Source organism: Mesocryomonas lacus, assembly GCF_055730105.2.
Genome location: NZ_JBUZWF020000002.1, coordinates 1 through 111072, shown reverse-complemented (window position 1 = coordinate 111072; position 111072 = coordinate 1). Strand labels below are relative to the sequence as shown.

Below are 111072 nucleotides of genomic sequence, written 5' to 3'. Positions count from 1 at the left end.
TTACGGGCGCGGGACACGATGCCACTGGCGAAGGCGGCCGATAGCGACGTCCGCCGAAGTCATCCGGCCGCAGCGTCAATCCCCTCCGTTGCGCGGATGGGACCGAAGTCAGTCACTCACTAACCTCCTCCCAACCTGGGAGGTGTCGATGCTGCAAGTGCATGTTGTGACCGCCGCCAACCGGACCGCCTACGAAGACGAGATGGAGGTGTTCTTCCAGTGGCGGTACCGGATCTATGTCGAGGAGAAACACTGGATGCCGCCGAAGCCGACGGGTCTCGAGATCGACCAGTTCGATACCGACGAAGCAACCTATCTGCTCGCCTTCCGCGATGCAGAATTCGTGGCGGGCAGCCGGCTGCGTCCCTTCTCCACACCGACTCTTCTTGGGGAGGTGTTTCCCCATCTCGTCGCCAAGCCGATGCCGTCCGGTCCGACCGAGGCCGAATGGACCCGCATGTTCGTCGTCCCTACAGCGCGTGGTCGCGGCCGTCGGAGCGTCGCCAGTTCGATGTGCTGTGCCGTCATGGAATACTGCCTCGATGCCGGCGTCTCCCGGCTCGGGGGCATTCAGGAAACCTACTGGCTACCGCGCTGGACCGATTTCGGCTGGCAGGTTTCGCCGCTTGGGCTGCCGCAGGACGTCAACGGGCAGTCCTGCATCGCGGCGATGTTCGACGTGACGCCGCGTGCCCTCTCGGCAGCCCGTCGCGCCGCCGGTATCGAGGGCAACCAGATCCTTCACTTCGGTCCGCATCGCGACTTTGTGACCGCTCCTACGCAGCCGCGCATTCCGCTCCAACCGCCCGTCAGATCGAGGATCGATGGGCTCCCGAAAGTCTTGTCATGACCCCCTCGAAGAACCATTGCCAGATCGCCGACAATGACGACGATCGCTATGCTGCCGACGTTGCAGCGTTGGTGCATTTCTCCGCCTATATCGCGCGAGAAGCCCGGCGGCTGGGCCTGCCTGCGGCTGCGGAAAAAGCCCGGGTCATGCAGAGTGAGTTGTTGTCTGCCTTGCCGCACAACTAATTCGAAAGCGTGTCCGCAAATTGGCGTTGAGTCTGGGACGAAAGCGGTTTACCTCAGAGTGAAGTCCTCGGAGGTAAGGCCCTTTGCGTGTAGTGCCTGATGTCATCGATGTTCATGTGGGACGCCGCGTCAGATACATGCGGATCCTCTGCAACCAGACGCAGGAAGAGCTGGGCGAGCGCATCGGCGTGAGCTACCAGCAGATCCAGAAATACGAGACCGGCGCCAACCGCATCAGCGCGAGCCGGCTCTACTGGATCGCCGTTCAGTTCTCGGTCGCGCCCGGCTGGTTCTTCGAAGGCCTGGAGCAGGTCGACCCCTGATCCTCAGGCCGTGTGGATTGATCCCGCTGTTGCGGGGCAAGCCGCCCCTGCCGATGCTGCCAGAGCAGTGGGGAACGGGCAGCAATCGATCCTCTGATCGATTTTATCGGCAAAGCCCGCCCAATCTCTCTAAACGCGCACGGGACTTGCGTCCCCTCAAATGGCATAGGGACGGACGCAGACGCCTCCGCCCTTCGCGATACTGAGAGACCTTTGGGCCTTATGCCTCCGGCAGGATCTCGATCGGCGGCGGCCGGCGGATATGGGCGACCGCGTCCAGCACCAGCGGGTGGACGCCCTCGGTCTCGCCGCCCTCCAGCCGCTCCAGCAGCTTGCGCCGCATGCGCGGCTCCCAGAACTTGTTGATGTGGTCGGCGACATCCGCGGTCTGGCGGGCGCCACGCGGATTGGTCTCGCAGAAGGCGGCGATCTGGTTCGCCATGTGGATGAGTTTGTCACGCTGCATGGCTGGCTCTCGGGGCTGCGGCGCTGGCGCCGGAAACACGGATGGGATGGGTGAAGATCTCGAACTCGTCGCCGCGCGCGATGGCGACGAGCGTCACGCCGGCGGCTTCGGCTTCGCGGATCGCCAGCGCTGTGGGCACCGAGACCGCGGCGATGAGCCCGACGCCCATGATCGCCGCCTTCTGGATCAGCTCGACCGAGACGCGGCTGGTGATGGTGAGGAAGCCCTCGGCCGGGTTTACGCCTGACATCGCCAGCGCGCCGGCAACCTTGTCCAGCGCATTGTGGCGGCCGACGTCCTCGCGGGTCACCGTCCGGCCGGACGGGTCATGGAACGCTGCCGCATGAACGGCCCGGGTCTCCCGCCCGAGCGTCTGCAGCCGTGCCATCGCTTCCATCCCGGCGACAATCGCGGAAGGGCCGAAAACCGTATCGGCGGTCACGACCGGCAAGGCGGGCGCGGCGAGTTCCAGCGACTCGACGCCACAGAGGCCGCAGCCGACGGGCCCCGTCATCTGCCGCCGCCGGGCGGTGTAGGTCGCGCCGCGCGCGTCGGAGAGGCGGATCTGGCAGTCGAGACCGAGTTCGGTCTCGACAACCTCAATGCGCTCGATCTCGGCGCGCGATGCCACGATCTGCTCGTTCAGCGCGAGGCCAAGGCCGAGCTCTTCGACGTGATCAGGCGTCGCCATCATTACGGCATGGGTCGAGCCGTCGATCGAGATGGCAATCGCCACCTCCGCCGGCACGGCCCGCTCGCCCGAGACGAACGCACCGCCCCGGTACGAGATAGTTGCCACCCGCGACGCGGACGCCGCGGGGATTGTCGGCGCCATCTTATTCCGCCGCGTCGAGCACGGCGATGCGGCGGCTTTCCTCGGTCAGCTCGCGGTATTCCTCCTGCCACTCGGTCGGACCGTTGGACGGCGAGATCTGCACCGCGGTCACCTTGTATTCCGGGCAGTTGGTCGCCCAGTCCGAGAAGTCCGTGGTGATGACGTTCACCTGGGTCATCGGGTGATGGAAGGTCGTGTAGACGACGCCGACGGCGACGCGGTCCGTGACCTTGGCTCGCAGCGATGTCGAGCCGGCGCGGCTGTCGAGCTTCACCCAGTCGCCGTCCCGCACGCCGCGCATCTCGGCATCGTGCGGGTGGATCTCGAGGAGATCCTGGTCGTGCCAGACGACGTTGTCGGTGCGCCGCGTCTGGGCGCCCACATTGTACTGCGACAGGATGCGTCCGGTGGTCAGCAGCAGCGGGAAGCGCGGTCCGGTGCGCTCGTCGGTCGCGACATATTCGGTGATGACGAACTTGCCCTTGCCGCGCATGAACTCGCCGATGTGCATCGTCGGCGTGCCCTCCGGATGATCCTCATTGCACGGCCACTGCACCGAGCCCTTCTCTTCCAGGAGCGCGTAGCTGACGTTCTTGAAAGTCGGGGTCACCGAGGCGATCTCGTCCATGATCTGGCTCGGATGGGTGTAGTTCATCTCCATGCCGATTGCCTGGGCGAGAAGCTGCGTCACTTCCCAGTCGGCATAGCCAGCCTTCGGCGACATCACCTTGCGCACGCGGTTGATGCGGCGCTCGGCATTGGTGAAGGTGCCATCCTTCTCGAGGAAGGACGAGCCGGGCAGGAAGACGTTGGCGTAGTTCGCCGTCTCGTTCAGGAAGAGGTCCTGGACAATCAGGAGTTCCAGTGCGTCGAGGCCGGCCGACACGTGCTTGGTGTCCGGGTCGGACTGCAGGATGTCCTCACCCTGAACGTAGAGACCCTTGAACGTGCCGTCGACGGCGGCGTCGAACATGTTGGGAATGCGCAGGCCGGGCTCGTGGTCGATCTTCACCTTCCACAGGCTCTCGAAGGTCTCGCGCACCTCGTCGCTGGAGACGTGGCGGTAGCCGGTGAACTCGTGCGGGAACGAGCCCATGTCGCAGGCGCCCTGCACGTTGTTCTGGCCGCGCAGCGGGTTCACGCCGACGCCGCGCCGGCCGATATTGCCGGTGGCCATGGCGAGGTTGGCGATCGACATGACCGTCGTCGAGCCCTGGCTGTGCTCGGTGACGCCGAGGCCGTAATAGATCGCGCCATTGCCGCCGGTTGCGTAGAGCCGTGCCGCCTTGCGCACCAGTTCGGCATCGACGCCGGTGACGCCAGCGACGGCCTCCGGCGAATGCCGGTCCTCGGCGACGAAGGACGCCCATTCCTGGAACTCGTCCCAGTCGCAGCGCTCGCGGATGAAGGCCTCGGCCATCAGCCCCTCGGTGACGATGACATGGGCGATCGCCGTCATCACCGCGACGTTGGTGCCAGGCTTCAGCGGCAGATGATACTCGGCCTCGATGTGCGGGGTGCGCACGAGGTCGATGCGGCGGGGATCGATGACGATGAGCTTGGCGCCCTCGCGCAGCCGCTTCTTCATGCGTGACGCGAAGACCGGATGGCCGTCGGTCGGGTTGGCGCCGATCACCAGGATGACGTCGCTGTCCTCGACGCTGTCGAAGTCCTGCGTGCCGGCAGAGGTACCGAACGTGGTCGACAGGCCGTAGCCGGTCGGCGAATGGCAGACGCGGGCGCAGGTGTCGATGTTGTTGTTGCCGAAGCCCGCGCGCACCAGCTTCTGGACGAGGTAAACTTCCTCATTGGTGCAGCGCGACGACGAGATCGCGCCGACCGAGCCGCGGCCATAGCGGCGCTGGATGTCCTTGATCTTGGTCGCTGCAAAGGTCAGCGCCTCGTCCCAGGAAACCTCCTGCCACTCGTCCTTGTAGGTCGGGCGGATCATCGGTTTCAGGATGCGGTCTTTGTGGGTGGCGTAGCCGACCGCGAAGCGACCCTTGACGCAGCTATGGCCTCGGTTGGCCTTGCCGTCCTTGGAGGGGACCATGCGGACGAGTTCTTCGCCGCGCATTTCCGCCTTGAACGAGCAGCCGACGCCGCAATAGGCGCAGGTCGTCACCACCGAGTGCTCGGGCAAGCCGATCTGGATCACCGACTTCTCTTCCAGCGTCGCGGTCGGGCAGGCCTGTACGCAGGCGCCGCAGGAGACGCATTCGGAGGAGAAGAAATTGTCCGACATCAGGCCGGCAGAGACCTGGCTGCCGAAGCCCCTACCCTCGATCGTCAGCGCGAAGGTGCCTTGCACCTCCTCGCAGGCGCGGACGCAGCGCGAGCAGACGATGCATTTGGCGGGATCGAACTGGAAGTAGGGGTTGGACTGGTCCTTCTCCTTCTTCAGGTGGTTCTCGCCCTCATAGCCGTAGCGCACGTCGCGGAGGCCAACGGCGCCGGCCATGTCCTGCAGCTCGCAGTCGCCATTGGCCGCGCAGGTCAGGCAGTCCAGCGGGTGGTCGGAGATGTAGAGCTCCATCACGCCCTTGCGAATGCGCTTTAGCCGCTCGGTCTGGGTGGAGACCTTCATGCCCTCCATCACCGGCGTCGTGCAGGAAGCCGGTGTGCCGTTGCGGCCCTGGATCTCGACGACGCAGACGCGGCAGGAGCCGAAGCTGTCCAGCATGTCAGTGGCGCAGAGTTTCGGCACCTGGATGCCGGCATCCATCGCCGCCCGCATGATCGACGTGCCTTCCGGCACCTTGATCTCGAAGCCGTCGATGGTGACGGAGACTTCCTTCTCCGCCTTGGATTTCGGGGTACCGTAGTCGATTTCGTGGACGAGGCTCATGGCCGGGCTCCTGTCGATCCGGAAAACGCGATGGTCGGGCGAAGGGCGGTCATTCCGCCGCCTCGCGCATCGGGGTCCCGTGGAAATCTTCGGGGAAATGGGTGATGGCGCTCATGACGGGATAGGGCGTGAAGCCGCCGAGCGCGCAGAGCGAACCGAACTTCATGGTATTGCAGAGGTCTTCGACCAGCGTCAGGTTGTCCGCCGGGTTCTGGCCTTCGATGATCTTGTCCATAGTCTCGCGGCCGCGCACCGCGCCGATCCGGCACGGCGTGCACTTGCCGCAGGATTCCACAGCGCAGAACTCGAAGGCGAAGCGCGCCTGCTTCAGCATGTCGACGCTGTCGTCGAAGACGACGATGCCGGCATGGCCAATCAGTCCGTCGCGCGCGGCGAAAGCCTCGTAGTCGAACGGCGTGTCGAACAGCTCGCGCGGGAAATAGGCGCCGAGCGGCCCGCCCACCTGCACCGCCCGCACCGGACGGCCCGAGGCGGTGCCGCCGGCGATGCCGTCGACGATCTCGCCGAGCGTCAGGCCGAAGGCCGTCTCGTAGACGCCGCCATACTTCGCGTTGCCGCCGATCTGGATCGGGATCGTGCCGCGCGAACGGCCGATGCCGAAATTCTTGTACTGCTCGGCACCCTCGGCCATGATCACCGGCACCGAGGTGATCGAGATGATGTTGTTGATCACCGTCGGCTTGCCGAACAGACCCTTGTGCGCCGGCAGCGGTGGCTTGGCACGGACCTGGCCGCGCTTGCCCTCGAGGCTTTCCAAGAGCGCCGTCTCCTCGCCACAGACATAGGCGCCGGCGCCGACCCGCATCTCGATGTCGAAGACATGGTCGGACCCCATCACCGACGCGCCGATGATGCCAGCCTCGTAGGCCTTGGCGATCGCCGCTTCGACGACGCGGATGGCCACCGGATATTCCGAGCGGGTGTAGATGTAGCCCTTGGTCGCCTTGGTCGCGAGGCCGGCGATCGCCATGCCCTCGATCAGGCAGAACGGGTCGCCTTCCATGATCATGCGGTCGGCGAAGGTGCCGCTGTCGCCCTCGTCGGCATTGACGACGATGTATTTGCGGTCGTCCTCGGTCTCCAGCACCGTCTTCCATTTGATGCCGGTCGGAAAGCCTGCGCCGCCGCGGCCGCGCAGGCCGGAGTCGGTCACTTCCTGCACGATCGCCTGCGGCGTCATCGCCAAGGCGCGCGTCAGGCCGTCGAAGCCGCCATGCGCGCGGTAGTCGTCGAGCGACAGCGGATCGGTGATGCCGCAGCGCTTGAAGGTCAGGCGGGTCTGCTTGGCGAGGAAAGGAATCTTCTCGGTCGGGCCGAGCCGCTTGGCGTGGGCGCCGCCGGTGAGGAAGCCGGCGGACAGGAGCTCGGCGATCTCGCCCGGCTCGATCGGGCCATAGGCGATGCGGCCCTCATCCGTCTCGACCTCCAGCATCGGCTCCAGCCAGGCCATGCCGCGGGAGCCGTTGCGGATGATCGCGACGTCGTGACCGCCGCGCGAGGCAGCCAGCGTCAGCTCATCGGCGATCTCGTCGGCACCACAGGCGACGGCGAAGGAGTCCAGCGGAATGAAAACCCGGGTCATAGGCGTACCTCGTCGACGATGGCGTCGACCTTTTTCTGCGACAGGCGGCCGATCAGTCGTCCGTCGAGCATGGCCGACGGGGCGGTGGCGCAGAGGCCGAGGCAATAGACGGCCTCAAGCGTTACCTGGCGGTCACTGGTGGTCTCGCCGAACTTGATGCCGAGTGCTGCCTCGATCGACGCGGCCAGAGCGTCGCTGCCCCTGGACTGACAGGCTTCGGCCCGGCAGACCTTCAGCACGTGCCGGCCGTGCGGCTCCTGGCGGTAGTCGTGGTAGAAGGAGAGGACGCCGTAGACCTCGGCGCGCGACAGGTTGAGGCCCGCGGAAATCAGCCGGACCATCGCCTCATCGACATGGCCGTAGCGTTCCTGCAGGGCGTGGAGGATCGGCAGCAGCGGCCCCTCCAGGCTTTTCAGCTCGTTGATGATCTCGCTGCAGTCCTCGGCGCTGAACGCCGCATGATAGGTCACCGGTCGTCGCCTCCCTTAGAACGGTTTCAAACAGGAAAAGCTTTTCTTACGCCAAAATCAATGGTGGAACCCCGTTCCTCGATAGAGCTTCTCTATCGTTAGAGCGCTGCCCCGCTGGCTTCGTCCCAGAAGGCCGCCAACAGTGGCGGACGGGGATCGCGGCGGGCGGCGACGAGGCCGATGGAATAGCTGACATCCGGCGTCCCGATCGGAATTGCCCGCACCGGTTCGGCGAGGCCGAGGATTTCGGCCGAGCGAAACGGCATGATCGTCGCGAACTTGCCGGTGCGCACATGCGCAATCAGCGCGATCATCGAATTGGATTCGAGGACGGTCGCGAAGGGAACGCCGGCAGCGCCGAGCAGGCGGTTGAGAATCTTGCGGTTCTGCATCGTGTTGGACAGGAGGCACAGCGGGATCGACGCCGCTTCCGCCCAGGTGACACTGGCCTGGTCGGCGAAGGGGTTGCCCGCCGTCGTCACCAGGCAGTAGCGCTCGGCGTAGAGCGGCTGGCAGTCGATGCGGTCGAGCCTGTCGTCCTCGAGATAGGTGATGCCGAGGTCGATCTCGAAATTCTCGATGCCGGTGATGATCTCGCTCGAGGTGCGCGAGACGATCTCGAAGGTGACGCCCGGATGCTTCTCGAAGAACGGCGTCGTCAGCCGCGAGACCACTGCCAGCGCTGTTGGAATGACGGCGATCCGCATATGGCCGGAGATGCCGGAGCGCAGGGCCCGCAGCTCCTCCTGCATGGTCCTGACATCCTCGACGATCCGCCGCGCCCAGACCAGCACCCGGTCGCCCTCGTCGGTAATGCCTTGAAAGCGCGAGCCGCGGTTGGCGAGCGTCACGCCCAGCTGCTCCTCCAGCTGCTTGATGCCGGCCGACAGCGTCGGCTGCGTCACCCCGAGCCGCTCGGCCGCGCGGCCGAAATGGCGCTCGGCGGCCAGGGCGATGAAGTATTCGAGTTTGTCGATCATGCCTTACCCTAGACCACGCCCCTTGCGTGGTCATGGCGTCGCTCCGGCGGCTCCCGGTGATGCCATGGCTTCCCGTCGGCATTTCGAGGCGCTAGGAAGGGCTCGGCTTCGGCTTGTCGCCCGCCGGCGCATCGCGCAGGATGCGCCATCCCCCTTTCCCAACCGCGAGACCGCATGACCGAAACATTCTGGGCGGCCGAATTCGCGGCACTTTTCCAGGTGCTGCTGATCGACGTGGCGCTCGCCGGCGACAACGCCATCGTCGTCGGCATGGCGGCAGCCGGTGTCGATCCCGCGATCCGCGCCCGCGTCATCTTCTGGGGCATCGCTGCCGCCGTGGTGCTGCGCATCGCGCTGGCGCTCGTCGCGGTGCAGCTTCTCGACATCGTCGGGCTGACGCTCGCGGGCGGCCTGCTGCTGCTCTACGTCTGCTACAAGATGTTCCGCGAGATCCGCGAGGGCAACCAGGACCCCGACGCACTGTCGCTCGACGCGAAGGCCCCGCACAAGAGTTTCGGCCAGGCGCTGTTCCAGATCATCCTCGCCGATCTCTCGATGTCGCTCGACAATGTTCTGGCCGTCGCCGGCGCGGCGCGCGACCATGCCGAGGTGCTGGTCGTCGGCCTCCTGATCTCGGTCGTGCTGATGGGAGCTGCCGCCACCCTCATCGCGCGGCTGCTGCACCGCTACCGCATCATCGCCTGGCTTGGCCTTGCGGTGATCGTCTTCGTCGCCGTCCAGATGATCTGGAACGGCTATTTCGAGGTGGCCGATGCCGGCATCCTGCCCGCCCTCCCCCTCCCGAACTGAACTGTCCCGTGAAAGTCCCGACATGACCCTTTCCCAGCTCGGCGCGGATGCCCGCCCCGCCGCCTCTCCCGACGAAGCCGTTCTCGAGACCGTGCCCTACGACAGGATCGACGGGCCGCCGACCATCGTGCGCTTCACCTGCCCGGAGTTCACCTCGCTTTGCCCGGTCACCGGCCAGCCGGATTTTGCCCACCTCGTCATCGACTATGCGCCGGACGAAAGGCTCGTCGAATCGAAGTCGCTGAAGCTCTTCCTGACGAGCTTCCGCAACCATGGCGCCTTCCACGAATCCTGCACGGTCGAGGTGGCGCGGCGCATTGTCGAGGTGACGCAGCCGCTTTGGCTGCGGATCGGGGGCTACTGGTATCCGCGCGGTGGCATCCCGATCGACGTGTTCTGGCAGACCGGCGCCCCGCCGGAGGGCGTGTTCCTGCCGGACCAGGGCGTGCCGACCTACCGCGGCCGCGGATAAACCGCGCGTCGGCCGCACCACGGACGTTGATCGGAGCGCCGGCAAAGCTTACGAGCTAGGCCGAAGGCGGGCATGGCAGCAGGAGTGAAGGCAATGGAACTCGACAGCATCGAAGACGCGATCGCCGCGATCGCCGCCGGCGAACTGGTCGTGGTGGTCGACGATACCGACCGCGAGAACGAGGGCGACCTGATCATGGCCGCCGCCAAGGCGACGCCGGAGAAGATGGCCTTCATGGTGCGCCACACCAGCGGCATCATCTGCGTGCCGATGACCGGTGCGCGCGCCGACGCGCTCAACCTGCCGCCGATGGTCGCCAACAATCTCGACCCGATGCGCACCGCCTTCACCGTGTCGGTCGACTACAAGATCGGCATGACCACCGGCATCTCCGCCGAGGAGCGCACCAACACCGTGCGGGCGCTGGCCAACAGCAACTGCAGCGGCGGCGACTTCCTTCGCCCCGGCCACATCTTCCCACTGATCGCCCGCGCCGGCGGCGTCCTCACCCGCTCCGGCCATACCGAGGCCGGCTGCGACCTTGCCGAACTCGCCGGGCTCGACCCGGTGGGCGTGCTGGCCGAGGTGGTCAATGACGACGGTACGGTGAAGCGGCTCGGCGAGCTCATCCCCTTCGCCCGCGAGCATGGCCTCAAGATCATCTCGATCGAGGACCTCATCTCCTACCGCATCCGACGCGAATCCTTCGTGTCTTGCGTCGGCGAGGAGACGATGACGATCGGCGGCATGGAAGGAAAGGTACGGATCTACGAGACGCCCTTCGATGCCATGCAGCATGTCGTCGCCGTCTTCGGCGATGTCCGCGGCCACGAGAAGGTGCCGACCCGCATCCACCGCGAGCAGCCGATCGTCGACCTCTTCGGCCGCAGCGACAGCACGCGCAACTGGGTCGACGTCGCCGTCGAGACCATTAAGGCGCACGGCAAGGGCGTCCTGATGCTGCTGCGCCAGCCCAATGTCGACGACTTCGAGGCCTCCACCATCGGCGCGGCCGACGATGTCGAGGCACCGACCGACGGCGAGCGGCACGCCAGCGCGCGGACGCGCCTGCAGCGCTGGCGGGAGGTCGGAATGGGCGCGCAGATCCTGCGCGATCTCGACGTCCGTTCGATCTCGGTGCTGGCGACGCAGGAGCGCTCCTATGTCGGCCTCACCGGCTTCGGCATCGAGGTCGCCGGCACCATCCTCGTCGAGGACTGAAGCGGCGAGCAGTACTTCGGCTGGGAGGAGACCGGCCGTGACATCGACCCGCGCTGCGATGCGCGCGGCACAGCAAAGGAACGGCCTCATGACCGCAGATACCCGCGCCCTCGTCCTCGAAGAGCAGCACAAGCTCTCGCTGCGCGACTTCCCCATCGACCAGCCGCTCGGGCCGGAAGACGTGCGCATTTCCGTCCACACCGTCGGCATCTGCGGCTCGGACGTCCACTATTACACGCACGGGACCATTGGCTCCTTCGTCGTGCGCGAACCGATGATCCTTGGCCATGAGGCGTCCGGCGTCGTCAGCGAGGTCGGCGCCGCGGTGACCAGCCTGAAGGTGGGCGACCGCGTCTGCATGGAGCCGGGCATTCCGAATCCGACCTCGAAGGCGACACGCCTTGGCCTCTACAATCTCGACCCGGCAGTCCAGTTCTGGGCAACGCCGCCGGTGCACGGCGTGCTGCGCTCGAGCGTCGTCCACCCCGAGGCCTTCACCTTCAAGCTGCCGGACAGCGTCTCCTTCGCCGCCGCGGCGATGGTCGAGCCGCTGGCCGTCGGCGTCCACGCCGTCACGAAGGCGCGCGCCGCGCCCGGCCACATCGCCGTCGTCATCGGCGCCGGCCCAATCGGGCTCGTCACCGTGCTGGCGGCGCTTGCTGGCGGCGCTGCCCGTGTCATCGTCTCCGACGTCGACGACACCAAGCTCGAGATCGCCCGCGGCCTCGGCGCCGTCTCCACGGTGAACGTTACGCGCGAAAACCTTGCCGAAGCCGTCAAGGCCGCGACCGAGGGCTGGGGGGCAGATGCGATCTACGAATGCTCCGGCAACGAGCGCGCGATCACCTCGATCTTCGAGGCGCTCTGCCCCGGCGGCGTCGTCGTCTTTGTCGGCATTCCGCTGAAGCCTGCGGCCTACGACGTGGCAGCGGCCATGCTGAAGGAGGCCCGCGTCGAGCACGTCTTCCGCTACGCCCACGTCTTCCCGCGCTGCGTCGCCATGCTCGCCTCCGGCACGATCGACGTCGCGCCGCTAATCACCCGCACCTTCGCCTTCGAGAACAGCGTCGAAGCCTTCGAACTTGCTGCCAGCGCCCCCGCGGGCGAGGTGAAGATGCAGATCACCATGGGCCTGCCCGGGATGTAACCGGGATGGCCGGCGTCTTCGTCCTCCCCGTCCCGGTCTTCAGCAGCCTCTGCAATCTCGGCTTCGCCCTCCGGCGCGCGGTGTTCGTCGGCGAGCAAAAGATCCCCGAGGAGGAGGAGTTCGACGCGCACGACCTGACAGCCACCCACTGGGTCGCCGTCGGGGCGGGCGAGGTCGTCGGCACGCTGCGGGTGATCGCGGCGCCCGAGCACACGAAACTCGGGCGGATCGTCGTGCACGCCGGCTGGCGCGGCCGAGGCGTCGCCCGACAGATGATCTCCGCCGCCATGGACGAGCGCCGCGCCGCCGGCATCACCCGCTTCCACCTCGACGCCCAGGCCGACAAGATCGCCCTCTACGAAAAGTTCGGCTTCACCGCCTATGGCAACGGGTTCCTCGACGGCGGCCTGCCACACCGAGCGATGAAGACCTACTGACACCGCCGTCGACGCACCCCACCGGCCCGTCCTGAAATGCAAAAGGCCCGCTTGGTTCGCACCAAGCGGGCCTTTTGCATGTCGGTTATCGCCAATCGCCTCAGGCGCTAGCGGCCGGCGTTCCAGCGGTGGTCACCGGATGCGCCTTGCGGTGCTTGGTGCGCCAGTCGCCAAGGAAGAGCAGGATCGGCGCCGCGATGAACACCGAGGAGAGCGCCGCGACCGCGATGCCGAACACCATCGGCACGGCAAAGCTCTCGACCGCGCTGCCGCCCCAGATCGCCAGCGGCAGCATGGCGAGGAAGGCGGTGATGGAGGTGTAGATCGAGCGTGCCAGCGTCTCGTTGATCGACTTGTCGATCATGTCGCGCATCGGCATCGCCTTGTAGAGCCGCATGTTCTCGCGCATGCGGTCGTAGACGACCACCTTGTCGTTGACGGAGTAGCCGATCAGCGTCAGCAGCGCGGCGATGGCGGTGAGGTTGAAGTCGATGCCCGTCAACGCGAAGAAGCCGATCGTTTTGGTCACGTCGAGGATCAGCGTCGCGATGGCGCCGACTGCGAAAGGCCACTCGAACCGGTACCAGATGTAGAACATCATCGCGAGACTGGCGAGGATGCTGGAGATCCAGCCGGCCCGTGCGAGTTCGCCCGAGACCTTCGGGCCCACCACCTCGGTGCGCTCGATCGTCGCCGTGCTGTCGATCTTCACGACCTCGGTGCGGATCTTGGCGACCGCCTGGTTCTGCGCTTCTTCCTCGCCGGGCTGGCGCTCGGCGCGCAGCAGCACGGTGTTGGCCTCGCCGAACTGCTGCAAGCCGATCTCGCCGAGCCCGAGGCCCTCGAGCCCCGAGCGCAGCTTGGCCATGTCGGTCGGCCCCGCCGTGCGGACCTCCATCTGGATGCCGCCCTTGAAGTCGACGCCGTAATTGAGGCCTGGCGTGAAGAACAGGATGATCGAGGCGACCGACAGCAGCACGGAGACGCCGATGCCGATGAAGCGGCCGCGCATGAAGCGGATCTTGGTGCCTTCCGGGATTAGCTTGATGCCGAACAGCGGCTCGATGCGGATCGCCTTCAGCTTCCAGCGCCGCACGATCAGCACCATGACGACGCGCACGATGGCAACGGCCGTGAACATCGAGATGGCGATGCCGAGGAACATGGTGACGGCGAAGCCGCGGACCGGGCCCGAGCCGAAGTAGAACAGGAGGGCGGTGGCGATCAGCGCGGTGACGTTGGAATCGACGATGGTCGAATAGGCCTTATTGAAGCCCGCATCCATCGCCGCATAGACGCTGAGCCCCTTGCGGTTCTCCTCGCGGATGCGCTCGTTGATGAGCACGTTGGCGTCGACCGCCAGGCCGATGCCGAGCACGATGCCGGCGATGCCCGGCAGCGTCAGCGTGGCGCCGAGGATCGAGAGCGCGCCGAAGGTCAGGATGACGTTCAGCGCCAGCGCGAGGTTGGCGAGAAGGCCCCAGCGCCCGTAGAGCACGAACATGAACATGAAGACGAGGCCGAAGCCGACTAAGCCTGACAGCACGCCGCGCTCGATCGCATCGGCGCCGAGATCGGCACCAACGGTGCGCTCCTCGATCACCGTCAGCGGTGCCGGCAGCGCGCCGGCGCGCAAGAGCGCCGAGAGCACGGTCGACTGCTCGACGGTGAAGTTGCCGCTGATCTGTCCCTGGCCGCCGGTGATCGGCTCGCGGATGACGGGTGCGCTCAGCACCTTGCCGTCGAGCACGATGGCGAAGGGCCGGCCGACATTGGCGCGGGTGATGTCGGCGAACTGGCGCGCGCCGGCGCTGTCGAAGGTGAAGGAGACGATCGGCTCGTTGGACTGCTGGTTGAAGCCGGGACGCGCATCCGTCAGGCGCTCGCCGGACAAAGCGACGCGGTCCTCGATCGGATAGCTGCGGCTGCCGTCCTGGTCGGGCAGCATGGTGACGCCGGGGGCGTTCTGGTTGCCGTCCTCGGCCAGCATGTGGAAGCTCATCTGCGCGGTCGAGCCGAGCAGTTCGCGCAGCCGCGCCGGGTCCTGGACGCCCGGCAACTGGACGAGGATGCGGTCGGCGCCGACGCGCTGGATCGTCGGCTCGGAGACGCCGACCTGATCGATGCGCTGGCGGACGATCTCGAGGCTCTGCTGGATCGCAAGGTTCGTCTTGTCGGCAAGGCCTGCCTGGGTCAGCTCGACGCGGAACTGGTCGGCCGTGTTGGTGACCGCGATGTCGGAATTGGTCCCGCCGAAGCCGCTGCTCGACAGGGGAGTCGACAGCGCCGTGATCAGCGGCCGGGCCTTCTCGACGTCGTCGGCGTTCACCAGCGTCGCAATGACCGCACTGCCGTCGTTGCGCACCGAGCGGATGGGAATCTTGGCGTCGCGCAGCGCCGAGCGAACGCTGTCCTGCATGGCGCGCAGGCGGTCGGCCTTGAGGCCCGCGGCGTCCACCTCGAGCACGAGGTGCGAGCCGCCGGACAGGTCAAGGCCGAGATTGACACCGTGCTTTGGCAGCCAGCTTGGGAAAGAGGTGAGCTGCTCCTTCGAGAAGAGGTTCGGCATCGCCGCGAGGACGCCGATAAAGATGAGGATCGCGTAGATCGCGAGCACCCAGCGGGATGTGCGCATGGCAGGGTCCAGACATGAAACGCCTGCCGGCTTTGGCGGCATGGCGGAGAAAAGCGGGAGAATGGAATTGCCGCATCGCGCGGCGGGTCGCAGCGGTCGCGCTGCGCAAACTCTCAGGCGGCGGGCGGTGCCCGGGCCTCGAAGGCGAGGCGCGCGATGCGGCCAGGCGCGATCTGCTCGGCGGCCGCCGGTACGGTCGCGGAGGCCAAAGCACAGAGCGAGGCGCCAGGAGCGGAAACGAAAGCCGGATCCCCGCCGGACGGCGCGGTCTGCTGCTTGCCGTCCTTGGCCCGCAGCTCCGTGCCCGCCAGCTTGCCGGCATCGCGCAGCTTGGCCAGCGGCTGGGCCGCGAAACCGCCGAAGGTTTCACCTTGCCCGGCACGCTGTTCAATGGATTGCGCGAGCCCCGGAACGCTCCACTGCAGCAGGAGAAGCAAGGCCAGCAGCCACAGCGAACCGGTGCCGCGCGCTGCACGACCCCTTCGAAGTTCCCTGAGAGCGGCGAATGGGGGCATCGGTCCTGACGGCATCTTGCCGGTTGATCGGGTTTTCCGGCCTATAGCAAAGGTTAAGGCGCTTTGCACGTCACGATCACGGCGGCGCTTTTTGAAGGGCGCGCGGCATCCGAGCTGCCGATCTCCCCCCTTGAGGGGGAGATGTCCGGCAGGACAGAGGGGGGCGAGTTGCCGCAACCTGTCCATCCCCTGCGTAAAGCCAAACATGTTTCGCGATCGCGCTGTACGGCTCCCCCTCTGCCTGCCTGATCTCCCCCTCAAAGGGGGAGATCAGGCGGTGGCCGGCGTCAGCGCGATCATGAACAGGCTGGCATGTCCCATCAGCCGCCATTCCCCCGGATCGAGGAGCACAGCATCCCGCGCGGCCAGCTCTGCTTCGCCCGAAGCGCCCAACACCCGAACGCTCCCGACCTGGCAATAGAACAATATCACCCCCGTGCTAGCAGAAACGACCCGCGCGCCTTCCACTACCAGCCGCTCGACACTGTGCCGGAAGACGCCCCGCCGCGTCATCACGTTGAGATCGGTAATCGGCCCGCCCAGGAGGTCGGCCGAGGTCGGTACGTCGGCGGGAAAGGCGAAGGGGGCAGAGTCTTGCGTCAGCGACTGGCCGGGCGCGTTGCCGACGAAAAGCATCAGGCCGTCGCCCTCAAGAATGCTGAGCGTCCGGTCGATGCCGGGAAAGCCCGAGAACGGGCCGTTTGCGGCGACATCCGCGGCACTCACCCGCCAGCCAAAAATTTCGACGCTGGCGCCGGGCGGGAAGACGGCGATCTCGGTGGTCGAACCGAGGCCGTTCTTCCACGGCATCACGCGATGCTCGCCGGCCTTCAGGTGCCGCATGCCCCCGCCCTCCTCGCTCAGCCTAGAATGCCCGGCAGGTTCAGCTGCATCTCGCGGGCGCAGTCGAGCGCGGTCTCGTAGCCGGCATCGGCATGGCGCATCACGCCGGTCGCCGGGTCGTTCCACAGAACGCGCTCCAGCCGCCGCGCCGCGTCGTCGGTGCCATCGGCGACGATCACCATGCCCGAATGCTGCGAGAAACCCATGCCGACGCCGCCGCCATGGTGCAGCGAGACCCAGGTGGCGCCCGAGGCGGTGTTGAGGAGGGCGTTCAGCAGCGGCCAGTCGGAGACGGCATCCGAGCCGTCCTTCATCGCCTCGGTCTCGCGGTTCGGCGAGGCGACCGAGCCGGAATCAAGGTGATCGCGGCCGATGACCACCGGCGCCTTCAGCTCGCCGTTGCGCACCATCTCGTTGAAGGCGAGGCCGAGCTTGTGGCGGTCGCCGAGGCCGACCCAGCAGATCCGCGCCGGCAGGCCCTGGAAGGCGATGCGCTCGCGCGCCATGTCGAGCCAGCGGTGCAGGTGCGCATTGTCCGGCAGCAGCTCCTTCACCTTGGCGTCGGTCCTGTAGATGTCCTCGGGATCGCCGGAGAGCGCCGCCCAGCGGAACGGGCCGATGCCGCGGCAGAACAGCGGGCGGATATAGGCTGGCACGAAGCCCGGAAAGGCGAAGGCGTTTTCCAGCCCCTCGTCCTTGGCGACCTGGCGGATGTTGTTGCCGTAGTCGAGCGTTGGGACGCCCGCGTCCCAGAAGGCGACCATCGCCTCGACATGAATCCGCATCGAGGCGCGCGCGGCCACCTCCACCGACTTCGGATCGCTTTCGCGCGCCGCCTTCGCCTGCTCGACCGTCCAGCCGACCGGCAGATAGCCGTTGCGCGGATCGTGCGCCGAGGTCTGGTCGGTGACCATGTCGGGCCGCGGACCGCCTTCCTTCATCCTCTTCACGAGTTCCGGGAAAACCTCCGCCGCATTGCCGACGAGACCGACCGATTTAGCCTCGCCGGCCTTCGTCCACTGGTCGATCATTGCCAGCGCCTCGTCGAGCGTCTGGGCCTTCGCGTCGACGTAGCGGGTGCGCAGGCGGAAATCGATGCGGGTCTCGTCGCACTCGACGGCGAGACAGCAGGCGCCAGCCATGACGGCGGCAAGTGGCTGGGCGCCGCCCATGCCGCCGAGGCCGCCGGTGAGGATCCATTTGCCCTTCAGGCTGCCGCCATAGTGCTGGCGGCCGGCTTCCACGAAGGTCTCGTAGGTGCCTTGCACGATCCCTTGCGTGCCGATGTAGATCCAGGAGCCGGCGGTCATCTGGCCGTACATGGCCAGCCCCTTCTGATCCAGCTCGTTGAAATGGTCCCAGGTCGCCCAGTGCGGCACGAGGTTGGAATTGGCGATCAGCACCCGCGGCGCATCCGCATGCGTGCGGAACACGCCGACCGGCTTGCCGGACTGGACGAGCAGCGTCTCGTCCGCCTCCAGCAGTCGCAGCGCCGCGACGATCTTGTCGAAGTCATCCCACGTCCGCGCCGCCCGGCCGATGCCGCCGTAGACGACGAGCTCCTGCGGGTTTTCGGCGACGTCGGGATCGAGATTGTTCATCAGCATGCGCAGCGGCGCCTCGGTCAGCCAGCTCTTGGCGGTGAGCGTGCTGCCGTGATCGGCGCGGATGGTGCGGGTGTTGTCGATGCGGGTCATCGGGCGATCCTTGGGCTCAGGCGGGCGGAACGGTGGTGCGATCAGGCGCGGGGGTCGACGGAAGGCAGCGCCATCGGCGCGACGGCTTCGGCCAGCGCGCCTGATCGCACGATGTCGAGGGCCGCCGCGATGTCGGGGTGGAAATGCCGGTCGTCGTCGAGCCGCGGCACCCGCGCCCGGATCAGCCCGCGCGCCGCCTCCAGCGGAGCGCTCGACGTCAGCGTGCCGCCGAGGTCGCAGCCTTGCGCGGCGGCGAGCAGCTCGATGGCGATGACGCCAAACGCGTTCTCCGCCATGCCCGGCAGCCGCCGCGCGCCGTGCGCGGCCATCGAGACGTGGTCCTCCTGGTTGGCGGAGGTCGGGATGGAATCGACGCTGGCGGGATAGGCCTGCTGCTTGTTCTCCGAGACCAGCGCCGCGGCGGTGACCTGCGGGATCATGAAGCCGGAGTTGAGGCCGGGCTTCGGCGTCAGGAAGGCCGGGAGGCCCGACAGCGCGGGGTCGACCAGCATGGCGATGCGCCGCTCGGCGATCGAGCCGATCTCGCAGATCGCAAGCGCGATCATGTCGGCGGCAAAGGCCACCGGCTCGGCGTGGAAATTGCCGCCGGACAGCGCCTCATCGGTATCGGCGAAGATCAGCGGGTTGTCGGAAACGCCGTTCGCCTCGATCGCCAGCGTCGTCGCCGCCTGGCGCAGCACGTCGAGCGCCGCCCCCATCACCTGCGGCTGGCAGCGCAGGCAATAAGGATCCTGCACCCGCGGATCGTCGGTACGGTGCGCCGCGCGGATCGCCGAGCCGTCCATCAGGGCGCGCAGCGTCGCCGCCGTCTCGATCTGCCCGCGGTGGCCGCGCAAGGCGTGGATGCGGGGGTCGAACGGCGTGTCGGAGCCGCGCGCGGCATCGGTCGACAGGGCGCCTGAGACGAGCGCCGAGCGGAACAGAAGCTCCGCCTCGAACAGGCCGGCGAGCGCGTTGGCGGTGGAGAACTGCGTGCCGTTGAGGAGCGCGAGGCCCTCCTTGGCGCCGAGCACCAACGGCGAAAGGCCGGCATCGGCCAGCGCCTGCATTGCCTCCACTTCCACACCGTCAACGATGAACGCCCCGACGCCGATCATCGCCGCGGTCATGTGCGACAGCGGCGCGAGGTCGCCGGAGGCGCCGACCGAGCCCTGACACGGCACCACCGGCGTCAGACCCTTCACCAGCAGCGCTTCCAGCAACGCAATCGTCGCCGGCTGGACGCCGGACGCCCCTTGCGCCAGCGAGGCGAGCTTCAGCGCCATCATCAGCCGGGCGATCGGCACCGGCATCGCCGCGCCGATGCCGGCGGCATGCGACAGCACGATGTTGCGCTGGAGCGTTTCGAGCTCGTGATCGCCGATGCGCACGCTGGCGAGCTTCCCGAAACCGGTATTGATGCCGTAGACCGGCTCGCCGCGGGCGAGGATCCGCGCCACCGCGGCGGCTGAGGCCTCGATGCCCGGCAGGCAAGCCGGATCGAGCCGCGGCACGGCGCCCCGGTAGATCGCCCGCCAGTCGTCGAGGGTGGCGGAACCGGGCGTCAGGACGAGCCCCGGCGTCGATACGGGTGTGGTCACTGGCCTCTCCAGATGCGTTGATGAAGCGGGTTGAAGCCCATGCGGTAGACGAGTTCGGCCGGCCGCTCGATGTCCCAGAGGCAGAAGTCGGCGCGCTTGCCGGCCTCCAGCGTGCCGGTCTCGTGTTGCAGCCCCAGCGCCTTGGCGGCTTCGCGGGTGACGCCGGCAAGGCACTCCTCGACGGTCATGCGGAACAGCGTGGCGGCGAGGTTCATCGTCAGGAGCAGCGAGGTCAGCGGCGAGGTGCCGGGATTGCTGTCCGTCGCCAGCGCGACCGCGACGCCGTGCTGGCGGAACAGGGCGAGCGGCGGCAACTTGGTCTCGCGGATGAAATAGTAGGCGCCCGGCAGCAGCACCGCGACGGTCCCGGCCGCAGCCATCGCCGCGGCGCCGGCATCGTCGGTGTATTCGAGGTGATCGGCAGACAGTGCCTTGAAGCGGGCGGCGAGCGCCGCCCCGTGGAGGTTGGACAGCTGGTCGGCATGGAGCTTCACCGGCAGCCCGAGCGCCGTCGCGGCGGTGAAGACCCTCTCCATTTCTTCGGGCGAAAACGCGATGCCCTCGCAAAAACCGTCGACGGCATCGGCGAGCCCTTCCGCGGCGATCGCCGGCAGCATGGCGCAAACGGCATCGATATAGGCCGCCTTGTCGCCTTCGGCCTCGGGCGGCAAAGCATGCGCGCCGAGGAAGGTGGTGCGGATGTCGACCGGCCGCTCCTGCCCGAGCCGGCGCGCCGCGCGCAAGAGCTTTTGTTCGTTGGCAAGATCGAGGCCATAGCCGGACTTTACTTCGGCGGTGGTGACGCCTTCCGCCAGCAGCGCATCGAGCCGGCGCAGCGACTGCCGGACGATCTCGTCCTCGGACGCCGCGCGCACCGCCTTCACCGAGGAGACGATGCCGCCCCCGGCCCGCGCCACTTCCTCGTAGCTCGCACCGGCCAACCGCTGCTCGAACTCGCGCGCGCGGTCGCCGGCATAGACGAGGTGGGTGTGGCAGTCGATCAGGCCCGGCGTGATCCAGCGCCCCTCGGCGTCGACGACCTCGGCGCCCTCAACCATGTCCGCCGGCAGGACCGCCGCCGGCCCGGCGTAGAGAATGCGCTCGCCCTCGATCGCCAGCGCGCCGTCCTCGACGAGGCCGAGGCCATGTCCTGCCATCGTCGCCAGCCGGGCATTGCGCCAGAGACGGCGACGGGAGGGCGCGTTTGCCTGATCGTTCGGCATGGGGAACACTCGCTCAAAAATGTCTCGCCTGCGATCATGTATAGACATATTATGCCCGCACGCAAGCCGCGACGCCGCGGGAAAGGACCTTCGATGACGACGATCCATGCCGAGCATGCCCTTCTCCCCGAGGGCTGGAAAGCCGATGTCCGGCTCGTGATCGCCGATGGCCGCATCGCCGCCGTCACCGCCGGAACCCCGCCCAAGGCCGGCGACGCGCGCACGGCCATCCTCGTTCCGGCCATGCCGAACCTCCACAGCCACGCCTTCCAGCGCGGCATGGCGGGGCTTGCCGAAAGCCGCGGCCCCGGCGTCGACAGCTTCTGGAGCTGGCGCGAGACAATGTACCGCTTCGCGCTGTCGATGACGCCGGACGACGTCGCGGCCGTCGCCGCCCAGCTCTATGTCGAGATACTGGAGGCCGGCTTTGCCCGCGTCGGCGAGTTCCACTATCTCCACCACGACACCGACGGCCGCCCCTATGCCGACATCGCCGAGATGGCCGCCTCAATCGCCGCGGCCGCGTCCGCCACCGGCATCGGCCTGACCCTGCTGCCGGTCTTCTACGCCCATTCCGGCTTCGGCGGCGCCGCGCCGAACGAGGGCCAGCGCCGCTTCGTCAACGGCCTCGATGGCTTCGCCCGCCTACTCGACGGCTGCACCGCGGCGCTGAAATCCTTGCCGACGTCGGTGCTGGGCGTCGCCGCGCACAGCCTGCGCGCCGTCACGCCCGAGGAGCTGGACGACGTCGCCCGCCTTCGCCCGAACAATCCCTTCCACATCCACATCGCCGAGCAAGAGAAGGAGGTCGAGGACTGCCTCGCCTGGTCCGGCCAGCGCCCGGTCGAATGGCTGCTCGCCCACGCCAGCATCGACCGTCGCTGGTGCCTCATCCACGCCACGCACATGACCGAGGCCGAGGCCCGCGGCATGGCCGCGACGGGGGCTGTCGCCGGCCTCTGCCCGGTCACCGAGGCCAATCTCGGCGACGGCACATTCCGCGCCAGCGACTTTCTCGCCGCCGGCGGCCGGTACGGTGTCGGCTCGGATTCCAACGTGCTGATCGGCGTCGCCGACGAGCTGCGCCAGCTGGAATATTCCCTCCGGCTCGATCAGCGCCGCCGCAACGTCCTTGCCGCGCCGGGCGGCTCCACCGGCCGGGCGCTCTTCGACGTAGCTCTCGCCGGCGGAGCAACGGCGCTCGGCGCCGGCCCGGCGGGCCTTCGCGTCGGGGCCGCCGCCGACCTCGTCGCCCTCGATGCCGACCATCCCGCCCTCCTCGGCCGGCAAGGCGACCAGATCCTCGACGCCTGGATCTTCGGCGCCTCGCGCCCCGCGATCGACGCCGTCTGGGTCGCGGGCATCCAGCAGGTCGAGGGCGGCCGCCACCGCGACCGCGACGCCATTTACCGCCGCTTCAAGTCGACGACGGCAGCGCTCGCGGCACGGCACTAACCGGGGCGTTTCTCAAAAGGTCTCCAAGAGCTGCATGGAGTTTCGTCATCCTCGGGGCTTTGCCCCGGGGATCCATGCCGCCGCGTCAAGATACGCTGAACCACGCTACGAAGGCAGAGCCATGGGTCCCCGCGCTAATGCGCGAGGATGACGAAACTGAAAAGTCGAGAATGGTGGGCGAAGCATCGGCCACCCCGAACCGCTGATGAAATTTTTCGCGTTTTTCCATCTGCTCAATGATTGACATCGCCGGTCAGCCCCGCTTGTTATGTCTAGGCTTAATCAATCCATTCCTTCGCCCGATCGCCTGGCCGCTGTGCGGCCCGCGCAACACCGGAGACCGCCATGAACAAACGCTTCCTGATGAAAGCCGTGCTCGGCCTGTCGCTGGCCCTCTCGCTGCCGGCGGTCTCGGCACAGGCCGAGGATGCGCTGGCGCGGGTCAAAGCCGCTGGCGTAATGAAGGTCGGCACCGAGACCGCCTTCGCGCCGTTCGACTTCATCGACGAGGCGGGCGAGCATGCCGGCCTCAACGTCGACCTGTTCGAGGAGATCGGCAAGGAACTCGGCGTCAAGATCGAATGGGTCGAACTGCCGTGGGACGGCGTCTTCCCGGCGCTGGAGGCCGGCCAGTTCGACATGGTCGCGGGCCCCGCCACCATCACCAAGAAGCGCTCGGAGACCTTCCGCTTCCTGTCGCCGATCGCCGAGGCGACCGTCGCGCTGCTGAAGCAGAAGGGCAACACGGCCGTGATGAAGCCGGAAGACATCGCCGGCAAGCTGGTCGGCGCCGGCAAGGCGACCTCGCAGCTCGAGCAGGTCAAGACCTTCGGCGCGACGCTGCCCGGCGGCGTCGAGACGCGCGAATATGTCGGCTTCAACGAGGCCTATGCCGATCTCGCCACCGGCCGCATCGCCGCCGTTGCCAACTCGCTGCCGAACATTGCCTATGTCGCGAGCCAGAAGCCCGACACGTTCGAGGTCGTCCTGCCCTCCTTCGGCACCAAGACCTATTTTGGCTTCATCGGCACCAAGAAGCCCGAGGACGCAGCCCTGCTCGACGCCGTCCAGGCCGCCCTCGTCAAGATCAAGGCCGACGGCCGCATGAAGACCGCGCAGGAGAAGTGGTTCGGCACCGCGTTCGACACGCCGAACGAAGTGCCGACGCCCGCCCTCTGATCATCGCTGCAGGGCCGCGCGGGCTTTACCGCGCGGCCCTTTTTCTGACCGACCGAGCGAGAGGGTCGTAGGCGCATGCCCGCAAAACTGTTCGAGCTGATGCTCTGGGCCGCCGGCTACACCGTCGTCATCAGCTTCGTCTCGATCGCCATCGGCCTGGTGATCGGCATCGGCGTCTGTGCGGCGAAGCTCTCCGCCAGCCGCTGGCTGAGCGTTCCCGCGACCGTCTTCATCAGCTTCTTCCGCGGCGTGCCGATGCTGGTGCAGCTCCTCCTGATCTACAATCTTCTTCCGCTGCTTGGCCTGTCCGTGCCGAGCGTCGTCGCGGCGATCGTCGGCATGTCGCTCTGCACCGCCGCCTATCAGGCCGAGAACCTGCGCGGCGGCTTCAACAGCGTGCCGCGGGGCCTCCTGGAAGCGGCCGAGATGGTCGGTCTTTCGCCCGCGCAGCAGCTGCGCCGCATCCGCGCGCCGATCGCCATTCGCCTGACGCTGCCAGCCCTCGTCAACGAGGCGATCCTGATCCTGAAAGCCTCGTCGCTGATCTCGGTGGTCGGCGTAATCGAGCTGACGCGCATGGCGCAGAACCTCTCCGCCAGCACCTACAAGCCGCTGCTCTATTACGCCGTCGCCGGCGCCTTCTACTTCCTGATCAACTGGGTGGTCTCCTCGGGCGGCCTGGCTCTCGAACGCCGCCTGCGGACGGAGCGCGCATGACCCTCGACGTCGCCTTGATCGGCCAAGAGATGCCGGCGATCCTTGCCGGCCTTTCGGTCACCATCGGCCTCTGGCTTGTCTCCACCTTTCTCGGCCTGATGCTCGGCTTCGTCGTGGCGGCGCTGCGCCGTTTCGGGCCGCGGCCGCTCGACTGGCTGCTGAAGGCCTATGTCGACGTGTTCCGCGGCACGCCCTTCCTGGTGCAGCTGTTCCTGCTCTATTTCGGCGGGCCTTTCATCGGCATCTCGCTCGACCCGATCCCCTGCGGCCTGCTCGGCCTCACCGTCTACGGCGCCGCCTATTTCAGCGAAATCTTCCGCGCCGGCTTCAAGGCGGTGCCGAAAGGCCATGTCGAGGCGGCCGAATGCGTCGGCCTCAGCCAGATGCAGATCCTGCGCCGCATCCTGGTGCCGGAGATGACGGTGCTCGTCCTGCCGCAGCTGGTGAACCTTGCCATCATCCTGATCAAGGAGACCGCGGTCCTCTCGATCATCACCGTTCCGGAGATGACCATGGTGATCTCCGCCATCGGCTCGCAGCAGTATGCCTTTGTCGAGGCGCTGTTCCTGCTCGCCCTCTTCTACTGGGCCCTTGTCGAGATCACCGGCGCCCTCGGGCGGCTGGCGGAAAGCCGACTGTCCAAATTCAGGTTCGCGCATTCATGACCCCCGCCCCATCCGCCGCCGGTGCCGTGGCCGATCCCGCCGTCTCCGTCGCGAACCTTAGCAAGCGCTATGGCGAGACCGAGGTGCTGCACGGCATCGACCTCGAGATCGCCGAGGGCGCGACGACCTGCCTGATCGGCCCGTCCGGCTCCGGCAAGAGCACGCTCCTGCGCTGCATCGCCTTCCTCGAGGAGGCGACGTCCGGCTTCATCACCGTGCACGGCCAGCCGCTGGGCTTCTCCGAAGGGACGGGGGGCAAGCGGGTGAAGCTTCCGGCGCACAACGTGCGCTCGGTGCGCTCGCAGATCGGCATGGTGTTCCAGCAGTTCAATCTCTGGCCGCACATGACCGCGCTCGGCAATGTCTGCGAGGCACTGGTGACGGTGCAGAAGATGTACCGCAAGGACGCCGAGGAACGCGGCATGGAGCAGCTGAGGAAGGTCGGCCTCGAGAACCGCGCCCACCACTTCCCCTCGCAGCTCTCCGGCGGCCAGCAGCAGCGCGTCGCCATCGCCCGGGCGCTGACGCTGCAGCCGCGCATCCTCCTCTTCGACGAGCCGACCTCCTCGCTGGACCCGGAGCTCACCGGCGAGGTGCTGAACGTCATGCGGGCGCTCGCCGAGGACGGGATGACCATGGTCGTCGTCACCCACGAGATCGGCTTTGCCGCTTCCGTGGGGCAGCGCATCGCCTTCCTCGACCACGGCAAGCTCCTCCTCAACGGCACGCCGCAGGACGTGTTCTCCAAGCCGCAGCATCCCCGCCTCCAGCAGTTCCTCGAAACCTATCTGGACAGGGGCGCGGCGACGCTCCTGTGAGGCGCGTCTCCAGCGAGCCCGACAGGACAGTGCCGAGGAAGGAATGCGCCATGGACGCTGCACCATCGACATGACCGCCGCCGAGGTTACCGCCGAAAAGCCGAAGCCGGAATCGCTGCACCAGCGCATTCTCGCCGATATCGAGGGCCGGATCCTCTCGGCGGAATGGCCGCCCGGCCGGCAGATCCCGTTCGAGCAGGACCTTGCCGTCCACTACGGCTGCTCGCGGATGACCGTCAACAAGGTGATGACGCAGCTCGCCGCCGCCGGGCTGATCGAACGGCGGCGCAAGGCCGGCAGCTTCGTGCGGCGGCCGCAATCCTACTCCGCGGTGCTGGAGATCATCGACATCGGCAAGGAGGTCGAGGCGCTCGGCCTTCCCTACCGCTTCGAGATCACCCACGCGCACCGCCGCGCCAGCACCCGGCTCGACGCGTCCCGGCTGGAATTGCAGGCGCCGGCGGAGATGCTGGATATCGTCTGCCGCCATTTCGCCGCCGATCAGCCGTTCTGCGTCGAGGACCGGCTGATCAATCTCGACGTCGTGCCGGACGCGGCTGCGGCTGATTTCACCACGCTTTCGCCCGGTGCCTGGCTGGTCGCGGAAGTCCCGTGGACCATGGCCGAGCACAAGATCCGCGCCATCGGGGCCGACAAGGCGGCGGCCGAGGCGCTCGGCATCGCCGTCGGCACGCCGTGCCTGTCGATCGAGCGCCGGACCTGGCGCACCGACCGGCCCGTCACCTTCGTCCGCCTGACCTATCCCGGCGACGGCCACGAGGTACTCGCCCGTTTCGCGCCGTCGCAGGCTTGAACCGGCCGCGTCAGCTGCCGGCGAGCACCGCCAGCGCGCCGCCGGCGCCCGGCCGGATTGCGGCGCAGAGCGCGACCAGCAGCGCCGGCTCGCTCAGCACCGCGGCGACCGCCTCGGCATCGCGTCCGGGCCCCCGGTCCTCCGTCATCACCGGCACCACGTCCCGGATTGCCGCGAACAGTGCCTGCGTCGCCGGCGCCAGCTGCGGCAGACCGCGGAGGTCGACGGCCTGCGCCGCCGTCAGGGCCTCGATTGCCATCAGCAGGCGGAACAGCACCAGCTGCTCTTCCAGCTTGCGGATGGCGAGGTGGGTGTGCGGCGCGTGGTCCTCGACGCCCTCCGACACCGGCAGCGCATCGAGGCTGGCGGGCATGGCCTTCAGGCGGATCTCGGCGTGGAGGGCGGCCGCCGTCTTCTGCAGCGAGTTCAGCCCGTTCGATGCCCCGCCGACCGGCGACAGGTATTTCGGCAGGCCCGACAGCACCGGGTTCATCAGCTTGGTCGTGCGATAGAAGCTGGCGGTCGCCAGATGTGTCACCGCGATCGCCGCCGTGTCGAAGGCGAGCGCGATAGACGGCGTGTGGAAATTGCCCGACGAGAGAATCAGCCCGTCCTCGACCAGCACAAGCGGGTTGTCCGGCGCGCCGTTGATCTCGGTCTCGACGGCGATGACCGCCGCCTTGAGGCTCGCCAGCATCGGCCCGGTGATCTGCGACAGCACGCGAAAGCTCAGCGCGTCCTGGATCTTGCGTGCGGCGCCGGGTTCGCCGAGAGCGCTGCCGGCGAGGATCGCCCGGAACACCGCGGCTGCCCGCGCTTGTCCCGCTGCCGGACGGGCGGCGGCGAGCCGGGGGTCGAAGATCGCGGGATTGCCGGCATAGCCCTCGAACGACAGCCCGGCAGTGACGCTGGACAGGAGCACGACGTCGGCAAGATCGCGCAGAACCGCCCCGCCGTAGGCGGCGGCCGGCGCGCTGCTGTTGAGGAGGCCGAGCCCGTCCTTCGGCCCGAGCACGGCTGGCGCGAGGCCCGCGGCCGCCAGCGCGTCAGCGGCGGGCGTACGGACGCCGCCGACCCAGAATTCGCCGAGGCCGATCACCGCCGCAGCCATGTGGGCGCAGAGGCCGAGATCGCCGCCGCCGATCGAGCCGCGGCCGGGGATCACCGGGGTCAGCCCGGCATCGTACATCGCCATCACCGCATCAAGCACAGCCGGAGAGATGCCGGCGCCGCCCGTGGTGAGGCCGATGATGCGGCAGAGGAACATCGCCCGCGAGACGGCCTCCCCGAAAGGCTCGCCCATGCCGATGCAGCGGCCGCGCACCACCTGGACCTGGAAAGCATCGATCTCCTCGCGCGACAGGCGGAAGCCGAGATTGCCGCCGAGGCCGGTGTTGAGGCCGTAGATCGGCTCGTCGCCTTCGGCATAGCGGTCGACGATCGCCCGTGCCGCCATCACCCGCGCCCGCGCCGCCGGATCGAGCGCCAGCTGCGCCCCCGGGGCGGAGGCTCGCGCGAGGAAGGCTAGGTCGACCGGTCCGTCGCCGATGGTGAAGATGCTCATGCTGCTGCTCCCTGTCGGCTGTCCCGCGTCGCCTGCTTGGCCGAAGCGGTCCTCCGCAGAACGGCGATGCTGTTTTGGCCGATCGGCGGGAACCGGATGGCCTTGGCGATCGTCGTCGCGCTGCCGGCAGGCATACGACCAGTCGGCGGGCTCCCGCAACTTTGGCACGCCGGCTATGGGCGCATAAGCCACGAACGCTCTCCTCAGGCAGCTGCGCCTGTCCCGTCTCGCTATCCCTTGCTATACTGATCAAACGAACATCTGTTGCGGATTCGAACCATGATCTCACCTGCCGACAAGCCGGCGACGTCCGATCTCTTCCGCCAGCGCCTGCAGCAGGTCATCGCGCGCTCCGGTTTGAACCAGGCCGCCTTCTCGCGCTTCACCGGCGTCGACCGCTCGACGCTATCGCAACTGCTGACGGCCGACAGCCCGCGCCTGCCGCGCGCCGACACGCTGATCGCCATCGCCTCGGCCTGCCGCATCTCGGTCGACTGGCTGCTCGGCCTCACCCAACGCGAGGAGGTGGGCGCCGAGATCATCGAGGCCATGCTGCAGATCGAGCCGCACACCCGCGGCCCGATCGACGAACAGTTCGTGCTCTGGCTGCGCGAGGCCGAGGGCCTGCGCATCAGGACGGTGCCCGAGACCTTTCCGGACTTCCTGAAGACCGAGGACGTGCTGCGCTACGAATACCGCAGCAAGAGTTTCGGCACGCCCGACAATGCGGTGGAGGCGGTCGACGCGCGGCTGTCGGTGATGCGGCGGCCGGACAGCGAGCTGGAGGTCTGCACGTCGGTCCAGGCCTTCGCGACGCTCGCCACCGGCCAGGGCAAGTGGGACGGCCTGCCGCGGGCGATGCGCCGTGCGCAGCTCGAGCACCTCATCGCGCTCTATGCCGAATTCTACCCGAGCCTTCGGATCTACTGCTATACGCTGAGCGAGGTCTATTCGAGTCCGTTCACGGTGTTCGGGGCGAAGCGCGTCGCGCTCTTTCTCGGCAACAGCTACCTCGTCCTCAACTCGGTCGATCACGTCCGCCTGTTCGGCCGGCGCTTCGACGAGCTGATCCGGCTGGCCGTCGTCCAGCCACACCAGATCACCGCCTTCCTGACCGAGTTGATCGGCGAGGTGAAATAGCTAGGCCGCCCGCAGCGCGCGCGGATGCACGACGCTGTCATGCCCGCTGAGAAGGAAGCGGCGGGCGACGTCGACATAGCCGTCATAGACGTGGCCGCCGTTCTCGCGGATCAGCCGGTCGCGGTTCGTGCGGTACCAGGCGGGTATTTCGTACCAGGGCATGGCCGGCCGCTCATGGTGCACGGCGTGCAGATTGTTGAACAGGAAGAGCGGCCCGAGAATCCAGGAATTCTCGACGATCGCCGTGCGCTCGGCAACGCCATCCGCCGCCTTGTGCTCGGCAAAGGAGCGGATCAGGAGGAGCGAGATCGCGGGATAGAGGACGAGACCGAGATAGACCCCGAGCGGAAGTTTGCAGACCTCGACCAGCCAGAACACGACCGCCGCGACGCCGATGAGATGCTCCCCCCAGGCCCGCGCCGCCACCTTGTCGCCCTGGCGCAGCTTCACCGCTTCATCCGCAAAGAAATGCCCGACGGCCCAGACCGGGCCGATCACCAGCCGGCCGAGCAGCGTCTTCTGCAGCTTCAGGAGATAGCGGCCGAATGGGCCGAGCGTCGCAAAATCCTCGGCGGTGACGTAGCGCGATTCCGGATCGTCCAGCGGATCGGTCAGCCGGTCGTCGCAGTGATGGCGCAGATGCGCCAGCCGGTAGGTCTCGTAGGGCATCCACAGAGAGAGCGGGATCACCGCCAGCATCCGGTTGATGGTCCGCGACCGCGTGGGATGGCCGTGCAGGATCTCGTGCTGCAGCGAGGAATGCCAAGCCACCAGCCAGGCGCAGAGCGGCGCAAAGACGAAGAGCGGCATCGACGCGTGGAAGAAGGTCAGGGTGAAGAAACCGCCGTAGATAAATGCCGCCAACGCCACCGTCGGCCACTCCACCCCGCGCCGCGGCGCTGCCCGTCCCATCCGAATCGTTCCACCCATGAATCACACTTTCCCGTGAGGTCGATGTCAGGGTGCAGTGCAAGGGGCAGCGACGCAACGATGATACGGCGACATATCGCGACGTTATGAGCGATCAGGCATCAGTTCTCTCGATTGGTAACCACGTGTATGGTTCACTATACGGTATTGGGTATTCAGACTTCCTCCCGCTCTGGCGCGTCAGCGCCGCGCAAGGCAGCACTGGAGCGGACTTGCCGCTGACGGAAACGGCTGCGGGTCGCGGCTCTTCCGTTTCTTCCGGACGCGCTGGATGGTCCATAACCTAGATCGCACCGGGAACCCGTCTATGACCGTCAGTGCCCCGACTACCCCAGCACCCGCCTGTCCTCCCGCCGCCGCGATTGCCAATGCACGGATGTATGCGGCAACGCCCGCCATCGAGGACGCCTGGCGCGCGCTGCTGGAGCACGTCGCCAAGGATGCCGGCGTGCCACTCGCCTACACCCCCTATCCGGCGCCGGCGCCGATGGACGTGCTCTGGGCCCGTCCCGATCTCGGCTGCGCGCTGATGTGCGGCTACCCCATCGCCCTTGGCCTGTCGCCGGTGGTGCCGATCGCCGCGCCCGTGCCCTCGGCGCCTTGGGCCGCCGGGCGCGCGGTCTACCGCACCGACCTGATCGTCCGGCGCGACGCCCCCTTCCGCACGCTGGAGGACAGCTTCGGCGGTCGCATCGGCTGGACGGTCGAGCACTCGCATTCCGGCTTCAACGCCGTGCGCCACCACCTTCTCGCCTACCGCACGCCGGCGCGCCCGGCGCTCTATGCCGGCTCGGTCGGACCGCTGGTCACCCCGCGCGGTGTGCTCGACGCCGTGCTCGACGGCACGATCGACGTCGGCCCGCTCGACGCCTACTGGCACCTTCTCATTCGCCGCGCCGATCCCTCGCGGCTCGACGGCATCCGCGTCATCGCCTCCACCGAGACCGCCCCGATGCCGGCCTTCGTCGCCGCCGCGGGGGCAGACGCCGCCGCCATCGCCGCCCTTCGCGCCGCCCTCGTCGAGGCCGCGGCCCGCCCCTGGTTCGCCGAACTCGCGCAGCCGCTCTGCCTCGACGGCTTCGCTGCCGTCGACCAGGCGGCCTTTGCCCAAACGCTCAGCTGGGACACCGAAGCACGGGTTGCCGGCTACGACGGGCCGGCGTGAGCACGCACATCGACCAAGGCGAACGATAACAGTTGATCAATCCATTGGATCGATCAAAGACCTGACGATAGGTTTTTCTTGCACGCCAGGAGAGCCGTCCATGTCCGTCCCCTTGTCCATCACCCCCCGCTCCGGCTTTCTCGCCGGGATCAACCGTCCGCTCGAGATCGTCCGCCAGTTCACGCCCAACTGGTTCGCGGTCCCGATGGGAACCGGCATTCTCGGTCTGGCGCTGGCGCAGCTCCGCGGTCTCCATCCGCTGATGCCAGTCCTCGGCGAAGGGCTTTGGATCGCCGCGACGCTGCTCTTCCTCGTCGCCTGCGGCCTCTATGCCGCCCGCTGGATCCTGTTCACGGCCGAGGCCCGGCGCATCTTCGGCCATTCCATCGTATCAATGTATCTCGGCTGCATCCCGATGGCGCTGGCGACGGTGATCAACGGCATCCTCGTCTTCGCCGTACCGCATCTTGGCGCCGTCGCGGTGACTGTCGCGCATGCGCTGTGGTGGGTCGATGCCGCCCTTGCCGTCGTCGTCGGCATCGCCGTGCCCTTCCTGATGTTCACCCGACAGGTCCATTCGGTCGAGCAGATGACCGCGGTCTGGCTGCTGCCGGTGGTGGCCTCGGAAGTCGCCGCGGCCTCGGCTGGCCTCCTCGCCCCGCATCTCACCGATCCGCAGGCGGCGCTCGCGGTGTTGGCGGCCGGCTACGTGCTCTGGGCGCTGTCGGTGCCGATCGCCCTCAGCATCCTGGTGGTGCTGCTCTTGCGAATGGCGGTGCACAAGCTGCCACCGGCGGCGATGGCCGCGTCGAGCTGGCTGGCCATGGGGCCGATCGGCACCGGGGCGCTCGCGCTGATGCTGCTGGGCGGCGCGGCACCCGCGATCTTCGCCGCCAGCGGCTCGGCGCCGCTCGCTGCCGCCGGTCCCGTCGCCGAGGGCATCGGCCTCGTCGGCGGGCTGCTGCTCTGGGGCTACGGCCTCTGGTGGCTGGCGATCGCGCTGCTCGTCAGCGCCCGCCATTTCGGCGAAGGCGTGCCGTTCAATCTCGGCTGGTGGGGCTATGTCTTCCCGCTCGGCGTCTACACGCTGGCGAGCCTGAAGCTCGCCGCGCTCCTGCCGATCCCCGCTCTGCACGGTTTCGGCGTCCTCCTGGTCTGCCTCCTCTCCGCGATCTGGCTCATCGTCGCGGCCCGTACCCTCCGTGGTGCCTGGCGCGGTGATCTGTTCCAGGCGCCTTGCCTTGCGGCTACGCCATAATCGACCAGCCGCGAAGAGGAGAGCGCAGTTTCAGCCGTCCTCCGCCACCGCGGCAAGGAAAGCCGTCGCCGCCCTGCTCTGGTGCCGCCGCACCGGGCGGACCGCGTGGAAGCCGCGCTCGGGCAGCACGATCGGCAGCACCACCAGCGTCCCCGCCCGCACCTGCGCGGAGACGACGAGGCTGGAGAGCAGGCTGATGCCCGCCCCCGCTTCCACCGCCGCCCGCACCGCCTCGTTCGACGGCAGCTCCAGCGCGACGGTGACCGGCGGGACGCCCCAGCCCGCCAGCGCTGCCTCGAGGATGGCGCGGGTGCCTGATCCCCGCTCGCGCATGACGAAGTCCTCGCCGGCGAGATCGCTGGGCTCCACCAAGGAGTGCTGAGCGAGCCGGTGGCCTGCCGCCACCACCAGCGCCAGCCGGTCCACCGCCACGCGCTGCAGCTGCAGCTCCGGCGATTCCACGGCATCCTCGATGAAGCCGAGATCGGCTTCGCCCTCCGCGACCGCGGCGCAGACCCGGCTTGTATTGGCGATGACGAGGGTCGCCACAATGCCCGGATGCCGCTGGCGAAAGCGGTGCATCACCGCCGGCAGGACATAGTTCGCCACCGTCTGGCTGGCGGCGAGCGCCAGCTGTCCGCGGCGCAGGCCGGTGAGGTCGTCGAGCACCAGCGCCGCCTCCTCCGCCCGTGCCAGCACCGCGCGCGCCTCGGCGAGGAACAGCCGGCCGGCCTCGGTCAGCGCGATCCGCCGGCCGATCCGGTCGAACAGTTTCACGTCGTGCCGCTCCTCCAGCGCCGCCACCGCGCTCGACGTCGCCGACTGCGTGAGGTTCAGACGCTTCGACGCCTCGGTCACATGCTCGAGTTCGGCGACGGCGACGAAGATCCGCAGCTGCTCCAGCGTCATGGCGTGCTCCTGTCCGGTGTCCGTTCGCCGCGCGGCGACACGCCGAAACGGTCACGGTAGCTGCGGGAGAAATGACTGGCGCTGGCGAAACCGGTCGCCAGCCCCACCTCAGTCACCGGCAGGCTGGTCTGGCGCAAGAGGTCGCGCGCCCGGTCGAGCCGCAGGCCGAGGTAGAAGCGCTCGGGGCTGGTGCCGAGATGCGCCTGGAACAGCCGGTCGAGCTGGCGCAGCGACAGACCGGCCGAGGCGGCCAGTGCGGCGCGCGAATGCGGCTGTTCCAGCGCCGCCTCCATCCGGACAACCACGTCCTCCAGCTTGCGGTTGACGATGCCGAGCCGGGCGCGGGGCCCCAGCCGCTGGTCGCCGCTCCCCGGACGCACATGCGCCTGCAGGAACCAGTCGCTCACTGCCCGCGCGAGCGCCGGCCCGTGCGCCGCGGCGATCACCGCATGCATCATGTCGAGCGCCGCGACGCCGCCGGCAGAGGTCATCCGCCGCCCATCGATCGCGTAGAGCGAGGCGACAAGCTGCACCGCCGGAAACGCCTCGCGAAACGACGGCGCATGCTCCCAGTGCACCGTCGCCCGCCGGCCGTCGAGGAGGCCAGCCTTGGCCAGAATGTACGGCCCGCCGGAGACACCGCCGACGACGGCGCCGCGGCTGGCCATCGCCCGCAGCCAGGCGAAGGCGGCGGGTTCGTCGTAGACCGTGGGATTGCCGCCGGCGCAGACCAGCACCATGCCGGCATCCTCGCGCGGATCGAGGCCGCCATCGACGGAAAATTCCATGCCGTTCGAGGCCGCGACCGGCTTCCCGTCGATCGAGACGTGCCGCCAGCGGTAGAGGTCCCGCTTCGCCAGCGTGTTGGCCGCGCGCAGCGGCTCCAGTGCCGCGGCATAGGACATCAAGGCGAAGCCCGGTACGAGCAGCAGCGTCACCCGCTCTTCCGTCGGCGAGGATGCCGCCGCGGCAAACTGCTCTTCATTCGCTTTGTTGTCTTTGTGGATCAAAAAAACGGCGCCTCTAGACAAGATCTCGTGCCGGAGTGCCGCATGATGCCAGTCAGCACAAGCACGTTCTTCGGGGGCTCATGCGCTATTCCATCTTCTCGCTGGCGTTGAATGCGCTGAGCGGCCATCGCCGCTGGCAGCCGGCCTGGCGAAAGGCGGCACCGCAAGCGGAATACGACGTCATCATCGTCGGCGGCGGCGGCCACGGCCTCGCCACCGCGCATTATCTCGCACGGAACCACGGGATCACCCGCGTCGCCGTCCTCGAGAAGGGCTGGATCGGCTCCGGCAATGCCGGGCGTAACACCACCATCATCCGCTCCAACTACATGCTGCCCGGCAACTCCGCCTTCTACGAGCTGTCGATGAAGCTTTGGGAGGGGCTGGAGCGGGACCTCGACTACAACGCCATGGTCTCGCAGCGCGGCGTCATCAACCTGTTCCAGTCCGACGCGCAGCGCGACGCCTACATTCGGCGCGGCAATGCGATGATGATGGAGGGGATCGACGCCGAGTTGCTCGAGCGCCGCGACCTCCAGCGCGAACTGCCTTTCCTCGCCTTCGACGATGCGCGCTTCCCCATCAAAGGCGGCCTTGCCCAGCGTCGCGGCGGCACCGCCCGGCACGACGCCGTGGTCTGGGGCTATGCGCGCGCCGCCTCCGACCGCGGCGTCGACATCATCGAGAACTGCGAGGTCACCGGCTTCATGCGCAACGCCGCCGGCGCGGTCACCGGCGTCGAGACCAGCCGCGGCGCGATCCGCGCCGGGAAGGTGGGCATGGCGGTCGCCGGCAACTCCTCGCGCGTCGCCGAAATGGCCGGCCTCCGCTTGCCGATCGAGAGCCACGTGCTGCAGGCCTTCGTCTCCGAGGCGATCAAGCCGTTCATCGACACCGTCGTGACGTTCGGCGCCGGACACTTCTACATCTCTCAGTCGGACAAGGGCGGTCTCGTCTTCGGCGGCGACATCGACGGCTACAATTCCTACGCCCAGCGCGGCAACCTGCCGACCGTCGAGGACGTCTGCGAGGGCGGCATGGCGCTGATGCCGGCGATCGGCCGGGTGCGCATGCTGCGCTCTTGGGGCGGCATCATGGACATGACGATGGACGGCTCGCCGATCATCGACAAGGCGCCGGTCGACGGCCTCTACGTCAATGCGGGCTGGTGCTATGGCGGCTTCAAGGCGACGCCCGCCTCCGGCCATTGCTTCGCGCAGCTGATCGCGACCGACGCGCCGCATCCCGTTGCGAGCGCCTACCGCCTCGACCGCTTCGAGCGCGGCTATACCATCGACGAGAAGGGCCAGGGCGCCCAGGCGAACCTGCATTGACCGGGCGCCGCGACAGCGCCCGCCTCTCCTGTTCCCGTTCCAGGGGAATCCTGACATGCGCATAGACTGTCCCTATTGCGGCCCGCGCGACCTGCGCGAGTTCAGCTTCCTCGGCGATGCCGAGGCCGCCGGAACCGGTCTTGCGGACGCCACCCCGGCGGCCGGGGACGCCCGGGACGCTGGCGCGAACGAGGCGGCGCGGGTCTACCACCGTGCCAATCCCGCCGGCCGGCACCGCGGCCTCTGGTACCACGAGGCCGGCTGCCGGGCCTGGCTCGCCGTCGAGCGCGATACCCGGACGCATGAGATTTTCGCCGTCGAACTCGCGCGACGGGAGACATCGGCATGAGCGGCACACAGGACATAAGCCGGCTTATCACGACCGGCCCCATCGACAGCAGCCGGCCACTCGGCCTCACCTTCGACGGCAAGCCCTATCGCGGCTATGCCGGCGATACGCTCGCCTCCGCGCTGCTGCGGGCCGGCGTCAAACTCGTCGGCCGCTCGTTCAAGTATCACCGCCCGCGCGGCGTGATGACGGCAGGTCCCGAAGAGCCGAACGCGCTGGTCGAGCTGCGCGAGGGCGCGCGCCGCGAGCCGAACTGCAAGGCAACGACAGTCGAGCTCTATGACGGCCTTGTCGCCCGCAGCCAGAACCGCTGGCCCTCGCTCGCCGTCGATGTCGGCGCGGTCAATGGCCTCGTCTCGCCGCTGCTGGTGGCCGGCTTCTACTACAAGACGTTCAAATGGCCGGCCGCCCTGTGGGAAAAGCTCTACGAGCCGGCGATCCGCCGCGCCGCCGGGCTCGGCCGCTCGAGCGGGCTCGCCGACCCCGACGCCTACGAGAAGGCCTTCGCCTTCGCCGACGTGCTGGTCATCGGCGCCGGCCCGGCGGGCCTTGCCGCGGCGCTCGCCGCCGGCCGCGCCGGTGCCCGCACGATCCTCTGCGAGGAGGATTTCGTCCTCGGCGGCCGCCTTCTCGCCGAGCGCGACGCGGTCGACGGCCTGTCCGCCGCAGCCTTTGCGCGCCGTGCGGTGGAGGAGTTGCAGGCGCTGCCGAACGTCACCTTGATGCCGCGCACGGCAGTGTTCGGCGCCTATGACGGCGGCACTTTCGGCGCCCTTGAAAAGGTCTCGGACCACCTTCCGGTCCCCGCCGCCGGCCAGCCACGGCAGCGGCTCTGGCAGATCGTCGCCCGGCGCACGGTGCTCGCAGCCGGCGCCGTCGAGCGGCCGCTGGTGTTTGCCGGCAATGACCGGCCGGGCGTCATGCTGGCATCGGCGGTACGGATCTATCTCCAGCGCTTCGGCATCGTGCCGGGCCGACAGGCCTCGGTCTTCACCAATGGCGACGACGGCTGGCGCACCGCCTTCGACCTCGCCGAGGCCGGCGCGAGCGTGGAAGCGATCGTCGATATCCGTAGCGCGGTCGACCCGGCGCTGGTCGAGCGCGCTGCCCGCCTCGGCGCGCGGATCGCCCTCGGCGGCCGCGTGACGGCGACGCACGGCGGCAAGGCGCTCGGCGAGATCGCCATTACGGGCGCCGACGGCATGACGCGGCGCATCCCGAGCGATCTCCTCGCCGTCAGCGGCGGCTGGAACCCGACGCTCGCCCTCTCGACCCATCTCGGCGGCCGCCCCGCCTGGTCGGACGCCATCGCCGCCTTCGTGCCCGGTGCCGCCCTGCCGACGGGGATGGCCGTCGCCGGCGCTGCCAACGGCACGATGTCGCTCGGGCGCGGCCTGAACGAAGGACATGCCGCCGGCGTCGACGCTGCCCGGAGCCTCGGCTTCGGCGCCGATCCCGGCGATGCCCCGACGGCGGCCGACGAACCCACCGCGCTCACCGCCTTCTGGCACGTCGCCGGCCGGGGCAAGGCCTTCGTCGACTTCCAGCACGACGTCACTGCCGACGACATCGCCCTCGCCCACCGCGAAGGATTTCGCTCGGTCGAACTGCTTAAGCGCTACACGACGCTCGGCATGGCGACCGATCAGGGACGGCTATCCAATGTCAACGGCCACGCCATCATGGCCGAGCTTGCCGGGCGCCCGATCCCCGAGGTCGGCACCACCGTGGCGCGGCCGCCCTATGCGCCGGTGGCGATCGCCGCCTTCGCCGGTCACGCCCGCGGCCGGCAGTTCAAGCCGACGCGCCTCACGCCCGGCCACGCCCATGCCGCCGAGCAAGGCGCCAGCTTCGTCGAGACCGGTCTCTGGCTGCGGCCGCAATGGTTTGCACGGGCGGGCGAAAAAGACTGGCTGGAGACGGTGACGCGGGAGGCGCGGAACGTGCGCGCGGCCGTCGGCATCACCGACGTCTCGACCCTCGGCAAGATCGACGTCCAGGGCCCCGACGCCGCCATTTTCCTCGACCGGCTCTACATCAACGGCTTTGCGGGCCTTCCCGTCGGCCGGGCGCGCTACGGCGTCATGCTGCGCGAGGACGGCTTCGTTCTCGATGACGGCACCACCGCAAGGCTCGGCGCCGAGCACTTCCTCGTCTCGACCACCACCGCCAATGCGGCGCGGATCATGAAGCACATGACCTTCGCGTCCGAAGTGCTGTGGCCGGATCTCGACGTTCAGCTGGCCTCGGTCACCGATGCCTGGGCGGCGATGGCCGTCGCCGGTCCGAAAGCCCGCGCCTTGCTGGAGCAGATGTTCGGCGACGCCGTCGATCTCTCCAACGCTGCCTTCCCCTTCATGGCGGTCGCCGGCTTCGACTGGGCCGGCGTGCCGGTCCGGCTGTTCCGCATCTCGTTCTCCGGCGAGCTTGCCTACGAGGTCGCCGTCCCCGCCGACTACGGCGACGCCCTCTCCCGCCGTTTGATGCAGGCGGGCAAGCCTTTCGGCGTTATGCCCTACGGAACAGAGGCGCTCGGCGTGCTCCGCGTCGAGAAGGGGCACGTCTCCGGCAACGAGCTCTCCGGCACCACCACCGCCGGCGATCTCGGCCTCGGCCGGATGATGTCGGCGAGGAAGGATTTCATCGGCAAGCGGCTCGCCGCGCGCGAAGGCCTCGTCGCCGAGGATCGCCTGCGCCTCGACGGCTTCCGCCCGGTCGATCCCGCTCAGAAGGTGTCGGGTGGCGTCCATTTCGTGCGGACCGGGGCGGCGCCGACGACCGCCAACGACGACGGCTACGTCACTTCCACCGCCTTCTCGCCTGCACTCGGACAATGGATCGGCCTCGGCCTTATCAAGCGCGGCCCGGAGCGGATCGGCGAGCGGATGCGCGCCGTCGATCTTCTGCGCCGCACCGAGGTCGAGATCGAGATCTGCTCGCCGCACTTCGTCGACCCCGAAGGGACGCGCCACCATGCTTGAGCCGCTCGCCCCCGTCTCGGCCTTCGCCGCCCTCGCCCGGCCGAACCCGCCGAGCGGCACCGCCGGCGTCACCGCGGCCGAGCGGCTTGGCCTCGGCCTGGCCACCGTCACGCTGCGGCGCGATGCCCGGCATGCCTTCGCCGACACCCTCGCCTCGGCCCATGATCTGGCGCTGTCCGACGGCCCCGTGGTCTCCGGCGGGAAAGACCTCGCCCTCGTCGGCACGGGCCCGCGCAGTTGGCTCGCCGTCCAGCCGGGCGGTGGCTGGCGTTTCGCCCGCAGCCTCGCCGCAGAGCTCGATGGGATCGCCGCCGTCGCCGACCAGTCCTCCGGCTATGCCGTGCTGCGGCTCGCGGGACCCAGTCTGCGTGCCACGCTCGCCAAAGGCGTGCCGATCGACCTGCACCCCTCGGCCTTCCGGCGCGGCGACGCGGCGGTGACGCTCGCCGGCCATGTCGGTATCGTGCTCTGGCAAGTCGACGCCGCCCCGACCTTCGACGTCGCGGTCTCCCGCAGCTATGCCGCGAGCTTCTGGCACTGGCTGGAAGCGAGCGCGGCCGAATTCGGTCTCGCCGTCGTCCACCAGATCGACTGACCGGGCCGAGCGCCTCTCCCCATACACACAAGAAAACACCCGGGGGTTCGCAACCCCGGGTGTTTTCGTTTCACGGCAGTCCGGCCCGAAGCCGTGGCTCAGTGCGTCTCGCCGACGGCCTTTTCCGCCGCGATGATCGTCGCGCGACGCTTCTCGATCTCGGCGCCGATCGGCGGACCGGCAAAGCGCTTCTGCTCGAAGGCGAACCAGACCACGGCGGCAACGACGAGGAAGCCGAGGGTGATGTAGAGGGCATTGCCGTTCGGCGGCTGGACGCCGAGGACGAAGATCAGCGCCATCGCGAGGATCGACAGCACCGCGACCGCCATGAAGGCGCCGCGGCCGATGCTCCAAGGGCCCATCGCCGGCCATTTGGCCGTGCCGTAGGCGAACAGGCCGCAGGCGATCGGGATGGCGAAGGAGAAGAACAGGAAGATCACCGTGCAGGAAACGACGATCGCATAGGCCGACGCCTCGCCGAAACTGATCAGCGAGGTACCCCAGACGAACAGAACGGAGGCGATCGAGCCGGCCCAGATCGCCGCAACCGGCGTGCGGAAGCGTGGATTGACCTTGGCCAGCGCCCGCGAGGCCGGCAGGCCGCCATCGCGCGAGAAGGCGAAGATCATCCGCGACACCGAGGTCACCGTGGCGAGGCCGCAGAGGAACTGCGAGAGGAAGATCGCGGCGTAGAGCACGTTGCGGATCGCGGCGGGCACCTGGGTGTCCATTGCCCAGAAGAACACGTTCCAGCCCTGCGCGGCCGCCGCATCCATGTCGGGGATCAGCAGCACGAAGGAGCAGAGCATGATGTAGCCGGCAAGGCTCGACCAGAGGACGGCCGAGATCATGCCGCGCGGCACCGAGCGGGCGGCATCGCGGGTTTCCTCGGAGGTGTGGGCCGAGGCGTCGTAGCCGGTGATGGTGTAGATCGGCAGCAAGAGGCCGAGCAGGAAGGCCCAGCCGGTCGAGACCTCCGGCCAGACATTGCCGCCGGCCGCACCGGAGTAGTTGTGGAAGGTGAACAGCCGGGCCACGTCGTAGGATGGCGCAAAGGCAAGGCAGGCCAGCGACAGCGCGATGGCCGTAACGAAGATCAGCGAGCCGGAAAAGTCGGTCAGTTTCGCGGTCAGGCCGATGCCGACATGGTTGATCACCGCCTGCAGGCCGGTGATCACCACGATGAAGCCGATCCGCGTGCCGATCGTGTCTTCCATGCCGAGCATCGGGCCGAAAGAGCCGAAGAAGAAGTAGTAGGTGCCAACATTGATCGCGCCGAGCACGGTGACGAGGCCGAGCAGGTTGAACCAGGCGGTCAGCCAGCCGATGAAGCGGTTTCCAAGGATCGAGCCCCAGTGGTAGAGGCCGCCGGCTGTCGGATAGGCCGAGGCAATCTGTGCCATGGCGATGGCGAAGACGGCGGAGATCAGGCAGCCGAGCGGCCAGCCGATGCCGATCGCCGCGCCGCCGGCGCCAGAGGTCGCCTGCGCCAGCGAGTTGATGCCGCCCGACAGGATGCAGATGATCGAGAAGGAGATCGCGAAGTTGGAGAAGCCACCCATCCGGCGCTCCAGTTCCTGCGCATAGCCCATCGAATGCAGGACCTGCATGTCGGCGTGCTTCTCCTTGTCGGAGTAGCCCCTCGGTTCCACGATATCCGCCATGCTGCCCTGCCTTTGAAGGAGTGAAACAACCGGGCAAGGCCGCGGAGAACCCCTTTTCGGAGACGCTCCTGTTGCCACTTTTTCGCCCGAATTGGATCAAATCAGAGTTATCAGGGGAATCCAAGCGATCTACCGGGGCCATCCGCGGTTACGAGGCGATTTAATCGGCAGTTGGACTCGCTGCCTTTAATGTCATCAGCGAGAACCGGTGACATTTGACCGAATGCTTCTGCCGTCAGTCATTCCGGGAGGCTTGTTGCCTGCGGCAGGCACTTAGCATGCCTGCCGCGAGAGAGGCCGGATTGGCTCCTCTAGCTCTCGCGTTCGCCGGCACGGCGCGGTTCGATCTCGGCTTGCCGCTCGTCGTCGAGTTCGACCTGGTAGGGATCCGCAAGCCGCTCGGGGGCTGGGGCGTCCGCCTCCACCGTGCGATAGCCGAGAGCCTCCTCCTCTGCCCGGTTCACGGGGTCCTGCGCCACGAAGTCGTCGAAGCTGGTGCCACCCGGCCGCGCCGAGGCCGAGCGACCCCGCCGCCGCCCGGCCCGATCGGCGACGAGGCTGGCGCGACCGGTACCGGATGGGCCGGGGCTCGGCGCCGGCACGAACAGCGCCGAGCGGTCGACGCGGCTCTCGCCGGGCAAATGGCGGTCCTGCCGGGCGCTGCCGGGCACCGTCCGCCGGTCGCTCGCACCCACGCCGCGCCATCTGTCGACGCTGGCAGGCGTCTCGAGCGCACCGCGTTCGCCGAGAATATCGCGGACCCGGCCGAGACCGGCAGCGCGCGCCGGCACCGTGACGATATAGCCGGTCCGCTGTCCCTCCTCTGCAATGGCCTCGCGCTCGTCATGCGGCACGAACAGGTCGCCGAGCATCTCGAAAAAGCCCTTGCGGTGTCGCTCGCTGCGCGTGTCGGTGCCTTCGACCAGCATGATCTCATCGCGGGCAACGCCCGCGTCGACGATCCGGGCGATGGCGATCTCGGCGTCCATGCGGCTGCCAAAGAAGGCGGTCAGCATCTGGCTGGGGGGGTATCGGATGGGGACATGGCAGAATCCTCGTGGGGTTGAGAAATGGCGCGGCGTCGTCGACGCCCGCCTGCTGCACTTTCAAAACGTCGATACCCCCAACCGGCTGGACTGACCCTTCCCGGACGCCCGGACGGGAAACGATCAGCGGTAAAGATGGCCGGAACGCCGGGTCATGCTACGCGGGATACTGCCTGCCTGCCCTCGGAGCGCGCGGCCCGGTGGTGAGGTCCCCGCCCAAGGCCGTCGCCGTCCGCGATCGCCGAACCAGTGGATTCCCGGTCGGCGCCCGCCTGTCGCCGGCCCGCCACAAGTCGCCCGACATGCCGAAACGAGCGGCAGAAACTAAGTGGGCAAGGGTGATTCGGCACCGTTGAAAGACGGTAACATAAAATTAATAGCCGGCATCTCACCGCCGGAAAAAAACCTGCGCCGCGGCTTCGACCGGATGCTGAGACGGCCGCGATTTACCGGATCTTAACCATGAAAGGCGACCTTGAAGGCCGAGCGAATCGGAGATTTCAGTCGTGAGGACCATACATCTGGAAGAGAGCCTGCGGATCCGGTTTCCGGGGCAGGACGAGAAGTTCGCCGCCGGCGTCGAGATCGGCATGCTCGGTGCGATGATGGTGCAGGGCCTGCGGGATTTCGCCCGCCAGATCGGCGCCGACAATGTCGACCAGGCCCGCGCGCTGGGCCAGAAGCTCGGCTACCACCTCGCCGATATCGAGACGGTGACGCCGGATGCTGTCCGCGTCACCTTCCGCAACCGCGCGCACGGCCCGAAGCTCACCCTCGTCAAGTAAACGCGACGCGAGCCTGCATCAGCGCAGGCCGCGCACCAGATCGACGAGCGCCGCGATCTCGGCCGCGTCGTTGTAATAGTGCGGCGAGGCCCGCACGAGGTTCGGCAGCCCCCGCGCCCGCGCATCGAGCCAGGTGCTCGACGGCGCGGAGACGCTGACATTGATCCCCGCCGCCCGCGCCCGTGCCTTCACGGCATCAGCCTCGACGCCCGCGACGGAGAAGGTGACGATCGCCGCCGGGCGCGGCCCGAGATCATGCACGACCACGCCCGGAAGCGCGCCGAGCCCTTCGCGAAGCTCTACCGCCAACCCCGTCGCCCGCATCTCGATCTCCTCCAGCCCGATCGCCAGCGCGTAGTCGGCCGCCGCCTTCAATCCGAGGCGGATGGCATGGCTGCTCTCCCAGGTCTCGAACCGCCGCGCGTCCGGCCGCAGCTCAAAGCGGTCCGGCGCGACCCAAGGCGCGCCGAAATGGTCGATCATCGCCGGCTCCAGCTGCTGGAGCATCGCCCGCCGGACATAGAGGAAACCGCTCCCCCGCGGCCCGCGCAGAAACTTTCGCGACGTCGCCGCCAGCATGTCGCAGCCGAGCACAGCCACGTCGACCGGCATCTGCCCGACCGCCTGGCAGGCGTCGAGCAGGTAGGGAATGCCGTGCGCCCGGGCGATCCGGCCGATGGCCGCGGCAGGATTGACGAGACCGCCATTGGTCGGCACCCAGGTGACGGCGATCAGCTTGACGCGGCCGTCGATCATCCGCTCCAGCGCGCCGGGATCCAGCACGCCATCGTCATCGCTCGGGATGATCTCGATCACCGCCCCGCTGCGCTCGGCCACCTGCAGCAGCGCGACGTAGTTGGCCGCATATTCCGCCCGCGCGGTCAGGATCCGGTCACCCGGCCGGAACGACAGCGCGTAGAAGGCGCGCTGCCAGGCGACCGTCGCGCTCTCGGTGATCGCGATCTCGTCGGGTGCCGCACCGATCAGCCAGGCGACGCTGTTGTAGACGCCATCCAGCGCCTCGGCGCTTTCCTCGGCCGCCTCGTAGCCGCCGATCTGGCTCTCCCGCGCCAGATAGTCCGTCATCGCCGAGAGCACCGGCGCCGGCATCAGCGCCGCGCCCGCATTGTTGAGGTGAATGCGGTGGGCGACGCCTGGGGTGTCGGCGCGAAGGCGGGCGAGATCGAACGGCATGCGGGCTCCTGACGGCGGCGGGAAGCGCCCATTCTGCACAAGACGCCGACGCGATGCCATGCCGAGCCGGCATTCTCAGCCAAACTGACGGGGCTGTCCCCCGACAAGAAGATCGTGGTCCTATGGCGCCGAAAAGGGCGATTCGGCACGGCACACAAGCGGCTGGCTGATCGGAGGCGCGCAAGCCTTGCCGAAGAGCCCCTTCCATACCGGAGGAAACATGGCCCGCATCACCCGCGTCGAATGCCTGATGGTCGACCTCGTCCCAAAGGTGAAGCGGGTGGACGCGATCCAGTCCTTCGTCAGCCAGGAGACGCCGATCGTGCGGATCACCGATGCCGACGGCGCTGTCGGCACCGGCTATTCCTACACCATCGGCACCGGCGGACCGTCGGTGATGGAACTCCTGAAGCGAACGCTTGCCCCGGCGATCATCGGCCGCGAAGCGGAGGGCATCGAGCGGATCTGGCGTGACCTTCTCTTCCTGACCCACGCCACCACGGTCGGCCCGCTCACCGCCATCGCCATGGCGGCGATCGACACCGCGCTCTGGGACCTGCGCTGTCGCCGCGCCGGCCTGCCGCTGCATCTCCTGGCCGGCGGCGCGCAGGCATCCGTGCCGCTCTACACCACCGAGGGCGGCTGGCTGCACCTCGAGACGGAAGCGCTCGTCGAGGATGCGCTGGCGGCGAAGGCAAAAGGGTTCGGCGGTTGCAAGCTGAAGGTCGGCCGACCGCTGCATGAGGACATCGCCCGCATCGCCGCCGTGCGCGAGGCCGTCGGGCCGGGCTTCGAGATCCTCACCGACGCCAACCAGGCCTTTACCGTCGACGAGGCCATCCGCCGGGCGCGGCAATACGAGGCGCTCGACATCGGCTGGCTGGAGGAGCCCCTGCCCGCCGACGACATCGACGGCCACCGCCGGCTGTCGCAGTCGACCTCGATCCCGATCGCCGTCGGCGAGAGCCTCTACAGCCCCTCGCATTTCCGCGAATATTTGCAGCGCGGCGCCTGCTCGGTGGTGCAGGTCGATGCCGGCCGCATCGGCGGCATCACGCCCTGGCTGAAGGTCGCGCATCTCGCCGAATGCTTCAACGTCTCGGTCGCGCCGCACTTCCTGATGGAACTGCATGTCTCGCTGACGGCCGCCGTGCCGAACGCGCGCTGGGTCGAATACATCCCGCAGCTCGACGAGATCACCACCTCCCGGCTGCAGATCGAGGCCGGTCGCGCAGTGCCGCCGCCGAAGACGGGCCTCGGCATCGACTGGGACTTTGCCGAAATCGACCGCCGCCGGATCGACGGCTCGACCAGCGTCGCCCGCTGAACTTATCCCCCGCCGGCAGCGGGCCTGTTGCATTCGAAGGCACGCAAATAGTCAGCGGGCTTGACGATGCGGCATTTCGCCCGCAAGGTCCGGTCAAATGGTTTGACCAATTGGCCGCAGAGCCAGGTCGGATCGGGAGGAGTCTCGGCGACATGCCGATCACCATCATTCAGCCGCGACGGCTGTATCAGCAGATCGCCGACCAGCTTCGCGGCCTGCTCGACAGCGGCGAGTATCGCCCGGGCGACCGGTTGCCGGCCGAGCGCGAGCTGGCGGAGCAGCTCGGCATCTCGCGCCCGACGGTGCGCGAGGCGCTGATCGCGCTGGAGGTCGAGGGGCGGATCCGCATCAAGGTGGGCTCGGGCATCTTCGTGACCGAGCCGGTCGCTGCGAAGACCGGCCGGGAGAGCCCGATCGAAGGTCCGTTCGAACTCCTGCGGGCGCGCGAGCTGGTCGAGGGCGCCGTGGCGGAGGAAGCCGCGAAAGCCGCGTCGCCGGACGACATCGCCGGGCTCGACGACGTGCTGCTGCGCATGCAGCGCTCGCAGCACCCTTCGCCCCAGACGCTCCAGCTCGACCGTGAATTTCACACCACGGTTGCCGCGATCCTCGGCAATGCGGTCCTCGTGCGCTTTATCGGCGAGCTCTTCGACGAGCGCATCAACCCGTATTTCGAACGGCTCTCCAGCTACTTCGAGAACCCCGAGACATGGGAACAGGCGCTGGCCGAGCACGGCCGGGTGCGCGACGCCATCGCCGCGGGCGATGCGGATGCCGCCAAGCGCGCCATGCAGCAGCACCTCCAGCTCTCGCAGAAACGCTTCTCGCTGAACTTCGGCGAGCCGGAGGACGCCCACCACACCGCCTGACAACCCGCACAACGACGACGAGCCGGCGCTGGGAGGCGCACGGTCCGCATTTCACCTGGGAGGAACCACATGAAGACCTTGATCACCAGCCTTGGCATCGTCGCGTCTCTGGCGCTCGGCCTCGGCACCGCCGCGGCGCAGACGACGCTGAAATGGGCCCATGTCTACGAGACATCCGAGCCCTTCCACACCGAGTCGGTCTGGGCCGCCGGCGAGATCGAGAAGCGCACCGAGGGCCGCTACCACATCGACGTCTACCCCGCTTCGCAGCTCGGCAAGGAAGCCGACCTCAACCAGGGCCTGACCCTCGGTACGGTCGACATGATCATCTCGGGCTCGAGCTTCCAGGCGCGCGAATACCCGCCGATCGGCGTCACCTACTTCCCCTACATCTTCCGCAATGCCGATCACCTCCTCGCCTACGCCAAGTCCGACGTCTTCAAGCGCCTGGCCGCTGGCTACGAGCAGGCCTCCGGCCATCACATTACGGCGGTCAGCTATTACGGCGCCCGGCACGTCACCTCCAACAAGCCGGTGGCGACTTGCGCCGACCTCAAGGGCGTGAAGATGCGCGTGCCGGACGTCCCGGCCTATCTCGCCATGCCCCGCGCCTGCGGCGCCAACACCGCGCCGATCGCCTTCGCCGAAGTCTATCTCGCGCTGCAGAACGGCACGGTCGAGGCGCAGGAGAACCCTTTGACCACCATCGAGGCGAAGAAGTTCTTCGAGGTGCAGAAGAACATCTCGCTCACCGGCCACATCGTCGACCACCTCAACACCGTGGTCTCCGGCACGCTCTGGGGCCAGCTCTCCGATGCCGACAAGACCATCTTCACCGAGGTGACGCAGGAGGCCGCCGCCCGCACGGCGAAGACCATCGTCGAGCGCGAAACCGCCCTCGTCCAGACGTTCAAGGACCGTGGCCTGACGGTGACCGAGGTCGATAAGGCGGACTTCGAGAAGAACGTCATGGAGAAGACCGACATGGAAGCCCTCGGCTACGTCAAGGCCGATTGGGAAGCCATTCGCGCCGTCCAGTAAGGCGCTCGCCGGCGCCCGCCCCGGGCGCCGGCGGTCTTCCCGCCCTTCTCGCATTCTTCCGTTGCAAGGCACCGTCATGGCCGAAGAGAAACACACCACCACCACGGCCGAGGAACTCGCCCACTTCTTCGAGGAGGAGGGGGCAACCGAGGTCGACCTGTCGCCCTATGCTATCGAGGACTGGATCGTCCAGGCGGTGTTCTGGGGCATGGCGGTCTGCGTCTTCCTGCAGTTCTTCACCCGCTACGTCATGAACGACAGCCTCGCCTGGACCGAGGAAATCGCCATCAACTGCCTGGTCGTGGTGGTCTTTCTCGGGGCGGTGATGTGCGTGCGCCAGTCGCGGCACATCCAGGTCGACGTGATCTACCATTATCTGCCGAAGCGGGTCGCCAAGGTGCTGTCGATCCTCGTTGACCTCATCCGCATCGGCTTCTTCATCTTCGCCGCCATTCTGTTCTGGCGCTACGTCTCGGTGGTCTACCGCGAGCGCATGGTGACGGTGGACCTCCCCCGCTCGATCGTCTTCTACGCCGTCTTCGCCGCCTTTGCGCTGATGCTCGTCCGGTCGATCCAGGTGTTCGTCCAAAATCTCAGGCGCGGCTATTCGGTGCTCGAGCGGCCCGAAATGTTCGACGGCATCGGAGAGTGACATGCTGCTACTGATCGGATCCTTCCTTGTCTTCATGCTGATCGGCGTGCCGGTGGCGATCGCCATGGCCGTTGCCTCGGTGCTCTACATCACCGTCTTTGGCGTCGCGCCGAACATCATCGTCGCCCAGCGCATGATCGCCGGCGTCGAGAGCTTTCCGCTGCTCGCCGTGCCGTTCTTCATCCTCGCCGGCAATCTCATGAACATCGCCGGCGTCACCGGCCGCATCTACGCCTTCGCCGTCGCCCTCGTCGGCTGGATGAAGGGCGGCCTTGCGCAAGTGAACATCATCGGTTCGGTGATCTTCTCCGGCATGTCCGGCACCGCGCTGGCGGACGCTGCCGGCATTGGCACGATCGAGATCAAGGCGATGAAGGATCACGGCTATCCCATCGAGGCCGCCGTCGGCGTCACCGCCGCCTCGGCGACGCTCGGCCCGATCTTCCCGCCGTCGCTGCCCTTCGTCATCTACGGCATGATGGCCAACGTCTCGATCGGCGCGCTGTTCATGGCCGGCATCCTGCCGGGCATCGTGATGACGGTCCTGATGATGATCACCGTCGCGATCTTCGCCTACAAGAAGAACTGGGGCTCGGACGCGCCGTTCGAGATCCGCAAACTGCTCGCCGCTGGCGTCGAGATCCTCATCGTCCTCGCCTTCCCCGCCGCGATCTACGTCCTCGTCACCCTCGGCATGTCGCTGAACCTTGCCGTCGGCCTCGCGCTGGTCGCGCTGATCGCCGTCGACTGGTACTACGACTTCGCCGCCGTGATGGCGCTGATGACGCCGATGATCCTGATCGGCGGCATGACGCTCGGCTGGTTCACGCCGACGGAGGCCGCCGTCGCCGCCGTCATCTGGTCGCTCTTCCTCGGCCTCGTGCGATACCGCTCGATGAGCTTCAAGGCGCTGGCGAAGGCCGGGTTCGACACGATCGAGACCACCGCCGCCGTGCTGTTCATTGTCACCGCCGCCTCGGTCTTCGCCTGGCTCTTGACGGTCAGCCAGGCCGCGCAGGCGCTGTCGGACCTGATCTTGTCGATCACCGACAACAAATGGGTGTTCCTGATCCTCGTCAACATCCTGGTGCTGATCGTCGGCTGCTTCCTCGACACCATCGCGGCGATCACCATCCTGGTGCCGATCCTGCTGCCGATCGTCCTGAAGCTCGGCATCGACCCCGTGCAGTTCGGCCTGATCCTGACCCTCAACCTGATGATCGGCCTGCTGCACCCGCCGCTCGGCATGGTGCTGTTCGTCCTGTCGCGGGTGGCGAAGCTCTCGGTCGAGCGCACCACCATGGCGATTCTGCCTTGGCTGGTGCCGCTGTTCCTGGCGCTGCTGGTGATCACCTTCGTGCCGGCCGTCAGCCTCTGGCTGCCGACGAAGATGGGCCTGATCAAGTAAGAGGCAGCGAGGCCCCTCGGCTTGCGGGGGCGACGCCCTGACGGGGATGATCCTGGGAACGACAAGCGCCGCGCGGCCTGTGCCCCGCGCGGCGCTCAGCCTTGCGGCATAAAGCGCTCGACGAGGCTGCGGACACGCAGGAAGGCCGTGTTGGCGCCGTCGACCACCGCGGCCTCGCCCGCCGCATCCAGCGCCACCCCGTCGAGCGCGGCGGTGAAGGTGCGCCAGTGCAGGCCGCGGCCCTCCGGAGCACCCGCCAGATGCCGGGCGCCAAACGTCTCGCCGAGACCGAGCTTCATCGCCTCCTTGAGCAGGATGGCGGCGCCGAGGTTGGAGCCTTCGGCGACGTAGAGCCAGCCGAGTGCCTTCGGAACCTCCACATCGGCGGAAAACGCCGGAGCGGCGTCCGCGGGCGCCGCCGCGAGGCCGAGGTCGGCAAGGTCGTCCTCGATCTTGCCGAGGCGCCGGCGGCCGGCAAGGTCCGGCAGCAGCCGGTCGAGGGCGGGATCGGCATAGAGCGCATCGATATCGCCATAGAAGGCGTGCTGCACCTGCAGGAACAGACCGTAGCGTTCCCGGCTCTCGAAAGGCCGGCTGGACATGATCCGGTCGTCGAGCGTCGCATGCGCCGCGGTGGTGCGGCTGCGCAGCACTTTCGATCGGGTTTCGGCGGCCGAAGTCTCGCTCATCGACTGTTCCCATCCATCGGCCGTCCGGGCCGTATCCCCTGTCGTTTAGGGCGAAATCGACCGCTGCCGCAACGCTTTTCGAGCATCGGACAGCGATCGCCGCACGGCCGCCGCTTGCCCTCAGCGAGCCTTGCGTTTGCCGCTCGCTGGCTTCACGGCAGCCATGCACAAATGGCTGTGGTGACGAAGACGCGAACCGATTAGATAATGGTCATCGAAGCAACGGAACACACCGTTTGAAGCTTCGGCGAGATCAATAGAAAAGTCGTTACGATGAACATCGTCCGCTCCTTCAGCAACTGGCGCCGTTACCGCGAGACTTGCGGAGAGCTGAACCGTCTTTCGCAGCGTGAACTGGCCGACCTCGGCCTCTCCCGCTCGGATATTCCGGCGATCGCCCGTCAGGCTACTCTCTAAGCAGCAGATTTCGCGAGGGCCTTTTCCTCCCAGGGCCCGAGCGAATACGACCTGCGGTTCCTCCCACCGCAGGTTTCCAAACAGCGCCCGCCGGTCCTCCCCCGGCGGGCGTTGCTGTTTCTACCTTATCCCCGCTGATCCGCCGCGGACTTGATCAGGCGGCGTAGAAGGCCGGCCGCTCCGGCATCGTCACCGGCTCGATCGCACCCGAGCCTTGCGCCTTGACGCAAGCGTCGGCCGCGACTGCCGCGGCATAGCCGTCCCAGGCGGTCGGGCCGGACGCCGTCCCCCGCTCTGCCGCCGCGATGAAGTCGCGCAGCTCGACGTCGTAGCTGTCGATGAAGCGGTCCTTCCAGTCGGTGAGAATTTCGGTCGAGAGCCTGGCGCCGCTGCGCACCGGGATCGCCATCGGCTCCGGCAGCTTGGCGATGCCGGTCTCGCCGACGATCTCGCACTGGATGTCGTAGCCGTATACGCAGTTGACGAAGACCTCGACGTCGATGCGCACGCCCTTCACCGTCTCCAGCATCACCACCTGCGGATCGCGCACGCCTTCGCGGGCATGCGGCGTGCGGCGGGGGAAGACCACCTGCACGCTTTTGTAGTCGTCCGCGAGAAGCCAGCGCAGCACGTCGATCTCGTGGATCAGCGTATCGTGGATGGCCATGTCGGTGGTGTAGTTCGCAGCGACCGAGGCGTTGCGGTGGGCGGCGTGCACCATCAACGGGGCGCCGATGCCGCCTTTGTCGATGACACTCTTCAAGAGGCGGTAGCCCGCATCGTAGCGGCGCATGAAGCCGACCTGGACGAGCCGCCGGCCGCCGGCAATCTCGGCGTCGACGATGTTGCGGCAGGCGGTGGCGGTGGTGGCGAGAGGCTTCTCGCAGAACACCGGCTTGCCGGCACGGACGGCGGCGAGGACGTCCGGCTCGTGCGCCCCGCCCCAGGAAGTCACCAGCACGGCGTCGATCTCCGGCGAGGCGCTCAGCGCAGCGCCCGTGTCGAACACAAGGGCGTCGAGGCCGAGCGGCGGCAGCGAGGCTTCCGCGGACGCGCGGTCGACGTCGCTGACGCCGGCGATGCGCGCGCCCGACAGCGTGCGGGTGATGCGGCGCATGTGGTCGCGCCCGATGGCGCCGGTCCCGATGAGGCCGATGTTGAGGGTCATGTCATCTCTCCCAGACGCCTTTCGGCGCAATCGTGCAGTGGTCGATGGGCCGCCGTTCGGGGCAGCCCTTGGGGCAGGCGCTCAACTTTTGTCGAGCCCGGCCTCTTTCGCGAAGGCCTTCAAGGCGCAGTGGCCGAGCGACTGGTATTCCAGCGGGTTGCGCACCGCCGAGTCCTGCTCGGCCTCGATCACCAGCCAGCCGTCATAGCCGTGCTCGGCGGCGATCTTCAGGACGGGCAGGAAATCCACCGCGCCTTCCGGGTCGCCGGGCACGGTGAAGGCGCCGCGGCGCACGCCTTCGAGGAAGGAGAGGTTCTCGGCCTCCACCGCGGCCGCGATCTCCGGCCGGACGTTCTTGCAATGGATGTGGCGCACGCGGGCCATGTGCTTGCGGGCGAGTTCGGTGGGATCGGCGCCGCCGAAGAAGGCGTGGCCGGTGTCGAGCAGCAGCTTGGTCGCCGGGCCGGTGCTCGCCATCAGCAGGTCGATCTCCTCGCCGGTCTGGACGATCGAGCCCATGTGGTGGTGGTAGACGAGGTCGATCCCTTGCCCCGCGCAATAGGCAGCGAGTTCTTCGAGCTTCGCGCCGAAAGCCGCCATCGCGTCCTCAGACAGCACCGGCCGGTCGCGGAACACCGCCTTCTCGTCATCCCCGTGCACGGTGTTGGAGCATTCGCAGACGATGCAGACGGTCGAGCCGTTGGCACGAAGGAGATCGAGATGCGGCTGAATGGCGACCATTTCCGTCTCAACATCGTTGACGAGCAGATGGACCGAGTGCCAGCCGGAGACGAAGACGAGCCCGTAATCGGCGAGCTTCTCTTTCAGCGCCACCGGGTCGGATGGCATCAGATGGCCCTTCTCGATGCCGTCGAAGCCGATGGCGCGGCAGTCGGCGAGGCAGTCGTCGAGGGTCAGATGGGCGCCGATCGAGACGTCATCGTCATTCGTCCAGGCGATCGGATTGGTGCCGTAGCGGATCATGGGTTCACCTGGCTCGCGAAAATGAGGGACTGCACAAAAAGACGGGGCATGGTGCTCAGCCCAGCCGCTGCGAAACACGGGCGGCATCGTAGCCGTCGCGGGCGGCGTTGACGGCGGCGCGGTCCGACACCTCGGGCACTGCGACGTCCCACCAGTGGCCGCCGGCGGTGGTGGTCTGCAAATGATCGGTCTCGATCACGATGACGGTCGGGCGCGGGGCCTGCCGCGTCTCGGCCAAAGCGCGCTCCAGCTCGGCGATCGAGCCGACCTTGCGGGCCTCGGCACCGAGCGCGCGGGCGTGCGCGGCAAAATCGATCTTCGGCAGTTCGACGTGGTGAGCGTCGGTCAGCATGTTGTTAAAGTTGGCGCCCCCGGTGGCCATTTGCAGCCGGTTGATGCAGGCGTAGCCGGCATTGTCGAGGAGGACGACGGTGAACGCGGCGCCGGCCATGACGGCGGAGGACAGCTCCGAGTTCAGCATCATGTAGGAGCCGTCGCCGACCATCACGACGACGTCGGCGTCCGGGCGCGCCAGCTTGACGCCGAAGCCGCCGGCGATCTCGTAGCCCATGGTCGAAAAGCCATATTCCATATGGTACCCGCCGGGCGCCTCGGCCTGCCAGAGCTTGTGCAGCTCGCCTGGCAGCCCGCCGGCAGCGCAGACGAGGATGGTGTTCGCCGAATTGCGCGCCCGGTGCACGGCGCCGATCACCTCGGCATCGGACGGCAGCACGGCATTGGTCGGGGCGGTCGCGGCGTCCGCCGCCTCTATCCAACGCGCCTTGCCCGCCTCCGCTTGCGCCGTCCAGGCGGCGTCGGCGCGGTGCTCCGCCAGCGCCTCGCCGAGCGCTTCAAGGCCGACCTTCGCATCGCAGACGAGCGGCGCGGCATCGTGCTTGCCGGCATCGAAGGCCTGGACGTTCAGTCCGACGATCCTGACGCCCTCCGCCTGGAACAGCGCCCAGGAACCGGTGGTGAAGTCGGCGAGCCGGGTGCCGACGGCGAGCACGACGTCCGCCTCGGCGGCGAGCGCGTTCGAGGCGGAGGATCCGGTGACGCCGACGGCGCCCATGTTCAGCCGGTGCGCATGCGGCAGCGACGACTTGCCGCCATGCGTCTCGGTGACCGGAATGCCGTGCGCCTCGGCGAAGGCGGCAAGGCCGACGCTCGCCTCGGAATAGAGGACACCGCCGCCGGCGACGATCAGCGGCTTCTTCGCCGCCCGCAGGAGGGCGACCGCCGCCGCCAGTTCGGCCTCATCGGGGCGGGTGCGACGGGGCGTCCAGATCCGCTCGACAAAGAAGCTCTCGGGATAGTCGAAGGCCTCGGTCTGCACGTCCTGGCAGAGGGCGAGGGTCACCGGTCCGCAATCGGCGGGGTCGGTCAGCACCTGCATGGCGCGGCGGAGCGCCGGGACGATCTGCTCAGGCCGCGTGATCCGGTCGAAATAGCGCGAAACCGGGCGGAAGCAGTCGGTGGCCGAGACGGTGCCGTCGCCGAAATCCTCGACCTGCTGCAGCACGGGGTCCGGCCGGCGGCTGGCGAACACGTCGCCCGGCAGCAGCAGGACCGGCAGGCGGTTCGCATGGGCGAGCGCGGCCGAGGTCACCATGTTGAGCGCGCCGGGGCCGATGGAGGTGGTGCAGGCCATGAAGCGGCGGCGGAAGCTTGCCTTGGCGAAGGCCACCGCAGCGTTCGCCATGCCCTGCTCGTTCTGGCCGCGATAGGTGGTGAGCGTGTCGCGCACGCCGTAGAGCGCCTCGCCGAGCCCCGCGACATTGCCGTGGCCGAAGATCGCGAAGACGCCGCCGAAGATCGGCACGGTCTCGCCGTCGATCACCGTCATCTGCCGCGTCAGGAACCGCGCCACGGCCTGCGCCATGGTCAGCCGCACCGTCTTGTCCGCCATATCCGTCTCCTCCCACCGGCGGCGCTGCGATGGCCGCTCCTTCTTCGTCGCTCGTCCCGAAGCCGGCGACCTCCCGCCGGCGCCCGCCAGTCAGCCCGTCGCCGTCTCCCCGGCCTGCCAAGCCGCGCAGAGCCGGCCGAAGCGCCCGGCCATCTCGGCGACCGCCGCCGCATCGTCGATCTCGCCCGCCAGCCAGCGCCGCGCGGCATCGGCCCAGATCGTCCGCCCCACCGCAAAACCGCGCACCGACGCCGAGGCGCGAGCAGCGGCAAAGCCATCCTGCAGCGCCTCGACCGAGGCCTCCAGCCCCAGCAGGAGGACGCCGCGGCAATGCGCGTCGTTGCCGGCGATGACCGCGTCGATCGCCGCCCAGGCGGCCGTGCTCGCCTGCGGCTCGAGCTTCCACCAGTCGGGCTTCAGGCCGTGATCGTAGAGCTCCTGCAGCGACCGCGCGATGGTGTCGTCGCCGATCGGCCCGTTCTTGCCGGCAATGATCTCGATGAGGATCTCGCGGCCGACCTTGCGGGCGGCATCATAGGCAGCGCGGAGCGTTTCGATCTGCTCGGCCTTCAGTGCGGCGGGATCGTCGGGGTGGTAGAAGCAGAGCACCTTGATGCAGTGGTCGACGGGCCAGTCGATCAGGCGGCTGCCGAGATCCTGGCTGAACTCGAAGCGCAGCGGCCGTGAGCCCGGCCGCTCGACCGGCTTCGCCACCCAGAACGCCGGCAGCTTCGCCGCCGCAAACAGCGCATCGCGGCCGTACTTGTCGTCGATCAGCATGCCGAAGCCTGGCCGCCCGGCGGCCACCTCGGCGGCGGCTTGCACGGCGAGGAGCTTCAGCGCCGGCAGCCGCGCGAGCTTTGCGGGATCGCCCGCGGCGAGATCCTCGAGCTGCGAGCGGTGGTCGATGGCGAGCGCGCAGAGCGCCGGGATCGCCCGGCGCCGGGTCGTCGCCCAGTGGATATGGTTGATCGCCGCGTCCTGGCGCAGCGCGCGGTGCGGGCTGCCTTTCGCCAGGAAGTATTCGAGCTCGGTCCAGGTCGGGATTTCCGGCGCGCAGAGGAGGCGCGAGACGGCGAAGGCGCCGCAGGCATTGGCCCAGGTGGCCGAGGTCGCGTGCGGCTCGCCGCGCAACCAGCCCCGAAGGAAGCCGGACATGAAGGCGTCGCCGGCGCCGAGCACATTGTAGACTTCGATCGGGAAACCCTTGCCGACGATGCCGTCCTCGAGGTCGGCGGGAATGGCCCCGTCATAGACGATGCAGCCCATCGGCCCGCGCTTCAGCACGATCGTCCCCGCGGAATGGGCGCGGATGGTCCTCAGCGCGGCGACGAGGTCGCTTTCGCCGGACGCGATCAGCACTTCTTCCTCGGTGCCGACGATCAGGTCGCAGTCGGCGAGCACGGTCAGCATCTTGGCGGAGACGGCGGCTGAGGCGATGTAGCGGTTGTCGCCGGCATCGTGGCCGGCAAGGCCCCAGAGGTTGGGCCGGTAGTCGATGTCGAGGATCACCCGGGCGCCATTCGCCTTGGCGATCCGCATCGCCTTGCGCTGCGCGGCCTCGGCGTTCGGCTTAGCGAAATGTGTGCCGGTGACGAGCACGGCGCCGGCGGAGCGGATGAAGGCCTCGTCGACATCGGCCTCGCACAGCGCATTGTCGGCGCAGTTGTCGCGGTAGAACAGAAGCGGGAACGAGGTATCGCTCTCGACCGACAGGATGGCCAGCGCCGTCAGCCGCTCGGGGTCTGTGACGATGCCGGCGGTCTCGACGCCCTCCCGCGCCAGCTGCTCGCGGATGAAACGGCCGAACTGCTCGTTGCCGACGCGGGTGAGCAGCGCGGATTTGAGGCCGAGACGCGCCGTGCCGACGGCGATGTTCGTCGGACAGCCGCCGACCGATTTGGCGAAGGAGGAAATGTCCTCCAGCCGCGAACCGATCTGCTGGCCGTAGAGATCGACCGACGACCGGCCGATGGTCACCAGATCCAGCTTGCGCTCCTGCGGCATGGCCCCTCCCCCGGATGCACCGACGCATCCCGTTTCTCAACGACCCGACGAAACATAAGTACCGAAGCCTCGTCAAATAGAATATTCATTCCATTGCACCGAGTTCGGACCGCCGCTGCCGCTCTTCGGCGACGGCGACAGTCAGGGCCATGGCAAAGGCCATGGAGGCCGAGAGCAAGCGGAAACCGGCATGGTCGGCCTCGGCCAACTCGAACCAGGCCTCTGACGATTCGACCAGCGGCGAGAAGGCGGAATCGGTCAGCGAGACCACCGGGATCTGCCGCGCGGCGAGGCTTTTCGCCTGGGCGACGGTTTCGGACGCGTAGGGCGAGAAGCTGACGGCGAAGGCGGCATCGCCTGGTCCGGCAAAGCGCAGGATGTCGTCGTCGAGCCCCGCCGCCGACCCCGCCATCTGGCAGCGGATTCCGAGCTTGCCGAAGGCGTAGGCCATGTAGCTGCCGATCGGATAGGACCGCCGCTTCGAGACGAGATAGATCGTCTCGGCGGAGGCGAGGATCGCCACCGCCCGTTCGAAGACCATCGGATCCACCGCAGTCTCCAGCGTATCGAGCGACCGCCGCGCGGCGGCGGTGAAGCCGGAGAGGATTGCGGATGCCCCTTGCTCCGGCGTCCGGCGCAGCGCGGTCAGCCGGTCGCCATAGTCCGGCCGCCGGTCGCGCAGCCGGGCGCGGAACAATGCCTGCAGGCTGGAAAATCCCTCGAAGCCGAGGTGCTGGGCAAAGCGCACCAGCGTCGAGGGCTGCACGGCGGCTGCCAAGGCGATGCTGTTGACGGTGCCGAAGGCGATGTCGTCGGGATGGTCGAGGGCGAACATCGCGACCTGCCCGAGCCGTTTGGGCAGGCGCGCCTTGCGCTCCAAGATAAGGCTCTTCAACGCCTCGAACGTCTCCGGCCGCGGGGGCGTCTCCGGCGAGAGGGGCACTTCGCTCATCAAGGGCTCTCCGCGCGGGGTTCCGGCTGAACCGCGATCGGCGGAATAAATACTCCGCCCACCCGCCCCCATCAATCATTCATTCCAGAAAGCACTCGAAAGCATGGGATAGGCGCGGTAGAAGGAAAGGGAGCCTCCTGGCTGCGTGAGGGCCGTTCGAGCACCGTGATCGGATCGCGCCACTGATCGGGGAAGAGGCTGCCGGTGCAAAAGAGGAAGCGTCCTGGTGCGTCCTGTCGGATGCGCGGCGCTGGGAGGAGAGCGACATGGCGGGTTTGAAAGTGCGGCCCTCGGCGACGGCGGGACAGGTGCACGACGTGACGCCGGTGAGCGCCGACTGGACCTATGTCGGCTTCGCGCTGCACCGGCTGGCGCCGGGCGACAGGCTGGAGGCCGCCTGCGGCGACCGGGAGGTCTGCCTCGTCCTGGTCTCCGGCAAGGCGATCGTCTCCGCCGATGGCCAGTCGTTCGGCGAGATCGGGGAGCGGATGACGCCGTTCGAGGGCGCGCCCTTCGCCCTCTACGTGCCGGCCGGCGGCCATTGGCAGATCGAGGCGACGACGGCGCTGGAGCTCGCGGTCTGCTCGGCGCCGGGCGGCGGTCCCCACGCTGCCAGGCTGATCCCGCCCGGCACCCATCCGCAGGCGGTGCGCGGCAAGGACACCAACACCCGCTACGTCACCAACATCATGCCGGAGGACGACGGCGCGGCGCACTCGCTGCTGGTCGTCGAGGTGATCACGCCAGGTGGCCACACCTCCTCCTACCCGCCGCACAAGCACGACCGGGACGCCTTGCCCGAGGAAAGCTATCTCGAGGAGACCTACTACCATCGATTCGACCCACCGCAGGGTTTCGGCTTCCAGCGCGTCTACACCGACGACCGCACGCTCGACGAGGCAATGGCGGTCGAGGACGGCGACGTCGTGCTGGTGCCCCGCGGCTATCATCCGGTGGCGGTGGTGCACGGCTATACCGGCTACTACCTCAACGTCATGGCCGGCCCGCAGCGGGTGTGGAAGTTCCACAATGCGGCCGAGCACGCTTGGCTGTTCACCGGCGTCTGAAAGGCGCCGCCCTCGACGGATCGGGCGCCATCCGCCGCGGGCGAGGCGAGGCTAGCGCCCCTCGCCCGCCGCCTCGCGCCGCCGCAGTTCCAGCTCCTCGCTGTAGCGGCGCAGCGTGTGGCTCTCGGTGAGGAGGCCGAGCACGGTCTTGGCGGCGACGTCCTCGACCACCGCCAGCGCTTCGCTCTCCGACTTGTCGAAGGTGGCCGCCGCCTCCTTGGCGCTCATCTGCGGCAGCAGCATCACGTCCTTCAGCCGGACGAGGCCCTCGATCCCTTCGTCGAGATCGGTGATCGCATCGGAATAGGCGTCGGGCACCAGCACCATGCCGGCATAGGCGCCGCTCTCGTCGGTGATCACCACGCGCTGGGCGGAGCCGAGCGGAAAGTCGCGGCGGAAGACCTTCAGCGTGGTGTCGAGTGGCGCGGTGCGCACGTCGCGGCGCATCATGCGGCCGACGGTGAGGTTGCGGATCCAGCCGACATCGTGCGCGCTGCGGATGCTCTCGCCGCGCAGATGGAAGCGCCAGGTCGCGAAGGAGTAGCCGAAGGTCTTGCGCACCGTCAGCGAGGCCGTGACAGACGCCGTCAGCACCAGCGCGGTGATCGGAAAATCGCCGGTCATCTCCAGCGCCAGGAAGGTCATGGTCAGCGGCCCGCCGATGATCGAGACCGCGAGCGCCGCCATGCCGACAATCGAATAGACCACCGGGGTCAGCGTCGCCCCGGTGAAGAGGATCGGGGCGAACAGCGCGAAGAGCTTGCCGAGCAGCGCGCCGAGGAAGAGCGAGGCGAAGAACAGGCCACCGCGAAACCCGCTGCCGATCGACACCGCCGAGGCCAGCGCCTTCAGGAGCAGGAGAAGCAGCACTGCCGAGGCGCTGGCCGGCAGGTCGAGGTTGACGTGCAGCGCGCCATGGCCGGAGGAGAGGACCTGCGGCGTGACGAGCGCGAGGCCCGCCAGCACGCAGCCGCCGAGCACCGGCCGCAGCGGCACCGGCAGGCGGGTGCGGCGGATGCCGATCTCGATCATCGTCACGCCCTGCATGATGGCGATGCCGAGGCCGGCGGCGAGCACGGCAAGGAGGATCGCCGGCGGATAGTCGGCATTGGCGACGGCACCGGGCTCGCCGAGATCGATAAGGAAGGTGTTGCCGACGAGGAGGCGGGCGACGAAGCTGCCCGACAGCGCCGCCGCGACCACCGGCGTCAGCGTGGCGATGGAATAGGTGCCGATGATCAGCTCGAAGGCATAGAAGGCGCCGGTCAGCGGCGCGTTGAAGGCGGCGGCGATGGCGGCCGCCGCGCCGCAGCCGATGAGCGTGCGCAGATCGCTGCGGCGCATCTCGAACGAGATGCCGATGCGCGAGGCGACACCGGCCGAGAGCTGGGTATAGGCTGCCTCCAGCCCGACCGAGGCGCCGAAACCGTTGGAGATGAGGTTCTGCAGCACGATCGTCACGCTGTCGCGCAGCGACATGCGCCCGCCATGCAGGGCGTTCGCCTCGATCGGATCGACCAGCGGGCGCTTCTTGCGCAGCGACAGGACGAACAGCAGCAGGCCGAGCACCACCCCGCCCGCCACCGGCACGAGGACGAGCCAGGGCGAGGGCAGCGCGGAAAGCCCGCTCAGGCGCTCGCCCGCGGAAAGCTGGAAAAGGACGACGTGCAGGGCCTGTGCCGCCCAGCTCATCGCCGTCACCATGCCCCCCGACAGCGCGCCGACGACGACCGCCACCAGCACGAGCGCCACCTCGTTGCCGCGCACCATCGCCCGGAAACGGCTCGATGGCTGGATGACGGGGGCGTCGATGGCGGGGGCAGCGTTGGGCGCGGGGGTCTGCGACATGATCGTCCAGTTTCGAGGCAGGTCCTGCCGTATAGACCGGGCCGAACGGGCGCAACGGTCCTTCGTTTGTCGCCCGCCATCTTTGCCGCCGCGCTGGCCTTGCCGGACGCGGCACGGCATAGGAAACGACATGACACTTGATCAGATGATGGCCTTCGGCATCATTGCCCTGATGATGCTGGCCTTCATCTGGGGCCGCTTTCGCTACGACGTCGTCGCCGCCGGCGCGCTGCTGGCGGCACTCGCCGTCGGCCTGGTCAAACCCGCAGACGCGTTTTCAGGCTTTTCCGACGACATCGTCATCATCGTCGGCAGCGCGCTGATCGTCAGCGCGGCGATCGCCCGGTCGGGCATCATGGATCTTGCTCTGCAGCGATTCGCGCCCGAGGTCTCGTCACCGCGCGCGCAGCTGATCGTGCTCGTCGTCATCGTCACCGTGCTCTCGGCCTTCGTGAAGAACATCGGCGCGCTGGCGATCATGCTGCCGATCGCGTTCCAGATGGCGAAACAGTCGAACGTCTCGCCCTCGATGTTCCTGATGCCGATGTCGTTCGGCTCGCTGCTCGGCGGGCTGATGACGCAGATCGGCACCTCGCCCAACATCATCGTGTCGCGGCTGCGCGGCGAGATCACCGGCACGCCCTTCACCATGTTCGACTTCACCGCCGTCGGCGCGATCCTTGCCGCCGTCGGCGTCGTCTTCCTCGCGCTGTTCTACTGGCTGCTGCCGGCCCGAAAGGCGGCGGGCGGCGCGCTGGAGGAGGCGATCGAAATCAAGAACTACACGACGGAAGCCAGGGTAACGGCGCAGTCGGCGATCGCCGACAAGACCGTCGCCGACCTGCAGAAGCTCGGCGGCGGGGACGCCATGGTCACCGCCATCGTCGGCGCCAACGGCAAGCGGCGTACGCCGCTGCCGGACGCCACCCTTCACGCCGGCGACGTGCTGATCCTCGAGGGCGATCCGGAGGCGCTGGAACGGCTCGTCGCCCAAGGCGCACTGACGCTCGACGGTCGCTCCTCGCGGGGCGCCGACATCGGCACGGTCGAGGCGATCGTCGGCCAGAACTCCGGCTTCATCGGCATGACCGCGCAGCGCCTGGTGCTGTTCCACCAGACCGGCCTGACGCTGCTCGCCGTCAGCCGGCGCGGCAAGCGCTTCACCGAGCGGCTCGGCGAGATCACCTTCCGCCTCGGCGACGTGCTGGTCCTGCAAGGCGATGTCGAGCGGCTGCCGGAACTCCTGCGCGAATGGGACTGCCTGCCCTTGGCCGAGCGTCGCCTGCAGCTCGGCAGCGTTCGCAAGCGGATCCTACCCGTCGCGATCCTGGCGGCCGCCATGGCAGCGACGGCGACGGGCATCGTGCCGGTGGCGGTAGCCTTCTTCGCCGCCGCCGTGCTGATGGTCGCCACCAAGGCGCTGCCGCTGCGCGAGGTCTACGGCCATCTCGACGCGCCGATCCTGTTGATGCTGGCGGCGCTGATCCCGGTCAGCGAGACGCTGAGCCGCACCGGTGGCACCGACCTCATCGCGGTCTGGCTGTCGGGCGTCGCGGTATCGCTGCCGCCTTACGGCGCGCTGGCGCTGATCATGATCGTCGCCATGGCGGTGACGCCCTTCCTCAACAACGCCGCGACGGTGCTGGTGATGGCGCCGATCGCGGCCACCTTCGCCAGTTCCCTCGGCTACCGGCCGGACGCCTTCCTGATGGCGGTGGCGATCGGCGCCGGCTCGGACTTCCTGACGCCGATCGGCCATCAGTGCAACACGCTGGTGATGGGTCCCGGCGGCTACCGTTTCGGCGATTATGCTAGGCTCGGCCTGCCGCTGTCGTTTCTGGTGGTGGTGGTCGCGGTGCCCGCGCTGCTGCTGGTCTGGCCGCTGTACTGAGCCCACGCGCCGCCCCGCTGCGCCGGCAGCGGGATGACGCGGCTCGGCCGTCATCGGCCTGTCAGGCGTCGGGGCTTGCAGGCGGAAAACGCGCGCCGGCCAGCAGTGTGTCGGTGATCGCCAGCGCCCGGCCGGTGGTCTCTGCCATCTGCGGCAGCAGCAGCCATTCCAGCGTCCAGGCGGCGCCCGAGCGCTCGTTCTCGTGGATCATGGACTGGCCCATCGTGCCCAGCAGCCCCGCGTTGAAGCGTCCGAGGGCGACGAGCACCTCGGCGCCGACGGGGTTCTGCTTATGCGCCATGGCCGACGAGCCGCCGCCATCGGCGAGAACCACCGTGCCGATCCCGGTCTGCGCCATCAGCGCAAGATCCTGGCCGATCTTGCCGGTGGTGCCGGACACCAGGGCGAAGGCCTGGGCGATGTCGAGGATCACGCTCCGGTCGGACTGCCAAGACGCGGCATCGGCAAGGCCGAGCTGCGCCGCCAGCGCGCGTCGAAGGTCGGCATAGTCGGGGCCGAAGCTCTCGCCATGGCCGATCGGGCCGCCGAGCTGCAGGGGAAGCGCGGCCTGCAGCGCGGAGAGGCGTGCCCGGTGCTTCTCCAGCGGGCGGCGCCAGCTGGCCAGCCGGTCGGCGAGGGTGAAGTTCAGGGCCGCCTGCATGCGCGTCTGCGCCATCAGCGGCTGCGAACCAGCCTTATCCGACAGGCAACCAAGCCGGTCGCAGAGTTGCCCGAGCCGGGCCTTGAGATGCGAGAGAACGCCGCGAAGCCGCAGCATCAGGCCGGTGTCGATCGCGTCCTGGCTGGTCGCGCCGAGGTGGACGAAGCGGTCGTGCGGCGGGCCGACGGCCTCGCGGAGCGCGGCCACCAGAAATGGCACGCTGACGCCGTCCCGCACCATGGCGATCCGGAGCGCCGCGGGGTCCGGGCGCAGCCCTGACGCGGCCTCGGCGATGCGGGCGGCCGCCTCGGCCGGGACGAGGCCAAAACCGACCTGGGCCTTTGCCAAGGCCGCCTCGAAATCCAAGATCGACGACAGCTCGCCCTCCGCCGAAAACGCTGCGGCGATCTCGGCATCGCCGCAGAGTGCTCCAACGAGCGTCGTCGCCGTCATGTCAGACCCTCTCCAGCGCGACGGAAATGCCTTGGCCGACGCCGATGCACATGGTGGCGAGTGCCCGGCGCTGCCCGGTAAGGGCCAGCTCCAGCGCGGCCGTTCCGGTGATGCGCGCGCCCGACATGCCGAGCGGATGGCCGAGCGCGATGGCACCGCCGTTCGGATTGACCCGCGCGTCGTCGTCGGCGATGCCGAGGTCGCGGAGCGTGGCGAGCCCTTGGCTGGCGAAGGCCTCGTTCAGCTCGATCACATCGAAATCTGCGGCCGAGAGTTTCAGCCGGTCGAGGAGCTTCTTCGTCGCCAATGCCGGGCCGAAGCCCATGATGCGCGGGGCAAGGCCCGCGGACGCGCCGCCGAGGATGCGGGCGATCGGCGTCAGGCCATGCCGGTGGGCCGCGGCTTCGCTGGCGATGATCAGAGCGGCCGCGCCGTCGTTGACGCCCGAAGCATTGCCGGCGGTGACCGAGCCGCCCTTGCGGAACGGCGTCTTCAGAGCCGCGAGGCCTTCAAGCGTGGTGTCCGCGCGCGGATGCTCGTCCTCGCCGACCAGCTTCGGATCGCCGCGCTTCTGCGGCACGGGGACGGGCACGATCTCGCGGGCGAGACGGCCATTGGCCTGCGCGGCGACCGCCTTCTGCTGCGAGCGATAGGCGAACAAGTCCTGGTCCGCCCGCGAAACGGCAAAGTCCTCGGCGACGTTCTCGCCGGTCTCCGGCATGGAATCGACGCCGTAGAGGGTCTTCATCAAGGGGTTGACGAAGCGCCAGCCGATGGTGGTGTCGTGGATCTCGGCCTGGCGCGAGAAGGCGCTTTCGGCCTTCGGCATGACGAAGGGCGCGCGGCTCATGCTTTCGACGCCGCCGGCAATCACCAGTTCCGCCTCGCCGGCCTTGATCGCCCGCGCCGCGGTGATCACCGCATCCATGCCGGAGCCGCAGAGCCGGTTGATCGTCGTGCCCGGCACGCTGTCGGGAAGACCGGCCAGCAGCAGCGACATGCGCGCGACGTTGCGGTTGTCCTCGCCCGCTTGGTTGGCGCAGCCTAAGATCACCTCGTCCACCGCCGAGAAGTCGACGCCGGGATGACGCTCCATCAGGGCCTTTAACGGAATGGCGCCGAGATCGTCGGCCCGCACTGTGGACAGGGCGCCGCCGAAGCGGCCGATGGGAGTGCGCACATAGGCGCAGATGAAGGCGTCTGGCATGTCAGATCTCCGGCACGGCGAGGTCGGCGACAGCGCCTTCAACGTGGAGCTTCGCCCCGGTCGCGGCCTGCAGGTCTTCAAGCGACAGCAGCGGCAGCTTTTCGCGCAGGACGAAGCGGCCGGCCTCGATGTCGACGACGGCAAGGCTGGTATAGATGCGCGTCACGCAGCCGACGCCGGTGAGCGGCAGGCTGCAGCGGCCGACGAGCTTCGGCTTGCCGTCCTTCGTCACGTGGTCGGTGATAACAGCGACGCGCTTGGCGCCGTGCACGAGGTCCATGGCGCCGCCGACCGCCGGCACGCCTTTCGGCCCGGTCGACCAGTTGGCGAGATCGCCGGTCTCGGCCACCTCGTAGGCGCCGAGGATGGCGACGTCGAGATGGCCGCCGCGCACCATGGCAAAACTGTCGGCATGGTGGAAGAAGGCGGTGCCGGGCTTCAGCGTCACCGCCTTCTTGCCGGCATTGATGAGGTCCCAGTCCTCCTCCCCCGCGACCGGCGCCTCGCCGAAGCCGAGGATGCCGTTCTCGGTGTGGAAGATCGCCTGCCGGCCGGGGGGCTGAAAGCGCGCGACCATCTCGGGAAAGCCGATGCCGAGATTGACGTAGGCGCCATCCTCGATGTCCTGCGCCGCACGCCAGGCCATCTGGCTGGAACTCAGTCTCGCGGTCGTCGGGCTCGCGGTCATCGGGCGGTCTCCGGATAGGCGGCCTTGGCGCGGTTCAGCACTTCCTCCTGCGCGGGATCGGCCACCTCGACCAGGCCTTGCACGAAAATGCCGGGCGTCACGACGTGCTCGGGATCGATCTCGCCGGGGGCAACGATCTTCGAGACCTGCACGATAGTCGTGGCGGCGGCCATGCACATCAGCGGGTTGAAGTTGCGCGCGGCCTTGTTGAAGGTGAGGTTGCCGAGCGTGTCGCCGAGATGCGCCTTCACCAGCGCGACATCGGCCTTCAGCCAGCGCTCGCGGATATAGGAGCGTCCGTCGAAGACCTCGACCGGCTTGCCCGCGGCAAGGTCGGTGCCGTAGCCGGTCGGCGTGTAGAAGGCCGGGATGCCGGCGCCGCCGGCGCGGATGCGCTCGGCGAGCGTTCCCTGCGGCACCAGCTCCAGCTCGATCTCGCCGGCCAGGTATTTGTCGGTGAACACCCGCGGATCGGCCGAGCGCGGGAAGGAGCAGATGAGCTTTGCGACCATGCCCTGCGCGATCAGCGCGGCAAGGCCGACATCGCCATTGCCGGCATTGTTGTTGACGACGGTGAGGTTCGTCGGCCGGCCCGTTTCGATGAAGCGGTCGATCAGCGCGTGGATCAGCTCGATCGGCGCGCCCGAGCCGCCGAAGCCGCCGATCATCACGGTTGCCCCGTCCTCGATGCCCGCAACGGCCTCGGAAAGGCTGCTCAGCGTCTTGTCCATGTCACTCCTTCGCGGGGACAGCCCCGCCGCACGCCGAATTAAAGGGGGCGCCATCCCGCGGCGCCGAGGCGCCGACGACGCCCTCAGATGTCGAGAAAAACCGTCTCGCGCTCGCCCTGCAGGCGAATGTCGAAGGTGAAGACCGGCAGGCCATCCCGCTCGGTCCGCGGGGCGATCAGCGTCTCGCGCCGTTCCGGCGACGGGATGCGCTGGAGCAGCGGGTCGGCGGCATTGGCGTCTGCTGCGTCGGCGAAATAGAGGCGGGTGTGCAGGCCGAGATTGATGCCGCGGGCGACGATCCAGACCGTGATGTGCGGCGCCTGCGGGCGGCCGTCCGGCATCGGCACCGGGCCGGGGCGGATGGTCTCGAAGCGGTACGTGCCGTCAACGTCCGAGACCGGCTGGCGTCCCCAGCCGGAGAAAGCAGCGTCCGCTTGCCCCCGGGTCTCTGCGGGCGACGGATGAAGGCCTTCCGCATCGGCCTGCCAGATCTCGATCAGCGCATCGCGCACCGGCGCCCCTGCCCCGTCGGTCAGCCGCCCCTCGACGAGGATCCGCTCGCCCTTCGTTTCCGGGCCGACCAGCACCAAGCCGAGATCGTCCCGCCAGACGCCGGTGATCTCTACCCAGTTCGGATTGGTGCCGATGTGGACGTAGGGGCCCGCGGTCTGCGACGGCGATTCCTTGAGATAGGCGAGCGACTGGACCATCAATTGCCCTCCATCCGGTTCTCGAACAGCGTCGAGCGGCGGCCGCGCAGCACGATGTCGAACTTGTAGGCGAGGCTGTCCATCGGGATCGTCGCATGGCGGTCGAGCGCGGCGACGAGTTGCTCGATCGCGGCCCTGTCGGGGATCGTGCGCACGATCGGGCACTGCCAGATCATCGGGTCGCCCTCGAAGTACATCTGCGTCACCAGCCGCTGCGCGAAGGCATGGCCGAAGACGGAGAAGTGGATATGCGCCGGGCGCCAGTCGTTGACGCCGTTCGGCCAGGGATAGGCGCCGGGCTTCACGGTCCGGAAGGCGTAAGCACCGTCGGCGTCCGTGATCGCCCGGCCGCAGCCGCCGAAATTCGGGTCGAGGGCGGCGCGGTAGCCCTCGTTCTTGTGGCGGTAGCGACCGCCGGCATTGGCCTGCCAGAACTCGAGGAGGGCCCCCGGCACCGGCCGCCCCGCCTCGTCCAGCACCCGGCCATAGACCACGATGCGCTGGCCGATCGCCTCGCCGCCGTCCTTGCCGAAATTGCGGATGAGGTCGTTGTCGAGAGGGCCGAGAATATCCTGGCCGAACACCGGCCCGGTCTCCTCCGAGAGCGTCGTCGGCATCGACAGCAGCGCCTGCTGCGGCGCGCGCAGGACCGAGGTCTTGTAGGTCGGCCTCAGCGCCGGCGGATGCCAGGACCGATCGCGCGGGAAATAGCCGCCGCTCATGACGCCTCCCCCGCCAAACCCATGTCGGACAATGTCGCCTTTGCGATCTTGATGGCGTGGTTGGCGGCGGGAACGCCGGCATAGACAGCGACATGCATCAGCGCCTCGGCGATGTCCTCGGCCGTCGCGCCGGTGTTGGCGGTGGCGCGCACGTGCAGCGCCACCTCCTCGTCCTGGCCGAGCGCGGCGAGAAGCGCGATGGTCACGATCGACCGCTCGCGCCGGGTGAAATGCGGGCGCGACCAGACGGTGCCCCAGGCACCCTCGGTGATGAAGCGCTGGAAGGCGGCGTCGAAGGGCGTGATGCCGGCGGTGGCGCGCTCGACATGGGCGCTGCCGAGAACCGCGCGCCGCACCGCCATGCCGGCGTCGAAGGCGGAGGCGCCGGTGTCGCCCGCCGAGTTCGCGGCCGCGTCCGTCGACGCATGCCGTTGGGTTTCCGCGGCCGCGAGGTGCCGGCGGATCGCCGCGGCGATAACGGCGGGATGCTCGAGGCATGGCAGGTGACCGGCGCCGCTGATGGTCTCGAACCCAGCGCCCGGAATGCGCCGCGCCGTCGCTTCGACGATGTCGGGCGGGGTGGCGAGATCGCCGTCGCCGACGAGCACCAGCGTCGGGGCGTGGATGCCGGCGACGTCTTCGGTGAGGTCGGCATCGCGCAACGCCGCGGCGATGCCGGCATAACCAGCGGTGCTCGTCTGCTCCAGCATCGCACGCCAGCCGGCCAGCACCGCCGGCTGCGCCTTGGCGAAGGCCGGCGAGACCCAGCGTGCGGCCACAGCTTCAGCGATTCCCGCAACGCTGCCGCCCACCTCGACGGCGGCGATGCGCTCGTTCCAGCCCTCCGCCGTGCCGATCTTCGCCGCCGTGTCCATCAGCACCAGCGCGTCGACGCGACCGGGGTGGCTGAGCGCGATGCCTTGGGCGACGAGGCCGCCGACGGAGAGACCGACCAGCGATGCGCTCGTCCAGCCGACGGCGTCGAGGAGACCGACGGCGTCCGCAACGAGGCGGTCGAGGGTATAAGGGGCGGGCGTCGCCTCGCTCAGACCATGTCCCCGCATGTCGTAGGTCAGGATCTCGCAGGTGGGCGCGAGGAGGGCCGCCACCTCGTCCCAGATCCGGAAGTCGGAGCCAAGCGAGTTGAGGAAGAGAAGGCGACGTCCTCCGGGTGTCCCGCTCAGGCGGTAGTGCACGGCGATGCCGTCGACCATCGTGAATGCCATGTCGCCTCCTCCCATGCTGCCAGGATCCTGTATAATCGGCAGAAGCGGTGATGTTAAATGAGGATTGCGAAGCCGTGCATAACCCGGGAGTTATGAGGCATGTCCACTACCGCGATTCGCCTCCGCCACCTCCGTACCTTCGTCACCGTCGCGCGGGAGGGCAGCGTCGGGCGCGCCGCCGAGGTGCTCTCGGTCACCCAGCCGGCGGTGTCGAAGACCTTGAAGGAGCTGGAGCTGATCCTCGGGGTGACGCTGCTCGACCGGTCGCGGCGCGGCGGCTTCCTCCTGCCGGCGGGCGAAATGTTCCTGCGCCATGCCGAGACGAGCCTCTCGGCCTTGCGTCAAGGGGTGGAGGAGCTCGAAGGTCTCGGCGCCACCGAGGCTCTGCCGGTGCGGGTCGGTGCGCTACCGACGGTCTCGGCGCGTCTCCTGCCGCCCGCCATCCAGCGCTACCGCGCGCACGGGCCCCGCGCGGCGCCGCGCATCGTCACCGGGCCGACCGCCTACCTGATGGCACAGCTGCGGCAAGGCGACCTCGACATCGTCATCGGCCGCATGAGCGCGGCGGAGGAGATGACCGGGCTGCTGTTCGAGCATCTCTATTCCGAGCGGATCGTCTTCGCCGCGCGGGCGGGCCATCCACTGGCGGGACTCGCCTCCCCCGGCGCGGAGATCGGCCGCTTCGAGTGCTTGATGCCGCCGCCGGGCTCGGTGATCCGCCCGACGGTAGACCGGCTCTTCCTCGCCGCCAACCTTCCGCGACCGGCCTCCATCGTCGAGACGGTGTCGCTGGCTTTCGGCCGCACCTATGTCCGCGCGACCGATGCGCTGTGGATCATCTCCGAGGGCGTGGTGCTGGAGGATGTGCGCACGGGGGCGATGACCCTCCTCGCCATCCCGACCGCCGACACGCTCGGCCCCGTCGGTATCTCGACCCGAGCCGGCCTGCCGCTGTCGCCCGCGGCCGAACTGCTCCTCGCCAACCTGCGTCTCGTCGCCACCGAGATCCGGGCAGAGCAGGCCAGCGCCGGCGGGTGAACCCGGCGCCGATGTTGCAATCACGAACTAGTTCGTACACTTTCGGAAGGACCCGTTGGGACAAGCGGGAGTCATTCTGGGAGGAAGTTGACGCATGTGCCCTCCGAACTGCCTGCATTCCGTCTGCGAAACAGCGACGCGCCGCGGCCTCCTGAAGGGCGGCTTCGGCCTCGGCCTGGGGCTCGCCGCCGCGGGTCTCGGCCTCAGCCCGCCGGCGCAAGCCGCCAACCCCGCGCCCGAGTTTCGCTTCTCGAAGGTGCACGACCTCACCCACACGCTGTTTGAGGGCTTTCCGACCTTCAGCGGGGAGAAATGGTTTACGGTCGAGAAGCCGGTGACCTGGGCGAAGGACAAGGTGAACCTCCACCGCTGGACGCTGATGGAGCACACCGGCACGCACATCGATGCGCCGCTGCACTTCTCCGAGAACGGCATGAGCGTCGACATGATCGAGATCGCCGACCTCGTGGTGCCGCTGGCGGTGATCGACATCCGTGCGCGGGCGGCGGAGGACGCTGACGCAGCCCTGACGCCGGACGACATCAAGGCCTGGGAAGCCACAAACGGCGAGCTTCCCGAGGGCTGCTGCGTGGCGATGAACTCCGGCTGGCACAGGCTTCTCGATCAGCCGAAGTTCACCGGGCGCGACGCCGAAGGCCGCAACCATACGCCCGGCTTCCACGCCGAGACGGCGGAATTCCTGATCACCGAGCGCCGGGTCAAGGGCATCGCCGTCGACACGCTGTCGCTCGACCGGGGCCTCGCCTCCGCCGGCGATTTTCCCGTGCACTACCATTGGCTTGGCAGCGGGCGCTGGGGCGTCGAGGCGATCGCCGGGCTCGACGACCTGCCCGCGAAGGGCGCGATGCTGGTCGTCGCCGGCCCGAAGGTCCGGGGCGGCACGGGCGGCCCCAGCCGGGTCATCGCCCTCGTTTGAGCCAGCAGACGATCTGAAGACCGCCGGCCGGGTGCCTCTGACGACCCGGCCGGGTCCCTTGCTGAGCGGAGCCGCGCCATGAAGACCTCGATCGCCACCGTCTCCCTCTCGGGCGACCTCGCCGACAAGCTGAGCGCCACGGCGGCGGCCGGGTTCGATGCCGTCGAGATCTTCGAAAACGATTTCCTCGCCTTCGACCTCGGGGCCCGCGACGTCGGCAAGATGGTGCGCGATGCCGGGCTCGAAATCTCGCTGTTCCAGCCATTCCGCGACTTCGAGGGCCTGCCGGAGCCGCAGCGCGCGAAAGCCTTCGACCGCGCGCGGCGCAAGTTCGAGACGATGAATGAGCTCGGCACCGACCTCGTCCTGATCTGCTCCACCGTCTCGCCGCTGGCGCTCGGCGGCATCGACCGGGCCGCCGACGATCTGCGTGATCTCGGCGAGATCGCTAAGGCCGCCGGCGTGCGCATCGGCTACGAGGCCCTCGCCTGGGGCCGCTATGTCAGCGACCACCGCGACGCCTGGGAGATCGTGCGGCGCGCCGACCATCCGAATGTCGGCCTGATCCTCGACAGTTTCCACACGCTCGCGCGCGGCATCGACCCCGGCTCGATCCGCTCGATCCCGAAGGACAAGATCTTCATCGTGCAGATGGCGGATGCGCCGAAGCTCGATCTCGACCTCCTCTCCTGGAGCCGGCACTACCGCAACATGCCAGGCCAGGGCGAGCTGCCGGTCGCCGACTTCATGGCCGCGGTCGAGGCGACGGGCTATGCCGGCTACTACTCGCTGGAGATCTTCAACGACCAGTTCCGCGCCGGCTCGGCCCGGCAGACGGCGGTCGACGGGCGGCGCTCGCTGTTCTTCCTGATGGACCGGCTGAAGGCCGAGGGACGCGCCTTGAACGGTCCCTCGGAGAAGGAGCCGTTTCCCCCGCCGGCCAAGACCAGCGGCGTCTCCTTCTGCGAGTTCGCCACCGACCGCGCGTCCGCAACAGGACTTTCGGCGCTTCTAACGTCGATCGGCTTCCGCCATGCCGGGCACCACCGCTCCAAGGATGTCGACCTCTTCACGCAAGGCGATCTGCGCGTCGTGGTGAACACCGAGACCGAGGGCCTTGCCCACTCGTCCTATGTCGTCCACGGCACCAATGTCTGCGCGCTGGGCTTGCGCATGGTCGACGCCCCGGCGGCGCTGAAGCGCGCCGAGGGGCTGCTTGCCGCGCCCTTCCGCCAGCCCGTCGGTCCCGGCGAGCTCGAACTTTCGGCGATCCGCGGCGTCGGCGGCAGCCTTCTCTATCTCGCCGCCGAGGACGATGCGCTGGAGCGGCAGTGGGAGATCGATTTCGCGCTGGAGCCTGGCTGGAACAGCCATAGCGGCGCGGGGCTCGCCGCTGTCGACCATGTCGCGCAGACCGTGCGCTACGAGGACATGCTGTCCTGGACGCTGTTCTACCACTCGATCTTCGATCTGAAGGTCATGCCGCCGATCGAGGTGCCCGATCCCGGCGGGCTGGTGCTGAGCCAGGTACTCGAGAATGCGGACGGGAGCTTGCGCGTCGTGCTCAACGGCTCGCAGTCGGTGCGCACGCTGTCGGCGCGCTTCGTCAGCCAGTTCGTTGGCCCGGGCGTCCAGCATGTCGCCTTCCGCACCGAGGACATCCTGAAAACCGTCGAGACGCTGCGCGTTAACGGCGTCGAGCTCCTGCGCATTCCGCAGAACTACTATGACGACCTCGAGGCGAAGTTCGACCTGGCGCCCGAGATGCTCGGCGCCATGCGCGGCGCCGGCATCCTCTACGACCGCGACGACGCTGGCGAGTATTTCCAGATCTACCTGAAGGCTCTGGACGGTGGTTTCTTCATCGAGATCGTCGAGCGGCGCGGCTATCGCGGCCTCGGGGCGGCCAATGCGGCGATCCGGCTGGCCACCCAGTCCCGCTCCTCCCCCGCCGGAATTCCGACGCGGTAGCCGCCGCCCGGGCGGCGCGCGTCAGGCGGTCCGCAGCAGCGCCAGGACGGCGTCCTGCAGCAGCGCCTTCTGGCGGGCGCGGGCCGTCGACTCAGCGAGGTCGCGGCCGAAGATCGTGCCGAACGTATGGCGGTTGGAGACGCGGAAGAAGCAGAAGGACGAGATCAGCATGTGGAGGTCGATCGGATCGACCTCGCGGCTGAACACGCCGCTTTCTTTGCCGCGGGCAAGGATCGTCTCGATGGTCGAGATGACCGAGACGTTCAGCCGGCTGAGGCTGGTCGACTGGCGCATGTGCTCGGCGCGGTGGATGTTCTCGATCGTCACCAGGCGGATGAAGGCAGGGTGCGCCTCGTCATAGTCGAAGGTGAAGTCGATCAGCCGGCGCATCGCCTCGACGGGATTGAGCTCAGCCAGCTTCAGCTCGTCCTCGACCTTGCGGATGGCCGCATAGGCGTCCTCCAGCACGGCGAGGTAGAGGCCCTCCTTCGAGCCGAAGTGATAGTAGATCATCCGCTTGGAGGTGCGGGTGCGGGCGGCGATCGCATCGACCCGGGCGCCCGACAGCCCGTTCGCGGCAAATTCCTCGCAGGCGACGCGCAGGATGTCGCTGCGGGTCTGCTCGGTGCGGTCGCGCTGGCCGATGCGGACGGCACCAGCAGCGCCCCCGCCACCGCTCTCTTCGCCGACGGGCCGCTCCGACACCCCGTTCGAACTCTCAGTTGTCATCTCGCCCCACGTCTTCCGGACCCGACTTCGACAGATATCAACGAACAGCCAGCACCCGTGACCGGCCGAACATCTTCCGGCCTACCACGAAACTCAACATTTGACCTAACGAACCAGTTAGTACATCTTTCCTGCGGTTCGGGGCAGCAGGGTGGAAAAGCCAGCCTCGATGAAGTCATCCCTCTTGCGCGCCCGGCCCCTCCCGAGGGAAACCCCGGCGCACCGGCAGGGACAAAAGAACAAGCGCGAATGCGCCGATCGGTTCGGGAGGACGTCTGGTCATGAAGCGAATCGTCGATGCCTATTTCGCCCTGCTGAAGGTCGCCATCGTGCTGCTTCTGGCCGGCATGGTCGTGCTGGTCTTCGGCAATGTCGTGCTGCGCTACGCCCTGAACAGCGGCATCACCATGTCGGAGGAACTGTCGCGGCTCGCCTTCGTCTGGCTGATCTTCCTCGGCGCGGCGCTCGCCTTGCGCGACCACGCCCATATTGGCATCGACAGCCTCAACCGGGCGCTGCCGCCCCGCGCTGCGAAGGCTTGCGTCCTCCTCGGCTACGCCCTGATGCTGGTCGCTTGCGTGCTGCTGTTCCAGGGCGGCCTCGAGCAGGCGATGCTGACCTGGACGGCCGTGACGCCGGCCGCCGGCATCTCGATGAGCTGGTTCATGATCCCGGTCGTCGTTTTCGCCGTCACGGCCTTCCTCATCCTCGTCGTCGAGTCGCTCGCGATCCTCACCGGGCGGATCGACATCACGAGCGCCGTTCTCGTGCAGGAATCCGAGGATCTTCTGGACGCCGACGCCGCCCACCCGCACCCCACGCCGGCTGCGGCCGGTCATTCGCACCCCAAGCCGGCTGCCGCCGGCCCCGGCCGCTGAGGAGACGGGCATGGTCGTCGCAGTCTTCCTCGGCTCGCTGCTCGGCACGATGGCGCTCGGCATGCCGATCGCCTTCGCGCTCGTCCTTTCCGGCGTCGCCTTGATGATCCACATGGATCTGTTCGACGGCCAGATCGTCGCGCAGACCATCCTGCAAGGCGCGGACAGTTTTACGCTGATCGCCGTCCCCTTCTTCATGCTCGCCGGCGAGATCATGAACCAGGGCGGCCTGTCCAAGCGGATCGTCAACCTCGCCGTGGCGCTCGTCGGCCACCGCCGCGGCGGGCTCGGCTTCGTCTGCATCCTGGCGGCCTGCGTCCTCTCCAGCCTGTCGGGCTCGGCGGTCGCGGACGCTGCAGCGCTCGCGGCGCTGCTGATGCCGATGATGGTGCGGTCCGGCCATGATCCGGCGATGTCGGGCGGCCTCATCGCGTCCTCCGCGATCATCGGCCCGATCATCCCGCCTTCGATCGGCTTCATTCTCTACGGCGTCGTCGGTGGCGTCTCGATCACCAAGCTCTTCCTCGCCGGCATCGCGCCCGGCCTGATGATCGGCGCGGCGCTGTGCGTCGCCTGGCTATTCGTCATCCGCAAGGAAAACATCGCGCTTCCCGTCCGGGCGAGCGCCGGCGAGCGGCGGCACGCGCTGGTCTCCAGCCTCTGGGCGCTGATGCTGCCCGTCATCATCATTTTCGGCCTGAAGTTCGGCGTCTTCACCCCGACCGAGGCCGGCGTCGTCGCCGCCGTCTACTCGCTCTTCGTAGCGATGGTGGTCTACCGCGAGCTGACGCCGTCGATGCTCTTCGGCGTGTTCGCCGCCGCGGCCAAGACGACGGCGGTGGTGATGTTCCTCGTCGCGGCCGCCTCGGTCTCGGCCTGGCTGATCACCGTCGCCGACCTACCGGGCGCGATGGTCGCGCTGCTCGAGCCGCTGATGGACAACCAGACGCTGCTGCTCATCGCCATCATGGTGCTGATCGTCGCCGTCGGCACCGCCATGGACATGACGCCGACCATCCTGATCTTGACGCCGGTGCTGCTGCCGGTGATCAAGCAGGCCGGCATCGACCCCGTCTATTTCGGCGTCCTTTTCATCATCAACAACTCGATCGGCCTCATCACCCCGCCGGTCGGCACGGTGCTGAACGTCGTCTGCGGCGTCGGCGGCATCTCGATGGCCAAGCTGATCCGCGGCGTCTGGCCGTTCATGGTGGCGCAGCTGATCGTCCTGATGCTGCTCGTTCTGTTTCCGGCGCTCGTCATGGTACCCGCGGCCTTCTTCTCCGGCCGCTGACCGCGTCGCTTTTCGCCCGCGCTTGACCGCAAGGGCCGTCACACCGCCTTCGGGCACAACCGGGACGGAAGCAACCGTCCCCCTCGGGAGGAACCACACCATGCGCATGACCACCAAGATCGCCGCCGTTCTCGGCCTTGCCACGATCCTCGGCTCGGCCGGGATGGCCGGGGCGGAGATCCAGGAGCGGACCATCAAGTTCGCCGCGCAGAACTCCAAGGGCCACCCCCAGGTGACCGGCATGGAGCGCTTCGCCGAGCTGGTGAAGGAGAAGAGCGGCGGCAAGATCACGGTGAAGCTCTTCCCCGGCGGCACGCTCGGCGGCGACGTGCAGACGCTCGCCTCGATCCAAGGCGGCACCGTCGAGATGAGCGTGATGAACGCCGGCATCCTGTCGGGCACGGTGAAGGAGTTCGGCGTCGTCGACTTGCCCTTCCTGTTCACGACACCCGAAGAGGCCGATGCCGTGATGGACGGCAAGATCGGCACCGATCTGATGAACCGGCTGCCCGAGCACCGCCTCCTCGGCCTCGGCTTCTGGGAGCTTGGCTTTCGCCACCTCACCAACAACCGCCACCCGGTCGAGAGCGTCGACGACGTGAAGGGCCTGAAGATCCGCACGGTGCAGTCCGCCGTGCCGCTCGCCACCTTCAACGCGCTCGGCGCCAATGCCGTGCCGCTGCCCTATCCCGAGCTCTACAGCGCGCTGGAGACCGGCACGGTCGACGGCCAGGAGAACCCGCTCTCCAACATCGTCAACGCCAAGTTCACCGAGGTGCAGAAGTACCTGACCCTCACCGGCCACCAGTACAACCCGCAGATCGTCCTCGTCTCAAAGGTGTTCTGGGACAAGCTCGACCCCGAGGAGCAGGCGCTGCTGCAGGCTTCGGCCACCGAGGCACGCGACTACCAGCGCAAGGTCTCGCGCGACGCCAATGCCGGCTTCCTCGCCGAGATCAAGAAGACCGACATGGCGGTCATCGAACTCTCGCCGGAGAAGCTCGACGCCTTCCGCAAGGCGGTCGAGCCGGTGGTTGCCGAGTTCCGCGAGACGATCGGCGCCGAGACCGTCGACGCGGTGCTCGCCCAGCTGAACACCCTCCGCGGCACCAAGTAGACCGACGTCCGCGGCGGCGGGCCTCTGCTCGCCGCCGCGATATTTTCCTTTGCGCGAAAGCCACGTCATGCTCGACACCCCCACCAAGGCGATCCGGGTCGGCCTCATCGGCAGCGGGATCCAGCTCTCGCGCTCGCCGGCGCTGCACGAGGCGGAAGGGCGCGCCAACGGCCTCGCCCTCACCTATGAGCTGATCGACCTCGATGTCCGCGGCGTCGGGCTCGCCGCCCTCCCCGCGCTGCTGCGCGAGGTGGAGGAGCGCGGCTTTGCCGGCGTCAACATCACCCACCCCGCCAAGCAGGCGGTAATCGCCGAGCTAGACGCGCTCTCGCCGGAGGCCAAGGCGCTTGGCGCGGTCAACACCGTGGTGCTGCAGGATGGCCGGCGCACCGGGCACAACACCGACTGTTCCGGCTTTGCCGAAAGCTTTCGCCGCGGCTTGCCGGACGCCGATCTCGCCGATGTCGTCCAGCTGGGTGCCGGCGGCGCGGGAGCGGCGGTCGCCCGCGCCTTGCTGCAACTTGGCGCACAAACGCTGACGATCTTCGACCAGGAGATCGCGCGGGCCGAGCATCTCGCCGAAAAGCTGACGCGGCAGTTTCCGGACGCCACCGTCGGCGCCGGCACCGACCTTCGAACCGCCATGGGCGCGGCACGGGGCCTCGTGCACGCCACCCCGACCGGCACCGCCGCCCATCCCGGCCTACCGCTCGACCCCGACTGGATCGAGCCCCGCCATTTCGTGGCGGAAATCGTCTATTTCCCGCTGGAGACCGAACTCCTGCGGCGCGCCCGTGAAAAGGGCTGCCGGACCGTCGACGGCGGCGGCATGGCCGTCTTCCAGGCCGCCGGCGCGTTCCGGCATTTTACGAGCGTCGAGCCCGACGCCGAGCGGATGCTCGCCGCCTTTGCGGCGATGGGCGCCTGAGGGCGTCAACAGCTTGATTTCGGCCCGATGGAGTTCGGGCGATGGGGTCTAGCCGACAGCTGTCTTATCGGCTCACGTTGGAACGCCTCGGACGGATTGTGCGGCGGGCCAGCCCCACAATGCCGACATCACCACCGCATCCAGCGCAAGATGTTGCTTTGACGTGGCGAGGCGCGAAGGCCGCGCTACCTGATGGGCTTGCACCAGATGCGCGCCGGCGATCCGAAATCGCGGTTGTCGCCGGCAAGGCTGCCGCGTTGTCGCTGGTGGGCGGGACGCGCTGGATGTCCGAAAGGCGACGCTTGAAGAAGCGAACGCCCTGGCAGTCACGGCCTGCATGACGAACATTGAGGAAACCAACATGAACGACCTGCCCAAGATCATCTGCCACATGATGTCCTCCCTCGACGGCGGACTTCACCCCAGCCGCTACACGGAAAGCGCTGTCGGCGGCGTCAAGGATTGGAATGGCGCCTATGAGGCCGTCCATGACGGCCTTTCGGCCGATGCCTGGCTGGTCGGCCGGGTGACGATGGCCGAGATGGCCAAGGGTGAACCACATCCCCCGCAGAACACGCAGACCGTCGAGAGGCCCATCCACATCGCGCCGCGCGGAAGCGGGAAGCATGCGGTCGCGATCGACCGATCGGCGAAACTTCACTTCCGCCAGGCCGAGATCAACGGCGACTCCGTGATCGTTATCCTCGGCAGCGACGTCGCCGACGCGCATCTGGCGGAACTCGCGGGCGACGGAATCTCCTACATCGTGTCCGACGGTCCAGAGATCGACCTCGAGGCGGCCCTTCGCACCTTGCGCCGGGAGTTCGGCATCGAGACCCTCCTGCTCGAGGGCGGCGGCGGCACCAACGGCGCGTTCTTCGCCGCGGGGCTGGTCGACGAGCTCAGCATCATCCTCGCCCCGGCGCTGGTCGGCCGCGTCAACGAGCAAGGCATCGTGGCTTTCGGGGACGAGGGCCTGAAGGGCAAGGTCCGGCTCTCGCTGATCGGGGCCGAGCCGCTGGCGCACGACCTGCTTCACCTGCGGTATAGCGTGAAAGCCGCCTGAGGCGGCCCAGTCCTAGAAGGCGAAGGAGATACGCTTCTTCCTCGGCAGGCTGTTCCTGCGCCCGATAACGCGGTCGCAGGGGCAGTCGGTTCTAGTGAAGGTCGAAGCTGGTTTGCGGTGGCCGGGGCAACAAGGCAACGACCCACGCTCGCGCCACCAATCATCACCGCAAAACTCGGAAATCAGAATGGTCGCTAACGTCATCTCGGGACTGACGGGACCGATGTGCTGGTCGGAGTGGCAGGATTCGAACCTGCGACCCCCTCGTCCCGAACGAGGTGCGCTACCAGGCTGCGCTACACTCCGTGACCTGCGAGGGCTCTATAGCCGCCGCCGAACGCGGCTGCAAGTTGGTTCGCCGGAATCTTTTTCAACGTGCCGGTCCGGGTGAGAGCGGCGTTGCAAGCCTCCGGCGGAGGCGGTATAGAACCGCCGTTCGGCTGAGCCGCCGATGGGGCGTCGCCAAGTGGTAAGGCAGCGGCTTTTGGTGCCGCCATTCCCAGGTTCGAATCCTGGCGCCCCAGCCACGGCATGACTCCGTGACACTTGCCTTTGCGCAAAATCCGCTTGTCACCTGAACAATCTCCGACACCGTCAGCGAAGCCCCGGCAATGCCCGGCGCCGCGTCAGATGCACTCCTCCGGAATCGGCAAGGGCACCGGTGGGAGGACCCAGGACTGGTGGCCGCCCGGCTTGGCGCCGGCGGGATGGGCGCCGACGGCGGGACCGAGGAGGGATTCGGCATAGGCGTGGGGAAACGGGATGAAGGTCCTGTCGCCGGGCCGCGCACCGAAATTCGCCCGCCAGGTCGGCGGCAGCTCGAACCAGACCGCGCTGTACCAGAGCTTGATGATGTTGCGGGCGATCGGGCCGAACTCCGGATGGTTGCGGATCGCCCCTTCCAGGCTGCATGCCGAGGACGCGCGTTGTCCATCGGCGTTGCGGACGACCTTGCAGTTCTCGTAGGCATCGAGAAGCCGCTGCAGCCTCTCGGGCCCGACGATGCGCTCGACCACCGCAAAATAGCGCGGGCCGTAGCCGGTCCCCAGAAGATCGAAGCGCGAGAGGCCGCAAAGCTGCACGGAAAGGCTGAGGAAGCTGTCGAGGGGATCACACATGGCGGCCAGCCCCTTCTGCAGGAGCGGCGGACGGAACGGTTGTCGGCGTCCCCCCGGGACCGGAGGGAATGCGGGAAGCCCCCTTCAGCGCGTTCTTCGGCACGCTGTCGGGATAAAGGACCTCGTCCATCTCGAAGGTCGGTGCCGCATGAAAGGCGGTGCCGGGCAGCGGGTGACGCACGAGCCGCTCCATCGCGTCCTTGATCGCGAACATTTCTGAAGTGAAGACGCTGCCGAGCATTTCGGGATGGCCGTTGAAGGCCTGGGTGAGAAGGCCGAGGAAACGCTGGTAGCGACCGTTGAACAGGCGGGCGTGGCGCTGGAGCTCGGGATGGCCGGCGTAATCCGCGACCTTGGCGTTGGCCTTCACCGGGAAGACCGCCGCCATGTCCACCGGAAACCGGCCGCCCGTGGGGTGGCCGGGCGCATCGCCCGTCCCGTCCTTGTTCGGATCGCGATAGTAGCGCCGCTGGCGAATCTGGTCGAAGCGGTAGTAATGGGCGAGTTCGCCGCCGGGATCGTAGACGCTTTCCGTGCCACCCTCGCCCTGGCTGGCGATGAAGTCGATCGCCTTCAGGGCGCTGGTGAGGTCGGTCACCGCCGTCAGGTCGCCCCCCCGCGGAGTAGTAGTATTTCGGGTCGACCTGCCGCCGGGGGTCGCCGCAGAAGAGAGCCTCGGCGCCGAGCTCCAGCGTCAACTCGACGAAGCCGAGATGGATTGCCTTGTAGAACTCGCCAATGCTCCAATAGTGCAGCTCGATATCCACGCCGTCATCGGCGAGCGCCGGAACCCGCGGGACCAGCGACCGCCCGGCCTCAGAGATCGACTTGCGCAGGGTCGTCAGCCGGTGGTGCGGCACGACGGCGATGTCGTATTGCAGTTCAAAGGCGCCCTCCCCCAACGCTTTGATCGGCACCAGTGTGTTCTCCCCTTTGAAAATGGAGACGTCCATCTGGTTGCTCGACACGGATACCGTCTTGCGGAGGCGCTCGAAGCCCCCTTCATGCTCTTGCTGCAGGCTGGTCGGCCGCTCGATCGCCAGAAAATTCTCCAGCGCATGGTCGCAGAGCGTCTCGATCCCAACCTCGAAATCGTCCTGGCCGGTCGGCAGATGCGTCGGATAGCGCGGAACGAAGCCCTCGGCGACGAGATCCGGCGAGCCGCCGATGGCGTTGAGCAAGTTCGCCGCGAAGGTGAGATGCAGCATCTCCTCCTTCGCGACGGCGCGGATGATGTCGATCGCTTGGCGGTTTGCCTCGGCATTCGCGGCATAGGCGGCGGTGAGATAAGGCGGGATGGTCGCGTGCTCGAGCTGCAGGGCGACCTGCAGATACTGCTACAACTGGTCGACGGTCTCGATGATCGTGCTGGGGGTTTCCATGACAGGCTCTCGCTTTCGGAGGGAGGTCACATGCGTGCGAGGTGGGCGAGAAGGGCGTCCGCGGTCCTGAGGCAGAGCGCCGCCGCCGTCAGCGTGGTGTTGGACGATCCGATCGAGGGCATGCTGCCCGGCCCGACGAGGTAGAGATTGGGGTGATCCCAGGACTTCTGGTCGGCGTCGACGACCGAGTTCTCCCGCCCCGTCCCCATGACATGCGTGCCGGAGAGATGGTTGCCGCCGCGAATGGCGTAGCCCTCGCCGTTATAGGGGACGTAGCCGTAGTCCCACGGGTCGTAGTGGGTGAAATCCTCGACGCTGAGCTTCTCGAACATCCGCCGCGACAGGCCGCGGGCGTATTCCGCCGTCGCCATGCTGTAGTCGTCGATCTTCATGTCGACGACCGGCCGCATGTTGCCGAGACGGTCGACATGGCGCGGATCGACGGTCACCCGGCTCGCCGGGTCGGCCGGCATCTCGATCATAAAGGCGAGGAGCAGCTGGCGGGACAGGCGCCAGCCGAGCGCCTCGCGCAAGGCGCGGCCGGAGAGATTGTCCTGGTCGACGAACTCGACGAGATCGGCGAGCGGCGAGCCGGTGGCCCAGCCCCAGCCATCATTGTGAATGTCGGCCGCGAACGAGGCGTAGCGGTTGCGGAAGTCACCTTGCCGGAAATTGCAGAGACCGGAGGTGCAGGAAGGGCCCCTTCCCGTCCCGGCATCCTCAGGCAGCAGGCCCCAGGTCAGGAGATAGGGATGGTCCATCAGGTGGCGGCCGGTGAGGTCGTTGACGGGGTGGCCGTTCTCGGCCGCCGACGCCAGCATCAGCCGGGCATTCTCGACCGCATTCGCCGCCAGGATGAAGACTTTCCCGCGCACGCGGCCGACCGTGTGCGCCGGCGACCGCCGGTCGGAATAGCGCTTGAACTCGATCTCGGTCACCGCGCCGGTCTCGGGATCGAGGATGATGCGGCTCGCCACCGCCTGGTCAAGCAGCTTGGTGCGGCCGGTGCCGATGGCCTTGATCAGCGTCTTGCGCGCGTCGTAGCGGGCCTGGACCGGGCAGAGCGGGACGCAGTTGGTGTTGCCCTGGCAGCGCTCGCCCTCCTCGGTTTGGTGCAGGCTGATGGCACCCAACGGCGAGAATGCCGCGCCGCCGTTGAACTTGGCGTAAGCCGGGTTCGGATCGGCGTTCTTGGCCTGCGGAAAGGTGATCCAGTCGATGTCGACCGGCGTGCCGCCGATCTCGTCGCGCATGCCGGAGAGGCGCTCGGCGACGATGCGGTCGAGATAGCTCGGCTGCAGCTCGACCATCGGATAGACGTAGTCCTCGCTGCTGTACTCGACGCCGACCGTGCGCTGCGCCGCCGCGTCGCCGGATACGCCGAGCAGAAACTCCGCCCGGTCGTAATAGGGCTTGAGATCGTCGAGCCCGATCGGCCAGTCCAGCCCGCGGCCGAACCGGCTCTTCAGCTGGAAATCCTCGCGCAGCATGCGGATGGCCTTGGCCTCCCAATGGACCGTCGTGCCGCCGAGCACGCGGGTATAGACGGAGTCGCTGACATAGGGGCCGGACTGGACCCAGTACGCCTCGGCGTTCGTCTGCCCCGCCTTCAGCGTGCGCAGGTCCGGTCCGCGCGGCATTTCGGCATTCGGATTGCGCGCAAACGGCGCGTTGTTGTCCTTGTTCGGGTTGCCGTAGAAGGTTTCAAGGAAACGCTGGAAACCGTTCTGCGAGAGGTCGCGGCCGAGCCCCGCCTCGAGGATCAGGACGCGGTATCCCTTCTCGGTGAGCGCGCTGGCGATGATGGCGCCGGAAATGCCGGCGCCGACGATGACGGCATCATAGTCGCCGGCGATGGCCTCCTCGGTGGCGACGGTGGGCGCAAGGCTTGCGAAGGGGTGTTCGGCATCTGACAGGGCTTCTGACATGGGAAAACCGACCGTCTAGGGGTGAAGCTTGATGGTGAAGTTGGACCCTTGCCAGCTCTGGCTGGAGAGCCAGTAGAAGGTGAAGGTCAGCGCCGAACCGGCTGCGCCGGGAAGCGTCGGTAGATCGGCATAGTAGATGCCGACCTCGGTGCCGGTGGCCGTGAGATCTTCGAAGCTCTGCCAGTCATCCTTGGTCCAGCGCAGGCGGAAGGGCGACGGCAGCGGAATGCGGACGGTCTTGCCGGCCGGCATGGACAGGAACTGGCGGTCGAAATTCCAGACCTCGAGCGGGCTCTTGGCGTGCGGCTTGAGGTAGCGGTCGGCGACCGGATCGATCCGGTCGAAAACCCGGCCGTCCGACACCGAGCGCACCAGCTTGATGTATTCGGCATGCCCCCAGGCGAGTGGCATGGCCGAGCCGGTGGGGCCGCCCTTCTCCAGCGGCGGATAGACGTTCGGAAGGTTGGGGGCATTCCACAGCTGCTCGGCGATGAGGCCCCGCGCGCCGGCGAAGGCTTCGAGGGTGCGCACATAGGGCTTGGCGTCGCGTCCGGCGGCGACCTCGTAATGCGCGCGCTCGCCGGTGAGCAGCGGCCAGGGCCGGCCGACGCCGGTCGAGCCGAAAGGCTCGCCATTGTCGCCTTGTCCGTAACCGTCATGGTTGTAGCGGCGGTAGCATGGTCCTTGCGGCAGGTTGTCCTTCAGCTCGGCATCGATGACCGCGACGGTGTTCTTGATGATCGGGTCGTCGGCGGGACGGATGCCGAAGCGGACGAGTTCGAGAAAGCCGCCGTCGACGACGTTGCGGGCCGGAAAAGCGCCGCCGCCCTGGATGTTCTTGAGGTAGACGATGGCGGTATTCGGATCCTCGGGCAGCGAAGGGTTGCGGTTGCCCCAAGATTTGACCTCCGTTGGCAGGATGCGGATGTAGTGCTCGGTAATGCCCGGCACGAGCTCGCCCTTTGTGGTGACGCACCAGGCCTCGAGATGGGATTCGAGGAAGTCCGCGTGCTCGCGCAGGAAGTTTGCCGTCACCGGGTCGCCCCAGTGGTTCTCGGCGAGGTCGGCCGCGCAGATGAGACCGGCGATGTTGGCGGCGAGCGTCGAGGGCGAATAGCCCTCGTTCTCCTCCCAGCGCTCCTCCTGCGTCATCGGGCCCTTGGCGATCACCGCGCCCGAAGCCGCCAGCACCATCGGCCGGGGATTATAGGCCTGCAGCGCCTTCGCCTGCGTCAGGTGATAGGCGAGGATGACGGGATAGGAGAGTTCGTCGAGCTGGACGCCGTCCCAGTAGGGCACGCCGTTGATGAAGAAGTTCTGGTGAAACCCGCCGTCCGGCGACTGGTTGGTCGCCAGGAACATCAGCGCCCGCAGCGGCAGGTCCATCTCGCCGGCCGCCAGGAGCGCCGTCGCGCTCTGGCACATGTCGCGCGGCCAGACGAGGTGGTAGCCGGCGTTCTCGTCGCGGTTGTTGTAGCCCCAAGGGATGGAGAGCGAGGCGACCAGCGCGCCTTGCGAGCTCTTGTCCTCGTGCGTCATGAGAACGTTGCGGCTGAGGTTGAAGAGGCGGTCCTTGTCGCCCGTCGTCTTGGGCACCGGCTTGAAGCCGGGAGAAGCGAGGCGCGCCTCGACCCAGTCGTTGATGTAGGTCTGCAGCTGACCGCGCGGCGCCTCCTGGTCGAAGGGATAGCTCAGCGCCTCGCGGATCATCACCATGGCCGGGTTCGGCTGCGAGGAATTGCCGTCCCGGTCGAGGCAGAAGCCAAGGCCGAGGACGAATTCGGTGTCGGTGCCGCGGGTAATCTCACCCATCACAGCGACATTGCCGTTCTCGGCGCAGTGATAGTCCCAGACCGGCAGTCGGCGGTTGCCGATGATGTCGGTCCAGCCGTCGTTCACCCCGACATAGCCGCAGCTGGTATGGCCGAGGCCGCAGCTGGCATTCAGCGCCAGCCAGAAATCGCCGTGCCGGGCGACGAGCTTCTTGCCGTCGGTGGTCACCGCGACATAGGCCGAATTGGCGGAGCCTTGTCCTCCCAGATGCGGCGCGAGAAGCGCGTACACCTTCAGCCCCGCGAGGAAAGCCGCGTCGTCGCTGATGAGGCGGGTGCGGATGAGGAGGCAGGAGGAGTCCGACGAGGCGATGATCTCCTGGACCACCGAATAGGGCTGGCCGATCGCCGTGCTGGTCAGCCGGAAGGCCGGGGCGCGCGGGTCGATCGCCTCCCATTCATGGGTGAAGTCGCGCTGCGCGTCGTGGAAGAAAGTGACGCCGTCGGTGAACATCAGCTGGAGGTCGGGGATCTGCGGCGTGTCGACGTCGGGAAAGTAGATCTCGGTGACGATGCCGCCGGCGGCGGTGAACCAGATCCGGCTCGCCGACGAGAAGGCGGTCCCGATCGCGTCCTTGTCGGCGCGGGTCCACATGGCGACGGCGCCAGGGCCGCCGGGGGCTGGGTGGTCGGTCAGCAGCGTTGCCATGGTTTTCCCTTGTTCGGGTTATGGCCACCGGATGGTGGGCCATGCTGCGGGACGGAAAGAAGCGGCAGAGGATGCAGGGGATGCGGCAGGCAAAGCGGCGGCGGGACGGTGCTATTCCTTCTTCCAGGTCGCGTTGTTCGGGATCGAGTGATCGGCGACGACGACCTGGATGATCGACGGACTGCCGGAATGCGCCTTGGCGGAAAGGATCGCCTCCTCCAGCGCGCCATAGGTCGACACCTTCCAGCCGCGGCAGCCGAAGACGGCGGCCAGCTCGCTGTAGTTCCAGGGATGCAGGATGCAGGCGGTGTAGAAGGGCTTGCCCGACGTGAACACCGAGGCGTCCGCCAGCCATTGCTCGACGCCGTAGACGCCGTTGTCGATGACGAAGATGATCGGGTCGAGCTTCAGGCGGGTCTGCGTCGACAGGCACTGCGCGGTCATCTGGAACCCGCCGTCGCCGGAGAACACCATCATCCGCTGGTGGTCTTCCTTGGCAAGGCAGACGCCGGTCGCGGCCGGGCCGCTATAGCCGATCGCCGAGTAGGAGGACTGGACGATGAAGCCGCGCGGCTGGCTGACCTTCAGGAGCAGACTGCCGAAATAGTTGAGGCTGGCATCGCTGCCGACGATGGTATCGGCGTCGATGTGGCGGGGAATGACGTCGTAGAAGCCTTGGTAGGTGATGGTGTCGCCCGGATCCTTGTCGGCCGGGACCGGTTCACATGCGGCGGGACGCTCGATATTGCGCCGCAAACCCCGCTGGAGCAGACCGTTGATCAGATGCTGAAGGGTCACCTGCGCGCTGAAATAGGTGCCGTACTTCACCGTCTCCATCGAGACGAAGGCGGTCTTGTCGTAATCGATGGTCCAGCCGAGCACGTTGATGTCGGTCAACCAGACCCCGAGCGCCAGGACGAAATCGGCATCCTCGACGAGCTTCTGCGTGGCGCAGGCGGACGACAAGCCGTCGAAGACGCCGGCGAACTGCGCATCGTCCTCGGACAGGACGGCCTTGCTGAGGAGCTCGGTCACGTAGGGAATGTTCAGCTGGCGCACGAGGCGCTCGGTCTCGGCGTGCAGGCCGAAGCGATCGACCTCGACGCCGATCCAGACCAGCGGATTTTCCGCTTGCTGCAGCCGGTCGCCGAGCCGCTGGACCGCGTCTGCAAGGTTTGTGGCATCGGACAGCGCGCGTGCCGGACGCAAGGGCCTTTCCGGGCGGGCGCATTCGAGGTCGATCATGTCCTCCAGAAGCTCGATGTAGACCGGGCGTCTTTGGGTGATGCACTGGGTCAAAGCATAGTCGATCTGCATCGGCCCGATCTCCGGGCTGTCGACGCGCACAGCAGCCGACGTGATGTATTCGAAAACCTGAAGGTCGGTCTCGCGCCCGCTGATGAAATGATGCGAGCTGAAGCCCGTCTGCTCGAAGGTCAGCGTGCGCTTGATGCTGGGCGCGCCGTTGATGATGACGATGGGCACCCGCTCGACATAGGCGCCGGCAAGCGCGTTCACGGCGCAGAGGGCGCCGGCCGAATAGGTGGTGCAGAGCGCGCCGATCCCCTTCAGCCTCGCATAGCCGTCGGCGGCATAGCCGGCATTCAGCTCGTTGACCTCGGCGACGACCTCGATGCCGCTGGTGGCGGCGTAGCGGGTGATCCACTGGATCGAATAGTCGCCGGCGATCGAGAACAGATGCCGGAGGCCCAGTTCGTGCAGCCTGTCGGCGAGATATTGTCCGACCGTGTATCGCTGTTCCATCGGGGTGACGCCTTCTTGGCTGAGGGCATTTTTACCGGGCAGCAGACCGCCATGCGTCCGGCCGGGCGCACAGGGAGTGCCCATCTCGTTGATTCCGAATGCTGATGTACCGACGGGGCAGAGGCTCCGTCGCTGGCTGCGCTAGTATTCGCTCGCGCTGCCGAACAGGCGCGGCAGGTAGATGTCGAAGATTCCGGGGCAGAGGCGGCCGGGATAGCGCTGCAGCAGGAAGTGCTTGAAGGCGTTGCCGGTCAGGCCCTCGCCGACTGCCGCGAGCGCGGCGGACAGGTATTCGATGTTGCCGGCGATTTCCGCCTTGCCGGCGGGAACGCCGTGGCCGGGCAGGAACAGATCGTAATCCGACAGGAGCAGCCGCTGCAGGACGCCGATCCAGTGGGCCATGTGCTGCGTGAGGTAGAGATGCGTGCCGCTGTAAAGGAGGTCCTGGGCGATGAAGACGCCGAGGTCCGGCAGCCCGATCGTCAGCAGGAAATCGATCTCCGTGTCGACGACGCGGTCGAAGACATACTTGATGCCATCGATGACCTCTTCGCCCGGACTGATGCTGTGGGTCGGAATGACGACCGTCTCCGGCGCCAGCCTTCCGAGCTTCCAGTGATCCCGACGCGAGTCCTCGCCATGCTCTTCGAGGAAGCTGATGGTTTCCGGCAGCGCATGGATGGCGACGTCGGCGAAGGCATCGCCGAGGCCGAACCAGTGGTCGGGGTGGCGGTGCGAGAGGTAGAGCCGGTCGATCGGCTTGTTCAGGCTGTCGGCATAGGCCCGGAACTGCCGGGCATAGGGCGCGAGAAACTGGCCGTCGACGAGGACCAGCACTTTCTCCGTTTCGATGATGTGGGTCGCATTGGCGATGTTGTCGCCGGTATAGGCCGAAATGAACGTGTGGACCCACACGTCCTCGGAATTGTGGACGATCTTGTGGGCGATGATGATGGGATCCGGCAAAGGCGCGACCATGGAAATCTCCGGGCTTCGTCCGAAAGGCAAGACGGCGTGAAGGCGGCCGGCGCAGGACCGGTTGCACCGTCGGTTGTGTGGGCAGGCGCGGCTGGGGCGATGGGCTTAGCCCAGCCGCCGGAATAGTTGCTCAGGCGGTTGCGGCGGTCGCCAGGGCGTGGCTCGCGCCGACGGTGGCAATCTGCTCCCGCAGCACGGTGAGGCCGGCGCGGGCGACGTCGTAGGCGCTGTCGCGCCCCTTTTCCGGCACGTCCTCGCCCGGCCGCCAGAACCGCCGGCGCGCCATCCGCATCGAGCTGTCGAAGGGCGGGATCGCGTTGAACACCTCGACGAGATAGGGCCCGGAATAGACCGGCTCGATCTCGCCGAGCATGACGTCCCAGGGGATCCAGCTGTCCTTGACCGCCCCGCGGTCCGGGGCCGAGATGTGGACGTAGAACAGCCGCTTCTCGCGGGCGGCACGGGCGACGTTCTGGCGGAAGATCGCCGGGCCCTGGCTTTCCATCACCACCTGGGCCGTATCGATCGTCACCCCGCAGCGCGGACTGTCGGCATGGGCGAGGAAATCCAGCGCCTCCGACACCATGTTCGGCGGCGGCGTCTCCCAGCTTTTCACCGGCTCGATCGCCAGCTTCACGCCCTTGTCGGACGCATACTCGGTCAGCGCATGGAACAGCGGCCGGGCCGCCTGGTAGCGCGGCTTCATCCAGTCCTGCAGCGCGTCGCTGACAATCGGATCCCCGCTGTCGGTCAGCGGGAACACGCCGTAGGGATAGAGGAAGGGGCCGGACATGATCGAGTCGCCATCGCCGAGGATGGCCGTGATGTCGACCCGCGACTTCAGATAGGACAGGGCCTCGCGGCGCTGTTCCTCATAGGGAGAAGTCGGATCGAAGGTGCGCGTGGTGCCGACATTCGTGGTGAACTTCAGGCCCTTCAGACCGGCATCGTCGAAGGTCTTCTTGAGGAGGACATAGCGCTCGACCTCGGGGCGATGGTCGCGCTCCGCGGCGCCGACGGCGATGTGCAGATCGAAGCCGGTATAGCCCATCTCGGCCAGCACCTTCATGTGCCGGACCAGCAGCTTGGCGTAGTCGGCGTCGCCGGGGCGCAGGTCGGCGGTGAACATGAAGAAGCTGAAGTAGATCTCGCGCTGGACGGCTTTGGTCATCTCACCACCGGTCATCTCACCACCCCAGATGTTGGCGCAGAAACGCGCGGGCTGTGCGGGCGCTCTGCAGCGGATTGGCCTTGGGGGGATCCTGCTCGGCCTCGATGACCATCCACCGGTGGTAGCCGACCTGCTGCAGGATCTGCAGGACGGGGCGAAGGTCGAGGCTCCCCTCGGGATCACCGGGCACCGTGAAGATGCCTTGCAGGATCGCCTGGTAGAAACTGAAATCCTGGTCCACCGCCGGCGCCAGAACCGCGCCGCGCACGTTCTTCAGGTGCACGTGGGTGACGCGCCCGGCATAGCGGCGGGTGAACTCGACCAGCGCCCGCTGGCCATCTGCCGCGTCGTGCCCGGCCTCCCGCTGCGCGAGCGCGCTGCCATAGTGAAGGTGCGCGGTGTCGAGGCACAGGCCGACATAGGCCGGGTTCGTCGCGTCCATCAGCCGGCCGGCCTCCGCATAGGTCATGACGCCGGTGCCGACATGCGGGTGGTAGCTCAGCTGCATGCCCTGTTCGTGCGCGTACCGGCCGGCCTCGTTCAAAAGGCGCGTCAGAAGATACCACTGCGGCTCGTTGAACACCGGCCGCCCCGTCAGCACCGGCACCGTCCGGATCTGGTTCACCGCGCCGGCGAGCTCGGCGACGACGACATCCTGCGCCCCCACCGTCTTCAGAAAAGCCACCTGCGCCTGGAACGCCGCCATGGCGGCCGCTGCGTCGATCCCGGTGGTGAAGCTCGTGCCGGCCCAGATGCTGGCGATCTTCAGATGGCGCCTGCGCAGGGCCTGAAGGAGCGAAGGAAGATGCGCGGGATAGTTGTGCCCGGTGCTGCCGCCCTCGAACCCCGCTTCGACGGTCTCGTCGAGGATTTTCTGATAGGGCACGTCATTGCCGATCTCCGGAAAGTCGTCATTGGTCCATCCGGTCGGCTGAATGCCGAAGCTCATCCGCTGCGGGATGTCGTCATGGATCTGCCTTTTCTCTCGGAAGGAGGAAATGCCGGATACCCGTGAAAAATGCTGAGTGCTTGCCGTCTTTGCGGAAATAACTGCTCTTATTACTTCGGCGTCAGGGACTGTGTACCTGCAAAAGACGCTACAGGATTGTTTAAACTCTTACCGAAAGTCATTCCGCCTTGGTCGTTTCCGACGGCAGATCATGCCCCAGCGATGTCAGATGATGTAGCAGAGGCCACCTGTGGTTGCAATTTCAGATTGCATCGCCAGCAAACCGCTCAACCTGAACACGGGGCCAGTGAGGCGAAGGCTCCACGGCCGAAGGACCACGGATCTTCCCGGCCGCCGGCCGACTAAGTGCGCTCTTCCCATCGGCAGTCCGGCGCGCGGTCGCGCAGAACCTTCCCGGACTATCGAGGACGGCGGCCGATTCATCTCTCCGGCACCACGGCGACGGAAAAGCCGGGCGGCAAATTGCGTCGGGGGGGCGATCTCGGCTAATCGTCGCGCAGCGTCGCGGCAGGCGGCGCGCGATGCGAGGAACGGCGATGACGATCTACCCGGTGATCCTGTCCGGCGGCTCCGGCACGCGGCTCTGGCCGCTGTCGCGCGCCATGCATCCCAAGCAGTTCATCCGCTTCTTCGAGGACCGGCCGAGCTTTCTCGGCGCCACGCTCGAGCGGCTCGGCACGACCGCCGGCGTCGCGGCACCGACGATCCTCTGCAACAACGACCACCGCTTCCTTGTCCGCGCCGAATGCGACGCGGCCGGCATCACGCCGAAGATGATGGTGCTGGAGCCGGAGGCGCGCAACACCGCCCCGGCGATCGCGGCCGCCGCCATGCTGCTCGTCGACGAGGATCCCGAGGCGATCCTCTGCGTCATGCCCTCCGATCACCTGATCGCCGACGTGCCGGGCTTTGCCGCCGGCGTCGCCAAGGCGGCCGAGGTGGCGCGCACCGGCCGGCTGGTGCTGTTCGGCATCACGCCGACCGAGCCGAACACCGGCTATGGCTACATCCAGTCGGGCGACGCGCTGGCCGGGGGCACGGCATCGAACGTCCGCCGCTTCGCCGAGAAGCCGGATGCCGAAACCGCGCGCGGCTACCTCGCCAGCGGCGACTATGCCTGGAACAGCGGCATCTTCCTGCTGCACGGGCGCACCTTCCTCTCGGAAATGGCGCGGCTGGAGCCGGAGATCTCGGCGGCCGTCAGGGCCTCGGTCGACGGCGCGGTGCGCGATCTCGACTTCATCCGGCTGGAGACGGCGAGCTTTGCGCGCGCGCGCTCGGTCTCGGTCGACTATGCCGTGATGGAGCGCACCGACCGGGCCGCCGTGGTGCCGCTTAGCGTCGGCTGGAGCGATGTCGGCTCCTGGGCCTCGCTCTGGGATGCCTCGGTGCACGATGCCGACGGCAATGCGGTGCACAGCGATGCCGTGCTGATCGACACCGCGAACACCTACATCCATTCGGAGCGCTCGCTCGTCGCCACGCTCGGCGTCAGCGACCTCGTCATCGTCGACACGCCGGACGCGCTGCTGGTCGCCGACCGCTCCCGCTCGCAGGAGGTCGGCGCGATCGTCCAGCGCCTGAAGCTTGGCGGGCGGCGCGAGCACGAGCAGCACCTGCGCGCGCATCGGCCCTGGGGCTATTTCGAGACGCTGTCGCTGCAGCAGCGTTTCCAGGTCAAGGTGCTGCACGTGACGCCGGGCAGCCAGCTCTCGCTGCAGATGCACCACCACCGCTCCGAGCACTGGATCGTCGTCAAGGGCACGGCGAAGGTGACCGTCGGCGACGAGGTGCGCTTCGCCCGCGAGAACGAGAGCCTCTACATCCAGGCGACGCAGTGGCACCGGCTGGAGAACCCCGGCAAGGTGCCGCTCGAACTGATCGAGGTGCAGATCGGCAGCTATCTCGGCGAGGACGACATCGTGCGGAGCGACGACGTCTATAACCGCTCGCCCGGCGAGACCAAGTAGGCCGCCCGCCTCTCGGCGAGCTCAGCACACGGCCGGAATGCGGCTGCCGCCCGCTTGCCGGACGACAGCTTCAATCGTCCGGCCCCACCAGCCGCCCTTGCTCCGCCTTGTGGAAATACTGGCTGGCGACGAGCCATCCCTTCAGCGGCCGCAGCGGCAGGAGGCAGCTGAGGAGGATGACGGGGACGCTGACGAAGACATGCACCCAGATCGACACGTCGAAGGCGACCTCCAGCCAGACGGCGAAGAGCACCGAGGGAATGCAGGCAAAGCAGATGACGAAGAAGGCCGGTCCGTCAGCGGGATCGGCGAAGCTGTAGTCGAGCCCGCAGACCTCGCAGCGCGGGGCGATGGTCAGGAAGCCGTCGAACAGCGCGCCTTGGCCGCAGCGGGGGCAGCGGCAGCGCAGGCCGACCTTCCTCGGATCGAGCGGCGGCCATTCGGAAGAGATCGGCGGGACGGTCATGGGCACTTTCGCGTCAAGAGAAAAGGCGGCGGGCAAGGCGTCATCGCCGCGCGGGATTGGCATTGTCTTCGCCTTTGCTGACGGCCGGGAGAAGAGGACCGATCGTCCACCTCCTTTGGGCCCTTGCGCCAATGCCTTCTTGAGCCAACGCACCGAACGCCGGGCCGTTGCAGCCATTGCTGGGTCCCCCGCGCCGGACTTGCGTAAAACCTGCCTCCAAACGCCGTCGTGAACGGAAAAACCTTGCTCGGCATCGCCGGGGGGCTTGGCTATCGTCGGCGCTGGACCAATTCCGCTCTGGGAATGCCAGACGGCGTCCTGACCTCATTGCGGATCGCCCGATACCGCCGGACCCGGCAGGGCCAGCCCCCATCAAGGATTGCAGCATGCGTTTCGGCAAGACCCTCCTCGGCGCCGCCATCGCCACCGGCCTCTTCGTCGCCTCGGCGAGCGCGCAGGTGGTGGTATCCTCGAAGATCGATACCGAGGGCGGCGTGCTCGGCAACATCATTCTCGGCGTGCTCGAGGCGAACAAGATCGCGACGACCGATCGGCTTCAGCTCGGCGGCACGCCGATCCTGCGCCAGGCGCTGATCGCCGGCGAAGTCGACATCTACCCCGAATATACCGGCAACGCGGCGTTCTTCTTCGAGAAGGCCGAAGATCCCGCCTGGAAGGATGCGGCCAAGGCCTATGCCGAGGCCAAGAAACTCGACTACGACGCCAACAAGATCGTCTGGCTGACGCCCTCGCCGGCGAACAACACCTGGGCGATCGCGGTCCGCAAGGACATGGCGGACGCCGACAAGCTTGAAAGCCTCAGCGACTTCGGCAAGTTCGTCGCCGGCGGCGGCACCGCCAAGCTCGCGGCCTCCGCCGAGTTCGTCAACTCGGCCGCGGCCTTGCCGGCCTTCCAGACCGCCTACGGCTTCACGCTGAAGTCCGACCAGCTGATCACGCTGTCGGGTGGCGACACCGCCGCGACCATCGCGGCCGCCGCCAACCAGACCAATGGCGCGAACGCGGCGATGGTCTACGGCACCGATGGTGGCATCGCCCCGTCCGGCCTCGTGGTGCTGACCGACGACAAGGGCGTGCAGCCAGTCTACCAGCCCGCGCCGATCATCCGCGAGGCCGTGCTGAAAGAGCATCCGGAGATCGAGACCCTGCTGAAGTCGGTGTTTGAGAAGCTCGACCTCGTCACCCTGCAGGAACTGAACGGCCGCGTGCAGGTCGGCGGCGAGCCGGCCAAGGCCGTGGCGCAGGAGTTCCTGACCAAGAACGGCTTCGTCAAATAGGCCTCCCGTCGATCCCGTCGGCCGCTGAAGCGCGGCCCGCGCCGCCGCCCCTCCCCCGACGGGCGGCGGCAGCCATCTGGCGGCCCGACAAGCTCGGCGTCGCGATCGCCGTCATCATCGCGGCGGGCGCACTTCTGCCGTTCGCTACCTTCCGCGCCAACCGCATCGTCCCCGGCACGGCCGAAACCGTCGCCGGCGCCTTGCCCGCGGCGGGCGCCTTCTTCTTCGCCGCCGCGATCGTGGCGACGCTCGCGATTGCCGCGCTGCGCACGCCCGGGCTCCTGCGCCTTGCCGCCAGCCTTTTCGGCCTTGCCAGCATCTCCATCCTGATCGGCGTTTCGGCCGGGCATCTCGCGCCGCCCGCCAATCCCTATGCCCGCGTCTCGCCGGCATCGGGCTTCTGGGTCATGACCTTCGGCTTCGCGCTGCTGGCGACCGACGCCTTCACGCGCCTGCGACCGACGCCGCTGCAGCGCATCGCGATGCTGGCGGGCGTTTTCCTCGCGGCCTGGGGACTGCTCGCCTCCGGCCAGTGGGACGGTCTGTCGATCATGAAGGAATATACCAGCCGCGCCGACAGCTTCTGGACCGAAATCGGCCGACACGCGGTGCTGGCGCTCGGCTCGCTCGCCGCCGCCGCGCTCGTCGGCTTGCCGCTCGGCGTGCTCTGCCACCGCGTGCCGCGGCTGCGGGCGGGGGTGCTCGGCGTCCTCAACATGGTGCAGACCATCCCCTCCATCGCGCTGTTCGGCATCCTGATCGCGCCGCTCGCCTGGGTCGCGGCCAACGTGCCTGGCGCCTCCGCCGTCGGCATTCGCGGCATCGGCGGCGCCCCGGCCTTCGTTGCGCTCTTCCTCTATTCGCTGCTGCCGGTGGTGGCGAACACCGTGGTTGGCCTCGCCAGCGTCTCGCCCGCCGCCAACGATGCGGCGCGCGGCGTCGGCATGACCGACAGGCAGCGGCTTTTCGGCGTCGAACTGCCGCTGGCGCTGCCGCTGATCCTCACCGGCATCCGCATCGTCCTGATCCAGAACATCGGCATGGCGACCATCGCCGCCCTCGTCGGCGGCGGCGGGCTCGGGGTCTTCGTCTTCCAGGGCATCGGCCAGACCGCGCTCGACCTCGTCCTCCTCGGCGCACTGCCGACGGTGGCGATGGCCTTTGCCGCCGCCGTCGTCCTCGACGCCGGCATCGAGCTCAGCCGGCCCCGAGGGGCACAGGGACAGAGGAAGGCGTCATGATCGAGATCGACGGTCTCACCAAGCGCTATGGCGAGACGACCGTTGTCGACAGCGTGTCGATGGTGATCGAGCCGCGCAGCATCGCCGTCATCGTCGGCACCTCCGGCTCCGGCAAGACGACGCTGATGCGGATGATCAACCGGCTGGTCGAGCCGACGTCGGGGACGGTGCGCCTTGACGGGGAGGACAACCGCAGCCTGCCTGGCTTCGAGCTGCGACGGCGCATCGGTTACGCCATCCAGGGCGACGGCCTGTTCCCGCACCGGACCGTGGCCGAGAACATCGCGACCGTCCCGACCCTCCTCGGCTGGGACCGCGCCCGCACCGAGAAGCGCGTCGCCGAACTCCTCGAGCTCTTCTCGCTCGAGCCCGCCCTCTTTGCGGCCCGCTACCCGCACGAGCTCTCCGGCGGCCAGCGCCAGCGCGTCGGCGTTGCCCGGGCGCTGGCGGCCGAGCCGAACGTCCTGTTGATGGACGAGCCTTTCGGCGCGCTCGACCCGGTGATCCGGGCGAAAGCCCAGATCGATCTCCTCGACATCCAGAAACGGTTCGGCACGACGATCATCCTCGTCACCCACGACATGGAGGAGGCGATCCTCCTCGGCGACAAGATCGCGGTGATGGATGCCGGCCGGCTGATCCAGTTCGCCAGCCCCGCGGAAATCCTCGCCCGACCGGCGACGTCTTTCGTCGAGACGCTGATCGGCACGGCCGAGCGGCCGTTCCGCCTGCTGTCGCTCGGCACGGTCGGCGCGCTGGTCGAGCCCGGGACGGCGGAAGGCACGGCGATCGCAGCGGCGGCCTCGCAGCGCGACGCGCTGGCCGAGCTGCTCTGGTCCGGCCGCCCGGCGCTGCCGGTGACAGACGCTAGAGGGACGATGATCGGCCGGGTGACGATCGAGGCGCTGGTGCGCCACGCCGCGAGACCCGCGCCGTGAGCCGCTGGTGGCCGGTGCTGCTGCGGCTGGCGGCGCTGGCCGTGCTCATCGCGTTTCTCGTCGATCCCCAGCCCTTCGCGCCGCTGCTGCGCCCGTTCACCGACAACAACGCGCCGGCAATCTACAACCAGGGCAGCCTCCTGGCGCTCACGCTGTCGCATCTCCGGACGGTGTTCCTCGCGACCGCGGCGGCGACGCTCGTCGCGGTGTCGCTCGGCATCCTGGTGACGCGGCCGATCGGGGCGGAGTTCCTGCCGCTGTCGCGCAGCATCGTCAACATAGGCCAGACCTTTCCGCCGGTGGCGGTGCTGGCGCTGGCCGTGCCGGCGGTGGGCTTCGGCGAGAAGCCGACGCTGATCGCACTGTTCCTCTACGGCCTCCTGCCGATCTTCGAGAACACGGTGTCGGGCCTCACCGGCCTGCCGCCGACGATCCGGGAAGCCGCGCGCGGCGCCGGCATGACCGGCTGGCAGCAGTTGCTGCGGGTCGAGCTGCCGCTGGCCTTGCCCGCGATCCTTGCCGGCATCCGCCTCTCGGCGGTGATCGGCCTTGCCACCGCCACCATCGGCTCGACGGTGGCTGCCAAGACCCTCGGCGAAGTCATCATCGCCGGCCTCGTCTCCAGCAACCTTGCTTTCGTCCTGCAGGGCGGCCTGATCGTCGCGGTGCTGGCGGTACTGATCTATGACGGCCTGTCGGGCCTCGAGCGCTGGGTGGCGCGGCGGGGCAGCAGCCGGTAAGGCGCGCCGCCCAACGCGTGAAAGGCCCCCCGGCATGTGCCGGAGGGCCCTGGTTAAGCCGCGATGTGCTGGTCGCGACGGGGAGACGCGAGGTCGCCCGCGCGGCTTAAGGGGGAGCTCGGTCTCTTACTGGAAGAGGCGGAGGACGTTCTGGGCCGACGAGTTGCCGATCGAGAGGGCCTGGTAGGCCAACTGCTGCTTGACCTGCAGCGCGGTCGACTTGGCCGACTCTTCCTCGAGGTTGGCGTCGACGATCGAGCTCAGCGCCGCTTCGTTGATGCCTTTCAGCGTGGTCTGGAAGTCGAGCTGCGAGCCAAGCATCTCAGAGAAGGACGAGACCTTCGCCTGCAGGCCAACCACTTCCGCCAGCGCCGTGGTGACCTTGGTCGACAGCGCGGCGATTAGGGCACCGGTCGTTGCTGCAAGGGCGTCCGTCTTCAGGTCGGCGTAGGCGGTACCCGTCTCCAGGTCGGCGCCGGCGAAAGCGATCGAAGCGCCGGTCTCCGTCGACAACTTTACCGTCTCGGTCGCACTGCCCTTGATGAGGTTTGTACCCTGGAAACCCGAAGAGGCGGTAAGAGCCGTGATCTGCGTCAGGTAGGACGTGATCTTGCTGGATGCGATGGAGACTTCGGCTGCTGTGGAAGAGGCGGTCGTCGTCGTGGAGATGTCCGAGATCTTCGTCAGGATGTTGGCAATCTTATCGAGACCGGCCCCGGCAGCATCGGCCCGAGCCTTGGAGAGCCCGATATTGGACGACAGGGTCTCCTGCGTCTTGACGTTCGTGCGGATGCTCTGCGCCGTGGTGTAAAGAGCCGCATCGTCTGAGTAGTTATTGATCTTCAGGCCCGTGCCGATACGAGTCTGGTTCGTCGCGATGTCCTTGTTGATCTGGCGGAGCGAAGCGAGAACTGCAGAGTTACCGGCGGTGTTGTTGATGCTGACCATTGTATTTTTCCCCGTTAGAGCCGCAAGAGCGTTGTGCTCGTTGCTTGCAGGGATACTTATGCAGCTATTCTTTGAATGCTTTCGTTGCTAGCTATCGACAATTTGAGTGAATCGCCTTTTCTGTATTTGGCTACTTATATTTGGTTTATCGTTGGTTTGGTAGTGACTGAGAATTTGCGTTTTCAGTTTTAGCGAAACTTAACCTTGCCTGCCGCCCGGGCGCAGGACGACCAAGGCCGCGACACGAAAAAGGGACCGGAATCGCATTGAATCCAGTCCCTTGCATCGAAAGCGCGGGGTCCGGCCCCGCGCCATGCGCGGCTCAGCCCTTCGGCTTGTAGATCTGATCGAACGTGCCGCCATCGCCAAAATGCTCAGGCTGCGCCTTGGCCCAGCCGCCGAACAGCGGATCGTCGACGGTGACGAGCTTCACCTGCGGGAAGCGCGCAATGTCCTCCTTGGCCGCAAGTTCCGGCTTGAATGGCCGGTAGAAGTGCTTCGCGGCAATCGCCTGGCCTTCCGGCGAATAGAGGTAGTTCAGATAGGCCTCGGCGACTTCGCGCGTCCCCTTGGTGTCGACGTTCTTGTCGACCACCGCCACCGGCGGCTCGGCGACGATCGAGATCGACGGCACGACGATCTCGAACTGGTCGGCGCCGAGCTCCTCGAGCGTCAGGAAGGCCTCGTTCTCCCAGGCCAGCAGCACGTCGCCGATGCCGCGCTGGGCAAACGTCGTGGTCGAGCCGCGGGCGCCGCTGTCGAGCACCGGCACGTGGCCGTAGAGCTGGCCGACGAACTCCTTGGTCTTGGCCGCATCGCCGCCATACTGCTGGTTGGCCCAGGCCCAGGCGGCGAGATAGTTCCAGCGGGCGCCGCCGGAGGTTTTTGGGTTCGGCGTGATCACCTCGACGCCGTCCTTGACGAGATCGCCCCAGTCCTTGATCGCCTTCGGATTGTCCTTGCGCACTAGGAAGACGATGGTCGAGGTGTAGGGCGCGCTGTTGTTCGGCAGCCGGCCGCGCCAGTCCGCATTGATCTTGCCGGATTTTTCGGCGATGGCGTTGATGTCCGCCTCCAGCGCCAAGGTCACCACGTCGGCATCCAAGCCGTCGATCACGGTGCGCGCCTGAGCGCCCGACCCGCCATGCGACTGGCGGACAGCGACGGCGTCATGCCCCTCGGCCGCCCAATGCTTGGCGAAGGCGGCGTTGAAATCCTTGTAAAGCTCGCGCGTTGGGTCGTAGGAGACGTTGAGGATGGTCTGCTGCGCGGCGGCCGGCAGCACCGGCATCGCGAAGGCCAGCGACAGGCCAAGGGCGGCGAGAAGCGTCGTCGATCGGGACATGGATCTCCTTTCGGCGGCCGGGTTTCGGCCGGGGGAAACGGACGGGAAGTGTCCTGCGAGGGTGCCGCGCCAAACGCGATCTCTGGCCCCGAGACTAGTCAATCTACTGAAACAGTCGATATTAAACTTTCTGTTTTGCAGGTCCCGGCAGGAATTTCATTCCGCCGGGACACCCTTCCGCCCAGGTACCCGTCCGCTGGCGGGATCGACAGCTCTTGCCCTCTTGCTCTATCGGCCGCCGTCTAGAGAGCCTTGCCCGCGGTGAGGCTCGACAGGCTCCGGCTGACATAGGCGCCATCGGCCTTCGTCCCCTCCAGCACGCCGTCGCGCAGCATCACCTTGCCACCCAGCACCACGCTCACCGGCCAGCCGGTGATCTCGATCCCCTCATAGGGGCTGTAGTCGGCGCCGTCGTGCAGGTCGGCATGGCGGATGGTGCGGGTGAGCGCCGGGTCCCAGACCGCGATGTCGGCGTCGCAGCCGATGGCGATCCGGCCCTTCTTCTCCAGCCCGTAGAGTTTCGCATGGTTGGTCGAGGTCAGCGCGACGAAGCGCGGCAGGTCGATGCGGCCGGCCATCACGCCTTGCGAGAACAGGATCGGCAGCCGCGTCTCGACGCCCGGAATGCCGTTCGGGATGTGGCGGAAGTTTTTCGCGCCCTTCGGGTTCAGCTTGCCCGCGGGGTCGTCGTAGCGGAACGGGCAATGGTCGGAGGAGAAGAGGTCGAAGACGCCGTCCTCCAGCCCGTTCCAGCAGGCCGCCTGCTCCGCCGTATCACGCGGCGGCGGCGAGCAGACGAACTTCGCGCCCTCCCAGTCCATGCCCTCGAGGTCGGCGGCGGTGAGAGTCAGGTATTGCGGGCAGGTTTCCGACACCACCTTGCGGCCCCGCGCCCGAGCCCTTCGGATCTCGTCGATCGCCGCGCCGTTGGAGACGTGGACGATGACCACCGGCACGTCAACGATCTCGGCGAGTGACATCGCCCGGTGCGTCGCCTCGCGCTCGGCCGCGACGGGCCGGGTCGTGGCATGCGCGCGCGGGCGCACCTCGCCCTCCGCCTCGTGCCGGCCGATGAGGTAGCGGATCGCGTCCTCGTTCTCGCAGTGGACCATGACCAGCGCGCCGGTGCGGCGGGCGACGTCCATGGTGGCCAGAATCTCGGCATCGTTCAGGCGCAGGCCCTCATAGGTCATGAACACCTTGAACGAGGTGTAGCCGTCGGCGACCAGCGCCGGCAGTTCCTGCCCCAGCACCGCCTCGGTCGGATCGGAGACGATGAGGTGGAAGGAGACGTCGGTGTAGCAGTTGCCTTCCGCCAGCGCGTGGTAGCGCTTCAGCCCCTCGCGCAGGGTCTCGCCCTTCTCCTGCAGGCAGAACGGCAGCACCGTGGTGTTGCCGCCGTAGAGCGCCGAGCGGGTGCCGCTCTCGAAGCCGTCGGCCATGACGATGCCCTCGCCCGAGGGCTGGGCGAGGTGCACATGGCTGTCGATACCGCCCGGCAGCACGAACTTGCCGGTGGCGTCGATGGTCTCGCGCGCCGGCCCGAGGTCGTGACCGAGGGTGACGATGACGCCCCCCCTGATGCCGACGTCGGCCATGAACGTGTCCGAGGCGGTGGCGACGGTGCCGCCGGAGATGACGAGGTCGAGCATCAGAGGCTGGGCTCCAGTGCCGCGATCAGCCGGTCGACCTCCTCGACGGTGTTGTAGTGCACCATCGAGACGCGCACGACGCCGTCGGTGGCGCCGAGCCCGTGCTCCTCGACGATCCGCTTGGCGTAGAAGTCGCCGTAGCGGATGCCGACCTTTGCGTCGTCGACGGCCTCGACGATGCGCTTCGAGCTCTCGGTGCCGACGGTGAAGCTCACCGTCGAGACGCGGTCCTCGATATCAGAGGAGGCGCGGCCGATGATCCGCACCGAATTGCGGCTCTGCAGGAAGTCCATCAGCTTCGCCGTGAGCACCCGCTCCTGCTCGGCGATCTGATTGAAGCCCGCCTCGATCGCCACCCGGCCGGGGGACGCGCCGGCGCGAACGCCGAGTTCCTCGACATACTCCACCGCACCGATCGAGCCCCAGGCGAGCTCGTAGTTGATGTTGCCGGGCTCGATCTTGTGCGGCACCCGGCTCTTGTCGAAGAAGTAGTGGTAGATGTTGTCGAGCTCGAGCAACTTGTCGCGCTTGCCGAACATCACCGCGAAATGCGGCCCGAACACCTTGTAGACGCTGAAGATATAGTAGTCGCAGCCGAGCGCCTGGACGTCGATCGCCCGGTGCGGCGCGTAGGCGACGGCATCGACGCAGACTTCGGCGCCCGCGGCATGGGCAATGTCGGCGATCTCGCGGATCGGGTTGATGGTACCGAGAATGTTGGAGGCATGCGTCACGCAGACGAGCTTGGTCTTCTCGGTAATCAGCGCCTGGAGGTCGGCGAGATCGAGCTCGAAGGTCTTGGGGTCGCACTTCCAGAACTTGATGACGACGCCGCGCGGGGCGTGCTTCAGCCAGGGGCCGATGTTCGCCTCGTGGTCGGTGTTGGTCAGGATGATCTCGTCGCCCGGCTGCAGCTTGCCGGTCATCGCCTCGGAGAGGAAGCGGATGAGGATCGTCGTCGAGGGGCCCATGACGATCTCGCCGGGATCGGCGTTCATGAAGGTGGCGAAGGATTTGCGCACTTCGCCGACGCGCCGCGTCGCCTCCTGGCTCGGGCCGTAGCTCGCGCCGGTCTGCACGTGGGTGGTCAGGAGATAGTCGGAAATGCGGGCGGCGACGCGGGACAGGACGGCGCTGCCGCCGGCATTGTCCATATAGGCCCATTCGCTGGAGAGAGCCGGAAACTGGTGGCGGACGAAGTCGAGGTCGAGGGTCATGGCAGTGCCTTTGTCGGGCGCATCGGCGCCGAAATCAGGAGCGTGGAGAGGGAGTTCAGCCGCGGCGGTCGCCCTTGTGCTCGAAGCGCGAGACGAGGCGCACGAGCGGCAGCAGCAGCAGGAGATAGAGGATGGCCGCGCCGATCAGCGGGGTCGGATTGGCGGAAAGCGCCTGCGCCTGCGTCGCCTGCTTCAGAAGATCCGGCAGGGCGACGACCGAGGCGAGCGCGGTGTCCTTCATGACGTTGATCGAGTTGTTGGTGAGCGGCGGGATGACGATGCGGATCGCCTGCGGCAGCACGACCTTCGCCATCACCAGCCAGGGCGACAGGCCGATCGCCCGCGCCGCCTCGAACTGTCCGCGCGGCACCGCCTCGATGCCCGACCGGAAGATCTCGGCGGCATAGGCGGCCGAGACGGTGGTCAGCGCGAAGCAGGCGGCGACGAAGGGCGAGAAACGGATGCCGACAAAGGGGAAGGCGTAATAGACGATCACCAGCCAGACCAGCACCGGCAGCGCGCGGAACACGTCGATGTAGACGATCGCAAGAAACCGCAGCGGCTTTGCCGCATAGAGCCGCACCAGCACCAGCGCGAGCCCGCCGGCCAGCCCCAGCACGATCGACAGCGCGCCGAGGAAAATCGTGCGCAGCAGACCGTCGAGCAGCAGCGGATAGGTGCGCCAGAGCACGTCGACGTTGAAGAAGGTGGTGATGATGTTCATGCCGGCTTTCGGGTTGGTTCAGGTGTACTTTTCTTCGTCCCCCGCTTCCTCATCCCGGCTGCGATCGGGATGCTGGCACCGGAGCGGCGAGGACGAGACGCGGCATGGGTCCCCGGCCTGCGGCCGAGGATGACGAGCTTGAGGGGGTAACGCTCCCCTTTTGGCCGCAAAGGTTGGCGCTATCGTCTGTTGAGATGAAGGGCGCCATCCTTCGAAGTCGTCATCCTCGGGGCCTTGGCCCCGGGGACCCATGCCGAAACGGTAACATCGAACTAACGGGGCCGGATGAACTCACCCGGCCCCGTCCCATCAGTCCGTGGTCTTCGGCGTATCGGCCACCGCCACCGTGCTGGTCGTGTCCTCGGCCTTCACGCCGAACCACTTCTCGTGCAGCTTGGCGATGAAGCCGTCCTTCTTCATGGCGGTGATGGTGGTCGAGGCCTTGGCGGTCAGCGGCGAGTCCTTGGCGAACATGATGGAGTACTGCTCGCCCGACTTGATGCGCTCGACGACCGCGAACTGCGGCTTGTCCTTGATGTAGTAGGCGACCGCCGGAATGTCGGAGATGTAGCCGTCGATGCCGCCATTGCCGAGGTCGAGCATGGCGGGCGCGAGGCCCTCGAAGCGGCGGATCTCGGCGATGCCGAACTCGGCCTGGTGGGCGGTGGCGTAGATGTCGCCGGTCGAGCCGGTGTCGACGCCGACGGTCTTGCCCTTCAACGTCGTGGTGCCCTTCACGTCGGACGTCTTCAGCGTCGAGAGCGACTGGTCGCTGTCGTAATAGGGCTGGGCGAAGGAGACCGACTTCAGGCGTTCCTTGGTGATGGTGATCGACGACACGGCGGCGTCGACGCGGCCAGACTGCACGGCCGAGAACAGGCCGGAGAACGGGATGTTGGAAAACTCGACGCCGTCATAGCCGAGGCGCGAGGCGACTTCCTTGACGAGGTCGATCTCGAAACCGACGGTCTCGGACTTCTCGTCCTGGAACTCCCAAGGGACGTTGCCGATGTTGGCGCCGACGGTGAGGGTTTCGGCCAGCGCCGGACCGGCGAAGGCGGCGGCGAGCGTGGCGGCAAGGAGGATGGAGCGGCGCATGGAAGTCTCCTGTTGGGGTTGGCGGCGGGGGTGGAAGGGGTCGGCGGAGCTCAGGTCTCCGCGGCAAAGAGGTGCGGCATCGCTTCTTCGGGCGCTGGCACAGGATCGCCCGGCCTCAACAGCCGCGCGAGCGGGCGGACGAAGGTCTGGCGGCCGCGCTTGAAGCCCATCAAGGGCGCGACGATCTCGGCCAGCGCCAGCACCGCATCGGGCGCATCGAGCACCACGAGGTCGGCGGGATGGCCGGTGGCGATGCCGTAATGCGGGATCCGCATCAGCTTGGCGGCATCGGTGGTGACGAGGTCGAGGCAAGCGTCGAAACCGGCGGGCCCGATCTGCGCCGTGTTGGCGTAGAGATTGGCCATCCGCAGCAGCGAGCCGTCGCCGAAAGGCGTGAACGGGTTCAGGACGTTGTTGGTGGCGAGCGAGGCGGTGACGCCCCTTTCGGCGAGGAGATGCACCGGGGCGATGCCGCGCGGCCTGTCGGCGAGGCGGTCGCGGCCGCCGAGATAGAGGTCGGTCGACGGCAGCGCGGTGACGGCAACGCCTGCCTCCACCAGCGTCAAGGCCGCCGCCTGGAAAGCCGCGGGCCCCATGGCCGACAACTTCGTCGCATGGCCGATGGCGACCCGGCCGCCCCAGCCATGCGCCACTGTCTGGCGGCAGACCTCGCCGATATGGCTACCGTTTGGGTCGAGGTCAAAATCGAGGTGGAAGTCGAGGTCGACGTCGAACCGGACGGCGATGGCGAAGAGACGCGCGATCTGCGCCGCCGGATCGCTGTCGGTATAGGGGCAGCCGCCCAGGAGGTCGGCACCTCGCTGCAAGGCTTCGACCAGCAATTCCTCAGTGCCGGGATCGTTGGTCATCCCCTCCTGCGGGAAGACGCAGATCTCGAGGTCGATCGCAAAAGCATAGGCGCGCTTCAGGCCGAGGATCGCCTCGAGGCTGCGCAGGCCGATGCGCGGGTCGATCTCGACATGCGTGCGCATGTGCATCGTGCCTTGTAGGATCGCCTTCTCCAGCGTCCGCTGCGCTCGCTGGCGGACGTCCTCGACGGTAAAGCCCTCTTTCAGTGCCGAGACGGTGCGGATGGCCTCCTTGAGGTCGCCGGTGCCGCAGCAGGAGAGCAGGCACGACTTGTCGAGATGGATGTGGCTGTCGACGAAGCCGGGGATGACCAGCCGGCCGCCGAGATCCTCCGAGCGGGTGCCAGGCGGCAAAGTCGGCGCGATCGCGGCGATCCGGCCATCGGCAACGCCGACATCGCGCAGGCCCTCGACGCCGCGGAGCGCGGCGTTGTGGAGGACAAGATCGAAGGGCTTCGCTAGCATGAGAGGATCCCGGGTGGCTTGCACACATCCCGACCAGACTGCGCTTTTAATCTGCATGCATTTTCTGGGCCAAACTGTATGACTGATTTTGCCCGCTGTGAAGAGGAAATCCCATGTCCGCGCTTTCCACCCCCGATGCGACCCCGGTAACCACCCTCTCGGCCGATGCCACGATCGTCCGCGACTACCTCGAGGCCTCGATGATTCCCGACCCGGATGCAGCGGCCGCCTACATGGCGCCCGGCTGCACCATCACCTTCACCGGCGGACGCGAGTTCGACCATCCGCGCGGGCCGACCTCGGTCAATGCCGGCCGCTATGCCTGGGTGAAGAAGCGCATGCTGCGCTTCGACGTCGCGTCGGGGGACGGCGAGACGGTGGTCTACTCCACCGGCTATCTCTACGGCGAATGGCCGGACGGCACGCCGTTCGACCACAACCGCTACGTCGACCGCTTCGTCGTGCGGGACGGGATGATCGTCAAGATGGACGTCTGGAACGACAGTGCCGAATGGATCTTGGAGCCGTCGCTGCGCCGCTGAAGCTTGGCGCTCCAAGCGGACCTAACCAGCGGCAGCTTGCCCCCCCCTTTGCCCTGCCGGGCATCTCCCCCTCCAGTGGGGAGATCAGCTTACAGCCCGCGCCGCAGCTTCCGATCTCCCCACCTGAGGGGGAGATGGCCGGCAGGCCAGAGGGGGGCGCAGGCCGCAATGTTCGCATGCGGAGGCGCTGCCGCCCTACTTCACCGCGCGCCGCTTCGGCGAAGCCGCCTCCGCCACCGCGTAGGGCGCCAGGATGTCCATCAGGTCGCGACCACGCGGCTCGGGCGCGGTCAGAAGCGCCCGGCCGGCTACCAGCTCGAGATGCTCGCCCATCGCCGCCATCGCCCGGTCGGCGTCGCCGGAGGCCAGCGCCTCGATGATCGTGCGGTGTTCGTTGACGGCGCATTCCGAGGAATGCGGGCGCCCGAAGGTCGAGAGGGCGAGGCAGGAACGATAGGCGATCTCGCGGACATAGCGGATCAGCACCGTCTTCCCCGACATCTCGGCCAGCAGCACGTGGAACTCGGTCGCGAGCCGGATCGAGTTCGCCTCCTGCCCGCCGCGCGCCGCCTCTTCGGCCGAGACGTGCGCTTCCAGCTCGGCGATCTGCCGGGCGGTAAGCCGTCCGGCCAGGGCCTTGACCACCAGCCGTTCCAGCTCGATGCGGATGTCGAAATCGTCGCGCGCCTCTTCGAAGGAGGGCGTCGCGACCACCGCCATGCGGTTGCGGCGGAGCTCCACCAGTCCCTCTGAGGCCAGCTGGCCGAGGGCATGGCGCGCGATGGTGCGGCTGACGCCGAAGCGCTCGCCGAGCGCGTCCTCCGGCAGCTTGTCGGCCGGGGCGAGCGCCCGCTCGAGGATGGCACGCCGGATCGCCCGGCAGATCGTGCCGACCTTGTCGGCCGAGGCCCTGGTGATGTCGCCGCCTTGCTGCATGACATTTCGCTTTCCCGTCCGGTCCGCACCAGATAGCGCCGGCCGCAGCGTGCTGGCAACGATACCGCGACGCCGTTGCGCCGATAGCACAAAGGCTGGCCCATAGTGCATGCACTTTTACGGCTTACACGTATGCATATAATTGCGCCAGACTGCTTCCATCTTGCACAGCCAACGCACCAGACAGGGCGGTGCCAAACGGCCGGCCTCTCAGCCGGCGCGGCGGGGCACGGCGATGGCGTCGGCGATGCTGGAGCGACGTGCCGGGCGCGGCGAGAGGTCGAGGCCGGCCAGAAGGTCGAACAGATGCTGGCGCATCAGCGACGCCGCCTTGTCGCCGTTCCCCTCCACTAGGGCTTCCAGCAGCGCATGATGGGCGCCGCTCGCGCACATCGCCTCCGGCCGGCGCCAGTAGAGCGCGACCACCAGCGAGGAGCGCGACAGGAGATCGCCGACGATCGAGGCGAGAACGCCATGGCCGGCAATGCCCGCGAGCAGGCGGTGGAAATCGGCGGAGATGTAGACGGCCTCGCCAGGATCGTCGGCGGCGATCGCCGCATGCTCGGCCTCGATGCAGGCTTCCAGCCGGGCGGCGTCGGCGGGCGTCATCTTCTGCGCCGCCAGGCCGGCGATGCGGGGCTCGACCAGCGCGCGGACTTCAAAGATCTCGCGCGCCTCCTCAGGCTGCGGACGGGCGACGCTGGCGCCCTTATTGCGCTCGATCACGACGATGCCGTCGCCCGCCAGCGCCTGCAACGCCGTGCGCACGATGGTGCGGCTGACGCCGAAAGCCTCGGCGATCTCGTCCTCGACGAGCTTGGCGCCGGGGTCGAGGCGGTGGCGGATGATCGCCTCGTGCAGCCCGTCGCGCACCGGCTGCCATGAGGCCTCGCCGCCCGCCTGCCGAATGTCCGGCTCACCCCTTGCCATGCCCGCCCGCCTCTCGCTTTCGCACGGATGAAGGATGCCAGAGCGCCCCCCGGAGGGCAAAGCCTATTCGTGCACAATAATTGTACACAATGATGGGATTCCACGCGCTCGACTGCCCGGCAAGCGACCAGCCGAAGTCGTTCAGTTCGCCAATGGAGGCCAAGAACGCCGGACGAACCGCCACCGCCCGATCTGGCACGGCCAATGCATAGAGGTCGGGAAGGCTGAGGGAACGGGCATGGACGACGGCAAACTCGAACTGGTGCAGGTGACCAAGCGCTACGGCGAGACCGTGGCCGTGGACGGGATCGACCTGCGCATTCCCGCCGGCACCTATTGCTGCTTCCTCGGCCCCTCCGGCTGCGGCAAGTCCTCGACGCTGCGCATGATCGCCGGCCACGAGATCGCCAGCGCCGGCGACATCCTGCTCGGCAACGCCAACATCACCGAGCTGCCGCCGTCGAAGCGCGGCACGGCGATGATGTTCCAGAACTACGCGCTGTTCCCGCACCTCACCGTCGAGGACAACATCGCCTTCTCGCTGAAGATGCGCGGCCAGGACAAGGCGGCGCGCTATGCCAAGGCGGGCGCGGTGATGGAGCTGGTCGATCTCGGCAAGTTCGCCAAGCGCATGCCGGCGCAGCTCTCCGGCGGCCAGCAGCAGCGGGTGGCGCTCGCCCGGGCCCTCGTCACCGATCCCGGCATCCTCCTTCTCGACGAGCCGCTGTCGGCGCTCGACCCGTTCCTTCGGCTGAGGGTGCGCACCGAGCTGAAGCGGCTGCAGCGCGAGCTCGGCATCTCCTTCCTGCACGTGACGCACGGCCAGGACGAGGCGATGGCGCTCGCCGACCTCGTGGTGATCATGAAGGACGGGCGGATCGAGCAGTCCGGCTCGCCGCAGGACGTCTTCCACCGGCCGCGCACCGCCTTCGTCGCCCGCTTCATGGGTGGCCACAACGTCGTCACCCTGGAGGGCCAGCCGCTGACCATCCGCGCCGACAAGGTGCGCCTCGGCATCGGCGGCGAGGCGACCCGCACCCTCCTCGGTGAGGTCCGCGGTGTCGAGTACCAGGGCGCGACCGTGACCGTGGTTCTCGCGACGACCGACGGCGGCGAGATCACCGCCGTCATCCCCGAGGAACAGTTCTACCCGGCGCCGGCAGCGCTCGGCGACAGCCGCAACATCCATTGGGCACGCGGGGACGAAGTCGCCCTCGCCGCCGCCTGACCCGCAAGACTTCCACCCCACAAGAGAGGAACGCCATGACCGAGATGTTCAAGAATTTCGTCAGCCGCCGCAGCCTGCTGAAGACCGGCGGCGCAGCCGTCGCCGCCTCCGCGATCGGCGGCATCACCGGCTTCCCCTATGTTTCCGGCGCCCGCGCGCAGGAAGCCAAGACCTTGCGCTATCTCGGCACGGCGGTGAACCAGTCCAAGGAGATCGCCGACAAGGTCAAGGAAGACCTCGGCATCACCATCGAATATGTGCCGGTGACCACCGACGAGGTGACCAAGCGCATCATCACACAGCCCAACACCTTCGACATCGTCGACACCGAATACTTTTCGCTGAAGAAGTTCGTGCCGTCGGGCAATCTGATGGGCATGGATGCCAAGCGCATCAAGGAATTCGACAACATCACGCCGGTCTTCACCAAGGGCGAGATCAACGGCAAGAAGATCGGCGACCAAGGCACCGCGCCGTGGAAGGTGCTCTACCTCCAGGGTAACAAGTCGAAGGAGTTCTCGGCCGAGCCGACGCAGTGGATCTCGCTGATCCCGACCACCTACAATGCCGACACGCTCGGCATCCGCCCCGACCTCATCAAGCGCCCGATCGAGAGCTGGGCCGAGCTTCTGAACCCCGAGTTCAAGGGCAAGGCGTCGATCCTCAACATCCCCTCGATCGGCATCATGGACGCCGCGATGGTGATCGAGGCCACCGGCAAGTACAAATATCCCGACAAGGGCAACATGACCCGCGACGAGATCGACATGACGATCGAGACGCTGATCGAGGCCAAGCAAGCCGGCCAGTTCCGCGCCCTCTGGTCCGACTTCAACGAGAGCGTCAACCTGATGGCCTCCGGCGAGGTGGTGATCCAGTCGATGTGGTCGCCGGCCGTCACCGCCGTGCGCGGCAAGGGCATTGACTGCGTGTTCCAGCCACTGAAGGAAGGCTATCGCGCCTGGGCGTCGGGCTTTGCGCTGCCCGCTACCCTCGAAGGCCCGAAGCTCGACGCCGCCTACGAGTTCGTCAACTGGTTCCTCTCCGGCTGGGCCGGCGCCTTCCTGAACCGCCAGGGCTACTACGCCGGCGTACTTCCCACCGCCAAGGCCGCCATGCAGCCCTATGAGTGGGCCTACTGGATGGAAGGCAAGGAAGCCGCCGAGGACATCAAGTCCCCGTCCGGCGAGACCATCGCGCTGAAGGGCACCAAGCGCGACGGCGGGTCCTACGAAGACCGCATGGGCGCCGTCGCCTGCTGGAACGCCGTCATGGACGAGGACGCCTACATGATCCGCAAGTGGAACGAGTTCGTCGCGGCGTAAGGCGACGCTTCAAACCTGCTGATCTCCCCC

98 protein-coding genes, 2 tRNA genes and 1 pseudogene are annotated in these 111072 nt (G+C 67.7%); 47 read left to right on the top strand and 54 right to left on the bottom strand.

The window, feature by feature from the left end:
- Window positions 1-148: 148 nt before the first annotated feature.
- From ACZLZQ_RS05640 to ACZLZQ_RS05630, 3 genes are all read left to right on the top strand, one after another.
- Window positions 149-850 (top strand): acyl-homoserine-lactone synthase, encoded by a 702-nt coding sequence (locus tag ACZLZQ_RS05640; RefSeq protein ID WP_472948537.1) that lies wholly within the window; start codon window positions 149-151, stop codon window positions 848-850.
- Window positions 847-1035 (top strand): hypothetical protein, encoded by a 189-nt coding sequence (locus ACZLZQ_RS05635; RefSeq protein WP_472935323.1) that lies wholly within the window; start codon window positions 847-849, stop codon window positions 1033-1035. Before ACZLZQ_RS05640 ends, ACZLZQ_RS05635 begins: the two co-directional genes overlap by 4 nt.
- Before the next feature lie 92 nt (window positions 1036-1127).
- A complete protein-coding gene (locus ACZLZQ_RS05630) occupies window positions 1128-1358 on the top strand; it encodes a helix-turn-helix domain-containing protein (RefSeq protein ID WP_472935322.1) in 231 nt (76 codons plus the stop codon).
- 220 nt (window positions 1359-1578) lie between these two features.
- On the opposite strand, the gene ACZLZQ_RS05625 is transcribed toward ACZLZQ_RS05630, so the two are convergent.
- The 6 genes from ACZLZQ_RS05625 to ACZLZQ_RS05600 all read right to left on the bottom strand — a co-directional run bounded on the left by ACZLZQ_RS05625 (window position 1579) and on the right by ACZLZQ_RS05600 (window position 8560).
- Window positions 1579-1824: a formate dehydrogenase subunit delta gene (locus ACZLZQ_RS05625; protein WP_472935321.1), complete on the bottom strand. Its 246-nt coding sequence runs from the start codon at window positions 1822-1824 to the stop codon at window positions 1579-1581.
- Window positions 1814-2659 (bottom strand): formate dehydrogenase accessory sulfurtransferase FdhD, encoded by an 846-nt coding sequence (gene fdhD / locus ACZLZQ_RS05620; RefSeq protein WP_472948536.1) that lies wholly within the window; start codon window positions 2657-2659, stop codon window positions 1814-1816. Before fdhD ends, ACZLZQ_RS05625 begins: the two co-directional genes overlap by 11 nt.
- 1 nt (window position 2660) lies before the next feature.
- Complete coding sequence (gene fdhF, locus ACZLZQ_RS05615; RefSeq protein WP_472948535.1) at window positions 2661-5507, bottom strand: formate dehydrogenase subunit alpha; 2847 nt, start codon at window positions 5505-5507, stop codon at window positions 2661-2663.
- A 49-nt stretch (window positions 5508-5556) separates the two neighbouring features.
- On the bottom strand, window positions 5557-7110 hold the full coding sequence (locus ACZLZQ_RS05610) for a formate dehydrogenase beta subunit (RefSeq protein WP_472948534.1): 1554 nt from the start codon (window positions 7108-7110) through the stop codon (window positions 5557-5559).
- Entirely contained in the window at window positions 7107-7580 is a 474-nt protein-coding gene (locus tag ACZLZQ_RS05605; RefSeq protein ID WP_472948533.1) for a formate dehydrogenase subunit gamma, read from the bottom strand. Before ACZLZQ_RS05605 ends, ACZLZQ_RS05610 begins: the two co-directional genes overlap by 4 nt.
- Window positions 7581-7678: 98 nt before the next feature.
- Window positions 7679-8560, bottom strand: coding sequence for a LysR family transcriptional regulator (locus ACZLZQ_RS05600; RefSeq protein WP_472948532.1), 882 nt, complete (start codon window positions 8558-8560; stop codon window positions 7679-7681).
- Window positions 8561-8734: 174 nt separating this feature from the next.
- Between ACZLZQ_RS05600 and ACZLZQ_RS05595 the strand changes: the two genes are divergently transcribed.
- From ACZLZQ_RS05595 to ACZLZQ_RS05575, 5 genes are all read left to right on the top strand, one after another.
- The gene (locus tag ACZLZQ_RS05595) at window positions 8735-9370 is read left to right on the top strand and encodes a YjbE family putative metal transport protein (protein WP_472948531.1); all 636 of its coding nucleotides are present in this window, start codon (window positions 8735-8737) and stop codon (window positions 9368-9370) included.
- 22 nt (window positions 9371-9392) lie between these two features.
- Entirely contained in the window at window positions 9393-9842 is a 450-nt protein-coding gene (queF, locus tag ACZLZQ_RS05590; RefSeq protein WP_472935314.1) for a preQ(1) synthase, read from the top strand.
- Window positions 9843-9935: 93 nt separating this feature from the next.
- Window positions 9936-11063, top strand: coding sequence for a 3,4-dihydroxy-2-butanone-4-phosphate synthase (gene ribB / locus ACZLZQ_RS05585; protein ID WP_472935313.1), 1128 nt, complete (start codon window positions 9936-9938; stop codon window positions 11061-11063).
- 88 nt (window positions 11064-11151) lie between these two features.
- Window positions 11152-12210 (top strand): NAD(P)-dependent alcohol dehydrogenase, encoded by a 1059-nt coding sequence (locus tag ACZLZQ_RS05580; protein WP_472948530.1) that lies wholly within the window; start codon window positions 11152-11154, stop codon window positions 12208-12210.
- A gap of 5 nt (window positions 12211-12215) precedes the next feature.
- Complete coding sequence (locus ACZLZQ_RS05575) at window positions 12216-12647, top strand: GNAT family N-acetyltransferase (RefSeq protein ID WP_472948529.1); 432 nt, start codon at window positions 12216-12218, stop codon at window positions 12645-12647.
- Between the two features lie 100 nt (window positions 12648-12747).
- Here the strand turns inward: ACZLZQ_RS05575 and secD are convergent, their stop codons facing one another.
- From secD to hutI, 6 genes are all read right to left on the bottom strand, one after another.
- The gene (secD, locus tag ACZLZQ_RS05570; RefSeq protein WP_472948528.1) at window positions 12748-15282 is read right to left on the bottom strand and encodes a protein translocase subunit SecD; all 2535 of its coding nucleotides are present in this window, start codon (window positions 15280-15282) and stop codon (window positions 12748-12750) included.
- A 113-nt stretch (window positions 15283-15395) separates the two neighbouring features.
- Window positions 15396-16004: a hypothetical protein gene (locus ACZLZQ_RS05565; RefSeq protein WP_472948527.1), complete on the bottom strand. Its 609-nt coding sequence runs from the start codon at window positions 16002-16004 to the stop codon at window positions 15396-15398.
- A 63-nt stretch (window positions 16005-16067) separates the two neighbouring features.
- A complete protein-coding gene (locus ACZLZQ_RS05560; protein WP_472948526.1) occupies window positions 16068-16640 on the bottom strand; it encodes a HutD/Ves family protein in 573 nt (190 codons plus the stop codon).
- 17 nt (window positions 16641-16657) lie between these two features.
- The gene (gene hutU / locus ACZLZQ_RS05555; RefSeq protein WP_472948525.1) at window positions 16658-18337 is read right to left on the bottom strand and encodes a urocanate hydratase; all 1680 of its coding nucleotides are present in this window, start codon (window positions 18335-18337) and stop codon (window positions 16658-16660) included.
- Between the two features lie 41 nt (window positions 18338-18378).
- Window positions 18379-19938 carry a histidine ammonia-lyase gene (gene hutH, locus ACZLZQ_RS05550; protein ID WP_472948524.1) on the bottom strand — a complete coding sequence of 520 codons (1560 nt, stop codon included), beginning with the start codon at window positions 19936-19938 and terminating at the stop codon, window positions 18379-18381.
- Window positions 19935-21161 (bottom strand): imidazolonepropionase, encoded by a 1227-nt coding sequence (gene hutI, locus ACZLZQ_RS05545; RefSeq protein WP_472948523.1) that lies wholly within the window; start codon window positions 21159-21161, stop codon window positions 19935-19937. Before hutI ends, hutH begins: the two co-directional genes overlap by 4 nt.
- A gap of 93 nt (window positions 21162-21254) precedes the next feature.
- On the opposite strand from hutI, the gene ACZLZQ_RS05540 reads away from it, so the two are divergent.
- The 6 genes from ACZLZQ_RS05540 to hutC all read left to right on the top strand — a co-directional run bounded on the left by ACZLZQ_RS05540 (window position 21255) and on the right by hutC (window position 26809).
- The gene (locus tag ACZLZQ_RS05540) at window positions 21255-22616 is read left to right on the top strand and encodes a formimidoylglutamate deiminase (protein ID WP_472948522.1); all 1362 of its coding nucleotides are present in this window, start codon (window positions 21255-21257) and stop codon (window positions 22614-22616) included.
- A gap of 363 nt (window positions 22617-22979) precedes the next feature.
- A complete protein-coding gene (locus tag ACZLZQ_RS05535) occupies window positions 22980-23795 on the top strand; it encodes a transporter substrate-binding domain-containing protein (RefSeq protein ID WP_472949194.1) in 816 nt (271 codons plus the stop codon).
- Between the two features lie 75 nt (window positions 23796-23870).
- On the top strand, window positions 23871-24512 hold the full coding sequence (locus ACZLZQ_RS05530; protein ID WP_472935301.1) for an amino acid ABC transporter permease: 642 nt from the start codon (window positions 23871-23873) through the stop codon (window positions 24510-24512).
- Entirely contained in the window at window positions 24509-25177 is a 669-nt protein-coding gene (locus tag ACZLZQ_RS05525) for an amino acid ABC transporter permease (protein WP_472935300.1), read from the top strand. The genes ACZLZQ_RS05530 and ACZLZQ_RS05525 overlap by 4 nt, the downstream gene beginning before the upstream one ends.
- Window positions 25178-25203: 26 nt before the next feature.
- A complete protein-coding gene (locus ACZLZQ_RS05520) occupies window positions 25204-25995 on the top strand; it encodes an amino acid ABC transporter ATP-binding protein (RefSeq protein WP_472949193.1) in 792 nt (263 codons plus the stop codon).
- Between the two features lie 70 nt (window positions 25996-26065).
- Entirely contained in the window at window positions 26066-26809 is a 744-nt protein-coding gene (hutC, locus tag ACZLZQ_RS05515) for a histidine utilization transcriptional repressor HutC (protein ID WP_472949192.1), read from the top strand.
- Window positions 26810-26819: 10 nt separating this feature from the next.
- On the opposite strand, the gene ACZLZQ_RS05510 is transcribed toward hutC, so the two are convergent.
- On the bottom strand, window positions 26820-28373 hold the full coding sequence (locus ACZLZQ_RS05510) for an HAL/PAL/TAL family ammonia-lyase (RefSeq protein WP_472948521.1): 1554 nt from the start codon (window positions 28371-28373) through the stop codon (window positions 26820-26822).
- Between the two features lie 279 nt (window positions 28374-28652).
- On the opposite strand from ACZLZQ_RS05510, the gene ACZLZQ_RS05505 reads away from it, so the two are divergent.
- Window positions 28653-29513 carry a helix-turn-helix domain-containing protein gene (locus ACZLZQ_RS05505; RefSeq protein ID WP_472935298.1) on the top strand — a complete coding sequence of 287 codons (861 nt, stop codon included), beginning with the start codon at window positions 28653-28655 and terminating at the stop codon, window positions 29511-29513.
- Here ACZLZQ_RS05505 and ACZLZQ_RS05500 read toward each other — a convergent pair whose 3' ends face one another.
- Window positions 29514-30443 (bottom strand): fatty acid desaturase, encoded by a 930-nt coding sequence (locus ACZLZQ_RS05500; RefSeq protein WP_472948520.1) that lies wholly within the window; start codon window positions 30441-30443, stop codon window positions 29514-29516.
- Window positions 30444-30750: 307 nt separating this feature from the next.
- Here ACZLZQ_RS05500 and ACZLZQ_RS05495 point away from each other — a divergent pair, with 307 nt between their 5' ends.
- Complete coding sequence (locus ACZLZQ_RS05495; protein WP_472948519.1) at window positions 30751-31608, top strand: phosphate/phosphite/phosphonate ABC transporter substrate-binding protein; 858 nt, start codon at window positions 30751-30753, stop codon at window positions 31606-31608.
- A gap of 100 nt (window positions 31609-31708) precedes the next feature.
- Complete coding sequence (locus ACZLZQ_RS05490; RefSeq protein ID WP_472948518.1) at window positions 31709-32866, top strand: TDT family transporter; 1158 nt, start codon at window positions 31709-31711, stop codon at window positions 32864-32866.
- 30 nt (window positions 32867-32896) lie between these two features.
- Here ACZLZQ_RS05490 and ACZLZQ_RS05485 read toward each other — a convergent pair whose 3' ends face one another.
- Both ACZLZQ_RS05485 and ACZLZQ_RS05480 read right to left on the bottom strand, forming a co-directional pair.
- Window positions 32897-33775: a LysR family transcriptional regulator gene (locus tag ACZLZQ_RS05485; protein ID WP_472948517.1), complete on the bottom strand. Its 879-nt coding sequence runs from the start codon at window positions 33773-33775 to the stop codon at window positions 32897-32899.
- The gene (locus ACZLZQ_RS05480) at window positions 33772-34785 is read right to left on the bottom strand and encodes a GlxA family transcriptional regulator (RefSeq protein WP_472948515.1); all 1014 of its coding nucleotides are present in this window, start codon (window positions 34783-34785) and stop codon (window positions 33772-33774) included. Before ACZLZQ_RS05480 ends, ACZLZQ_RS05485 begins: the two co-directional genes overlap by 4 nt.
- 80 nt (window positions 34786-34865) lie before the next feature.
- On the opposite strand from ACZLZQ_RS05480, the gene ACZLZQ_RS05475 reads away from it, so the two are divergent.
- From ACZLZQ_RS05475 to ACZLZQ_RS05460, 4 genes are read left to right on the top strand one after another with little or no spacing between them, the layout of a single operon-like run.
- Window positions 34866-36119 carry a sarcosine oxidase subunit beta family protein gene (locus ACZLZQ_RS05475; RefSeq protein ID WP_472948513.1) on the top strand — a complete coding sequence of 418 codons (1254 nt, stop codon included), beginning with the start codon at window positions 34866-34868 and terminating at the stop codon, window positions 36117-36119.
- A 55-nt stretch (window positions 36120-36174) separates the two neighbouring features.
- Window positions 36175-36468 (top strand): sarcosine oxidase subunit delta, encoded by a 294-nt coding sequence (locus tag ACZLZQ_RS05470; protein WP_472948512.1) that lies wholly within the window; start codon window positions 36175-36177, stop codon window positions 36466-36468.
- Complete coding sequence (locus ACZLZQ_RS05465) at window positions 36465-39449, top strand: sarcosine oxidase subunit alpha family protein (protein ID WP_472948511.1); 2985 nt, start codon at window positions 36465-36467, stop codon at window positions 39447-39449. The genes ACZLZQ_RS05470 and ACZLZQ_RS05465 overlap by 4 nt, the downstream gene beginning before the upstream one ends.
- Complete coding sequence (locus ACZLZQ_RS05460) at window positions 39442-40044, top strand: sarcosine oxidase subunit gamma (protein WP_472948510.1); 603 nt, start codon at window positions 39442-39444, stop codon at window positions 40042-40044. Before ACZLZQ_RS05465 ends, ACZLZQ_RS05460 begins: the two co-directional genes overlap by 8 nt.
- Window positions 40045-40142: 98 nt before the next feature.
- On the opposite strand, the gene ACZLZQ_RS05455 is transcribed toward ACZLZQ_RS05460, so the two are convergent.
- Together ACZLZQ_RS05455 and ACZLZQ_RS05450 are read right to left on the bottom strand one after the other, a co-directional pair.
- Window positions 40143-41708, bottom strand: coding sequence for an amino acid permease (locus ACZLZQ_RS05455; protein ID WP_472948509.1), 1566 nt, complete (start codon window positions 41706-41708; stop codon window positions 40143-40145).
- Between the two features lie 311 nt (window positions 41709-42019).
- Window positions 42020-42724, bottom strand: coding sequence for a hypothetical protein (locus tag ACZLZQ_RS05450; RefSeq protein WP_472948508.1), 705 nt, complete (start codon window positions 42722-42724; stop codon window positions 42020-42022).
- 536 nt (window positions 42725-43260) lie between these two features.
- Between ACZLZQ_RS05450 and ACZLZQ_RS05445 the strand changes: the two genes are divergently transcribed.
- On the top strand, window positions 43261-43539 hold the full coding sequence (locus ACZLZQ_RS05445; RefSeq protein ID WP_472935286.1) for a hypothetical protein: 279 nt from the start codon (window positions 43261-43263) through the stop codon (window positions 43537-43539).
- An 18-nt stretch (window positions 43540-43557) separates the two neighbouring features.
- On the opposite strand, the gene ACZLZQ_RS05440 is transcribed toward ACZLZQ_RS05445, so the two are convergent.
- Complete coding sequence (locus ACZLZQ_RS05440) at window positions 43558-44733, bottom strand: aminotransferase class V-fold PLP-dependent enzyme (RefSeq protein WP_472948507.1); 1176 nt, start codon at window positions 44731-44733, stop codon at window positions 43558-43560.
- Between the two features lie 220 nt (window positions 44734-44953).
- Between ACZLZQ_RS05440 and ACZLZQ_RS05435 the strand changes: the two genes are divergently transcribed.
- The 5 genes from ACZLZQ_RS05435 to ACZLZQ_RS05415 all read left to right on the top strand — a co-directional run bounded on the left by ACZLZQ_RS05435 (window position 44954) and on the right by ACZLZQ_RS05415 (window position 50030).
- Complete coding sequence (locus ACZLZQ_RS05435; RefSeq protein WP_472948506.1) at window positions 44954-46060, top strand: mandelate racemase/muconate lactonizing enzyme family protein; 1107 nt, start codon at window positions 44954-44956, stop codon at window positions 46058-46060.
- 152 nt (window positions 46061-46212) lie between these two features.
- Window positions 46213-46929 carry a FadR/GntR family transcriptional regulator gene (locus ACZLZQ_RS05430; RefSeq protein ID WP_472948505.1) on the top strand — a complete coding sequence of 239 codons (717 nt, stop codon included), beginning with the start codon at window positions 46213-46215 and terminating at the stop codon, window positions 46927-46929.
- A gap of 69 nt (window positions 46930-46998) precedes the next feature.
- Window positions 46999-47970, top strand: a complete 972-nt coding sequence (locus tag ACZLZQ_RS05425; RefSeq protein WP_472948504.1) for a sialic acid TRAP transporter substrate-binding protein SiaP — start codon at window positions 46999-47001, stop codon at window positions 47968-47970.
- Window positions 47971-48046: 76 nt separating this feature from the next.
- Window positions 48047-48622 carry a TRAP transporter small permease gene (locus tag ACZLZQ_RS05420; RefSeq protein WP_472935281.1) on the top strand — a complete coding sequence of 192 codons (576 nt, stop codon included), beginning with the start codon at window positions 48047-48049 and terminating at the stop codon, window positions 48620-48622.
- Between the two features lies 1 nt (window position 48623).
- Complete coding sequence (locus ACZLZQ_RS05415) at window positions 48624-50030, top strand: TRAP transporter large permease (RefSeq protein WP_472935280.1); 1407 nt, start codon at window positions 48624-48626, stop codon at window positions 50028-50030.
- Between the two features lie 95 nt (window positions 50031-50125).
- On the opposite strand, the gene ACZLZQ_RS05410 is transcribed toward ACZLZQ_RS05415, so the two are convergent.
- Window positions 50126-50719 (bottom strand): biliverdin-producing heme oxygenase, encoded by a 594-nt coding sequence (locus tag ACZLZQ_RS05410; protein ID WP_472948503.1) that lies wholly within the window; start codon window positions 50717-50719, stop codon window positions 50126-50128.
- Between the two features lie 273 nt (window positions 50720-50992).
- Here ACZLZQ_RS05410 and ACZLZQ_RS05405 point away from each other — a divergent pair, with 273 nt between their 5' ends.
- Entirely contained in the window at window positions 50993-51136 is a 144-nt protein-coding gene (locus tag ACZLZQ_RS05405; protein WP_472935278.1) for a DUF1127 domain-containing protein, read from the top strand.
- A gap of 154 nt (window positions 51137-51290) precedes the next feature.
- Here the strand turns inward: ACZLZQ_RS05405 and ACZLZQ_RS05400 are convergent, their stop codons facing one another.
- The 5 genes from ACZLZQ_RS05400 to ACZLZQ_RS05380 all read right to left on the bottom strand — a co-directional run bounded on the left by ACZLZQ_RS05400 (window position 51291) and on the right by ACZLZQ_RS05380 (window position 58156).
- On the bottom strand, window positions 51291-52304 hold the full coding sequence (locus ACZLZQ_RS05400; protein ID WP_472948502.1) for a Gfo/Idh/MocA family protein: 1014 nt from the start codon (window positions 52302-52304) through the stop codon (window positions 51291-51293).
- Between the two features lie 81 nt (window positions 52305-52385).
- Window positions 52386-53288, bottom strand: coding sequence for a myo-inosose-2 dehydratase (gene iolE / locus ACZLZQ_RS05395; RefSeq protein ID WP_472948501.1), 903 nt, complete (start codon window positions 53286-53288; stop codon window positions 52386-52388).
- Window positions 53289-53343: 55 nt separating this feature from the next.
- Window positions 53344-55197 carry a 3D-(3,5/4)-trihydroxycyclohexane-1,2-dione acylhydrolase (decyclizing) gene (iolD, locus tag ACZLZQ_RS05390; RefSeq protein ID WP_472948500.1) on the bottom strand — a complete coding sequence of 618 codons (1854 nt, stop codon included), beginning with the start codon at window positions 55195-55197 and terminating at the stop codon, window positions 53344-53346.
- Between the two features lie 90 nt (window positions 55198-55287).
- On the bottom strand, window positions 55288-57204 hold the full coding sequence (locus ACZLZQ_RS05385) for a bifunctional 5-dehydro-2-deoxygluconokinase/5-dehydro-2-deoxyphosphogluconate aldolase (RefSeq protein ID WP_472948499.1): 1917 nt from the start codon (window positions 57202-57204) through the stop codon (window positions 55288-55290).
- Between the two features lie 85 nt (window positions 57205-57289).
- Entirely contained in the window at window positions 57290-58156 is an 867-nt protein-coding gene (locus tag ACZLZQ_RS05380) for a MurR/RpiR family transcriptional regulator (RefSeq protein ID WP_472948498.1), read from the bottom strand.
- A gap of 266 nt (window positions 58157-58422) precedes the next feature.
- Between ACZLZQ_RS05380 and iolB the strand changes: the two genes are divergently transcribed.
- Entirely contained in the window at window positions 58423-59223 is an 801-nt protein-coding gene (iolB, locus tag ACZLZQ_RS05375) for a 5-deoxy-glucuronate isomerase (protein WP_472948497.1), read from the top strand.
- A gap of 51 nt (window positions 59224-59274) precedes the next feature.
- On the opposite strand, the gene ACZLZQ_RS05370 is transcribed toward iolB, so the two are convergent.
- The gene (locus ACZLZQ_RS05370; RefSeq protein WP_472949191.1) at window positions 59275-60993 is read right to left on the bottom strand and encodes a chloride channel protein; all 1719 of its coding nucleotides are present in this window, start codon (window positions 60991-60993) and stop codon (window positions 59275-59277) included.
- Between the two features lie 208 nt (window positions 60994-61201).
- On the opposite strand from ACZLZQ_RS05370, the gene ACZLZQ_RS05365 reads away from it, so the two are divergent.
- A complete protein-coding gene (locus ACZLZQ_RS05365) occupies window positions 61202-62962 on the top strand; it encodes an SLC13 family permease (protein ID WP_472948496.1) in 1761 nt (586 codons plus the stop codon).
- A 61-nt stretch (window positions 62963-63023) separates the two neighbouring features.
- Here ACZLZQ_RS05365 and ACZLZQ_RS05360 read toward each other — a convergent pair whose 3' ends face one another.
- The 7 genes from ACZLZQ_RS05360 to pcaDC form a co-directional block, all read right to left on the bottom strand.
- Window positions 63024-64076: a 3-carboxy-cis,cis-muconate cycloisomerase gene (locus ACZLZQ_RS05360; protein ID WP_472948495.1), complete on the bottom strand. Its 1053-nt coding sequence runs from the start codon at window positions 64074-64076 to the stop codon at window positions 63024-63026.
- A gap of 1 nt (window position 64077) precedes the next feature.
- Window positions 64078-65283, bottom strand: coding sequence for a 3-oxoadipyl-CoA thiolase (gene pcaF, locus ACZLZQ_RS05355; protein WP_472948494.1), 1206 nt, complete (start codon window positions 65281-65283; stop codon window positions 64078-64080).
- 1 nt (window position 65284) lies between these two features.
- Window positions 65285-65971 carry a 3-oxoacid CoA-transferase subunit B gene (locus ACZLZQ_RS05350; RefSeq protein ID WP_472948493.1) on the bottom strand — a complete coding sequence of 229 codons (687 nt, stop codon included), beginning with the start codon at window positions 65969-65971 and terminating at the stop codon, window positions 65285-65287.
- Window positions 65968-66702, bottom strand: coding sequence for a 3-oxoacid CoA-transferase subunit A (locus tag ACZLZQ_RS05345; protein ID WP_472948492.1), 735 nt, complete (start codon window positions 66700-66702; stop codon window positions 65968-65970). Before ACZLZQ_RS05345 ends, ACZLZQ_RS05350 begins: the two co-directional genes overlap by 4 nt.
- Before the next feature lie 83 nt (window positions 66703-66785).
- Window positions 66786-67412 carry a protocatechuate 3,4-dioxygenase subunit alpha gene (gene pcaG, locus ACZLZQ_RS05340; protein WP_472948491.1) on the bottom strand — a complete coding sequence of 209 codons (627 nt, stop codon included), beginning with the start codon at window positions 67410-67412 and terminating at the stop codon, window positions 66786-66788.
- Window positions 67412-68134 carry a protocatechuate 3,4-dioxygenase subunit beta gene (gene pcaH, locus ACZLZQ_RS05335; RefSeq protein WP_472948490.1) on the bottom strand — a complete coding sequence of 241 codons (723 nt, stop codon included), beginning with the start codon at window positions 68132-68134 and terminating at the stop codon, window positions 67412-67414. The genes pcaG and pcaH overlap by 1 nt, the downstream gene beginning before the upstream one ends.
- Window positions 68131-69360, bottom strand: coding sequence for a bifunctional 3-oxoadipate enol-lactonase/4-carboxymuconolactone decarboxylase PcaDC (gene pcaDC / locus ACZLZQ_RS05330; protein WP_472948489.1), 1230 nt, complete (start codon window positions 69358-69360; stop codon window positions 68131-68133). Before pcaDC ends, pcaH begins: the two co-directional genes overlap by 4 nt.
- Window positions 69361-69459: 99 nt before the next feature.
- On the opposite strand from pcaDC, the gene pcaQ reads away from it, so the two are divergent.
- The 3 genes from pcaQ (at window position 69460) to ACZLZQ_RS05315 (ending at window position 73306) form a co-directional block, all read left to right on the top strand.
- Window positions 69460-70398, top strand: a complete 939-nt coding sequence (pcaQ, locus tag ACZLZQ_RS05325; protein WP_472948488.1) for a pca operon transcription factor PcaQ — start codon at window positions 69460-69462, stop codon at window positions 70396-70398.
- 94 nt (window positions 70399-70492) lie between these two features.
- Window positions 70493-71335 (top strand): cyclase family protein, encoded by an 843-nt coding sequence (locus ACZLZQ_RS05320; RefSeq protein ID WP_472948487.1) that lies wholly within the window; start codon window positions 70493-70495, stop codon window positions 71333-71335.
- A 78-nt stretch (window positions 71336-71413) separates the two neighbouring features.
- On the top strand, window positions 71414-73306 hold the full coding sequence (locus ACZLZQ_RS05315) for a bifunctional sugar phosphate isomerase/epimerase/4-hydroxyphenylpyruvate dioxygenase family protein (protein ID WP_472948486.1): 1893 nt from the start codon (window positions 71414-71416) through the stop codon (window positions 73304-73306).
- Between the two features lie 21 nt (window positions 73307-73327).
- On the opposite strand, the gene ACZLZQ_RS05310 is transcribed toward ACZLZQ_RS05315, so the two are convergent.
- Window positions 73328-74035, bottom strand: coding sequence for a TetR/AcrR family transcriptional regulator (locus tag ACZLZQ_RS05310; RefSeq protein ID WP_472948485.1), 708 nt, complete (start codon window positions 74033-74035; stop codon window positions 73328-73330).
- Window positions 74036-74316: 281 nt separating this feature from the next.
- Between ACZLZQ_RS05310 and ACZLZQ_RS05305 the strand changes: the two genes are divergently transcribed.
- From ACZLZQ_RS05305 to ACZLZQ_RS05285, 5 genes are all read left to right on the top strand, one after another.
- The gene (locus tag ACZLZQ_RS05305) at window positions 74317-74913 is read left to right on the top strand and encodes a TRAP transporter small permease (RefSeq protein WP_472948484.1); all 597 of its coding nucleotides are present in this window, start codon (window positions 74317-74319) and stop codon (window positions 74911-74913) included.
- A 10-nt stretch (window positions 74914-74923) separates the two neighbouring features.
- Window positions 74924-76207, top strand: coding sequence for a TRAP transporter large permease subunit (locus tag ACZLZQ_RS05300; protein WP_472948483.1), 1284 nt, complete (start codon window positions 74924-74926; stop codon window positions 76205-76207).
- Between the two features lie 100 nt (window positions 76208-76307).
- A complete protein-coding gene (locus ACZLZQ_RS05295) occupies window positions 76308-77324 on the top strand; it encodes a TRAP transporter substrate-binding protein (RefSeq protein ID WP_472948482.1) in 1017 nt (338 codons plus the stop codon).
- A gap of 67 nt (window positions 77325-77391) precedes the next feature.
- Window positions 77392-78252, top strand: coding sequence for a shikimate dehydrogenase (locus ACZLZQ_RS05290; protein ID WP_472948481.1), 861 nt, complete (start codon window positions 77392-77394; stop codon window positions 78250-78252).
- Window positions 78253-78613: 361 nt separating this feature from the next.
- Window positions 78614-79318 carry a RibD family protein gene (locus tag ACZLZQ_RS05285; RefSeq protein ID WP_472948480.1) on the top strand — a complete coding sequence of 235 codons (705 nt, stop codon included), beginning with the start codon at window positions 78614-78616 and terminating at the stop codon, window positions 79316-79318.
- 229 nt (window positions 79319-79547) lie between these two features.
- On the opposite strand, the gene ACZLZQ_RS05280 is transcribed toward ACZLZQ_RS05285, so the two are convergent.
- Window positions 79548-79624: transfer RNA gene (locus ACZLZQ_RS05280), tRNA-Pro, on the bottom strand.
- A 146-nt stretch (window positions 79625-79770) separates the two neighbouring features.
- Here ACZLZQ_RS05280 and ACZLZQ_RS05275 point away from each other — a divergent pair.
- Window positions 79771-79845, top strand: a tRNA-Gln gene (locus ACZLZQ_RS05275).
- Window positions 79846-79944: 99 nt separating this feature from the next.
- Here ACZLZQ_RS05275 and ACZLZQ_RS05270 read toward each other — a convergent pair.
- The 9 genes and pseudogenes from ACZLZQ_RS05270 to ACZLZQ_RS05230 form a co-directional block, all read right to left on the bottom strand.
- On the bottom strand, window positions 79945-80436 hold the full coding sequence (locus ACZLZQ_RS05270; protein ID WP_472948479.1) for a hypothetical protein: 492 nt from the start codon (window positions 80434-80436) through the stop codon (window positions 79945-79947).
- A complete protein-coding gene (locus ACZLZQ_RS05265; protein WP_472948478.1) occupies window positions 80429-81034 on the bottom strand; it encodes a ferritin-like domain-containing protein in 606 nt (201 codons plus the stop codon). The genes ACZLZQ_RS05270 and ACZLZQ_RS05265 overlap by 8 nt, the downstream gene beginning before the upstream one ends.
- Window positions 81035-81500: 466 nt before the next feature.
- Window positions 81501-81734: pseudogene (locus ACZLZQ_RS05260) on the bottom strand (ferritin-like domain-containing protein); the annotation flags it as partial.
- Window positions 81735-81844: 110 nt separating this feature from the next.
- A complete protein-coding gene (locus tag ACZLZQ_RS05255; RefSeq protein ID WP_472948477.1) occupies window positions 81845-83746 on the bottom strand; it encodes a GMC family oxidoreductase in 1902 nt (633 codons plus the stop codon).
- Between the two features lie 15 nt (window positions 83747-83761).
- Window positions 83762-86227, bottom strand: coding sequence for a glycoside hydrolase family 15 protein (locus ACZLZQ_RS05250; RefSeq protein ID WP_472948476.1), 2466 nt, complete (start codon window positions 86225-86227; stop codon window positions 83762-83764).
- Between the two features lie 111 nt (window positions 86228-86338).
- Window positions 86339-87991 carry an alpha-keto acid decarboxylase family protein gene (locus ACZLZQ_RS05245; protein WP_472948475.1) on the bottom strand — a complete coding sequence of 551 codons (1653 nt, stop codon included), beginning with the start codon at window positions 87989-87991 and terminating at the stop codon, window positions 86339-86341.
- Window positions 87992-88132: 141 nt separating this feature from the next.
- Window positions 88133-88969, bottom strand: coding sequence for an MBL fold metallo-hydrolase (locus tag ACZLZQ_RS05240; RefSeq protein ID WP_472948474.1), 837 nt, complete (start codon window positions 88967-88969; stop codon window positions 88133-88135).
- Window positions 88970-89099: 130 nt separating this feature from the next.
- Window positions 89100-90140, bottom strand: a complete 1041-nt coding sequence (locus ACZLZQ_RS05235) for a sugar phosphate isomerase/epimerase family protein (protein ID WP_472948473.1) — start codon at window positions 90138-90140, stop codon at window positions 89100-89102.
- Between the two features lie 16 nt (window positions 90141-90156).
- A complete protein-coding gene (locus ACZLZQ_RS05230; protein ID WP_472948472.1) occupies window positions 90157-91089 on the bottom strand; it encodes a TIM barrel protein in 933 nt (310 codons plus the stop codon).
- A 557-nt stretch (window positions 91090-91646) separates the two neighbouring features.
- Between ACZLZQ_RS05230 and ACZLZQ_RS05225 the strand changes: the two genes are divergently transcribed.
- Window positions 91647-93080: a mannose-1-phosphate guanylyltransferase/mannose-6-phosphate isomerase gene (locus ACZLZQ_RS05225; RefSeq protein ID WP_472948471.1), complete on the top strand. Its 1434-nt coding sequence runs from the start codon at window positions 91647-91649 to the stop codon at window positions 93078-93080.
- A 70-nt stretch (window positions 93081-93150) separates the two neighbouring features.
- Here the strand turns inward: ACZLZQ_RS05225 and ACZLZQ_RS05220 are convergent, their stop codons facing one another.
- Window positions 93151-93546, bottom strand: coding sequence for a DUF983 domain-containing protein (locus tag ACZLZQ_RS05220; protein WP_472934673.1), 396 nt, complete (start codon window positions 93544-93546; stop codon window positions 93151-93153).
- 386 nt (window positions 93547-93932) lie between these two features.
- On the opposite strand from ACZLZQ_RS05220, the gene osmF reads away from it, so the two are divergent.
- Genes osmF through ACZLZQ_RS05200 form a run of 4 tightly spaced genes read left to right on the top strand, consistent with a single transcriptional unit; the run spans window position 93933 to window position 97763 of the window.
- Entirely contained in the window at window positions 93933-94844 is a 912-nt protein-coding gene (gene osmF, locus ACZLZQ_RS05215; protein WP_472948470.1) for a glycine betaine ABC transporter substrate-binding protein OsmF, read from the top strand.
- Window positions 94845-94855: 11 nt separating this feature from the next.
- Complete coding sequence (locus tag ACZLZQ_RS05210) at window positions 94856-96085, top strand: ABC transporter permease (protein ID WP_472949190.1); 1230 nt, start codon at window positions 94856-94858, stop codon at window positions 96083-96085.
- Window positions 96082-97023, top strand: coding sequence for an ABC transporter ATP-binding protein (locus ACZLZQ_RS05205; RefSeq protein ID WP_472948469.1), 942 nt, complete (start codon window positions 96082-96084; stop codon window positions 97021-97023). The genes ACZLZQ_RS05210 and ACZLZQ_RS05205 overlap by 4 nt, the downstream gene beginning before the upstream one ends.
- Entirely contained in the window at window positions 97020-97763 is a 744-nt protein-coding gene (locus ACZLZQ_RS05200; RefSeq protein WP_472948468.1) for an ABC transporter permease, read from the top strand. Before ACZLZQ_RS05205 ends, ACZLZQ_RS05200 begins: the two co-directional genes overlap by 4 nt.
- A gap of 126 nt (window positions 97764-97889) precedes the next feature.
- On the opposite strand, the gene ACZLZQ_RS05195 is transcribed toward ACZLZQ_RS05200, so the two are convergent.
- The 7 genes from ACZLZQ_RS05195 to ACZLZQ_RS05165 all read right to left on the bottom strand — a co-directional run bounded on the left by ACZLZQ_RS05195 (window position 97890) and on the right by ACZLZQ_RS05165 (window position 106081).
- On the bottom strand, window positions 97890-98711 hold the full coding sequence (locus ACZLZQ_RS05195) for a flagellin (protein ID WP_472948467.1): 822 nt from the start codon (window positions 98709-98711) through the stop codon (window positions 97890-97892).
- A gap of 322 nt (window positions 98712-99033) precedes the next feature.
- Complete coding sequence (locus ACZLZQ_RS05190) at window positions 99034-100056, bottom strand: sulfate ABC transporter substrate-binding protein (RefSeq protein WP_472948466.1); 1023 nt, start codon at window positions 100054-100056, stop codon at window positions 99034-99036.
- Window positions 100057-100298: 242 nt separating this feature from the next.
- Entirely contained in the window at window positions 100299-101708 is a 1410-nt protein-coding gene (hydA, locus tag ACZLZQ_RS05185) for a dihydropyrimidinase (protein ID WP_472948465.1), read from the bottom strand.
- On the bottom strand, window positions 101708-102925 hold the full coding sequence (locus ACZLZQ_RS05180) for a cysteine desulfurase-like protein (RefSeq protein ID WP_472948464.1): 1218 nt from the start codon (window positions 102923-102925) through the stop codon (window positions 101708-101710). The genes hydA and ACZLZQ_RS05180 overlap by 1 nt, the downstream gene beginning before the upstream one ends.
- Before the next feature lie 55 nt (window positions 102926-102980).
- Window positions 102981-103649 (bottom strand): amino acid ABC transporter permease, encoded by a 669-nt coding sequence (locus ACZLZQ_RS05175; protein ID WP_472948463.1) that lies wholly within the window; start codon window positions 103647-103649, stop codon window positions 102981-102983.
- 309 nt (window positions 103650-103958) lie between these two features.
- Window positions 103959-104747 (bottom strand): transporter substrate-binding domain-containing protein, encoded by a 789-nt coding sequence (locus ACZLZQ_RS05170; protein ID WP_472934664.1) that lies wholly within the window; start codon window positions 104745-104747, stop codon window positions 103959-103961.
- A 50-nt stretch (window positions 104748-104797) separates the two neighbouring features.
- Window positions 104798-106081: an amidohydrolase family protein gene (locus tag ACZLZQ_RS05165; protein WP_472948462.1), complete on the bottom strand. Its 1284-nt coding sequence runs from the start codon at window positions 106079-106081 to the stop codon at window positions 104798-104800.
- 113 nt (window positions 106082-106194) lie between these two features.
- Here ACZLZQ_RS05165 and ACZLZQ_RS05160 point away from each other — a divergent pair, with 113 nt between their 5' ends.
- Window positions 106195-106623 carry a nuclear transport factor 2 family protein gene (locus ACZLZQ_RS05160; RefSeq protein WP_472948461.1) on the top strand — a complete coding sequence of 143 codons (429 nt, stop codon included), beginning with the start codon at window positions 106195-106197 and terminating at the stop codon, window positions 106621-106623.
- A 195-nt stretch (window positions 106624-106818) separates the two neighbouring features.
- Here the strand turns inward: ACZLZQ_RS05160 and ACZLZQ_RS05155 are convergent, their stop codons facing one another.
- Window positions 106819-107559 carry a GntR family transcriptional regulator gene (locus ACZLZQ_RS05155; RefSeq protein WP_472948460.1) on the bottom strand — a complete coding sequence of 247 codons (741 nt, stop codon included), beginning with the start codon at window positions 107557-107559 and terminating at the stop codon, window positions 106819-106821.
- Between the two features lie 210 nt (window positions 107560-107769).
- Entirely contained in the window at window positions 107770-108489 is a 720-nt protein-coding gene (locus tag ACZLZQ_RS05150) for a GntR family transcriptional regulator (RefSeq protein ID WP_472948459.1), read from the bottom strand.
- 238 nt (window positions 108490-108727) lie between these two features.
- Between ACZLZQ_RS05150 and ACZLZQ_RS05145 the strand changes: the two genes are divergently transcribed.
- A complete protein-coding gene (locus ACZLZQ_RS05145; RefSeq protein ID WP_472948458.1) occupies window positions 108728-109717 on the top strand; it encodes an ABC transporter ATP-binding protein in 990 nt (329 codons plus the stop codon).
- A 35-nt stretch (window positions 109718-109752) separates the two neighbouring features.
- Window positions 109753-111042, top strand: a complete 1290-nt coding sequence (locus ACZLZQ_RS05140; protein ID WP_472934658.1) for an ABC transporter substrate-binding protein — start codon at window positions 109753-109755, stop codon at window positions 111040-111042.
- Window positions 111043-111072 lie beyond the last annotated feature (30 nt).

Excerpts from the sequence above, each read along its gene's own strand:
- ACZLZQ_RS05295 (WP_472948482.1), top strand. The coding sequence starts at position 76,308 with ATGCGCATGACCACCAAGATCGCCGCCGTTCTCGGCCTTGCCACGATC.
- ACZLZQ_RS05640 (WP_472948537.1), top strand. The coding sequence starts at position 149 with ATGCTGCAAGTGCATGTTGTGACCGCCGCCAACCGGACCGCCTACGAA.
- ACZLZQ_RS05440 (WP_472948507.1), bottom strand. The coding sequence starts at position 44,733 with ATGCCGTTCGATCTCGCCCGCCTTCGCGCCGACACCCCAGGCGTCGCC.
- ACZLZQ_RS05285 (WP_472948480.1), top strand. The coding sequence starts at position 78,614 with ATGAACGACCTGCCCAAGATCATCTGCCACATGATGTCCTCCCTCGAC.
- ACZLZQ_RS05455 (WP_472948509.1), bottom strand. The coding sequence starts at position 41,708 with ATGGCGGATATCGTGGAACCGAGGGGCTACTCCGACAAGGAGAAGCAC.
- ACZLZQ_RS05635 (WP_472935323.1), top strand. The coding sequence starts at position 847 with ATGACCCCCTCGAAGAACCATTGCCAGATCGCCGACAATGACGACGAT.
- ACZLZQ_RS05625 (WP_472935321.1), bottom strand. The coding sequence starts at position 1,824 with ATGCAGCGTGACAAACTCATCCACATGGCGAACCAGATCGCCGCCTTC.
- ACZLZQ_RS05230 (WP_472948472.1), bottom strand. The coding sequence starts at position 91,089 with ATGAGCTTCGGCATTCAGCCGACCGGATGGACCAATGACGACTTTCCG.
- hydA (WP_472948465.1), bottom strand. The coding sequence starts at position 101,708 with ATGCTCGACCTCGTCATCTCCGGCGGCACCGTCGCCACCGCCTCGGAC.
- ACZLZQ_RS05205 (WP_472948469.1), top strand. The coding sequence starts at position 96,082 with ATGATCGAGATCGACGGTCTCACCAAGCGCTATGGCGAGACGACCGTT.
- ACZLZQ_RS05235 (WP_472948473.1), bottom strand. The coding sequence starts at position 90,140 with ATGACCAAAGCCGTCCAGCGCGAGATCTACTTCAGCTTCTTCATGTTC.
- iolB (WP_472948497.1), top strand. The coding sequence starts at position 58,423 with ATGGCGGGTTTGAAAGTGCGGCCCTCGGCGACGGCGGGACAGGTGCAC.
- osmF (WP_472948470.1), top strand. The coding sequence starts at position 93,933 with ATGCGTTTCGGCAAGACCCTCCTCGGCGCCGCCATCGCCACCGGCCTC.
- ACZLZQ_RS05220 (WP_472934673.1), bottom strand. The coding sequence starts at position 93,546 with ATGACCGTCCCGCCGATCTCTTCCGAATGGCCGCCGCTCGATCCGAGG.
- ACZLZQ_RS05500 (WP_472948520.1), bottom strand. The coding sequence starts at position 30,443 with ATGGGTGGAACGATTCGGATGGGACGGGCAGCGCCGCGGCGCGGGGTG.
- ACZLZQ_RS05225 (WP_472948471.1), top strand. The coding sequence starts at position 91,647 with ATGACGATCTACCCGGTGATCCTGTCCGGCGGCTCCGGCACGCGGCTC.
- ACZLZQ_RS05310 (WP_472948485.1), bottom strand. The coding sequence starts at position 74,035 with ATGACAACTGAGAGTTCGAACGGGGTGTCGGAGCGGCCCGTCGGCGAA.
- ACZLZQ_RS05535 (WP_472949194.1), top strand. The coding sequence starts at position 22,980 with ATGAAAGCCGTGCTCGGCCTGTCGCTGGCCCTCTCGCTGCCGGCGGTC.
- ACZLZQ_RS05485 (WP_472948517.1), bottom strand. The coding sequence starts at position 33,775 with ATGACGCTGGAGCAGCTGCGGATCTTCGTCGCCGTCGCCGAACTCGAG.
- ACZLZQ_RS05460 (WP_472948510.1), top strand. The coding sequence starts at position 39,442 with ATGCTTGAGCCGCTCGCCCCCGTCTCGGCCTTCGCCGCCCTCGCCCGG.
- ACZLZQ_RS05145 (WP_472948458.1), top strand. The coding sequence starts at position 108,728 with ATGGACGACGGCAAACTCGAACTGGTGCAGGTGACCAAGCGCTACGGC.
- ACZLZQ_RS05425 (WP_472948504.1), top strand. The coding sequence starts at position 46,999 with ATGAAGACCTTGATCACCAGCCTTGGCATCGTCGCGTCTCTGGCGCTC.
- ACZLZQ_RS05140 (WP_472934658.1), top strand. The coding sequence starts at position 109,753 with ATGACCGAGATGTTCAAGAATTTCGTCAGCCGCCGCAGCCTGCTGAAG.
- ACZLZQ_RS05345 (WP_472948492.1), bottom strand. The coding sequence starts at position 66,702 with ATGGACAAGACGCTGAGCAGCCTTTCCGAGGCCGTTGCGGGCATCGAG.
- ACZLZQ_RS05475 (WP_472948513.1), top strand. The coding sequence starts at position 34,866 with ATGCGCTATTCCATCTTCTCGCTGGCGTTGAATGCGCTGAGCGGCCAT.
- pcaF (WP_472948494.1), bottom strand. The coding sequence starts at position 65,283 with ATGCCAGACGCCTTCATCTGCGCCTATGTGCGCACTCCCATCGGCCGC.
- ACZLZQ_RS05415 (WP_472935280.1), top strand. The coding sequence starts at position 48,624 with ATGCTGCTACTGATCGGATCCTTCCTTGTCTTCATGCTGATCGGCGTG.
- ACZLZQ_RS05450 (WP_472948508.1), bottom strand. The coding sequence starts at position 42,724 with ATGCTGACCGCCTTCTTTGGCAGCCGCATGGACGCCGAGATCGCCATC.
- fdhF (WP_472948535.1), bottom strand. The coding sequence starts at position 5,507 with ATGAGCCTCGTCCACGAAATCGACTACGGTACCCCGAAATCCAAGGCG.
- ACZLZQ_RS05255 (WP_472948477.1), bottom strand. The coding sequence starts at position 83,746 with ATGTCAGAAGCCCTGTCAGATGCCGAACACCCCTTCGCAAGCCTTGCG.
- hutU (WP_472948525.1), bottom strand. The coding sequence starts at position 18,337 with ATGACCCGCATCGACAACACCCGCACCATCCGCGCCGATCACGGCAGC.
- ACZLZQ_RS05320 (WP_472948487.1), top strand. The coding sequence starts at position 70,493 with ATGTGCCCTCCGAACTGCCTGCATTCCGTCTGCGAAACAGCGACGCGC.
- ACZLZQ_RS05240 (WP_472948474.1), bottom strand. The coding sequence starts at position 88,969 with ATGGTCGCGCCTTTGCCGGATCCCATCATCATCGCCCACAAGATCGTC.
- ACZLZQ_RS05315 (WP_472948486.1), top strand. The coding sequence starts at position 71,414 with ATGAAGACCTCGATCGCCACCGTCTCCCTCTCGGGCGACCTCGCCGAC.
- ACZLZQ_RS05490 (WP_472948518.1), top strand. The coding sequence starts at position 31,709 with ATGTCCGTCCCCTTGTCCATCACCCCCCGCTCCGGCTTTCTCGCCGGG.
- ACZLZQ_RS05150 (WP_472948459.1), bottom strand. The coding sequence starts at position 108,489 with ATGGCAAGGGGTGAGCCGGACATTCGGCAGGCGGGCGGCGAGGCCTCA.
- secD (WP_472948528.1), bottom strand. The coding sequence starts at position 15,282 with ATGCGCACATCCCGCTGGGTGCTCGCGATCTACGCGATCCTCATCTTT.
- ACZLZQ_RS05195 (WP_472948467.1), bottom strand. The coding sequence starts at position 98,711 with ATGGTCAGCATCAACAACACCGCCGGTAACTCTGCAGTTCTCGCTTCG.
- ACZLZQ_RS05290 (WP_472948481.1), top strand. The coding sequence starts at position 77,392 with ATGCTCGACACCCCCACCAAGGCGATCCGGGTCGGCCTCATCGGCAGC.
- ACZLZQ_RS05350 (WP_472948493.1), bottom strand. The coding sequence starts at position 65,971 with ATGACCGCGAGCCCGACGACCGCGAGACTGAGTTCCAGCCAGATGGCC.
- ACZLZQ_RS05365 (WP_472948496.1), top strand. The coding sequence starts at position 61,202 with ATGACACTTGATCAGATGATGGCCTTCGGCATCATTGCCCTGATGATG.
- ACZLZQ_RS05600 (WP_472948532.1), bottom strand. The coding sequence starts at position 8,560 with ATGATCGACAAACTCGAATACTTCATCGCCCTGGCCGCCGAGCGCCAT.
- ACZLZQ_RS05430 (WP_472948505.1), top strand. The coding sequence starts at position 46,213 with ATGCCGATCACCATCATTCAGCCGCGACGGCTGTATCAGCAGATCGCC.
- iolD (WP_472948500.1), bottom strand. The coding sequence starts at position 55,197 with ATGGCGGACAAGACGGTGCGGCTGACCATGGCGCAGGCCGTGGCGCGG.
- ACZLZQ_RS05175 (WP_472948463.1), bottom strand. The coding sequence starts at position 103,649 with ATGAACATCATCACCACCTTCTTCAACGTCGACGTGCTCTGGCGCACC.
- ACZLZQ_RS05270 (WP_472948479.1), bottom strand. The coding sequence starts at position 80,436 with ATGTGTGATCCCCTCGACAGCTTCCTCAGCCTTTCCGTGCAGCTTTGC.
- ACZLZQ_RS05530 (WP_472935301.1), top strand. The coding sequence starts at position 23,871 with ATGCCCGCAAAACTGTTCGAGCTGATGCTCTGGGCCGCCGGCTACACC.
- ACZLZQ_RS05465 (WP_472948511.1), top strand. The coding sequence starts at position 36,465 with ATGAGCGGCACACAGGACATAAGCCGGCTTATCACGACCGGCCCCATC.
- ACZLZQ_RS05170 (WP_472934664.1), bottom strand. The coding sequence starts at position 104,747 with ATGCGCCGCTCCATCCTCCTTGCCGCCACGCTCGCCGCCGCCTTCGCC.
- iolE (WP_472948501.1), bottom strand. The coding sequence starts at position 53,288 with ATGATCCGCTACGGCACCAATCCGATCGCCTGGACGAATGACGATGAC.
- ACZLZQ_RS05250 (WP_472948476.1), bottom strand. The coding sequence starts at position 86,227 with ATGGCAACGCTGCTGACCGACCACCCAGCCCCCGGCGGCCCTGGCGCC.
- ACZLZQ_RS05410 (WP_472948503.1), bottom strand. The coding sequence starts at position 50,719 with ATGAGCGAGACTTCGGCCGCCGAAACCCGATCGAAAGTGCTGCGCAGC.
- ribB (WP_472935313.1), top strand. The coding sequence starts at position 9,936 with ATGGAACTCGACAGCATCGAAGACGCGATCGCCGCGATCGCCGCCGGC.
- ACZLZQ_RS05560 (WP_472948526.1), bottom strand. The coding sequence starts at position 16,640 with ATGCGGCACCTGAAGGCCGGCGAGCATCGCGTGATGCCGTGGAAGAAC.
- ACZLZQ_RS05305 (WP_472948484.1), top strand. The coding sequence starts at position 74,317 with ATGAAGCGAATCGTCGATGCCTATTTCGCCCTGCTGAAGGTCGCCATC.
- ACZLZQ_RS05190 (WP_472948466.1), bottom strand. The coding sequence starts at position 100,056 with ATGTCCCGATCGACGACGCTTCTCGCCGCCCTTGGCCTGTCGCTGGCC.
- fdhD (WP_472948536.1), bottom strand. The coding sequence starts at position 2,659 with ATGGCGCCGACAATCCCCGCGGCGTCCGCGTCGCGGGTGGCAACTATC.
- ACZLZQ_RS05180 (WP_472948464.1), bottom strand. The coding sequence starts at position 102,925 with ATGACCCTCGACCTCGACTTCGTCCGCCACCAGTTTCCGGCTCTCTCC.
- pcaG (WP_472948491.1), bottom strand. The coding sequence starts at position 67,412 with ATGGTCCAGTCGCTCGCCTATCTCAAGGAATCGCCGTCGCAGACCGCG.
- ACZLZQ_RS05400 (WP_472948502.1), bottom strand. The coding sequence starts at position 52,304 with ATGACCCTCAACATCGGCCTCATCGGGACCGGCGCCATCGGGCGCGAC.
- ACZLZQ_RS05580 (WP_472948530.1), top strand. The coding sequence starts at position 11,152 with ATGACCGCAGATACCCGCGCCCTCGTCCTCGAAGAGCAGCACAAGCTC.
- ACZLZQ_RS05300 (WP_472948483.1), top strand. The coding sequence starts at position 74,924 with ATGGTCGTCGCAGTCTTCCTCGGCTCGCTGCTCGGCACGATGGCGCTC.
- ACZLZQ_RS05565 (WP_472948527.1), bottom strand. The coding sequence starts at position 16,004 with ATGTTTGGCTTTACGCAGGGGATGGACAGGTTGCGGCAACTCGCCCCC.
- ACZLZQ_RS05360 (WP_472948495.1), bottom strand. The coding sequence starts at position 64,076 with ATGACGGCGACGACGCTCGTTGGAGCACTCTGCGGCGATGCCGAGATC.
- ACZLZQ_RS05575 (WP_472948529.1), top strand. The coding sequence starts at position 12,216 with ATGGCCGGCGTCTTCGTCCTCCCCGTCCCGGTCTTCAGCAGCCTCTGC.
- queF (WP_472935314.1), top strand. The coding sequence starts at position 9,393 with ATGACCCTTTCCCAGCTCGGCGCGGATGCCCGCCCCGCCGCCTCTCCC.
- hutC (WP_472949192.1), top strand. The coding sequence starts at position 26,066 with ATGACCGCCGCCGAGGTTACCGCCGAAAAGCCGAAGCCGGAATCGCTG.
- pcaDC (WP_472948489.1), bottom strand. The coding sequence starts at position 69,360 with ATGGCATTCACGATGGTCGACGGCATCGCCGTGCACTACCGCCTGAGC.
- ACZLZQ_RS05155 (WP_472948460.1), bottom strand. The coding sequence starts at position 107,559 with ATGCAGCAAGGCGGCGACATCACCAGGGCCTCGGCCGACAAGGTCGGC.
- ACZLZQ_RS05380 (WP_472948498.1), bottom strand. The coding sequence starts at position 58,156 with ATGAGCGAAGTGCCCCTCTCGCCGGAGACGCCCCCGCGGCCGGAGACG.
- ACZLZQ_RS05160 (WP_472948461.1), top strand. The coding sequence starts at position 106,195 with ATGTCCGCGCTTTCCACCCCCGATGCGACCCCGGTAACCACCCTCTCG.
- ACZLZQ_RS05370 (WP_472949191.1), bottom strand. The coding sequence starts at position 60,993 with ATGGTGCGCGGCAACGAGGTGGCGCTCGTGCTGGTGGCGGTCGTCGTC.
- ACZLZQ_RS05405 (WP_472935278.1), top strand. The coding sequence starts at position 50,993 with ATGAACATCGTCCGCTCCTTCAGCAACTGGCGCCGTTACCGCGAGACT.
- ACZLZQ_RS05420 (WP_472935281.1), top strand. The coding sequence starts at position 48,047 with ATGGCCGAAGAGAAACACACCACCACCACGGCCGAGGAACTCGCCCAC.
- pcaH (WP_472948490.1), bottom strand. The coding sequence starts at position 68,134 with ATGAGCGGCGGCTATTTCCCGCGCGATCGGTCCTGGCATCCGCCGGCG.
- ACZLZQ_RS05595 (WP_472948531.1), top strand. The coding sequence starts at position 8,735 with ATGACCGAAACATTCTGGGCGGCCGAATTCGCGGCACTTTTCCAGGTG.
- pcaQ (WP_472948488.1), top strand. The coding sequence starts at position 69,460 with ATGTCCACTACCGCGATTCGCCTCCGCCACCTCCGTACCTTCGTCACC.
- ACZLZQ_RS05165 (WP_472948462.1), bottom strand. The coding sequence starts at position 106,081 with ATGCTAGCGAAGCCCTTCGATCTTGTCCTCCACAACGCCGCGCTCCGC.
- ACZLZQ_RS05245 (WP_472948475.1), bottom strand. The coding sequence starts at position 87,991 with ATGGAACAGCGATACACGGTCGGACAATATCTCGCCGACAGGCTGCAC.
- ACZLZQ_RS05505 (WP_472935298.1), top strand. The coding sequence starts at position 28,653 with ATGATCTCACCTGCCGACAAGCCGGCGACGTCCGATCTCTTCCGCCAG.
- ACZLZQ_RS05540 (WP_472948522.1), top strand. The coding sequence starts at position 21,255 with ATGACGACGATCCATGCCGAGCATGCCCTTCTCCCCGAGGGCTGGAAA.
- ACZLZQ_RS05510 (WP_472948521.1), bottom strand. The coding sequence starts at position 28,373 with ATGAGCATCTTCACCATCGGCGACGGACCGGTCGACCTAGCCTTCCTC.
- ACZLZQ_RS05435 (WP_472948506.1), top strand. The coding sequence starts at position 44,954 with ATGGCCCGCATCACCCGCGTCGAATGCCTGATGGTCGACCTCGTCCCA.
- ACZLZQ_RS05495 (WP_472948519.1), top strand. The coding sequence starts at position 30,751 with ATGACCGTCAGTGCCCCGACTACCCCAGCACCCGCCTGTCCTCCCGCC.
- ACZLZQ_RS05385 (WP_472948499.1), bottom strand. The coding sequence starts at position 57,204 with ATGCCGCAGGAGCGCAAGCTGGATCTGGTGACCATCGGCCGGTCGTCG.
- ACZLZQ_RS05525 (WP_472935300.1), top strand. The coding sequence starts at position 24,509 with ATGACCCTCGACGTCGCCTTGATCGGCCAAGAGATGCCGGCGATCCTT.
- ACZLZQ_RS05610 (WP_472948534.1), bottom strand. The coding sequence starts at position 7,110 with ATGACCCGGGTTTTCATTCCGCTGGACTCCTTCGCCGTCGCCTGTGGT.
- ACZLZQ_RS05470 (WP_472948512.1), top strand. The coding sequence starts at position 36,175 with ATGCGCATAGACTGTCCCTATTGCGGCCCGCGCGACCTGCGCGAGTTC.
- hutI (WP_472948523.1), bottom strand. The coding sequence starts at position 21,161 with ATGCCGAACGATCAGGCAAACGCGCCCTCCCGTCGCCGTCTCTGGCGC.